At 41.5% G+C, this 115,343-nt stretch carries 99 protein-coding genes (2 of these 99 only partly in view); 11 read left to right on the top strand and 88 right to left on the bottom strand.

Going from position 1 to position 115,343, the window contains the following annotated elements; all coding sequences use genetic code 11:
• From HZC34_08060 to HZC34_07680, 77 genes are all read right to left on the bottom strand, one after another.
• A protein-coding gene (locus tag HZC34_08060) for a glycosyltransferase family 4 protein (GenBank protein MBI5701775.1) crosses the window boundary here: on the bottom strand, positions 1–76 show its 5' portion. 1,160 nt of this gene lie to the left of the window's left edge; only the first 76 of its 1,236 coding nucleotides appear in the window; it begins with the start codon at positions 74–76; its stop codon lies off the left edge, out of view.
• Positions 76–2,235, bottom strand: coding sequence for a bi-domain-containing oxidoreductase (locus HZC34_08055; GenBank protein MBI5701774.1), 2,160 nt, complete (start codon positions 2,233–2,235; stop codon positions 76–78). The genes HZC34_08060 and HZC34_08055 overlap by 1 nt, the downstream gene beginning before the upstream one ends.
• A gap of 12 nt (positions 2,236–2,247) precedes the next feature.
• Entirely contained in the window at positions 2,248–3,231 is a 984-nt protein-coding gene (locus HZC34_08050) for a DUF362 domain-containing protein (protein MBI5701773.1), read from the bottom strand.
• Positions 3,218–4,444: a glycosyltransferase family 4 protein gene (locus tag HZC34_08045; GenBank protein MBI5701772.1), complete on the bottom strand. Its 1,227-nt coding sequence runs from the start codon at positions 4,442–4,444 to the stop codon at positions 3,218–3,220. The genes HZC34_08050 and HZC34_08045 overlap by 14 nt, the downstream gene beginning before the upstream one ends.
• A gap of 54 nt (positions 4,445–4,498) precedes the next feature.
• The gene (locus HZC34_08040; GenBank protein MBI5701771.1) at positions 4,499–5,881 is read right to left on the bottom strand and encodes a B12-binding domain-containing radical SAM protein; all 1,383 of its coding nucleotides are present in this window, start codon (positions 5,879–5,881) and stop codon (positions 4,499–4,501) included.
• 68 nt (positions 5,882–5,949) lie between these two features.
• Complete coding sequence (locus HZC34_08035; GenBank protein MBI5701770.1) at positions 5,950–6,663, bottom strand: glycosyltransferase family 4 protein; 714 nt, start codon at positions 6,661–6,663, stop codon at positions 5,950–5,952.
• Between the two features lie 500 nt (positions 6,664–7,163).
• Positions 7,164–9,092 carry a glycosyltransferase family 39 protein gene (locus HZC34_08030; protein MBI5701769.1) on the bottom strand — a complete coding sequence of 643 codons (1,929 nt, stop codon included), beginning with the start codon at positions 9,090–9,092 and terminating at the stop codon, positions 7,164–7,166.
• Positions 9,056–10,495, bottom strand: a complete 1,440-nt coding sequence (locus tag HZC34_08025; protein ID MBI5701768.1) for a glycosyltransferase — start codon at positions 10,493–10,495, stop codon at positions 9,056–9,058. Before HZC34_08025 ends, HZC34_08030 begins: the two co-directional genes overlap by 37 nt.
• Complete coding sequence (locus HZC34_08020) at positions 10,488–11,939, bottom strand: radical SAM protein (GenBank protein MBI5701767.1); 1,452 nt, start codon at positions 11,937–11,939, stop codon at positions 10,488–10,490. Before HZC34_08020 ends, HZC34_08025 begins: the two co-directional genes overlap by 8 nt.
• A gap of 120 nt (positions 11,940–12,059) precedes the next feature.
• Positions 12,060–12,575, bottom strand: a complete 516-nt coding sequence (locus HZC34_08015; GenBank protein ID MBI5701766.1) for a hypothetical protein — start codon at positions 12,573–12,575, stop codon at positions 12,060–12,062.
• Positions 12,576–13,334: 759 nt separating this feature from the next.
• Positions 13,335–14,327, bottom strand: a complete 993-nt coding sequence (locus HZC34_08010) for a GDP-mannose 4,6-dehydratase (GenBank protein MBI5701765.1) — start codon at positions 14,325–14,327, stop codon at positions 13,335–13,337.
• 13 nt (positions 14,328–14,340) lie between these two features.
• The gene (locus tag HZC34_08005) at positions 14,341–15,066 is read right to left on the bottom strand and encodes an NTP transferase domain-containing protein (protein MBI5701764.1); all 726 of its coding nucleotides are present in this window, start codon (positions 15,064–15,066) and stop codon (positions 14,341–14,343) included.
• Entirely contained in the window at positions 15,063–16,250 is a 1,188-nt protein-coding gene (locus HZC34_08000; GenBank protein MBI5701763.1) for a glycosyltransferase family 4 protein, read from the bottom strand. The genes HZC34_08005 and HZC34_08000 overlap by 4 nt, the downstream gene beginning before the upstream one ends.
• A complete protein-coding gene (locus HZC34_07995; GenBank protein ID MBI5701762.1) occupies positions 16,235–17,050 on the bottom strand; it encodes a polysaccharide deacetylase family protein in 816 nt (271 codons plus the stop codon). The genes HZC34_08000 and HZC34_07995 overlap by 16 nt, the downstream gene beginning before the upstream one ends.
• 209 nt (positions 17,051–17,259) lie before the next feature.
• On the bottom strand, positions 17,260–18,366 hold the full coding sequence (locus tag HZC34_07990) for a DegT/DnrJ/EryC1/StrS family aminotransferase (GenBank protein ID MBI5701761.1): 1,107 nt from the start codon (positions 18,364–18,366) through the stop codon (positions 17,260–17,262).
• Positions 18,363–19,496, bottom strand: coding sequence for a GNAT family N-acetyltransferase (locus tag HZC34_07985; GenBank protein ID MBI5701760.1), 1,134 nt, complete (start codon positions 19,494–19,496; stop codon positions 18,363–18,365). The genes HZC34_07990 and HZC34_07985 overlap by 4 nt, the downstream gene beginning before the upstream one ends.
• Positions 19,493–20,416, bottom strand: coding sequence for a glycosyltransferase (locus HZC34_07980; protein MBI5701759.1), 924 nt, complete (start codon positions 20,414–20,416; stop codon positions 19,493–19,495). Before HZC34_07980 ends, HZC34_07985 begins: the two co-directional genes overlap by 4 nt.
• Before the next feature lies 1 nt (position 20,417).
• Positions 20,418–21,281, bottom strand: a complete 864-nt coding sequence (gene rfbD / locus HZC34_07975) for a dTDP-4-dehydrorhamnose reductase (protein ID MBI5701758.1) — start codon at positions 21,279–21,281, stop codon at positions 20,418–20,420.
• A 1-nt stretch (position 21,282) separates the two neighbouring features.
• Complete coding sequence (gene kdsB / locus HZC34_07970; protein ID MBI5701757.1) at positions 21,283–22,077, bottom strand: 3-deoxy-manno-octulosonate cytidylyltransferase; 795 nt, start codon at positions 22,075–22,077, stop codon at positions 21,283–21,285.
• A gap of 3 nt (positions 22,078–22,080) precedes the next feature.
• Positions 22,081–23,970 (bottom strand): alcohol dehydrogenase catalytic domain-containing protein, encoded by a 1,890-nt coding sequence (locus HZC34_07965; protein ID MBI5701756.1) that lies wholly within the window; start codon positions 23,968–23,970, stop codon positions 22,081–22,083.
• On the bottom strand, positions 23,967–24,617 hold the full coding sequence (locus HZC34_07960) for a cyclase family protein (protein ID MBI5701755.1): 651 nt from the start codon (positions 24,615–24,617) through the stop codon (positions 23,967–23,969). The genes HZC34_07965 and HZC34_07960 overlap by 4 nt, the downstream gene beginning before the upstream one ends.
• Positions 24,610–25,560 carry a phosphoglycerate dehydrogenase gene (locus HZC34_07955; GenBank protein MBI5701754.1) on the bottom strand — a complete coding sequence of 317 codons (951 nt, stop codon included), beginning with the start codon at positions 25,558–25,560 and terminating at the stop codon, positions 24,610–24,612. Before HZC34_07955 ends, HZC34_07960 begins: the two co-directional genes overlap by 8 nt.
• The gene (locus HZC34_07950) at positions 25,560–27,083 is read right to left on the bottom strand and encodes a B12-binding domain-containing radical SAM protein (protein MBI5701753.1); all 1,524 of its coding nucleotides are present in this window, start codon (positions 27,081–27,083) and stop codon (positions 25,560–25,562) included. Before HZC34_07950 ends, HZC34_07955 begins: the two co-directional genes overlap by 1 nt.
• Complete coding sequence (locus HZC34_07945; GenBank protein MBI5701752.1) at positions 27,080–29,074, bottom strand: hypothetical protein; 1,995 nt, start codon at positions 29,072–29,074, stop codon at positions 27,080–27,082. The genes HZC34_07950 and HZC34_07945 overlap by 4 nt, the downstream gene beginning before the upstream one ends.
• On the bottom strand, positions 29,071–29,862 hold the full coding sequence (kdsB, locus tag HZC34_07940) for a 3-deoxy-manno-octulosonate cytidylyltransferase (GenBank protein ID MBI5701751.1): 792 nt from the start codon (positions 29,860–29,862) through the stop codon (positions 29,071–29,073). Before kdsB (HZC34_07940) ends, HZC34_07945 begins: the two co-directional genes overlap by 4 nt.
• Entirely contained in the window at positions 29,859–30,797 is a 939-nt protein-coding gene (locus HZC34_07935) for a GDP-L-fucose synthase (GenBank protein ID MBI5701750.1), read from the bottom strand. Before HZC34_07935 ends, kdsB (HZC34_07940) begins: the two co-directional genes overlap by 4 nt.
• Before the next feature lie 6 nt (positions 30,798–30,803).
• Positions 30,804–31,856 (bottom strand): GDP-mannose 4,6-dehydratase, encoded by a 1,053-nt coding sequence (gmd, locus tag HZC34_07930; GenBank protein ID MBI5701749.1) that lies wholly within the window; start codon positions 31,854–31,856, stop codon positions 30,804–30,806.
• Positions 31,857–31,898: 42 nt separating this feature from the next.
• Positions 31,899–34,274 carry a YfhO family protein gene (locus HZC34_07925; protein MBI5701748.1) on the bottom strand — a complete coding sequence of 792 codons (2,376 nt, stop codon included), beginning with the start codon at positions 34,272–34,274 and terminating at the stop codon, positions 31,899–31,901.
• Positions 34,275–34,285: 11 nt separating this feature from the next.
• Positions 34,286–34,972 carry a methyltransferase domain-containing protein gene (locus HZC34_07920; protein ID MBI5701747.1) on the bottom strand — a complete coding sequence of 229 codons (687 nt, stop codon included), beginning with the start codon at positions 34,970–34,972 and terminating at the stop codon, positions 34,286–34,288.
• A 1-nt stretch (position 34,973) separates the two neighbouring features.
• Entirely contained in the window at positions 34,974–35,720 is a 747-nt protein-coding gene (locus HZC34_07915; GenBank protein ID MBI5701746.1) for a class I SAM-dependent methyltransferase, read from the bottom strand.
• Positions 35,721–35,723: 3 nt separating this feature from the next.
• Positions 35,724–37,172, bottom strand: a complete 1,449-nt coding sequence (locus tag HZC34_07910; GenBank protein ID MBI5701745.1) for a glycosyltransferase — start codon at positions 37,170–37,172, stop codon at positions 35,724–35,726.
• On the bottom strand, positions 37,169–38,980 hold the full coding sequence (locus HZC34_07905) for a hypothetical protein (GenBank protein ID MBI5701744.1): 1,812 nt from the start codon (positions 38,978–38,980) through the stop codon (positions 37,169–37,171). The genes HZC34_07910 and HZC34_07905 overlap by 4 nt, the downstream gene beginning before the upstream one ends.
• 23 nt (positions 38,981–39,003) lie before the next feature.
• Complete coding sequence (locus tag HZC34_07900) at positions 39,004–39,705, bottom strand: acylneuraminate cytidylyltransferase family protein (protein MBI5701743.1); 702 nt, start codon at positions 39,703–39,705, stop codon at positions 39,004–39,006.
• Entirely contained in the window at positions 39,702–41,015 is a 1,314-nt protein-coding gene (locus tag HZC34_07895) for a nucleotide sugar dehydrogenase (GenBank protein MBI5701742.1), read from the bottom strand. Before HZC34_07895 ends, HZC34_07900 begins: the two co-directional genes overlap by 4 nt.
• Positions 41,016–41,019: 4 nt before the next feature.
• The gene (locus HZC34_07890; protein MBI5701741.1) at positions 41,020–41,418 is read right to left on the bottom strand and encodes an acyltransferase; all 399 of its coding nucleotides are present in this window, start codon (positions 41,416–41,418) and stop codon (positions 41,020–41,022) included.
• A 3-nt stretch (positions 41,419–41,421) separates the two neighbouring features.
• Positions 41,422–42,390 (bottom strand): NAD-dependent epimerase/dehydratase family protein, encoded by a 969-nt coding sequence (locus HZC34_07885; GenBank protein MBI5701740.1) that lies wholly within the window; start codon positions 42,388–42,390, stop codon positions 41,422–41,424.
• 6 nt (positions 42,391–42,396) lie between these two features.
• Positions 42,397–43,524, bottom strand: coding sequence for a DegT/DnrJ/EryC1/StrS family aminotransferase (locus tag HZC34_07880; GenBank protein MBI5701739.1), 1,128 nt, complete (start codon positions 43,522–43,524; stop codon positions 42,397–42,399).
• A 36-nt stretch (positions 43,525–43,560) separates the two neighbouring features.
• Entirely contained in the window at positions 43,561–44,718 is a 1,158-nt protein-coding gene (gene neuC / locus HZC34_07875) for a UDP-N-acetylglucosamine 2-epimerase (hydrolyzing) (protein MBI5701738.1), read from the bottom strand.
• Positions 44,715–45,380, bottom strand: coding sequence for a PIG-L family deacetylase (locus tag HZC34_07870; protein ID MBI5701737.1), 666 nt, complete (start codon positions 45,378–45,380; stop codon positions 44,715–44,717). Before HZC34_07870 ends, neuC begins: the two co-directional genes overlap by 4 nt.
• Positions 45,377–46,921, bottom strand: coding sequence for an E3 binding domain-containing protein (locus HZC34_07865; GenBank protein ID MBI5701736.1), 1,545 nt, complete (start codon positions 46,919–46,921; stop codon positions 45,377–45,379). Before HZC34_07865 ends, HZC34_07870 begins: the two co-directional genes overlap by 4 nt.
• A 3-nt stretch (positions 46,922–46,924) precedes the next feature.
• Positions 46,925–47,902, bottom strand: coding sequence for an alpha-ketoacid dehydrogenase subunit beta (locus HZC34_07860; protein MBI5701735.1), 978 nt, complete (start codon positions 47,900–47,902; stop codon positions 46,925–46,927).
• The gene (locus HZC34_07855) at positions 47,899–48,837 is read right to left on the bottom strand and encodes a thiamine pyrophosphate-dependent dehydrogenase E1 component subunit alpha (GenBank protein ID MBI5701734.1); all 939 of its coding nucleotides are present in this window, start codon (positions 48,835–48,837) and stop codon (positions 47,899–47,901) included. The genes HZC34_07860 and HZC34_07855 overlap by 4 nt, the downstream gene beginning before the upstream one ends.
• 38 nt (positions 48,838–48,875) lie before the next feature.
• The gene (gene neuB / locus HZC34_07850; GenBank protein ID MBI5701733.1) at positions 48,876–49,928 is read right to left on the bottom strand and encodes an N-acetylneuraminate synthase; all 1,053 of its coding nucleotides are present in this window, start codon (positions 49,926–49,928) and stop codon (positions 48,876–48,878) included.
• Positions 49,921–51,711, bottom strand: coding sequence for an ABC transporter ATP-binding protein (locus HZC34_07845; protein MBI5701732.1), 1,791 nt, complete (start codon positions 51,709–51,711; stop codon positions 49,921–49,923). Before HZC34_07845 ends, neuB begins: the two co-directional genes overlap by 8 nt.
• 11 nt (positions 51,712–51,722) lie before the next feature.
• Positions 51,723–52,769: an Ldh family oxidoreductase gene (locus HZC34_07840; protein MBI5701731.1), complete on the bottom strand. Its 1,047-nt coding sequence runs from the start codon at positions 52,767–52,769 to the stop codon at positions 51,723–51,725.
• Positions 52,766–54,133 (bottom strand): glycosyltransferase, encoded by a 1,368-nt coding sequence (locus HZC34_07835; GenBank protein ID MBI5701730.1) that lies wholly within the window; start codon positions 54,131–54,133, stop codon positions 52,766–52,768. The genes HZC34_07840 and HZC34_07835 overlap by 4 nt, the downstream gene beginning before the upstream one ends.
• Positions 54,126–55,121: a methyltransferase domain-containing protein gene (locus HZC34_07830; GenBank protein ID MBI5701729.1), complete on the bottom strand. Its 996-nt coding sequence runs from the start codon at positions 55,119–55,121 to the stop codon at positions 54,126–54,128. Before HZC34_07830 ends, HZC34_07835 begins: the two co-directional genes overlap by 8 nt.
• A gap of 76 nt (positions 55,122–55,197) precedes the next feature.
• Positions 55,198–55,929 carry a hypothetical protein gene (locus tag HZC34_07825; protein ID MBI5701728.1) on the bottom strand — a complete coding sequence of 244 codons (732 nt, stop codon included), beginning with the start codon at positions 55,927–55,929 and terminating at the stop codon, positions 55,198–55,200.
• Complete coding sequence (locus tag HZC34_07820; GenBank protein ID MBI5701727.1) at positions 55,922–57,604, bottom strand: cobalamin B12-binding domain-containing protein; 1,683 nt, start codon at positions 57,602–57,604, stop codon at positions 55,922–55,924. Before HZC34_07820 ends, HZC34_07825 begins: the two co-directional genes overlap by 8 nt.
• Positions 57,586–58,761 carry a Gfo/Idh/MocA family oxidoreductase gene (locus HZC34_07815; protein MBI5701726.1) on the bottom strand — a complete coding sequence of 392 codons (1,176 nt, stop codon included), beginning with the start codon at positions 58,759–58,761 and terminating at the stop codon, positions 57,586–57,588. The genes HZC34_07820 and HZC34_07815 overlap by 19 nt, the downstream gene beginning before the upstream one ends.
• Before the next feature lie 2 nt (positions 58,762–58,763).
• Positions 58,764–60,728, bottom strand: coding sequence for a hypothetical protein (locus tag HZC34_07810; protein ID MBI5701725.1), 1,965 nt, complete (start codon positions 60,726–60,728; stop codon positions 58,764–58,766).
• Between the two features lie 152 nt (positions 60,729–60,880).
• Positions 60,881–62,590 (bottom strand): hypothetical protein, encoded by a 1,710-nt coding sequence (locus HZC34_07805; GenBank protein ID MBI5701724.1) that lies wholly within the window; start codon positions 62,588–62,590, stop codon positions 60,881–60,883.
• A gap of 76 nt (positions 62,591–62,666) precedes the next feature.
• Positions 62,667–63,680, bottom strand: a complete 1,014-nt coding sequence (gene pseI / locus HZC34_07800) for a pseudaminic acid synthase (GenBank protein MBI5701723.1) — start codon at positions 63,678–63,680, stop codon at positions 62,667–62,669.
• Positions 63,677–64,858, bottom strand: a complete 1,182-nt coding sequence (locus tag HZC34_07795) for an ATP-grasp domain-containing protein (GenBank protein MBI5701722.1) — start codon at positions 64,856–64,858, stop codon at positions 63,677–63,679. Before HZC34_07795 ends, pseI begins: the two co-directional genes overlap by 4 nt.
• A complete protein-coding gene (locus tag HZC34_07790) occupies positions 64,858–67,188 on the bottom strand; it encodes a glycosyltransferase (protein MBI5701721.1) in 2,331 nt (776 codons plus the stop codon). Before HZC34_07790 ends, HZC34_07795 begins: the two co-directional genes overlap by 1 nt.
• Positions 67,185–68,318 carry a Gfo/Idh/MocA family oxidoreductase gene (locus tag HZC34_07785; GenBank protein ID MBI5701720.1) on the bottom strand — a complete coding sequence of 378 codons (1,134 nt, stop codon included), beginning with the start codon at positions 68,316–68,318 and terminating at the stop codon, positions 67,185–67,187. The genes HZC34_07790 and HZC34_07785 overlap by 4 nt, the downstream gene beginning before the upstream one ends.
• Position 68,319: 1 nt before the next feature.
• The gene (locus HZC34_07780; protein ID MBI5701719.1) at positions 68,320–69,306 is read right to left on the bottom strand and encodes a UDP-2,4-diacetamido-2,4,6-trideoxy-beta-L-altropyranose hydrolase; all 987 of its coding nucleotides are present in this window, start codon (positions 69,304–69,306) and stop codon (positions 68,320–68,322) included.
• Complete coding sequence (gene pseF, locus HZC34_07775; protein ID MBI5701718.1) at positions 69,303–70,010, bottom strand: pseudaminic acid cytidylyltransferase; 708 nt, start codon at positions 70,008–70,010, stop codon at positions 69,303–69,305. The genes HZC34_07780 and pseF overlap by 4 nt, the downstream gene beginning before the upstream one ends.
• Positions 70,007–72,235: a hypothetical protein gene (locus HZC34_07770; GenBank protein MBI5701717.1), complete on the bottom strand. Its 2,229-nt coding sequence runs from the start codon at positions 72,233–72,235 to the stop codon at positions 70,007–70,009. The genes pseF and HZC34_07770 overlap by 4 nt, the downstream gene beginning before the upstream one ends.
• A gap of 14 nt (positions 72,236–72,249) precedes the next feature.
• Positions 72,250–73,005, bottom strand: coding sequence for a class I SAM-dependent methyltransferase (locus HZC34_07765; protein ID MBI5701716.1), 756 nt, complete (start codon positions 73,003–73,005; stop codon positions 72,250–72,252).
• A gap of 32 nt (positions 73,006–73,037) precedes the next feature.
• Positions 73,038–74,147: a DegT/DnrJ/EryC1/StrS family aminotransferase gene (locus tag HZC34_07760; GenBank protein ID MBI5701715.1), complete on the bottom strand. Its 1,110-nt coding sequence runs from the start codon at positions 74,145–74,147 to the stop codon at positions 73,038–73,040.
• A complete protein-coding gene (locus HZC34_07755) occupies positions 74,148–75,110 on the bottom strand; it encodes a Gfo/Idh/MocA family oxidoreductase (protein MBI5701714.1) in 963 nt (320 codons plus the stop codon).
• 10 nt (positions 75,111–75,120) lie between these two features.
• A complete protein-coding gene (locus HZC34_07750; GenBank protein ID MBI5701713.1) occupies positions 75,121–76,542 on the bottom strand; it encodes a B12-binding domain-containing radical SAM protein in 1,422 nt (473 codons plus the stop codon).
• A gap of 13 nt (positions 76,543–76,555) precedes the next feature.
• Complete coding sequence (locus HZC34_07745; protein ID MBI5701712.1) at positions 76,556–77,983, bottom strand: NDP-hexose 2,3-dehydratase family protein; 1,428 nt, start codon at positions 77,981–77,983, stop codon at positions 76,556–76,558.
• 3 nt (positions 77,984–77,986) lie between these two features.
• On the bottom strand, positions 77,987–78,436 hold the full coding sequence (locus HZC34_07740; GenBank protein ID MBI5701711.1) for an FdtA/QdtA family cupin domain-containing protein: 450 nt from the start codon (positions 78,434–78,436) through the stop codon (positions 77,987–77,989).
• Positions 78,405–79,376: a glycosyltransferase family 2 protein gene (locus HZC34_07735; GenBank protein MBI5701710.1), complete on the bottom strand. Its 972-nt coding sequence runs from the start codon at positions 79,374–79,376 to the stop codon at positions 78,405–78,407. Before HZC34_07735 ends, HZC34_07740 begins: the two co-directional genes overlap by 32 nt.
• A 12-nt stretch (positions 79,377–79,388) precedes the next feature.
• The gene (gene pseC / locus HZC34_07730) at positions 79,389–80,537 is read right to left on the bottom strand and encodes a UDP-4-amino-4,6-dideoxy-N-acetyl-beta-L-altrosamine transaminase (protein MBI5701709.1); all 1,149 of its coding nucleotides are present in this window, start codon (positions 80,535–80,537) and stop codon (positions 79,389–79,391) included.
• Between the two features lies 1 nt (position 80,538).
• On the bottom strand, positions 80,539–81,513 hold the full coding sequence (pseB, locus tag HZC34_07725) for a UDP-N-acetylglucosamine 4,6-dehydratase (inverting) (protein ID MBI5701708.1): 975 nt from the start codon (positions 81,511–81,513) through the stop codon (positions 80,539–80,541).
• Positions 81,506–82,477 carry a GDP-mannose 4,6-dehydratase gene (locus tag HZC34_07720; protein MBI5701707.1) on the bottom strand — a complete coding sequence of 324 codons (972 nt, stop codon included), beginning with the start codon at positions 82,475–82,477 and terminating at the stop codon, positions 81,506–81,508. Before HZC34_07720 ends, pseB begins: the two co-directional genes overlap by 8 nt.
• A gap of 31 nt (positions 82,478–82,508) precedes the next feature.
• Positions 82,509–82,730 (bottom strand): helix-turn-helix domain-containing protein, encoded by a 222-nt coding sequence (locus tag HZC34_07715; protein ID MBI5701706.1) that lies wholly within the window; start codon positions 82,728–82,730, stop codon positions 82,509–82,511.
• 71 nt (positions 82,731–82,801) lie between these two features.
• On the bottom strand, positions 82,802–83,467 hold the full coding sequence (locus tag HZC34_07710; GenBank protein MBI5701705.1) for a hypothetical protein: 666 nt from the start codon (positions 83,465–83,467) through the stop codon (positions 82,802–82,804).
• A gap of 9 nt (positions 83,468–83,476) precedes the next feature.
• Complete coding sequence (locus HZC34_07705; GenBank protein ID MBI5701704.1) at positions 83,477–85,651, bottom strand: SLBB domain-containing protein; 2,175 nt, start codon at positions 85,649–85,651, stop codon at positions 83,477–83,479.
• 103 nt (positions 85,652–85,754) lie between these two features.
• Positions 85,755–86,108, bottom strand: a complete 354-nt coding sequence (locus tag HZC34_07700; protein ID MBI5701703.1) for an aspartyl protease family protein — start codon at positions 86,106–86,108, stop codon at positions 85,755–85,757.
• A 22-nt stretch (positions 86,109–86,130) separates the two neighbouring features.
• Positions 86,131–87,303: an NAD(P)/FAD-dependent oxidoreductase gene (locus tag HZC34_07695; GenBank protein ID MBI5701702.1), complete on the bottom strand. Its 1,173-nt coding sequence runs from the start codon at positions 87,301–87,303 to the stop codon at positions 86,131–86,133.
• Positions 87,290–88,738 (bottom strand): UDP-N-acetylmuramoyl-L-alanyl-D-glutamate--2,6-diaminopimelate ligase, encoded by a 1,449-nt coding sequence (locus HZC34_07690; GenBank protein ID MBI5701701.1) that lies wholly within the window; start codon positions 88,736–88,738, stop codon positions 87,290–87,292. Before HZC34_07690 ends, HZC34_07695 begins: the two co-directional genes overlap by 14 nt.
• 4 nt (positions 88,739–88,742) lie before the next feature.
• Complete coding sequence (locus HZC34_07685) at positions 88,743–89,420, bottom strand: nucleotidyl transferase AbiEii/AbiGii toxin family protein (GenBank protein MBI5701700.1); 678 nt, start codon at positions 89,418–89,420, stop codon at positions 88,743–88,745.
• Positions 89,377–89,607 (bottom strand): hypothetical protein, encoded by a 231-nt coding sequence (locus HZC34_07680; protein MBI5701699.1) that lies wholly within the window; start codon positions 89,605–89,607, stop codon positions 89,377–89,379. Before HZC34_07680 ends, HZC34_07685 begins: the two co-directional genes overlap by 44 nt.
• A gap of 14 nt (positions 89,608–89,621) precedes the next feature.
• On the opposite strand from HZC34_07680, the gene HZC34_07675 reads away from it, so the two are divergent.
• The 3 genes from HZC34_07675 to lnt are packed head-to-tail and all read left to right on the top strand — an operon-like array spanning position 89,622 to position 93,957.
• The gene (locus HZC34_07675; protein ID MBI5701698.1) at positions 89,622–91,931 is read left to right on the top strand and encodes a hypothetical protein; all 2,310 of its coding nucleotides are present in this window, start codon (positions 89,622–89,624) and stop codon (positions 91,929–91,931) included.
• The gene (locus HZC34_07670; GenBank protein ID MBI5701697.1) at positions 91,928–92,596 is read left to right on the top strand and encodes a hypothetical protein; all 669 of its coding nucleotides are present in this window, start codon (positions 91,928–91,930) and stop codon (positions 92,594–92,596) included. Before HZC34_07675 ends, HZC34_07670 begins: the two co-directional genes overlap by 4 nt.
• Positions 92,593–93,957, top strand: a complete 1,365-nt coding sequence (gene lnt, locus HZC34_07665) for an apolipoprotein N-acyltransferase (GenBank protein ID MBI5701696.1) — start codon at positions 92,593–92,595, stop codon at positions 93,955–93,957. Before HZC34_07670 ends, lnt begins: the two co-directional genes overlap by 4 nt.
• Here lnt and HZC34_07660 read toward each other — a convergent pair.
• The 11 genes from HZC34_07660 to HZC34_07610 all read right to left on the bottom strand — a co-directional run bounded on the left by HZC34_07660 (position 93,931) and on the right by HZC34_07610 (position 103,834).
• Positions 93,931–94,320: a hypothetical protein gene (locus tag HZC34_07660; protein ID MBI5701695.1), complete on the bottom strand. Its 390-nt coding sequence runs from the start codon at positions 94,318–94,320 to the stop codon at positions 93,931–93,933. The two genes, lnt and HZC34_07660, sit on opposite strands and share 27 nt — an antisense overlap.
• Complete coding sequence (locus HZC34_07655; protein MBI5701694.1) at positions 94,317–95,297, bottom strand: DUF3084 domain-containing protein; 981 nt, start codon at positions 95,295–95,297, stop codon at positions 94,317–94,319. The genes HZC34_07660 and HZC34_07655 overlap by 4 nt, the downstream gene beginning before the upstream one ends.
• Entirely contained in the window at positions 95,294–96,385 is a 1,092-nt protein-coding gene (locus tag HZC34_07650; GenBank protein MBI5701693.1) for an LptF/LptG family permease, read from the bottom strand. Before HZC34_07650 ends, HZC34_07655 begins: the two co-directional genes overlap by 4 nt.
• A complete protein-coding gene (gene lptB, locus HZC34_07645) occupies positions 96,382–97,104 on the bottom strand; it encodes an LPS export ABC transporter ATP-binding protein (protein MBI5701692.1) in 723 nt (240 codons plus the stop codon). The genes HZC34_07650 and lptB overlap by 4 nt, the downstream gene beginning before the upstream one ends.
• Position 97,105: 1 nt before the next feature.
• The gene (gene trpD, locus HZC34_07640; protein MBI5701691.1) at positions 97,106–98,122 is read right to left on the bottom strand and encodes an anthranilate phosphoribosyltransferase; all 1,017 of its coding nucleotides are present in this window, start codon (positions 98,120–98,122) and stop codon (positions 97,106–97,108) included.
• Between the two features lie 83 nt (positions 98,123–98,205).
• Positions 98,206–100,353 (bottom strand): bifunctional (p)ppGpp synthetase/guanosine-3',5'-bis(diphosphate) 3'-pyrophosphohydrolase, encoded by a 2,148-nt coding sequence (locus tag HZC34_07635; GenBank protein ID MBI5701690.1) that lies wholly within the window; start codon positions 100,351–100,353, stop codon positions 98,206–98,208.
• A complete protein-coding gene (locus HZC34_07630) occupies positions 100,350–101,006 on the bottom strand; it encodes a class II aldolase/adducin family protein (protein MBI5701689.1) in 657 nt (218 codons plus the stop codon). The genes HZC34_07635 and HZC34_07630 overlap by 4 nt, the downstream gene beginning before the upstream one ends.
• 9 nt (positions 101,007–101,015) lie before the next feature.
• On the bottom strand, positions 101,016–101,915 hold the full coding sequence (locus tag HZC34_07625; protein ID MBI5701688.1) for a sugar kinase: 900 nt from the start codon (positions 101,913–101,915) through the stop codon (positions 101,016–101,018).
• A gap of 5 nt (positions 101,916–101,920) precedes the next feature.
• Positions 101,921–102,793, bottom strand: coding sequence for a pyrroline-5-carboxylate reductase (gene proC / locus HZC34_07620; GenBank protein MBI5701687.1), 873 nt, complete (start codon positions 102,791–102,793; stop codon positions 101,921–101,923).
• A complete protein-coding gene (locus HZC34_07615) occupies positions 102,714–103,175 on the bottom strand; it encodes a cell division protein SepF (GenBank protein MBI5701686.1) in 462 nt (153 codons plus the stop codon). The genes proC and HZC34_07615 overlap by 80 nt, the downstream gene beginning before the upstream one ends.
• Before the next feature lie 5 nt (positions 103,176–103,180).
• Entirely contained in the window at positions 103,181–103,834 is a 654-nt protein-coding gene (locus HZC34_07610; protein MBI5701685.1) for a YggS family pyridoxal phosphate-dependent enzyme, read from the bottom strand.
• Between the two features lie 114 nt (positions 103,835–103,948).
• On the opposite strand from HZC34_07610, the gene HZC34_07605 reads away from it, so the two are divergent.
• The 8 genes from HZC34_07605 to polA form a co-directional block, all read left to right on the top strand.
• The gene (locus tag HZC34_07605; protein ID MBI5701684.1) at positions 103,949–105,484 is read left to right on the top strand and encodes an ADP-ribosylglycohydrolase family protein; all 1,536 of its coding nucleotides are present in this window, start codon (positions 103,949–103,951) and stop codon (positions 105,482–105,484) included.
• Between the two features lie 178 nt (positions 105,485–105,662).
• Positions 105,663–108,938 (top strand): hypothetical protein, encoded by a 3,276-nt coding sequence (locus HZC34_07600; protein MBI5701683.1) that lies wholly within the window; start codon positions 105,663–105,665, stop codon positions 108,936–108,938.
• A gap of 2 nt (positions 108,939–108,940) precedes the next feature.
• Positions 108,941–109,543 (top strand): DUF3228 family protein, encoded by a 603-nt coding sequence (locus HZC34_07595; GenBank protein ID MBI5701682.1) that lies wholly within the window; start codon positions 108,941–108,943, stop codon positions 109,541–109,543.
• A 564-nt stretch (positions 109,544–110,107) separates the two neighbouring features.
• Positions 110,108–110,977, top strand: a complete 870-nt coding sequence (rpsB, locus tag HZC34_07590) for a 30S ribosomal protein S2 (GenBank protein ID MBI5701681.1) — start codon at positions 110,108–110,110, stop codon at positions 110,975–110,977.
• Positions 110,978–111,580, top strand: coding sequence for a translation elongation factor Ts (gene tsf, locus HZC34_07585; GenBank protein ID MBI5701680.1), 603 nt, complete (start codon positions 110,978–110,980; stop codon positions 111,578–111,580).
• 297 nt (positions 111,581–111,877) lie between these two features.
• Positions 111,878–112,207, top strand: a complete 330-nt coding sequence (locus tag HZC34_07580) for a nucleotidyltransferase domain-containing protein (protein MBI5701679.1) — start codon at positions 111,878–111,880, stop codon at positions 112,205–112,207.
• On the top strand, positions 112,191–112,592 hold the full coding sequence (locus HZC34_07575) for a HEPN domain-containing protein (protein MBI5701678.1): 402 nt from the start codon (positions 112,191–112,193) through the stop codon (positions 112,590–112,592). Before HZC34_07580 ends, HZC34_07575 begins: the two co-directional genes overlap by 17 nt.
• Positions 112,593–115,343 carry the 5' portion of a DNA polymerase I gene (gene polA / locus HZC34_07570; protein MBI5701677.1) on the top strand. It continues 30 nt past the right edge of the window, so the window shows 2,751 of its 2,781 coding nt (coding positions 1–2,751); its start codon is at positions 112,593–112,595; its stop codon lies off the right edge, out of view.

Genomic DNA, 115,343 nt, shown 5'->3' with positions numbered 1-115,343 from the left:
CGCCTAGCTCAAAAAAAAGAGTTGAACATGATTTTGTTTCTGGGGGAAAATTTTCTGTTATAAGAAGGATCCGCATTATAAATCCACTATTACATCAACAGGTTTACCATGTTTAATAGATTCCATTATTGAAAAAGTTGCCATCGTAGTATACATATACTCAATAATATCAACTGGGATATTTTGGCCTTTTTTTATAGAATCAAAGAAAATATTAAATTCATTTTGATGGCCGCGATCGATATTCCAGCTTTTCATCTTCTTCCGTTTCCCTTCCCGGATAAATTCCATGTTGGTAAAATTATCAAGTATATAACCTTGGTTATTCCCGAACACTTCGATTCGCTCCCTTGGGAAACCTTTGTGCCCGATTGAAGTATATAGGATAGTTGCAACAGACCCATCTTTCATCTTCATTGTTATCGCAATATTATCTTCATTAGTGACCTGACCGTTTAAAGAAGTAATGGTTTCGGCAAATACCCTGATAGGCAATGAAGAGGTTGCATATTGGATTGAATCTATAAAATGGCACACTTCCCCGATAACCCTGCCGCCGCCCTCATTATTCAATGTCCAATGCGACTTTGGAACAAATCCGGCGTTGATCCTACAATTAACAGTAACAGCGCCAATATTGCCCATCAGCTCTTTTGCAGCAATAGCTGTTGGAGAAAAACGACGATTAAACCCTATCATCAATCTTTTACTGTTCTTCTCATAAGCTTTATATATAGCATATAGCTCATCGCTGCTTACTGCCAACGGTTTTTCAGCGAATACGTCCTTTTTAGCTTCAAGAGATTCAATAATCATCTTAGCATGAAGGTCATGGCGGGTAGCTATAATAATAGTATTGATATCAGGATCATTTAATATTTCTTTATAATCAGTCGTGCAGTATTCAAACCCAAACTGTTTCGCAACATTTCTTCCAGAAATACCGGTTGCAGTTGCAACTCCCTTTAACACGATCCCTTCGATCTTTTTTAAACATGGCAATATTGTGACATTTGAGAATAGCCCCGCGCCAATCATGCCGACAATTGGCTGACTAGGTTTATGTTCAACAATAGGATTCACGGCTACTTTTCTTTCGATATTTTTTTCTTCATCGATATATTGAAGAAGAACACCCAGATAATATGGATGCTCGTTGCTCAACAAAAGATCATATGCTTGTAGCGCCGAAGATATCCCAAACTTATGAGTTACCAATCTTTTTAAATTAATTTTCTTGTTTGCAACCAGCCTTAAATATTCCCTCATATTTCCGGCTTGAGTCCATCTAACAAGAGAAAGAGGATAGTTCGCGCCTTTAATTTCCCAAGATAAGTCGAATTTACCGGGACCAGTCGCCCTCGAAACAATTAAGGAAAGTTCTTTGTCAAAAAAAATATTTCGAGGTACATCTAATTTCACCAGCCCGCATGCGACCACCATTCCTCGTTCTCTTGTTATCTCTGCGGATAAATTCATCGGATCGTTACTTGAAGTTGAAGCCATGATTATTGTCGCGTCAACTCCCTGGCCAGAAGTCATCATTTTAGATTTTGTAACTGCTTCATGCCAAATTGTTGTGCCATCTTTTGCGCCCATTTCGATAGCAAGTCCAACTTTTCTCTTATCAAGATCGTATCCAAAAGCCTCGCAACCCCAAGCATTTAATACTTGGACCGCAATTTGGCCTAAAAGACCAAGACCAATAACTGCAACTTTTGAGCCAAAAGAAAGATTCCCGCATCGGATCGCATGGATTGCAATTGCAGCAATATATGCGAATGCTGCATCTTCATAATCAACATCGTCAGGTAATTTCACGCAATGGTTTTTTGGAACCCAGGTTATCTCCGAATGAGTTGCAAAAAGATCGCTTCCGCAAGCGACTTTATCTCCAATTTTAAATTCATCGACACCTTCGCCGACCTCGATTATTTCTCCTGCTGAGCTGTATCCAAGAGGTTGAAGGGTCTCCATCCTGCCCTTTACGGCTTGATATGCCTCCATAAGCCCCTCGGTTTTGGCTTTATCGATCAATCGTCGGACGAGATCAGGCCTGGACATTGCTTTTTCGATAATATTTTGTTGGGCGAGGTTCACCATTAATTTTTCGGTGCCGACGCTCACGGCAGAATTGCGGGTCCTGACCAGCACGCCGCCAGCTTTAACCAGTGGCGCCGGGACATCAACCAAGCTTAATTCACCGCTCTTATAATTTTGGATGACTTGTTTCATAGTTTATCCTTTCTATTTGCTAATCGGTTTTTCTCGAAATGTATACATGATTTTATGCAATAAATCGGCCAAAGATGATTCATAAAAAAAATGATTTATCCATGGGTGAAGCCATGCAACTAATGCGACATAATTCCAGAAATCTCTTCTTAGATAGAATTTATCTGAAATGAATTTAGTATAATCTTGATTAAAACTTATGTCCTGTATTTTTGGCACAAGCCCATGCTTGAATACTTTCTTGTAATGTATGATCGATTTCAGATCAACTTCCATCATTTTGCTGACGGCCAGATCAGCCGCTTCGAAATTATTCGACACCAAAATAAAGCCCCAATTAAAAACATCCCCAACCATCGGACCGCTTCTGGTCAAGCCATATGTACCATCGATTATAGAAAACTTACTTTTTGGTATTTGGTTTATCGCGAAAATAGCTTCATTGAATATGGGATGATATCGGAGCCTCATAGTGTTTGGCACGCACCCCCATTGGTTCTTGTAGGAAAGACTAATACCGGTCATGGCATGGACTTTCGGAACTGGAAAAGTAATAAAATGGTCGCAATCCTCAAGAACGGCGGGATATTCTACTTTAAATTCCTTAAAATATTTATTTACCGTTATTGTTCTCCATGTGCTTTTATCAGAAGAAAAACAAACAACCTTGATCCCATATTTCTTCTCTAAGTCATAAAGCCCAAAATCATGATAAGCATCTTTAACTTCATAAGAATTATACCCGCCATCGGATTCGCCAACGACAACTTTTGCCCCAAGATCGCAAAAAAGCTTGATAGAAGCTTCCAACACTTGAGGGGTCGTTGTGACTCCTGCCTTAAATTTTGGATATGTAAGGTTTGGCTTCAGCAAGACGGTCATTCCAGGCTTAATTGCTTGATCCAATCCTACCCATTTAAAGCCCTCGGAAAGTCTGGATAAAGGATCATTATTAATCCAGTCAATAAATAATTTCGGTTCTTTATTTGATGCCATCTTTTATCACCTCAGCAAAAAGCTTTTCATATTTTCTGGCGCAGACATCAAGCGAATAATTCACAACAACCCAAGCCCTTCCACTCGCCCCATATTCTCGGCAAAGTTTGCGGTCATTAAATAATTTCAATACAGCCCTATAGAACGCTTCTGTATCGCCCGCACTAACAACGATCCCACTGCCCGCCTTTTCAATAAATTCCGGGGCATCTCCAAACAAAGGCAAACTTGCTAAGATCGCCCGACCGGCTGACATAATACTGAGCATTTTCGATGGGACAACCGGTGTTGCAACTGCAGAATTAAGAGTAATTAATCCCACGTCCGAAGCTGCTAATAGTTTAACATATTTTTCTCTCGGTTGGATAGGCATAATCAGCACGTTCTTGAGCCCCATAGCTTTTGTTTTTGTGATCGTGTCTTCATAGCGAGGGCCATTGCCGACCAGCAAAAAGATAAGCCCTTTCTCCTCTTCAAGCTTTTTGGCCGAATTCAAAATAATGTCCATATCCTGCGAATCGGCAATACAGCCAGCAAAGGTCAGCGCAAATTTCTCGCCCAGGCCAAATTCTCGCCTGAATTCATTGAGCCTGTCACCTGGCCGGATATAATCGGTATCGACCCAATTGTAAACAACTTGAATTTTATCGAGGTTCCCAGCCGTCTTGCCGACGATCTCCCTGTTCATTTCTGACATAACCGTGATATGGTCAACACGCTTATAGAGAAGACGTTCGATCACGCGTGAAAGAGCGATTAAAAACCTATTTTTTAACAATCCTAAATCAATTAAACTTTGGGGAAAAAGATCCTGAACATTAAGGACTATTTTGTTTCGATAAAAAAAACGCACAACAAGCGCCGCGTAAGCAGAAATTATTGGCGGTGAATAGACCAAAATCACTTCCGATTTTCCACTTATTAGGCAGGCAACAATCAATAGAAAAAAATTTAGCACATGCTCAATCTCCCGCAGTAGTGGAATCCTACGAGAAAGCTCCGGAACTTTTACTCTTACAACATGCGCTTCTGGACATTTTTCTCTAATTATCAACCGCCAACCAAATATTGGTCTCTGCTCTTTGGGAAGGCGCCTGGGAAAACGAGAAACAACTGAAACCGAATGACCGGAAGATGTTAACGCCTGCGCTAGTTCAAAAAGCTGATTAGCCCCGGCGCTAACTTCTGGAGGATAACTATTCGTCAAGATCATTATTTTCATATTATATGCTTTCCTTTTTTAGCATCTTTATTCATTCGATTCTCATCATTTCCTAAGAACATTCCTCGCATAATCATATAGCCCAAAATATTTGATCAACGATCTTATCCTGCTGAATATAGGAGATGATCTGAGCGTTAAAGAAAATACTCTTGCTAGCAATTTATATATTGGCAAATACCCATTGTAAACATAATAATCAAACCATATATAAGATTTTTGTATTTGTTTTCTTGAAAATCCTGGAAGGTCCAAAACAGCACGGTCCCTCTCCATTTCAGTATCAATTTGTTTTCCCAACAGCTTGTTTTGTCCGCATAGATTATACAAATCGGTCCCTGGATATGGATAAAATATCGAATTGGAATTCCAATCCGGCAAGCATTCGCGATTAATTTTAATTGTTTCATAATAATCCTCAATTGTTTCCCCCGGAATCCCCATCATGTTATAAAAACAAATTTTTAACCCGTACCTTCTCGCTAGTTTTACTGCATCAATAACATCTTTATTTGAATAGTTCCGCTTAAGAATGTCCCTGCGAATTCTTTCACTGCCTGATTCTAACCCAATATTTATAAATTTTACATTGCTTTTTTCCATAGCGGCAAAAAGCTTTTCTAGTTCCATATTTAGGGAAAGCCTTATATTTACCCCAAATGACAGCAAGCGGCCAGAGCCAGGATTAAATGCCGAAATCGCCGAGAATAAATCCAACGCCCATTGATTGTTAATGGTTATTGTTTCGACCTCTAAATATATTTCTTTAGTTTCGGGAAATTTCCCCAAAATATCCCTAATCTCATCAATAATATTTTCGGGAGATCTATGTCTGACATATTTCCCTGGAGCCAACTTTTTGAATGCATGATTGCAGCAGTAAGTGCATTGAAAAGGGCATCCTCGCCCCAGCAATATAGAATGCCTTGTTCCTAGAGTATCTGCTATCCATTCTTGCCACATTTCTCTGTCAGGAAAAGGCAATTCGTTCAAATTTTGCATAAATTGACGAGTAAGATTTTTTTGAACACCAAAATTACTTTTTATCCATAAATTAGGTATATTCGAAGGACGCAGCCCCTGTTCTAATTGTGCTATCAATTCAAGCGTTGGAAATTCCCCCTCCCCAACACACAAAGCATCAAAATTATCATTAATAACACTTTCAGGATTTAGAGAGGCGTGCGGCCCTCCAATTATCAAAAATATATGTTCATACTTATTCTTAATATATTTTGCTATGCCCGCCACAAAATCATATTCCGTTGTTATCGAAGTAAAACAAATAACGCTTGGCTTGAACGCTTCAAGGCAATTATCTATAATAATCTTATTTTTTTCACCAGAGATTCTGCTTAAAACAAGAAGTTTAGTTGAATGGCCGTATTTTTTTAATAGCGAAGAGATATACGAAATACCTAGCTGCATTTGTTCTTGTATCCGCAAAGGTGTTTTTGAAGACTGAAAATCATTTATTGAATAAACAAATAAAACATTCATGTGTTGCGAGGCTCTTTTTCCAGTTCTTTAAAATATCCAAGTAATAAGGCGGTTGTCTTTGCCCATGTAAATAAGGCAGCTCGTTCCTTTCCTTTAATAGCCAAAGTAGCGGCCAGGCCTGGGTCCTCAATTAATCGGGTCAGTTTCTCGGCCAAATCAACAGGGCTGTCTGGCCTGAATAATAAACCAGCGCCGTCAAGCACTTCAGGCAGACAAGTAGCGTTTGCAGCAATAACCGGCAATCCTGAGGACATTGCCTCAAACACCGGGAAAGAAAAACTTTCGATCAGCGATGGCATAACAAAAATTAAAGAGGAAGCATATAAATGTGCCAACTCTTTTCCGTCCACTTCCGTATTAAAAACGACATTTTCATCAAGGTATAGTTTTTTGCGTAAGCACAATAAAGCGTTCAGTTCCGCTTCGCTCTCAATCCCAACCGTTTTTCCAACAATAATCAGGCGAAATTCCTGCCTGATTTCCTCTTTTAGCAGAGAAAAAGCCCGAACCAACGTTTTGATATTTTTATGCGAATATATATTTGAAACCAATAAAATGATTTTTTCTTTGTTAACCAATGGCAGGGAAAAAGGTTTAACCCCCAAATAGCATTGTCTGCATTTGCTTCTGCTCACCCCTGTTTCCAAGACCAAATCAAGTGAATCTTTTGATGAGAGGATAATTCGATCAGCTTTTAGGGCTGAAATCATCGTAAAAATATCAAGCAACCTATCGCGCAGATTTTTATTTATGTACTTCTTAATAAAAGGAAAAATATTTTGGATCCAAACGATCTTCTTGCACAATACAAATAGCGGCATTATATTGGCTGGACAAAACAATAAATCTATTCTTTCCTTGACGAGATAAAAAGGCAAAAAACAATGTTCGCTGACTATTCGCAATAAAGGGCCATCCGTATTTAATTTAATTATTTTGATATTGTCGGACAGCTTAATGTCATTAAATATTTCATCAAAATGCGAACGAGAAATAAAAAGACAAAATTTATGCTCGCTTCCCTGAAGAGCCAACTCGGGTATAAGATATCTTAAGTAAGTCACGCCTCCGCCTATTTTAGCAGACAAGGCATTAATTGCTATTTTCATCGGCCACTCCCCAGACCGTATATAATGACATTCATAACTTCAGCCTTGCGTTTAATGCCTCTGGCAGATAAGCCATTAATTGTTCTTTTTTTTTATAGCCCTTATTCCCCATAGATTATTATATTCCTGCCAAAATGGCTTTTGCCGACAATTTCACGGTATTTAAATTTATATCTATATTTTTCTTCAACTAAGGGATCATCGCTGAAAATAATAACTGCCGAAGGTTTAAAGTCCATTTTTATTGAATTTGATAAGTTATCAACCTCCAAATGCTCAAGCCTAAACTTGATGCCGCTATTTTCTAATAATGCCCAGAGCGGATATTCATTATTAATGCCAATAACACCAATATTTATGTATTTTCGGTTTTTTATCGTTTTAACAATGTTTTTATAACTTTCATATTCTGCTTGTCGCCCTCCGCCAAAATAAAAGAATTGCCTCGGGACATTCAGAATTGAAAATTCTGACCTATGGGCAAGAGGCGGCGGGATTATTGGCCTAGTAATATTCATTATTAATGGCGGCAGAGCCAAAATCATCATTACAATAATCATCACAACAAGAATTCCTTTTGAAAATATTTTTTCAAGTATAATGCCCAGTAATGGGGAAGACAATACAATAAAAGACAAAGTAAAACGAAAAAAGGCGCTCTGGTATCTTAGCAATGCGAAAAGCAGCAGACAACCAACAAAAAGTGAAACGCAATAAAATAATAAACTTGTATTCTGTCGCAAACTCCTACTACAAAAGAACGCTATTCCGCTTAAAACAATCAACAATAGATGCACGGGTGAAGGGACAATATCTTCATGGGGAGCATACCGGTAAACCTCAAATGGCTCACGAACCGATCGTTTATCAAAATACTTTACACCAATTATGCCATTGAAATGCGCCACTCCATCTTCGATTGCATTATTTATTTTAAACGATGGGGTAGCAAGATTTGCAGCAAAATAACTTATACAATTAGACAAAATATTTCGAGGCAAAATGGTTTCATTCTTTGTGCTATAATTTGGCCCCTCAATCGAAGAAAACACATTGAAATTCCTATAATAATGCCCGCTGTTGATCGCAAGAATGATCAGCAACATAAATAATAAATATTTCCAGGAATTTAACTTTACTTTTTTAAGATAAATATATATCAGCCAAACCAAAAAAGGAAAAGCATAGAAAAATGCGATCGATTTCGTCAGGATCGCCAAACCCAGAGCCATCGCTGCCCCAGCAATATTAAATGCGCCCCACCCTGTATCCGATTTAATAACAAAATAAACCAATCCAAGCAGCCAGAAAGCTACAACATAATCATTTTGAGTGCTTGTCGCCTGTAGAATTCCCATTGGAATAGTACTACCAATAAAACCGGATAATATTTGTTGCTTTCTGTTGCCTCCGAGCAGTTGTGCAATCAGAGTTATCACAATAACACTTCCAAACATGCTGATCCACTGGACTAAGTTTGCGAATCGATCATTTCCCGATAATATTTGAAAATTTAGAATAATAAATTCTGCCAACGGCGGGAGAGATAATTGGGGTACAATCCCTGTCGGATAATGAGCAATGCTTTGATTCTGCTCCCAATGTACAACTCTAGACATATGATAAGTCATGGAGTCGTAATTATTTGGTGGCGCAACCAAGGCGATTATAAAAGTGATAGCCATAATCGTTATTATGCAGCTCAACAGAACTTTTTCCAATGAGCTGAATGAACGCGGAAAAACAATATTTATACGCAAGTTTGTCCTATAATATTTAATTAATATTACTATTACCAAAAAAGAAAGAAAAAGCCAACTCAAAGCTAAAGGAACGGGCTTAATCCATTTAAATAAACTTAAAACTTCAGTAATTATTACAACAAATAAACCAAAAATAATTGAAGCCCATATAAAAGATTCTCGCATGGACAGCTTTTGGTTGAATAATCCCCATAAGCCAAGAAAAGCAAGCATCGGAAAAAGGATCAAGATCATGTTTCTGTTGATCCTGCCTTCTTTCCAACACATATCAATGAAAGTCCATTCCATGGAAGGAGAGGATTAATTATCCGGAACAACCAAGTCAAGCTATTCAATATTTTAAGCTGTACGCGCGAGAAATGCTTGCGGCGCATAAGCTTGCCGTTTAAAACCCAGCTTAGTACGCCTATTTTGTTAAAATCAGTGATCATTTGTTCAACTTCAAATCCAGAGGCAATCATGCTCTGGCGCAATTGTTCTGTTGAATATCGCTTGACATGCCCAACCACCGCATCAAGAGATGAATATAATGATTGATTCTGAGGCACCAAAATTATAGCCCTGCCATCTCCATTCAAAGCCGTGCAAATGTTTTTTAATGCTGCAACATCGTCAGAAATATGCTCTAGAACATTCAAGCAAATGACTGTGTCAAACTGTTCTTTACACCAATCAAAATCTTGCTGTAACGTCAAATCCACTTTCTTGACTTCAAGATACGGTTTGTTTTTGCAATTATTTCGCATATATTTCAGATAATTCTCATTAAGATCGCTTACCACATATTTTTTTTTAGGGATAAAATATCCGGTCATATTGCCAATACCAGCTCCAATTTCCAGAACTCTTTTTCCGACAAATGGCTTAATAGTATCCGCCATCCATTGTGAAAATTTTGGCGCGTGCGTCAAACTTGTCAAAATATGCGACCCATATTCATCATCTTTATAAATATCATCGATCAATAAATATTTCAATAAAGTTATAAAGGCCATGACTCCGTCCTTCCATCCAATTTTTTTCCCTTCTTGCCTGGTTCTTCCCGAATAACTTATTGGAACCTCAAATATATGGGCCCCTCTTTTTGCAAGTTTGATGGAAATTTCTGGTTCAAGATCAAATCCGTTCGAACGCAAAGGGATCGATTTAAGCAACCCAGTCCGAACCGCCTTATAACAAGTTTCCATGTCTGTATAATTCAGATCTGTTATCAAATTTGTTAAGAATGTAAGAAAGCGATTCATTAGCGCATGGCGATAATAGAGCACTCTGGCATAATCTCTAATAATAAACCGCGATCCAAAAACCGCATCTGCATTCTCTTTTATAAAGGGTACAACTAATTTATCAAAATCTTCCGGATTATATTCCAAGTCCGCATCCTGAATGATGCATACATCGTTTTTTGCGCTTTCTAAAGCTGTTCTAACGGCCGAACCCTTACCTTTATTTTTTCCATGCTCAACAAAAACTATCTGATGAGGATATCTTTCCTTATATTTATGCAATATTTCTTTTGTCCCATCAGTAGATCCATCATCAACCACGATAAGTTCGATTTCCGAAATATGGGAGCTACGAACAGCCAAAACTCTCTCGATGCATTTTTCGATTGTATATACTTCGTTATAAACAGGCATAATCACAGACAGCGACAAAGATCTATCCACGGGCCGTCCCTCCTTTCGGCTGAAATAGGGAAAAAACAGCTTTCAATCCACTTAAAAGTATTTTGATATCACTTAACGACCTAATCCGAAAAAGCTTTCGCAGAATAAAAGCCGGCCTAAAATAGAAACTTTGATACATCAATTTATAAAGAGCCTTTATTTGATCCGATGTCAAATTTTTCAGCCTCATCACTGGCTTTGCAAGATTATAATCATCCCAATCATAAGTCAATATTAAATTATTTTCTTTTGCCCATGCAAACATTTCCGTGCCAGGGAATGGCGTGGTAATGTTAACAATTAAAATATCGGGATTCAGCTTGTTCACAAATCTAATATTTTTTTTGATTATTTCCTCATCATCCCCAGGATTGCCCACCATAAAAGCGACTCTACATTCTATTCCTGCCTGTTTCGTCCATTTGCTCGCATTGACAACTTGATTAATATTAGTTTTTTTATTAATCTTTCTTAATACATTTTCATCGATACTCTCAACCCCATACATAATCTGGTGACAACCAGCTTGTTTCATTTTCTCCAACATTCCTAAATCGACAAAATCAACGCGAGCAAAACAAGTCCATGAAATATCTGTTTTATTTTCCACAATAAGATCGCACAATTCCATGACGTTTTTTCTGAATGCGGTAAATGTGTCATCATAAAAAAGTATTTGTTTAATGCCATAATTTTGAATTAAATAATTTATTTCTCGAAAAATCTTCTCGGCCGACTTAAATACAAGTCTATTCCCCAGGGTTTTACTGCAAAAAGAACATTTGCCCGGGCATCCCCTAGATGTCATCATGCTCATGGCTGGTAAACGTTTATATGATCCTTTGGCAGGTTTATATTTAGATATCGGGAGCAAATCATAGGCAGGCATTGGAAGAGAATTCAAATCGGTAATTCTTTGCCTAGATGGATTCTTTACTATTTCCTGCTTGCCATTTATTTTTTTCTTAAATATAATCCCATTAATCATTTCCAAATCCTTGCCTGCGACCAATTCATGTAAAGTGTTTTCGCCTTCTCCACAAACAACGATATCAACTAGATCATTTCTTATTACCTCATCAGCTACAAAGGTCGCATGCACTCCACCAAAGACAAAAATGGCATCTGGATAATATTTTTTGCAAATTTGTGCGACACCATAAGCTTTTTTTATATTGCAAGTCAAGGTTGTCAATCCAATGATTTTAATTGACACATATTTATCAACAAATTCCTTTTTAAACAAAGATCCGAAAGATTCAACAGAAGAGCATTCCACGTTACAGTCCAATATGCTTACGCTGTAGTTTTTATCTCTTATATAGCCAGCCATATCGGCCAATCCCAGCGGAGGAAAATTCGAATCTATTCCTTTCCAAATATTATCATTATCTTTATGATGGATTGGCGGTGAGATCAACAAGCAATCTAATTTTTCGCTCATGATATGTCGCCCCCACAAGCAACTAAGCGCAATAACCAAAAAGACTTTGCTATAAAAAGGGCCGTAGCCATGAAAAGCAAAACCGCGCTACGCACAAAATCAACCACAAAAAACATCCCCCTATACAATTGTTTGTCCTGAAATTTTTCCATTCGATTGATCGCGCACATTTTTTGCCACATCGTAGAAAACCTTATACATCAAGAAAAAGAGCGCCAGCGTGAAGATGTTTTGTATAAAATATCTTGCACACCAAGAAAACTGAGCTTTTACAAAACCAAACCCAAAAGCCCCAAAAAAGCTATAATAAATAAATCGATTAAAAATGTTTCCAGCTCGTAATTTTTCCATCTTTGCGCAAATTACTGCAAAGCCCGTAGAAACCAGGATAATTCCCCAGAAACCTGCTGCCTCAATCGCCTCGGCAAGGTAATAATAAGAGCCTTTTGGAGATATTTTATCTCGCCCCCCATGATCTTCTTCCCATTTTCCTAAAACATTATAGCTCGCCTTAGGAATACCCGCTCCAATAAAAACCATTTGAGGCACAAAAATCATTAATGGATCAATATAATAGCTGCCAAAATAATTATAATATTTTATCTTTCCATCCAGCCACATTTCAGTCAAAGCCAAACCCGAATACCCCGAGTACAAACTTTCTAGGATCAACGGATGCCACAAATAATAGGAGATCTTTTCTATAGAATAGAATCCCACCCTCACAACGCCAATCAACGAAAAAGCAGTAATCGCAACCAACAACAAAGCCACCCCTTTTTTAAGATCGATTACGCCCACGTCGAACAAATAAACAAATAGAATGGCGGTGATTATTGCCAAAAAGATTCGGCTGCCAAGAAAAAATGTCGCAACAATAAAAAGAAAATAAAGAAAATATATCTTTAGCCGTCTAGTCTCAATCATCATATAAAAAGCAAATAACCCGACAAAAATATTTCTCAGATTGGCGTGGATTGTATGCACCACTGCAACATATGAATATCTATATTTATAACCGATATATATTAAGAAAATATCCAGCAATAATAAAATGAAAAACAAAGCTGTCTTATATTTTTCATCTTTTGCAGAAACCTCTTTCTTTATTGTATCATTTGGCTTGAAAATAACTAAAAAGATGAAGGAAAATATAAGCATAAAGATAGCATTAAACAACAAAAAATAGCTTACAACGCGAACATCGTGATTCAAAGGTGTCCCCGTCGGAAAAGGTGCGGGTATAAAATTATTCACCGAAAGAAAAGGAAACAACAAATAGTAAAACCATTGCAACCCAAAAATGCCGTAAAGCGAAACAATAGGAATCTTCTTTTTTCTCATTACATAATAAAAAAATATAATTGATAACAATAAAACGACATTCTCCATGATTTATATCGTGTATTCATCTGGGCGATATAGATCCAAATGTTCTTCTATAAATTTGATGCTTTCTCTTAACCCTTGCTCAAGAGCATGCAAAGGCTCATACCCGAAAAGCTTATTCGCCTTCGTGAAATCGCAGAGAAGCTGTTTAACTTCACTTTTATCCGGACGAATACGGGTTTCATCACTTATGATCCTCGCCGAACTTCCTGTAAGATTGAGTATTTTTTGGGCCAAATCCCCAATCGTCACTCCCCGGCCCGAGCCGATATTGATAACTTGTCCAACGGTCGCATCTGATTCAGCGATCTTGATATATCCCGCAACAGAATCTTTTACATAATTCATATCCCGTATAGGTGAAAGTGCGCCAAGTTTAATCTCCTTTTTGCCGGCCAATGCTTGGCAAATTACCGTCGGGATAATTGCGCGAGCTGATTGCCTGGGACCGTAAGTGTTAAAAGGTCGAATTGTGGCTACTGGAAGATTGAAGGAACAATAATAGCTTTCAGCCAATTTATCCGCGCCAATCTTGGTTGCCGAATAAGGCGATTGCGCCTGGATGGGATGCTTTTCATCGATTGGAGTATACTGAGCGGTGCCGTAAGTTTCGCTCGTTGAAGTATGTACAATCTTTTGTACGCCAAATTCTCGGCATGCCTGCAATACATGCAGAGTTCCAAGAACATTGGTCATTACATAAGCCTCCGGCGCCAAATAGGAATATGGGATCGCAATCAATGCCGCCAAGTGAAAAACAACATCCTGCCCTTTTATGGCATCTTTAACAGCGCCTGAATCCACGATATCACCATTAAAAGTTTTAACTTGCCCAAGAATATCTTTTGGCAAATATTCGAGATTCCCGATCTTATTTTGCGAATTATACAATACAAATGCGGTCACATCCGCACCCAATTTAACCAATTCTTCAACTAAATGGCTTCCTACAAAACCATCTCCACCAGTAACAATAACTTTTTTATCTTTTAATTCCATCTAATATTCCTCTCTAAAGCTTTGATATCCAATCACCTTTTTTTACTAAACTTGCCTCTTCGAGCTGTTTTATCTGCTCAATTGCCAACCAGTGTTCTTTGATCAAATATCCATTTACCAGCAAACCTTTCTTTCGAGCATTGCATATCAATTCAGGCATAGTGTATCGATTAAAAGGAACAAGATCGATCGCACTATGCTTGACAAGATATATTCCGGCGCTGACATTATATGAAAATTTTGGTTTTTCCGAAATGCCAATTATACGATCATGGGGATCAAGCTCAAGAACCCCCAGGCTCAATTGGTATTCATAGTTAATCATAGCTACCGTAATAGCTGCGCCATCTTTTATGTGCTTTTTTGAAAATCTGCCGAAATCAAGATCAGTTAATATGTCGCCATTGATAACCATTACTGATTCGTCATCCGCAAGCCTAATATCTTTTTTTCTCAAAAACGAAAGAGGCCCGGCAGTCCCCAAGGAAGAGTCCTCTTCAAAACAAGTTATTTTGATCCCTTTGCATTCTTTACTCGCCAAGTAATGCCTTATCAATTCCGCCTGATAATTGAGAGAAACAAATATTTCAGTAAAACCAAATTTAACCAATCTAGTAATAATATAGTCAATTATTGGCCTTTCCCTAACCGGGATAAGGGGCTTGGGAATTGCAAAAGTTAAAGGCCTTAACCTTGTCCCCAATCCTCCCGCCAAAACAAACGCTTTTTTACTTTTCATTTTTTATTACCTGCCAATTCATATGATTTCTCTTCAAGAGCAATAAATAATCGCTCCTGATCAGCTCTTGCTTTAATAATATCGACATTCCTTTCCCCAAAAACCTTTTTAGTTTCACCACTTTCAATAATTTTTATGATAGAATTAGCCGCGGCAAATGCATTATCCGGATCACTAATAAAGCCGTTCTTCCCATCTTCAATCCACTCTTTCATATTCTTGAGATCGGAAACAACCGGCACGCAACCACAAGCCATAGCTTCGAGCATAGAAACAGCTCCGGAATCGGTATAAGAAAGGGAAACATAGACATCGGCTGCGCGGTAGAACTTTGCCATATCTTTGTAATCTACCTTCTCTACCCATACAATTTTATCATAAATACCAAGGTTTTGGGCTAATCTAACAAATTTTTCCTTTTCAAGCGCGGAATAGTATTTCATTACCAAGCGTGTTTCCGGCCTCCTCTTAACCACAACTGAAAAGGCCTTAATCAGGCCTGTAATGTTATAGTAAGCATCGTACAACCCACGTGTGCTTAGAACCATAGGATGACCAGCAATCCCCAATCTATCCTTTAAATCGCCTGGATCAACATGGGGGTTAAAAGTTCTAAGATCAATACCAATATGCATAAATTTTGATTTATTCGGAGCCATGCCAAGCTGAACAGCTGCTTCATTCGCCTCCTCGGACGTGTGTGTTAGAAAATCTACCCTTTTCAGGGCAAATTTTGTCCAGATACGATGGAACAGGGATTTCTTTGGGAAAAAAAGCAATTCCGGCCCTCCGGTAAAAACCATAAACGGATGAAATCCGGTAAATGCCCCGATATATCCAGCAAAACCAATATAAAACCCCTGTAAAATGTCTGGCTTGATCTGCTTAAGCAATAGTCTAGTCTTTATAATATAAAATGGATATTTAATATAACTCAAATAATTAAACTTCACCCATCTAATTAAATTAACGAAGAAATTGCTTCCTTGAGATGAATTTGAAGCCATATCTGTTGACAATGAAATCTTGTTTTGTAAAGAATGGACTATAACCCCTTCAATTTCCTCATAAATATTAGATATCAAATGTACTTCATGCCCCCTGCCAGCAAACCATTGAACCCAGCTTTTCACATGCTGGCTATTTGCCCAACCAATAAAAGCAATTTTCAATTTCTTTTCCATATATTATTAATTTTTCTATAAATAGAAGCGAAGTCTTCATAAATACCTGCAACTTTAATTTTGAACATTTGAAAATCATCATTTTTATGTATTGAAATTCTACTTAAACAAAATTGATCATCCGCGCTACCCGAGACAAGCAAAGCACATAAATATCCGGCATCTTTTAAAACTTTAAGAGAATTAAAATTGAAATGCTTATCTCCTCCATAGGGAAATGCAAACGACTCAACTTTGATACCAAGCCGCGATTCTATAGTTTTTTTACACTCTACCAATTCATATTCATATTTTTCTTCAGGTAATGATGCCACCGACAAATGAGACATCGTGTGAGCTCCGATCTCGAATCCTTTATTGCTTAATTGTTGCAACTGCCCCCATGTCATTAATCTGGGAAAAGCTTTTTCTTTCATCTGGCTAGAGAACCGGCACTGCAACTCTTCGGCAATGCGCGCACTTATAGCGGCTGGCAGTTCTTTAAGTGTTTCTTCCATAGCAATCTTGATCTTTGCCAGACTCTTTTCACGCCGGAAACCAATATCAAATTTTTCAAAAACTTCTGTAAATTGTCCTGCAGTCGTTTCATTGAACAAGTTATCAATAATATCCCACCATGCCGGTTTATATTCTCCGGCTTCCGTCTGATCAATAAGCTTTGGATTGACATAAACTGAAGCCGTCATCCCATATTTAAGTAATAATGGAGAAGCGATCTCAAGAACATTTTCATAACCATCGTCAAATGTAATCGTTAAGTCATTCCCTATTGCATTGCCGCCCGAAATTGCATTGATCAATGGGACAATATTATAGTGGTTTTTCAAATACGCCAATTGTTTTTCGAATACAATAGATCTTATAACCTGCGACGACCTCAATTCATCTGTAGAATCGGAAATTCCATGGTACAGGATTATCCTCAAACGCTTCTTTTTCAGTTTGAGATAAAACCAGATCGCAATATCTTTGGAAAGAAAAAAAGAAAGAATTTTTTTGGATATCTGCCTCATTTAAGTGCCTCAATAAAGATTCTCGAAATTTCGCGTGGTGCATTTTTACTAAGACGCTGATGAACCGGAAGAAGAATTATGCGTCCCATAAGTTGATAAGCGGATTCTTTTTCACTACCTGACAGATCATTTGGCAAAGTAGGCCAATCGCTTGCAATAATACCATTTGAAATCAGGGCCTTTAGTACGGTCAACTGTTTCTTGCCTTCAACAAATACCGGCAAAACATACGGAGACCAACCATCCTTAGCAATTGGAAAAGGAATAACTATCCCACGCATGTTTTTCAATTTATTTGCAAGGTCGTTATAATTTTCCCGCCGCTTGTAGCGGATATTTTTTAGATCCTGCCGCGATAAAATCACTCTTGAGAGATCTGACATTCCTTCTTTCGGCTTAAAACCGGCTCGTTCTGTATTATTATCAGCCCGAGGACAAAGCATTTCAATTGAAAGCTTTTGAGCAACCTCTATATTATTGATCCGTAGTCGACCCCTCAACAAATTCAAGATTGAGCGCATTACAAGCTTAAGCATATTGCCATTCCCCAGATTTCGAGTACTTCTTATTTGATTAATTTTTGGCTGAAATATAATGTTATTAACAACCAGCGCTCCGCCGTCATGTACCGGAATGAATTTTCTGATACTGAAAAAACTAATGTCTGCAATTGTGCCTGTTTTTTCCCCGCAAAAACTATGGGCGCAATCTTCGATCAAATAGATCCCTTTATTGATGCACAAATCCTTTAATCCATCCAAATCGACCTGGATGCCGAAATAATGCACGATCATAACAGCTAGAGTGTTCGCATTTATCTTCGATTCAATTTCTTCTAAAGAGAAGCCAAATTTATCATCAATTGAATAATAATTGATCTTGAAGCCTGCGTCTCGTAATGGCCAAAGAGCTTCTTCGCATATGAAAGAAGGAACGAGTAATTCTCTAGTTTTGTCATTACTTGAAGCTAACAACTTAACGCCATTAAGCAAGGCCGCTCGCCCGCTTGAATAATAAATAATCGTATTTGACCATGGAAACGGGCTAATGCTGCGTCTTATTCCTAAAATATCCCTGGGCATCAAATATGGAATAATATTCATTTTCCACTCAATCGAAGCAGTGTATGCTTTATTTTTCTTAGAAACGGGAATTTCTGAAGCCTTGGCAAAGCTATTGATACTGTAGAATTTCTAAAATAAATGAACAACGAGAGGAGTTTTCTGGGGTAGATAGTAATACGATAAAGGGGGCGCTCATCTTTTGCCCAAGAATATTTATATTTCTCTTGGCCACGCAACATATCAAACACCTTAATCTTTCCTTCCTGATAAAAAGATTCAATCAAATATTTAATCAAAACATTTCCCGGAGAGCACTTCCAATAATCCGGGTTAAAAGTGGGAGTGTAGTAATAATATCGCCCTTCGTATATATAGCCAAAAGCCATTGCTACATATTCTCCATCTATCATAATACAAGAAAGCTCGACCCAACCTTTTGGGGCAAGCATACGGGCAGTATTTAGATAATGTTTATTTTGCAAATCACTGTCAAACTGGCTCCCTTGACCGGCCTCCTTCCAACGCCTTTTGTGGTTGCTAGCGAAATAAGCGAAGGCAGCTTCGATTTCTTTAAACTTAGAAAGCCGGTGAAACGAAAGTTTTCCCATTTCATTTAATAGCCGGGAACAACGCTTTAGGTCATTTCGGCGCTTTGGCGGCAATGTTTTTTCGAGTGATTCCCAATTTCCTCCATTTTTATACAAATCAAGAACAATTGAAAAACAATCAAGTTTAATTTCATATTGAATTGTTTTTAATTTTTTCAAATTTTTTTCCCAAAGACCAAAGAATGGTGAGTCTTGCGGGATATAAACAAATTCCGCCCAATCCCACTCATTCCCAAAACGTTTCAATGTTTCAAAAATGAGCTCAAAACATTTTTCTTTTTCGTCGGCAATTATTATGTCAAGATAATCTGACACATCATGGCCAATGAATTGGAGTTTTCTTTCCTTTGTTATCATAAATGGAGCAATTGCAATAATATTCTTATCGTTTCTAATAATAATAATAAACAATTTGTGCCCAGCCCCATAATCTTCCCACCATGCCAAAAGCCATTCAAAAGTCAGGAAAATCGTGTTATTTTGGCATTGCTGAAGCAATTCATCCCAAATACTGCCAAGTTCGATAAAATCATCATAAAACCTAATAATTTCGCTTTTCATAATAATTTGACGGGGAAAAATAATCTGGATAGGCTTTTTGGTATCAACTTTAATAATACAAATACAATTAAAGGGTTGGCTAGGAGGGCTTTATTGCCATAATGAAAGACGAGATCCCATTTATTGCAAATCCTACAATTAATAGCGGCCGCCATATAAAGTTTTGCCATCCTTAAGCGATACCTAAAATTATCAAATGATCTTTTATTCTCATAGTTATACCAATGTTTTTGCAAAACATTAGCCTCATGATCGGACATAACATTCGGGCTGTTAGTTGAACAATTATCATTATGGAGAACATATTCGCCAAGAATTTTTTCGATCATATAAAAATTGCAGCCACTCGCAGCCATTCGAAGCCATAGGTCATAATCTTCGACAAAATGTTCCCTCTCTCTATCTTCGGTGAAATAACCAATTCTCTTTATTACGTCTTTTTTAAAACAACTGGCAGAAGTTGAGAGACAGTTCCTATCAAAAAGCAATTGGCGGAAAAAATCCCTGCCGATCGGCCCATAAGAGGATATGCCAACAACCATATCGTTCTTTTTAATTGCTTCATTGTGGCCAACGTAATCAATCGAAGGATTGTCATTAAAAATCTTGTTAACCTCATAGAGTTTGTCTGAATACCAAATATCATCCTGATCAATTAATGCCAAAACATCCCCTTTGGCCATTCGTATAGCGCTGTTTCTTGCTCCACCAAGGCCTTTATTTTCTTGCCGAATATACTTAATTTCCAGCTGTAAATGATCTTCCATATAAGATTTAACTATTTCACCGGAATGATCCATTGACCCGTCATCGCAGATAATGATCTCATAATCTTGATAAGTTTGGCCCTTCACGCAATCAAGCGTCTTTTCAATATGCTTTTCACCATTATATAAAGGGATAATTACAGAAAAAAACATCTTATAATCGAAAGTTCCTCGACTCCCGCCATTCGGAAACGTAGTTAGCGAGGGCTTGCTTCCAATCCCGCATTGGATTGATGCCCATTAAATCTAGTTTAAAATTGCTCATAGCTTCTGATGCTGAACGAGGCGCAGGCAAAGGAAAACGATCAGAACTTACCGGCTTAACCATTACATCCACGCCTAAGATCTTTACGATTTCAACTGCAATTTCATATCTGCTGCAAACGCCCGTATTGACAAGGTGATATAACCCATAATTCCCTGTTTGAATTATTTTTTTTATACCGGAGACAAAATCATTGGCAAAAGTTGGGTTGCCAAATTTATCATCAACAGCTTCAATCTCTTTGCAGGTCTTGCATAATTCTATTATCTTTCCAACAAATTTCTTATCCTTCGCCTCTCCGCCGCCGATCATCCATCCCGCACGAAAAATATAATATTCCCTCAACAAGTCTTTAACAACAAGCTCACCCGCGTATTTTGCTTTGCTGTATATATTTAGCGGGGCTGGTTGATCGTATTCAGTATGAACTTGTCTAGCAAGTCCATCGAACACGCCACCCGTGCTTATATAAACCAAAACAGCCTTATACTTTTGGCAAGCAAGTGCGACATTCTGTGTGCCAATCGCATTTACACGAAAAGCATGGTCGATTTCCTTTTCACATTTATCAACATCAGTTTCCGCGGCCAAATGCAAAACAATATCCGGCTTATATTCTCCGATTAGACCAAATACCTTGACACGATTTGTTACATCCATTTCGGGGAGATCGGTCAAAATAAAATCCTCTCCTTTGAAAACTTGCGGCACATAAGACCCGACCATCCCATTTGCGCCAGTAACTAGCATCATTCTATTTGCTCCCTATTTTATATTTTTTAAACAAACCATCTTTTGCAATAATCTTTTCAGCTTTAAGCAGGTCTTCCTTGGTATCCACGCTATAAGTTTGATGCTCCGACAAAACCATTTTAACCTTATGCCCATGCTCGAGAACTCTAAGCATATCAACTGACTCCGCAATCTCAAGAGGCATAGGTTGTAGGCGATTGAATAAAAGCAAGAAATCCCGCCGAAAAGGGATCACGCAAACTTGTTTTAACATAGGGATATCTTTTGCTCCTTTTTTCCGGGAAGGAATCGGTTCCCTGGAAAAATAAAGCGCAAAATTATTTTGATCAACAACAACTTTAACTTCGTTTGGATCTTCATGTTCTTCTTTATCTTTTAGATGCGACATTAGATTGACCACATCCAGTGATTCGTTCTTGATCATTGGTTGAACTGATTCCTCTAACATCTCCGGGTTGATCAACGGTTCATCGCCTTGGATCATTACAACAATGTCAACTGTTTTCCCTTCTTCTTCTTCGATCTCCAATAAAGCCTCTGCAGTTCGATCAGAAGCTCGCTCATGTGATTTCGAGGTCATGACCGCTCTCCCGCCAAGCATTTTTATATAATCTGCAATCTCATTGTCACAAGTCGCGACATAAACTTCATTTAAGATTTTGCTCATTTTACATCGCATATACACATGACCAATCATTGGCATTCCATTAATCAAAGCAAGAGGCTTTCCCGGAAAACGGGAAGAAGCCATCCGTGCAGGGATTATGCCGATTATTTCCCATTTCTTTTTTTTCATTATTTATTCATCTCCAATCTTAAGAATAGCTTTAGCAATTTCCCCATTCATTTGTTTCTTCCATGCAATTTCATAATTCTCAAGCGAGAAAATATTTTGTGTCAATCCTTTCATGTTCAACATATTAAACATATTTAGGGCTTGAATAAAATCTTCTTTGCCGCTTCCCACAGACCCAATCACCGTCTTATCAAAACATACAATTGACCCAAAATTAAATTCCATTGGCGAATATGGCAATCCTAAAATCAGGATTTTAGCGCTAGTACGGCTTTCAGATAATATTTGCTTAAGCACCTTTGTATTTCCTGTCGCCTCAATTATATAATCAAACCTCGCCAAACCAGATATCTCAGTTATTCCTAAAAGATTAATATCAGCAATATTTTCAATTCTTGACTTATTGCTATCAAAGACAGTTACAGCATGGCCTAATAAACTCATTAATTGGGCGCAAAGATTCCCAATCGTTCCAAATCCCACCACTGCAACCTGCCGATTCCCCTTTTCATCCCCTTTGGTTAATTTATTAATACCCCTTAGGGAAACCGCTAAAGGTTCTACCAAGCAGGCGCTTAGTAAATCCGTGCCTTTTGGCAGCTTATGCGCAAACCTGGCCGGCATTTTCAAATACTTGGAATATGCCCCATTAAAATTCAAAACGCCAACTTCTTTTCGATCACTACAATTAATAGGCTGCCATTTTTTACATTGATCACAAATCCCACAGCCCAAAATACATTCCCCCACAACCTTATCCCCAACATTAAGGCTATTAGCATTTCTTCCCAATCTAATCACTTCACCGGAAAATTCATGGCCGGGCACAATAGGATATTTGGCCCATCCTGACCTGTAATAAGACAATTCACCGCTCAAAACATCTAAATCCGTTGAACATACTCCTACATATTTCACACCGATTAAAATCTCATCATCTTTAAGATCGGGAATCATTTTTTCTTCAATCCTATGCTGCTTAGGACCCACAAAAACAATACTTCGATTTTTTAAAAGGAAGTAGAGTTCATCAGTTAATTTCGCAGTAAGTCGTCCGGCATACTGAAAACCATCATACAACCCTTTATATTCCACCAATCGATAAGCAAAAACAGAAAATATTTTATTCAGAGATTTCTTATTGATTATCCCAAAAAAAACGTCTTTCAATACCATTGAAAGATATGAAAGAAAAGACCGTTTAGCATTAAAATGATAATCGGGAAAAATGTTTTTATAGGCAAGCGCTTCTCTCTTAAAACGATTATATATCTGGCGGAAAGATTCTTCGTGAATATGAAAAATTACCGCATCAGAACGATAATAAACATAATAGCCTTGTTTCTGCACCTTGTGGGCCCAATCAATATCTTCCAATCCAGTTAATTTCTCATCAAACGGAACCTTTATCCAAAGTGATTTTCTAATTGCCGCATTTGCATTGTTTCCAATAGGCTCCTCAACTAGGATCCTTGATTTATCGCCAAAACTTGCCTTAAAATCCCTTTCTTCGGCAAGTTTGGTCAAATGATTGCCAATTTGCCGCCCATAAACCATTGCAATTTTGGGGTCGGTGAAGGGCAACAAAAGATTGTCTAACCATTTTCGATCGAAAGGATAAGTGTGCGCACTGACAAAAATCAGATATTCTCCCTCTGCATTCTTGCAGCCAACATTCAACGAACGACCAAATGAAAAGATTTCAGGCTGAATATTCAATATTCTTACTGGATATCTCTTTGCGATCTCAAGAGTATTATCGGTGGAGCCTGAATCAACAATGATAATCTCATAATTCTTGTTGTCTTGCTCTAAAATCCCATCAAGCAGCCGCGCTAAATGCTTCGCTTCATTGAATGTCCTTATTATTATCGTGGCGAAAGCATTTTTCATCCTTCAACCTCCACAAGTGCCGTACAAGGCATGCTATCCACATTTTTCGCAAATAAAGGAATGGCAAATATCTTTTTTATATTGGGGGGTGCCATACTCAAGTTCAAATCCTCTATAATCATGACCTTTTTTAAAAGAATTTTGTGAGCTTCCACCCCTTCTTTAAGATGTCTGGGCGATGCAATGGAAATAGCGTCTATTCCAATTGCTTTTAATTTTGGATAACATTTGATGATAAATTTCGCTCCTTCAGGATGCAGCCAAGGACCATTATGCACATAAGCAGCTTCTTTCCTTTTTCCGCCAAACCCCGTTCGAATTAAAAGCAAATCACATTTTTCATCTTTTTCCCCGTATAAATCATTTGCGTTAATGAGTTCGCCTTCTTTTTTTATTACATTCAGCATTCTAGGCTTATTGAAAATAAAACTTTCAATCGGATAATCTCCTATTTTTTTACCGCGAGGATCAAAATGATAGGGTGCATCAATATGCGTGCCGTTATGAGTAAAGATCGTAACCAAAGCCGAACTCCAATTGTCGCCTTTTCTAAAAGAATTTATCTCCTCATATTTATTTTGAGGGTTATTCTCAAATATCGGCATATCAGGCGCTAAATCATAAGATATTTTGATATATTTATGCATGTCTTCTTCCGCTTATTAATCCCATCAAAAGATTATTTAAAGTATTCTGATGAACATGCGCCCAAGCTGCAGGACTGCTATTGGCATTATGCGGCGCCAAAAGACAATTATTCATTTTCCTTAAAGGGCTGTTTTTAGGAAGAGGTTCCTTTTCAAATACATCCAGCCCTGCCCCGGCTATTTGTTTCTTTTTTAATGCTTTGATCAAAGCTTTTTCATTGATAATCGGACCGCGCGCAGTATTGATAATATAAGCAGTAGGTTTCATCAACTGAAATTCATCATCGCCCATTAGATGATGGCTGGTCGGATTAAGATCGCAATTCAGAGTGACGAAATCCGACAGTTTCAACAAGTCCTTTTTTGTTTTCATCTCTGTCCCTGTCTCTTTGAGGAATTCCTCTGATATCCGGGAGATGTCATTGCCTATCGTTTTCATTCCGAAGGCCTTCGCTCTTCGGATGACTGCTTTTCCAATATTTCCCACTCCAACAACGCCCAAAACACACTCCCCCAAAGTAATACCCTGTTTTTTCCGCCATAAACCGTTTTTTATGTCATTGGTGCTCCATGGTATCCGCCGAGCGAAACTTAACATGTAACCCAACACCGTGTCAGCCACTGGTTCGGTAAAAGCGTTCGGGGTGTTGCAGACCGCAATTCCCAATTTTAGGGCTTCCTCTCGGTCGATCGAATCCGTGCCCGTTCCCCACTTGGCAATAACCTTAAGTTTTTTTGCACGATTTAAAACTTTTGCGGTAAAGCGGTCGTCGCCGCATATAACGCCATCGATCTCTCCGATCAAATCTAGCAATTCCCCTTCTTCCAATCTTTCCTGGACTTTAGGAATTATAACTTCCAAGTTGTTTTCATTAAAGAATGATCGAAACGCATCTATTGCCAGTTGCATATAGGGCGCGGAGATCATTATTTTCCGAAGCATTATGCCCTCCTCTTGGTTTCAGGATTTTTTTCCCAACGTCGTTTCTTATACAATTCTGAATATCGGACCAATATTTCTTCGCCTCCAGGTTCTGACAATTCCGCCTTTTCAATTTCAGGCCAGTCAAATTCATCAAACTCAACATATAGCGGGAAAGTCCGCATTAGACCGTCAATTTGCCTTGCGGTAAAATGCGGCATATTAAGCAATGAAGTCGCAGTAGTATGTATGGTCTGGGCTTCGGGATCTAGCCATCCAGCCTCAATAGCTTTTTGTCGCAAAATCGTCCCTCGATATGGGGTAAAAATACTAACCGTCAGTGAATCATATCCCTTGATTTTTTTTGCCAAACGAATAGTGTCAAATACCATCTCACGAGTTTCGAAAGGAAAACCGATCATGCAGTTAATGCTGTAAGCGACCCCGCTCTGGTCAATAATGTCAAAACAATGCAATAACTTCTCGTTGGTGATATTCCTGTTGAGATTTTTCCTGCGAAAATCTTCATTGCCGGATTCGATGCCAAATGACATACGAAAAAGCCCAACATCTTTCATCCTCGTCAATGTTTCCAGAGTGCAGTGCTCGGGACGCGTATTGCACCAGAAAGGAATTTTAAATTCTTTATACATTTCCATAAACCCGTCAATTTCATGTTTCGGACGCGCCAAGAAGCTATCATCGATAACGTACAAGAGATTTATGGCATAGTCATCCAATAGATGCTTAATCTCTTTTCTAATCCCATCAATTGATCTTCTACGGAGAAAAGTCGTATGGCGCTCTCTCGCAATCCTATTGTGCAAAGAAGAATTGCAAAATGTGCAGTCGTGAGGGCATCCTCTGTATGTCTCAATCGGTAAGGCGCGATGGATAATCCCCCCCATTGGGCGGATCAATCTTTCTTCGTCAAACAGGGAAAAATCTGTTGAATAATCATCTAGATCCACATATGGGCCGATTGCATTTCGAATGATCGACCCATCTTTTTTCTTTATCCAGAGACCAGCAACATCAAAAATATCCTTGCCTTTTGCGAGCCTTAAAGCCACTTCCTTTATCAGCTCTTCCCCTTCTTCTACCCCAAGCATCGCAACTTCAGGATGAGATATGAGCCAATCTGGAGCAGAAGTCGCAAGTATCCCGCCGACAATGGTTGGGATATTATAAGGATTAGAAACGCGCAACAAATGAATTGCGCGGCGAAATCCATCTTCCGGAAAAGAATAAAGAATCAAATCGGGACTAAATGATTCAAGTTTGCGTTGGAAATCATCAACCATATCGGTGGATTTCAACTGCTTTAAATTGCCTTCAGAAAACAAGTTGCGCGCCTGAAGATATTTTACTCTATTTTGAGGACTGCTCAAGTCTCCTTCGCCATAAGAAGTTGTATCAAACAAATCAACTTCAAATCCCTCTCGCCTCAAGATCCAAATAAAAGCAGCAATTGATAGAGGGGTTACAAGCATCATCGGAAGATTTGGATAAACCAATAATATTTTAAATTTTGATCTTGTCATTTGCTCACATTCCCCGCGACCCTTTCCTCAAGAAGCTCCAAGAAATCATCGGTCGGATCATGCAAAACATCCGAAAACATGTCAGAAAGTGGTTTTTCCCAATATGTTTTTATCCCATCCAATACCCTTGGATCATTAATTATTTCAAATGCATTCCCAATTGATTCGCTATTGTTTACAATTAATACAGCCTGCGGATATTCGATCATTGGGTTATGGCTGAATTGCGGTTCGCAATCATATACAAGAGGAACAACGCCTAAGACCATAGATTCAAAAGCCACCGAACCACCGGTCAGCAACACATAATCTGCTAAAGTGATAAAGTCATAAAGCTGCATATCTTCTCTGAATATCTCATGAGATACCCTTCCATTCGCTTTCTCGAGAGGCTTAATAATACCTGCTAAATACTGCTTATTTTTATCCTTATTCGGATTGCTTTTGATAATAACATGATAAGGCTCATTTCTGGAAGTTATTGTCTCAATCAAATCTTCAAGCATACAAATAGTTTCGTTTAATAATTGAGAAGCTGCAACAAAAATAATTTTCCTATCGGATGGTAGGTGATACTTCTCCCTCAATTCATGTTGGGCAGGTTTTTTTCGTGAATAATCAAATAATTTGTGAAACCGAACCCCTCCTGCAACAGCAAGGCGGTCTTTCGGATATCCCGCAAATAAAAGATTTTCAACACCCCGCCGCCCACAGGTAAAAATATAATCAGGAAGCGGCATACTATTTATATCAGACTTATTTACCAGGCTGACCACTAGCTCGTTATTGGTAAAAACATAATTAAGGAAGTTTTTACCTATCGCGGAGTGCTGAAACCCAAACGATTTTACATTATCTTGAGCGTTGTACAACAAAGCCTTTTCAAGCGGTTGAAATTCAAGCCTAAAAAGCAATGCCTTTAGATTCGCGAGATCAATTCTTCCAATAGACCTATCCAGCAGGATCCATTGAAAAAACATTGGATTGATCAATGACCTAGTTAGTTCATCACAAAAAAAACCGGACACATTTACCCCCTTCAATTCACAATCCAATTTGTCGGAAAATTTTATTAGACGAATGAATTTCATCAAAATATTATAATCAAACAAAATAAATAGGTCGGAAATAGTTATAAACTTCTCCAAAACAAGCGCGGTCCTATCCATAAAAAAGCTTTTCAGCCGCTTCCCGTTCATTAACAACATAAACCAACTATCGGTCAACCATAAGATATAAATTACTTTTTCTTTTTTTGACAGCCCATCTGGGACCGATCCAAAGAAACACTCTGAAGACTTCCCTGCAACTGACCTATTCCACCAGATCGGATATATGCTGAATATCCCAAAAGATCCTGCCGGAATATCCTTTACTGTTTTAAGGCCAAGGAACCGCAATGCCAATAATTTTAAAAACATCCTTAGCCATATTCTTATGGCGCGAAAAAAATACATTATCAAGAAAGCTATTGTATTCTTTTCCAAGTTCAAGAATATTTTTTTCGCCTTAAAGCTTGAATATTGAATCTTTTTACTTTTCGAATAATTCACCACGGATTCCCTCAAGAGATCGTCCCTAACAAAGAAAAATATTTCATCATAATTTTTCTCATCGCAGGTATGGCAAAAACGAAGAAAGGCATAAAGCCTATGAATGATCTTACCCGTCCAAATGCTTTTCTCGCTTGCATTTAAATACCACCACAAGTTCCTCCCATTAAAAGCAAGGATATCTGACACTTTTCTCGGAAAATCCCTAATAAGATCGAGATAAAAATCTCTTGCTTCTTTTTCTGCACAGGCTGAAATAGTTTTTGAATCAATTGCATTTACTCTTTTTTCGAGGTCATGCGATGGCGATTTGCAATTCGAAAAAGCTTGCTTTGGGGAAAACCCAAAGGTTAGCAAATAATATTGGTTGCCGTTTGCGGATATTTTACTACCCCAATCATCGTCAAAATTATCCAATACAATAAGAATTTTCTTCACTTCTCAGATGCCCTATTGCCATTTGAGATAATTTTTTCAAACCATAAATCGTTTAACAGCAGTTTTTTAACCCCGCAAACATCTTCGGGCACGTCTACAGGATGGGTAGCATATGGAGAAATTCCGGATGGGACTTTAATATCATGTTCGATCACCCTCATTAGATCATTGCCTTCGATCAACTCTATCGGAGTTCTGGGAAGTGAACAATAATACTGCAAAAAAGTTCCTCGATAAGCAGTTATGCAAGTAAGTCTTAAAAAAATCGCCTTTTTCCCAACATCAAAAACAGTAGATGGGATTTCCTGGCGGCTCAGGAAAATGAGGTTATTATTGACAGACAATACCGCTTTAACCCTATTAGTATTTGTCAGATCCGCAGGATCCGTTATTCGTTCAACTAAATTTGCGCACCCGGCATCCTGGTTCCTGATCAATAAATCCCTAGTCATCTTTACTACGGGCGGCGGGACCACAGGTTCATCGCCTTGGACATTAATAATAATGTCATCATATTTCACATAACCCTTAATCTTTGCGGCCTCTGCCACACGCTCAGCAGCCGTCTTGTGTTGCGACGAGGTCATAACCACTTCGGCTCCAATTTTTTGGGCTACGGCAGCAACTTCCTCATCACAAGTCGCAACCACAATATCATCCACATTTGATACCAATTGCGAACGCAGATAAACATGCTCGATCATGGGCAAGCCCTCTATTAGAATTAATGGTTTATCCGGAAAACGCCATGATCCGAGTCGTACTGGAATCACGATCAAAGTTCTCATCCTATTTGCCCCTTGTACCATTCAATGGTTTTTTTAAGCCCTTCCTCAAAATTGGTTTTTGACTTAAATCCAAATTCTTTTTGGGCGCGACTAACATCCAACATTCTGCGCGGTTGCCCATCAGGTTTTGTTTTATCCCAAACAAGCTCGCCATTGAACCCAGTTAATTTACATATCAACTCAACAAGATCCTTCATGGAGATCTCAAACCCTGCCCCAAGGTTTATTGGATCGGCTCCATCATATTTTTCTGAAGCCAAAACAATCCCTTCTGCAGCATCCTCAACAAACAAAAATTCGCGTGTTGGTTTTCCGGATCCCCAAACCACGATCTTTGCATCATTATTCTTTATAGCTTCCAAGCATTTCCTTATAACGGCCGGGATTACATGCGAAGTTTCAAGGTCGAAATTATCGCGGGGACCATATAAATTCACCTGCAGCAAATATATTGCATTAAAATTATATTGGGCGCGATATGCCTGCGATTGCACAAGAAGGGCCTTTTTAGCTATCCCATAGGGAGCATTTGTTTCTTCGGGATACCCCTCCCACAACATTTCCTCCTTAAACGGCACAGGCGTAAATTTTGGATATGAACAAATTGTCCCGATTGTAACGAATTTTTTAACACCAAACTTTCGGGCTTGTTCTATCAGTTGAACGCCCATCATCAAATTATCATAAAAAAATCCCGCAGGATTTGAACGATTTGCGCCAATCCCCCCGACCTTTGCAGCCAAATGGATCACTATTTCCGGTTTAGCTTCTTGATACATTTTTTTGACACATTCACCCTCGATCAAATCAAAATCTTTTGATGAAGGGACAAATACATTGTTGCAGCCTTTTTCTTTTAGCCTATCAACAACAAAAGATCCCAAAAAACCCGATCCACCCGTAACGACCACTTTTTTATTTTCCCAAAAATTCATGCCTATTTACCCCACCGTTAATTGGTTTTTTGTCCAATGAATCCCTTTTCCCATTAAAATTTTTTCACCTTGGCCAATAGGCTGCAATCCGACAGCTTTCAAATCGGCATCGACCATAATCTTAACAAGTTCCAGAAACCTCACTTTCGGTTCCCAATCCAAAACCTTTTTCACAAGCGAAATATCAGCCAATAAATGATCGACTTCGGTCGGTCTAAAATACTTTTCATCTTTTTCAACATATTTTCTCCAATCAAGATTTACATATGAAAAGGCTTCTTCAACAAACTCCTGGACTGTATGGCTCTCGCCTGTCCCAACGACAAAATCCTGTGGTTTATCTTGCTGAAGCATGCGCCATTGGCACTCAACATATTCAGGAGCATAGCCCCAATCCCTTTTTGCCTGTAGATTGCCAAGATAAAGTTTATCTTGCTTTTTTGCCAATATATTTGCAACTGCACGTGAAATTTTTCTTGAAACAAAAGTTTCGCCTCTTCTTGGGCTCTCATGATTAAAAAGTATTCCATTGCAGGCAAATAGGCTATATCCTTCCCTAAAATTAACGGTCATCCAATAACTATAAACTTTAGCCGCGGCATATGGGCTTCGCGGATAAAATTGGCTTTTCTCACTTTGTGGCGGTGGAGAGATGCCAAACATTTCGCTGCTGCTTGCCTGATAAAATCTGGTTTTTATCCCACTTCTCCTTACAGCTTCCAACAATCGAGTGGTCCCAAGCCCTGTTATATCTCCTGTATATTCGGGAGTATCAAAGCTGACCCTAACATGGCTTTGAGCGCCCAAATTATAGATCTCATCTGGTTGAATATTATAAATAAGATTTATTAATTGCCCCGAATCCGAAAGGTCTCCAAAATGCAAAAAGAATTTAGCGCCCACGATATGTGGATCAACATAAATATGGTCTATTCGATGGGTATTGAAAGTACTGGCGCGTCTTATTAACCCATGAACCTCATACCCTTTAGAAAGCAACAATTCCGCTAAATAACTACCGTCTTGCCCAGTTACGCCGGTTAATAAAGCTTTCTTCATCCTTCTTCCTCCAATATATTAATGATGATCATTTAACGCTCCCTAATATTTTTCCTTTTTTAACGCCCAAAATAGTCCAATAAAAAGCATAAACGCGCCTCCAATTGCTGAAAACCAAAGAGAAAACAAAAGATAACTCGGCCGATATTCAAAGATTATTTTATTGGATCCTTTATTGATCAATACCGATCGAAAAACTCCATATGCAGGCATGATCTCAACCGGCTGACCGTTAACAGAGGCTGTCCAATCTTGAGAATAATTTTCAACCAGAACAAGCTGACAGGATCGGTCGGAAACGGCTTCAATTTCGATCCTATTATCAGAATATTTAGTGATCCGCGGCAGAGTTTTAGAGATAAAACCATATTTTGTTTTTAACGCTTTAAGTTCCGCAAGAGACAAATCGTGCCTGTCATAGACGACTTCTTTTCTTAAACGACCTATCGGCACCGCTTTTAGATAATCTTTAAGCCCAATTTCGCCGTTGACCAATCTATAGCCCCCCGCCAAATAAACTCGAGGCTGGTAGTTTTTAACCTCAAAAACATAATAAGGAATTGTAGTAAAGATTTTGGATACAAGGCGCTTGACAGTCTGTTTTTTTCGCGCTAAGCCGGCTAGGGAAGGATCGGAATGATATTGTGTGCCTCGATTAACAATGGACAAGCCCCACTTTTCGGGACGTTCAATATCGTTGAAGGAAAAAATATAGCGAACATTATTTAATGCCAGCAAATCTGTTTTGAAAGTCGGTTTTTCTATTATTTTGGGAGGGACATCTTCATTCTCGACATTTTTGTCGATCAAATAAGCTTTATAAACATATGATAAAAATTCATCTTTTTCATCCTGTAAAATCGACGCCCAAAAGATAGCATAACTTCTCATATATTGCGATGCATAACCACCAGCAACCTGATAGCCATTATAAATTCCGACGGTAGGATGCCAGTTGATAAATGCAATGCGATAATCATATTTATGGGCTGGCCTAAACTTATCGAAAAGTTCGGATTTAAAAATATGCACAAAAGATGGGGGATGAACATCGGCCACCCTAATCAAATTAAATGTTGTTAATCTTTCCAAAAGGATCAATCCTATAATGAAATAGGCCAGCCACAATGGCTTTGTTTTGTTCTTACTGAGCGCCAAAACCCCTGCCAAGAAGATAAACGAAAACAACAAGCAAGAAAAAACCTCAATATAATTTGATGGGAAGGGATGTTTTGTGAAATGATATAAGACCAAGGCGAATAGAACCATTAATACAAAAAGAAACACCTTCTTAAAATCTTTTGCGACAAAAACCAGAAAATCCTTGAACCCTGCAATCAATAAAATAAGAAAGATGAAGGGTCCAGGCAAAATAAACCGGGAAAGCCTGAAATCCCTTAAAGGAAGATGCTGCCGGACGGTCTGGAACCAGACTGCCTGATCAACAAATAACACAAAAAATAGGATTACAAGATAAAAGATAAGCAACTTTTTTACCAGCGGGGCCCATTGCTTTAAGCGTGTCAAACTGAAAAAAAAGATCAGTGAACCGATAAAACCAAAATTCATGGACGGCGTACCGATTATAAAATTAACCAGATTCCGCCAGTAAAAAGCAAGGGACGGCGTGCTTTCCGGAACCCATTTGACCAAACTCCGACTGCCTATCGCCGCGCTAGTAAGAAGAGAGATAATAACCGGTAAATTAATGATCGTTACAAATAACCAAACCAAAGCAAAGAATAGCAACGTTTTTTTCGTTTTTCGCCATTCCCGGTTGGAGAAAAAGATAAAAAACAATTGGAAAAAGGCAAGGAACAATGCCCCTCTGGCAAACTGGATATTCAGAGTAGATATAAGCAATCCGACCAACAATAATAATTTTGTTTTTCTTTCAGGCGCCGAAACGATCTTATCCGTACAATAAAATAACATTGGGATCACGGCCAAATCGAATATTCTCCAATAAGTCAGATTAAATGTTCCTAGCGCCCAAAGCAAACCGCCTAAAATACCGGCGGTGTCGTCTAAGTCCAGAAAATGCTTCAAAAATAGATACGCTCCAAACCCGGCTAATACAAACTGCATCATTGTAATGACAACCGTAGCCCATGGATCGCGAAACAAACCTCCAATAAGCATGGGGAAGAAAAGCCAGTTAATATCCATATAAAAAAATGGCAGCCCTCCGACATAATCTGGGAACCAACCAGGCATTTGGAAAGACAAAATTCGTTTTGCGAGCGCAACCTGATAAGGCCAAAAGGAATCAAATTGATCGTGCGTTTTATAAAGCGCGTAGGATCCGAGAAGAAACTTATCAAGATGTGCTATAAATGAAGCAACAACAAAAAAAATAAATCTCCTAAAATTCACAGTATGCCACAAATATTCAGCTATTTTCCTTACCCTTGCCATTTCATTCCCTCCTAATACTTTTCCAATTCGAGCGCAACTACCGAATATTGCGAAATAGATCGCGGAAGCATTGCTTCTTCGATCGTGCCAATACGATAATGGTACAAACCTTCACGCTCTCTCGGCACATAATATTCACGGGATATCTCCTTAAAACTTGCAGTCAACTTCTTGATTGCCCCATCGTCGTAGACACGATGGAGGGGGGTAATCCGGGTGAGCCCGAACGGGACAGTAATGATAAGCCTGCCCCCTGGTTTCAGCACTCTTAAGACTTCCTTAAGAAACAATTTATCCACTCCCTGGTCTGAAGAAGTATAACGATCGGTATTCATATGCTCTATGCAACTAACGGAAACACAAACGCTAACCGAGCCATCCGGTAAATCCATTTTACAAGCATTACCGATTCGGTGTTCATAGCCAGGGTATTGCAGATCCCATGAGTGGAGATCGTAACCAATGACTTTATAACCCAGCGCCGCCATAATAGGAGAAAGAACAGATCCAGCCCCGCCAACATCTACCAATATACCTCCAGTCTTGTCTTTGAGACGATTCACAACAAAAGCATATTCAAAATGGCGGTCAATTGTAATATCCAATCCTCCGATGCTTGCTTTGCCCAAAAGATATTTTATCTGCCAGGGAAGATATTTATTGTATCGGCGCATTAATTTTTCAATAATAACAAACATTTTAGCTCTCCTTTTCCAGCACAGCCAAGCAGCGTGTTGCCGCCATATTCGCCCATATTGGCCGTATTTTTTCTTCAACCCGGTACAACCCGCGAACAAAGGAAACTGGAAACTGCCAGCGCTGAAAACCTCCGGTCAATAAGTAACTAAGACCGGCAAACGGACTTATTTTGCGCAACCGCAACCCGCTGGACGGGAACCTTCCTTTGATCGGAGCATTGTTCTTGACCAAGCAAAGCCAAGGAATTTCCGCATTGCCGTTCATCGGCTCTTTTCCTTCCGGAAAAGCGTTGTTCCAGGAATCTTTTATTCCTAAACAGTTCTCATGATGGAAATATCTATAAAATATCCTGGCCAGGGGTGAAGTAAAGGGCTCTATCATGACCAGGCGCCCACCCGGACGAAGAACTCTTGAAATTTCACGGAAGCAAACCAAAGGCGCCCTTAGATGATGCAATACATCAACAAAGAAAACAGAGGAAAAACTTGCATCATCAAAAGGGAGCTTATGAGCATCACATGCCACTTTTATCCCAGGGTATAAATTAAGATCTGAAGTGGTGATATCTTCTACAATATGGGAGAGGAATCCTGGCCCACTGCCCAATTCCAGCGTAGGTCCTGGCAACAATTCATTCCGCAGAAGGGGAACAAAGACCTCTTCATAATAATACCGCAGAGAAGTTTTTGCGGCAAAACGTTCCCGATGTTCCTTGATCCAATCGGGCATAACTATTTTCTCATCCATAATTCAAATAAACCTCAATTTTTTCGCCGCATAGGCGCTCATTTTTAAAAGAAGCAAACCGTCTCGAAAACGAGAAATATTCGTCGTGCCATAAGTTCTTTCTCCATAGCGAATAGGTAGATCCGCGATCTTCAAATTAAGTCTCGCCGCGCCAAAAAGCAAGTCGAAATCCCCAAAAGGATCAAAATCCCCAAAATAATTTCGATTTGAGGCGATTTTCTCATAATCATTTCTCCAAAGCGCCTTGGTGCCGCAAAGGGTGTCCCTGATCTTTTGTCCAAGCAAATAAGTAAACAATTTGGCAAAGAACCGATTACCCAAAAGATTAAGAAAACGCATGGCTTTTTCATCCATGGGATAGATTAGTCGGCATCCGTTAATAAACTCAGCCTTATTGCGCGCCATTAGATCAATAAATTTGGGGATGTCCTCGGGATTAACTGTTACATCTGCATCCAGAATGATCAGAATATCTCCTCGAGCTTGCGCAAAAGCGCAACGCACCGCATCCCCCTTTCCTTTTCCGGGCTGCTTTAAAAACTTCCAGTTTTTCTCCGGGTTGACAGAAATGATTTCCTTTATTTTCTCGGCAGTATTATCGGTGGAGTTGCCCTCAACCCATAGAACTTCGGAAGCCGCCCCCAAATCCGGCAATCGATTTGCCAGTTTTTCAATATGCCCTGCTTCGTTCCTACAAGGGATAACAATTGAACAGGAAGGGATTGATTCCGACACATATTCGGATTTTGTTGGACGGGCAATTATTCCAAACATTAAAGTCAATTCATTAATTATCGGGAGATTCCCAATATATCTATTTACAAACCGAGAGATCGGGCCCAGATTAAATGGCATTATTTGAAAATTCAGACTCCGAACCACCTCAAAATCAGACATGGAAATCATTTCCCGCACGATATCCGAACTCAACCAGTTGTTGACAGGATTTTTAGTTTTTAGCCCGAATTTTTCAGCCAATCGCAGCGGCATCTGCCAGATCCGGCTGTAGCTTAGAACGATTATTCTCGTTTTAGCATGGCATACAACATGCAAAGCCTCAAAAACTGCCTGAACATCGTGCATTTCCGTGATACTGTTGCATAAGATAACCACATCAAACCTGGTTTTGAGAGACCGCAAAAGAGCAGTGTCCTGCGCGTTGCCCGCCATAAAACGAAGAGCCGAAGAAGAATGGCGGTTTTGGGCTGTTTCAATCATTTTCTCCGACAGATCAATGCCCACTCCCTCCAAAACTGTGAGGGACGCTAGAAGATCGCCGTTCCCGCAGCCCAGATCCAGCACTTTCTGTCCCGGAAGAACGACTGAACGCAAAAACTTTTTCAGACCATCGTAATAAGCGGCATTCCTGGCTTTACCGGCATTCACTCTTTTGCAGTTTTCATTATAAAATTCTTTAACTTTCTGCGCTGTCTTGTTATTTAAAGTACTCATATTAATTCCAAAATGTTTTCACCTCCCCATTTTTCAGCGTATTTTGTACTTGCTCGCCTCAAAACAGACTCACGCCCTAACCCCTCGTCAAAACCTTCAAGCAGCCAGCGCAAATAAACTCCCATTCTTTCTCCCGCACGGCCATCCCTGAAAGGATCTAATTTGTCCAGAAAAGGAGCCCAATCTCCTAATAAAGGATTTGAGGATTTATCAGTTTTATATTGCTTGAGAGCATTAATGATTCCTATTGTATCATCAAAAATAATCCTTTTATTACCCCACTTGTAAAATTCATGAGAAAACAGGCATGTCAAATCACAGTGAATTCCTTTCCCTCCTGCGATCACAGGTTCAATTACAGCAGAGGATATTCCTATACCCACCGACATATCGCCTGCAAGTGCGGCATCAACAGGTAAACGCCCAAAAGCATTTTCAAGCATAACGCATCTGCCTGTCGCCAACGCTTTTTCCAACAATGGAAGGACTTTAGGAAGAGTTTCTAAAACCAGTGGTTTTTTGGTTTTTATTACGAGCCCTACAGACTTGTCCTCAAGAACCCAGCCAAAAAATGCCAGATAGAATTTTTCCATCATTTCCGTAGAAATGTGCAGGCTGGAATTATGAATATTATCAAACAAGGCTACAATAAAATCGGCGCCTTGCGCTCTAATTTCATCATTTAATTTTTTGGCTTCATCTATTTTTTGTTTATTAAGAAAAACTGAATCATTCGGATAACCAACTGTAACATTAGCCTTAATCCTGTTAAGATTGGGAAGCAAATAATCCCTGGAGCGCGCGCTCCAGGTAAAAAAAACGTCCCTCGGATAGTGCCCGAGCAAAGCCCGCGATGATAAATACAATTCGGAACGTTGTTTCCCGGCCAGAAAACCGCTATCCTGGCCGTTCATGTCAAAAGCAATGCTTTGCGCAATATATTTAAGATCCCCTTCTCCATTGATAAAATGAATTTTAATGTTAAATTCTTCATAAAAAGAAGCCCAATAGCCTACTTTTTCAAGAAGCTCTTTTCCGGTTTTATAAATCCACTTCCCGACGTCATTAATAGGTCGAGCTATCTTTTGTTTGCTTCTCATAGCAGGCCGCCAGATAGGGATATTTTTTCTGGCAAGGGAACCAGGCTTTAAACACACCCAGTTCATCCCTAATGCTTCAATGCCCCGCAGGTCATCATCAGCGATCGGTTTGCCGGTAAAGGCGTCTGGTCCATTAAAATAGATCAATACTTGTTTTGGATCAATGCCGCTTTCCGGGAACCATACTAAATCAGACCTGCGACAAAGGTCCAGTTTTTCCGTGTATTCAAGCGCTATGACCGGCTTCTTTGATCGCGCGCCGCGAAAATGTCCGGCATATTTCCACTTGTTCCAGACATTTAATACGCCCTTGCCGCGGCTACGGAAAGATTGCAACAAAGAGGGAATGAATAAATTATTGTTATTGGTTATATATCTTGAAAATTGAACTGGAAACTCACTATCGATCCAAACTTGAGATAATAATAAATATATTTCGTGTTTCGGGATAAGGATAAACTTATCTTTGATATCAATTTGTCTATTATTTCGCTTATACCAACGAAGCACGCAAAGATCACGCGCCACCGGATAAATTTCCATTTTAATCCTTTTCTGGAAATACAATTCGGTCTTAGAGCTTTGAAGCCGATCCGCGATACTTTTATAAACCGGATAAGTTTTAACGATTTGATAAAGCTTTATCGCCAGCTCCGAAGCCGTTTCTTCGACTTCGTATCTTAAAGCCGCTCCCCCTTTGCTTTTCATTTCACCGAGATTATAAGGTAAAGTCATTTCTTCCCGCCCAGCAAACAATCCACAATTTTTAGATCCAATTCGGAATCAATATCCAAAGATCTCTCGGGTGGCATAACAAAAGCTATAGTTTCGTCAGTTATAAACATCTTTTTCTTAAACAACCAGTCAACCCGAGCGCAATAAACGGCGCCATTGAGCGTATAAGCTTTAGGCAATTCTTGGCGGCGGGGGATCAGCTTTCCGGTATTCAGTACCGGTTTTAAACGATTTTTCTGGTCAAGGGAAAAAGACCAATAAAGGCTTTTCCCTGCTTCAACCACAGACACACAGGAATCAGCGTTTTTCCTCATACACAGCTCAATACAACCATCAATATCTTCTGCCTGGCGCAAAGGAGAGGTAGGCTGCAATAAGACGACATAATCATATTTTTCGGACAGTTTCCTTAGCGCGTGAAGCACAACATCTATTGTATGCGTCCCGTCGCCGGCCAGTTTTCGGGGTCGGACAAAGGGTGCCTCGCAACCAAGTTTTCTGGCAGCGGCAATGATCTCCGCGTCTTCCGAAGAGAGAATAAACCGGTCAAAGTATTTTGCCGCTTTGGCCTGCTCTATCGTCCAGGCAAGGAGCGGCCGGCCGGCGACCATTTTGAGGTTTTTCCGACGCACGCCCTTGGAACCACCGCGGGCGGGGATGATACCGATTACTTTTTTATTATGTTTATACTTCGTCATAATTTAATTATCTTACATTTGCTATTTGTCTGCTTTTTGATTGCATTTCTTGTATCAATTACAAGACTTAAATTTCGACAAAGGGAATCGTAATCAAATCTCGAATGATCCGTTAACAAAAGTGCGCAATCAATCTTCGTCAGAAATCCATCCGATAATTTGCAACTCTTCAGCGTGTCGCCATTTAAATTGACAAACGGAACACAAGGGTCATGATAAAAGACGACCCCGCCCTGTTCTTTAAGTAAATTTATTATTTTGAGCGCGGGTGATTCTCTTACATCATTGATATCTTTTTTATATGCCACCCCTAAAACCAAAAACTTTGAACCATTAATGCACTTCCCCTCAATATTCATGCTTTCCTGAGTGATATTTACCACTTGTTTTGGCATTTCATCATTAATTTCCCCAGCCAGTTCTATAAAGCGTGTGTAGGTATCATATTCTTTTGCTTTCCAGGAAAGATAGAAAGGGTCAACCGGAATACAATGCCCGCCAACGCCTGGGCCAGGATAAAAAGGCATAAACCCGTAGGGTTTGCTGTTAGCCGCTTCAATAACTTCCCAGATATTGATGCCCATTTTTCGGCAAAGAAGCGCCATCTCATTGACCAACGCGATATTCACGTTGCGGAAAATATTTTCCAGTAATTTTTCCATTTCCGCCACTTGGGGAGAGGAAACCGGTAAAACCTTCGAATAGACCATGGAATAAAACGCACACGCCAGCCGCGTGCAATTTTTCGTGATGCCGCCGACAATTTTTGGCACATTGTTAAAATTGAATTTGTTATTGCCGGGATCTATCCTTTCGGGGGAAAAGGCCAGGTAAAAATCCCTGCCCGCCCGCATTTTACCGCTCTGCAGGCAGGGCAGCACCAGCCCTTCCGTTGTCCCCGGGTAGGTGGTGCTTTCCAGGACAACCAATTGCCCCTCCTTAAGATATTGCGCTATCTGCCGTGTGGCAGAAACAACACAGGACATATCGGGCTTTTTATTTATATCCAGGGGTGTTGGTACGCAAATGCAGAGAACATCGGCCTGGCTGAGTAGCGAGAAGTCTTTTGAGGCGAGCAAACGTCTGTTTTTCCCTGAAATATGTTTTTTTATGTTATCATCAGAAACATCTATTATGTAGCTCTTCCCCTTGTTAACTTCATCAACCCTCTCACCATTTAAGTCTAATCCTATCACCTTAAAACCGGCATCCGCGAAAGCTACTGCCAGAGGTAGGCCCACATAACCCAATCCGATAATGGAAACAACCGCTTGCTTTTTCGCTATTTTTCTGCTGATATCGTGCGGCATAATATTATTTCAGCCTCCTTACGATCCTTGCCGGCACACCGAAGGCAACCACATTATCCGGTATGTCTTTATTGACAAAACTGTAAGCTCCCACGATAGAATTTTTGCCTACCGTAATGCCCGGCATAATTGTGCTGTGAGTGCCGATACAACATTTTTTTTTAAGGATTATTTTCCCCTTGGTATTATCAATGGTCGAATTCGAATATATGGAACAATGGGAACCGATTTGTACATTATCCTCAATAACCACACCGGCATGAGCAGCAATAAACGTAAAAGCTCCTATATCTGTTTCTTTCCCCAAAATCAAATTTTCCTTATGCTGAACCAACCATTGATATTTGGTCGGTTTCATTTCCTCTATCTTGGGATATTTCCAATTTTTAAACCGTTTACCCATGTTTCACCCCTCAAACCAGGTTTTTATTATATGGTCTGCTGCCATAACCTTTGAAATACCTTCATCCAATAATACCGTGGGTTCGTATTTGAGTATTTTACGTGCCTTATCAATAGAAGGGACCCTCCTTATTATTTCCCTAGAAGAATTACGGTCGGAATCGCTCATCGGAATATATTTTGGTTCGATTTTCTTGCCGGAAACAGCTAAGACTTTTATCGCCAAGTCTCTCATCGCAATGGGCTCCTTGTTATTCCCGATATTAAAAGCCTGCTGATCCGCCTCTGAACTTAACAGGGCCTTGGTAGCACCTTCCGCAGCATCCTCTACATAACAAAAAGCTCTGATCTGAGAACCATCCCCATAAATGGTAGGCGCTGAACCCTCTAAAACGTTTTTAATAAAACGCGGCATAACGAACTCAGCCACCTGACCCGGACCATAGACATTAAAAAACCTGACCACCGAATAATTCAATCCATATCTATTGGCATATGCTTTAAGATATTCCTCTCCTGCAAGTTTTGTTATCGCATATACCGAGATCGGATTTTTAGGCGAATCTTCCAAAATCGGCAATCCATTTGTCTCGCCGTACACCTCGGAAGAAGAGGTGAAAAGTACCTTTTTTATCTTTTCCTTTAGACAGGCCTCAAGCACATTTATGGTTCCCAATATGTTAATATTAAGACATTCCATTCTTTTGGTCTCCGTTCTCCTCACGCCCAGCATCGCGGCCAGATGTATCACATAATCACACCCTCTTACGGCGTTGCCCAAAGCATTAGTATCAAGTATGCTTCCCCTGACCATCTCCGTTTTGGAAATAATTTCTTGGTTGGCTTGAAACGATTCCAGATTGGAGAAGTCTAGATCGAATAGTCTTATATCCAAATCTTTTTTCAATAGATTTCTGGCAAGCGCGCTTCCAATAAATCCAGCTCCGCCTGTTATTAATACCTTTTTCTTCATCGATATTTACCTTCTTTTGTTCCTTTTTATAATATTTATCAGGGTTTTAGTTACATAATCAATTTCCCCTTCGGTCAAATCCGGGAAAATGGGTAGAGACAAGGCTGTTTTAGTGTATTCCAGGGTACGGGGATAATCAGAATCGCGATAATTACCAAGCCGTGCAAAAACCTTTTGAGTGTGCAAGGAGGGATAATATAGTCTGGTGCTTATTCCCTGCTCGGCCAGCTGGGCAATAACTTCATCTCGGGAGATATTCAGGGTATCGATTTTCAGGCGAACGGTATAAAGCTGAAAGTTATGATCGGCATAATTTCTTATTGAGGGAGTGGTTATCGCTTCCTCATCTTTAAAACCCGCGGTATACCGCTGGGCTATCTTTCTTCGCAACTCAATTGCTTTTGTAAGTTTTCGCAATTGTATTCTTCCGATCGCACCCATTACCTCGGGCATGCGAAAATTAAATCCAAGTAAATCCCATTGAAACCTGGCGGTGTCGCCATAATTTCGTATTAATCGGGATTTATCTGCCAGGGTTTTATCATTGGTAACGACCATACCGCCTTCACCAGTGGTCATCGGCTTACTGGGAGTAAAGCTGAAAATCCCCATCTCCCCAATGGTCCCGCATTTCTTCCCTTTATATTCCGACAAATGAGCTTCAGCCGCATCTTCTAAAACCCTCAAATTATGTTTTTTCGCAACAGTCAAAATCGGGTCCATGTCCGCCGTTTGGCCAGCGTAATGAACAGGCATTATCAATTTTGTTTTAGGTGTGATCCGCTTTTCAATATCTTCAGGATTCATACAATAAGTATTAAGCTCTAAATCTGTAAAGATTGGCCTGGCGCCCAGAAACATAGCTGCTGTGGCCGTTGAAATAAATGTCATATCAGGCACGATCACTTCATCTCCCGCCTCTATTCCCATAGCGGCCAAAGAGACCAGTAGGGCAGAAGATCCTGAATTGACAGCAATGGCATACTGTGCTCCAACCAATTCAGCAAATTCATTTTCAAATGTTTCCGCCTGTTTGCCAAAAATCAGCCATTTCGATTTTACGATCGCAGCGGCCGCCTCTGATTCTTTTTCATCAAACCAGGGCAGGGCTAAAGGTATTTTTATCCCTGTCATCAGATTTTCCTTCGGGTCATTCATAAATAATCCTCCTTAATAAGTTATTTGTTTTTGCAAGAGCTCGTTGTCAATGTTAATATTGCTCAAAGTTTTAACGATGCGCTCACTGGCAAGCCCATCACCGTATGGGCTTACACATCTTCGAACCTGTTCCTTGAATTTTTTATCATAAAGCGCCTTTCTAATAGCCCTCACGATCTTGGCCTTATCATGCGGCACATCAATAACGTTGGTGCTTCGTTCCCGGCCGGCCTGCCTGATCCCCAGATTGATTGCCGGCAACTTAAATGATGGGGCTTCAATAATGCCGCTACTCGAGTTTCCAATAAGCGCCCTGGCATAGTTGAACAGGCTTAGATAATCGAGACGTTCCAGGTTGATGAAAACTTTGAGCTTGACCTCCTTTTTAAACTCCTCGATCGCCCGGTTGATCCCCAGATAACCAGCGTCGGCGTTAGGCATAACAACAACCTTGGCAAGCTCCGGAAAGGAGCGCAGGGCAAGAAGCGTTTCTTTCATTTCCGCATAGCTCGCCTGTGGTTCCGTTGTCACCGGGTTCTGCAAAACGAGAACAAAATCACGATCGTCTAGGCCAAGGTCAGCACCGAGCTGTTTGCGCGTTTTGAGCTTCAGTCCCTTTATGACATCAATAGTCGTCGAACCGACCGGAAAGATTAATTCTTTTCTTTCCCCCATTTTTCTGATCCGTTTGGCGCTAAGTCGGGTCGCCGGAAAATGAAGGTGCGACATTTTCGTGATCGCGTGTCGCGCCCGCTCATCGATGTCTCCTTTCGAGCGATCGCCGCCATGCATATGCGCAACGACAATGTTCATATAACTTCCGGCAATTGCCCCCGCCAAAGTTTCGATCCGGTCACCGAAAACCAACAGGATGTCAGGCGAAAGCTTATCAAGAGCCAACGCAATGCCTTTAATACCGTCACCAATCGCTTCCGGCATGTACGTCCAACTCTCCAGCATCGGCAGCATCGGAACCTTGGCATTGATATTAAAACCATCACGCTCTATTAGCCGGCAAGTATTGCCGTGTCGAGGTGAAAGATGCATGCCGGTAATTATCAGTCGCAGTTGCAGCTCATCACTTTTATATATTCTTCTTATCACCGGCAGTAAATATCCATAATCAGCCCGCGAACCGGTAACGACTGCAATCTTTCTTCTTTTTTTCAAACGACTCTCCCCCTAATCAAAATAAATGCTTCAGCTGCCTCCGTGCCAATGACACTTCCCCATCGCTTCGCTTCAATTTCGATCAGTTCCAGCGAGCGGGGATGCGGAGCCAGCTTCATTTCACTCCTGTAGCATTTTAACGCTTCCATTTTAACCGCCAGCGTTCCAGAAATATCCTCAAAATAATTGGGAATGAAAGCGCTTTCCGGAAAGGGCGGCGCCCAGTTTGCGGAACAGATAACTTCGTAAGATAAAACATTCCTGACGGTTGATTCTTTCGTGAATTTTGCCGCCAATATCCCCGCTTCGAATGCTACCCGGTGGTCGCTGTTGATATCCCCGTGGTGCGGCAGGTAGACGACTTCAGGATGGCACTTACTAATTACCGCCATAATCTTCTGCTGGATATCAAACAGCGGCAGGGTATCGAGTTTTAGAGTCGGCAATTCTAGATAATAATTTTTCTCGACTCCAAGAACTCTCCTTGCCTCCTCAGCCTCTTCTCTTTTACGCACAATCAACTCTTCCGAATATTGAGGCGGGAAAGCTTTCGTCAAAACACAACAATACACCTTATTCCCTTTTTTGACGTTCTTGACAATCACTCCTCCAACACCAAGAGTCTCGTCATCGGGATGAGGCGCTATTATTAAAATATTCATTTCAAACCCTCCATGTATCTCCATAGTATTGGAGTAAACCGGATGCCTCTTTTCCTTAAATGCTCGCGCACTTCATCGGATAATTCATCCCGTCTACCCGTCGCTGAACGAGCCGTCAGATCAAAAACCGACAACTCGGTCCCATCCAATCCTTTTAAATCAAGGTAAAAACCTATAATAATCAGTCGATTTGTCCCTTCCATCACCTGCCGCACAATTTCCGCATCGAGCGCGCTGGAGTATACGATCTTCGCTTCCACACCCGATCGGCGGACAGTCAGCGCCAGACGATCAGAGAATATTTTTTCTTCCACCCCATATCCCTTGTCCTTAAGCTTAAGAACAAGTTCAACTATAATTCCTTTTAAGAGCGCGTCTTTCTGTTCGGGAGTCAGCCGTTTAGGATAATGGTCAGACGACTTTATAACCTTCGCAGGGACACCGCCAGCCAGGGAACGCGGCGGGACATCAAGGGCAACAAACGAATTGCCGGTGACCGTCGCCCCTGCGCCTATCGTTACGCCGGGCATAACAAATGAAGCGGGTCCCAACCAGGCTCCTTTCTTAATCCGGACCGGTGCGAAATCGGCATTGTAACCGTCAAGCGCCGACTGCCAGTGGCTGTGGGTAAAAACCTTTGCCCACGGGCTCAAGCAAACCTCGTCCTCAAGGATAATCTCCTCACACGGATTAAGAACCACCCCCTTCCCAAGGAAACAATTATTGCCAATCCACAAACGAGCATTGGGTTCCTGTTCCCCGCCACCGCCAATCAAAAAATCTCCGACCGCGTACAGGACATCGCCAATCAGGAGCTCCTTGCAACTGATCTCTGAATTTCGGCCGATAAAATTCATTTCCCCTAATTTAATCTTGCGACAACTGATCACGCAATTGTCTCCGATCTTTGTCCCGTCGCCTATCTCCAGATATTCGGCAATGATATAACTTCCTTTACCAATGACAACTCCCGCGCCGATCTCTGCCCCATTGTTCTTATATTGTTTAATTTTATCTTCTGATCCCAATGCGGCAAACCGCTGAATATCCCCCTTTAAACTGTTAATAAAAGCATCGGATAATTTCCCCGCCCAGGAAACCTTAATTGATGTCAGTGCATTTTCCACATCTTCGACCGTCACTTCCCCTTTTGGGCCGGTCGGTGATATCGTTTCGAGCGATAAACTATTTTCCTTGGCAAGCCGCCTGGCTGCGGGACTTGCTTTGGTTTTTGTTTCGGTTTTTATTTCTCCACCATCTCCCGTTTTAGTTTCAATTTTTTTGTTCTCCAGCAATTTTTCGCCCGGCGTTCCTATATAACCGATCACTTTCATTACCGGAACTGTTTCCCCTTCTCTAACAACTTGCTTCAAGAGATTTCCCGCATCCTCAGCTTCTATTTCAAAAATCGCCTTGTCCGTTTCAATCATAACAACCGGCTCACCTTTGTTCACGAGCTCCCCTTCCTGCTTCAGCCAGCGGGACAGGATCGCCTCGGTCATATTGACCCCCATTTTAGGAATAATAATTTCCGTTGCCATTAATTAACCTCCCATTATTTCCATAGCCGCGTCGTAAATATCATTCTCGTCCGGCAAGACCAATTTTTCCAGAACATCACTCGAAGGGATATGAACGTCTTTGGCCGCTACCCGACGGATCGGCGCTTCCAAATATTCTAGGACATTCTCGCCGATCGCCGCGCTAATCTCTGCCCCGACACCACCGGTTTTCCATCCTTCTTCAGCAATCAGTACCCTGCCGGTCTTTTTCACGGAAGCAAAAACTGCCGGTAAATCAAGCGGTGCCAGGGTGCGTAAATCAATAACTTCGGCATCGATATTTTCTTCCGACAATTTCTCGGCGGTGCGTAGTGCGCGAGGAACCATCTCCGAGTAGGTCACAATCGTGACATCGTTTCCTGAGCGGCGGATAGCCGCCTGACCGAACGGGATGAGATATTCTTTTTTCGGCACCGGGCCTTTGACCGCATAGAGCATTTTATGTTCGACAAAAAGTACCGGGTTATCATCGCGGATTGCTGTTTTAAGCAATCCTTTGGCGTCGGCGGGGTCAGAAGGAGCCACAACCTTGAGGCCAGGAACACGCATAAACCATGATTCCAAGCTTTGTGAATGGGTTGGACCGTAGGCCCGCCGGCCGCCAGCCGGAGTCCTTATCACCAGCGGAACATTAACCATGCCAGCATACATATAAGCGTATTTGGCTGCATGGTTTAATATTTGATCTGAACACAGAGTCATAAAATCCATAAACATGATTTCAACAATTGGACGTAATCCTTTGAGCGCAGCTCCGGTCGCCAGACCAACGATTCCCGGCTCGGAAATCGGCGTATTGACAATCCTATGCTTGCCGAATTTTTCAAGCAGGCCGCGTGTCACGCCGAAAGCGCCTCCATACTCGGCAATGTCCTCACCTAACAGGAAAACTCGCCGGTCGCGCTCCATTTCTTCGGCCATCGCTTCCTGGATAGCTTGCCAGTAATACATTTCTTTCATTGGGCCGCCTCATTAGAATAAACAAAAATATCCTCGAAGGCAACTTCCAGTCCAGGCAACGGGCTATTCTCCGCATATTCGACCGCTGCCTCAATCTCTGCTTGGACATCGGCTTCAATTTTTTTCAGCTCATCATCGCCAATGGCCTTCTGTTTTTTTAAAAAATCAACGAACCGGCGGATCGGTTCATTTTTCCACGCCGCCTTTTCTTCCTCTTTTGTCCTGTACTGGCGGGGATCGCTCTTGGAATGGCCGAGGAGACGGTATGTTTTGGCTTCAACCAGGCTTGGTCCTTTACCTTCTCTGGCCAGTTCTACAGCCCGGACAACTGTTTCCTTGATCGCTAGTGGATCATTCCCATCAACAATCAAGCCGGGCATGCCGTAGCCGGCCGCCCGTTCAGCGATATGTTCAACCGAAAGCCCTTCCTGAACCGGGGTCGACATCGCGTACCGGTTGTTTTCGCAAACATAAACAACGGGGAGTTTCCAGAGGGCAGCCATGTTCAGCGCTTCGTGAAAAATTCCCTGGTTGGTCGCCCCATCTCCAAGAAAACAAATAACCACTTTCGACTCGCGGTTATACTTAATCGCAAACGCAATTCCGGTCGCAATCGGGATCTGGCCGCCGGTTATCCCGTTTGAGCCAAGATGCCCGACTTCCGTACAACACATGTGCTGGGTTCCACCCTTACCTTTGCAGTAGCCGGTTGCCTTGCCGAAAATTTCAGCCATTATCTTTTTGGGGTCTCCGCCCTTAGCAATGAAGTGTCCATGTCCCCGGTGGTTACTGGTAATGTAATCTTCAGTACGAAGAGCAGCGCAGGCCCCAACAGCAATCGCTTCCTGCCCGACACAAAGATGAGAAGTCCCCATGATCTTTCCCCTGGCAAACAACCAATCAACTTTTTCTTCAAAGTGACGAATGACAATCATCTGCCGCAAATATCCAATTAATTCTTGATTACCAACGTTCATCGGATCATTCCCCACGAAATAACGGTATCCCGCTTCAGCGCCCGCCGGGTGATTTTGCCAAGAACAACGCTAATATATTCTGGCGAGATCCCTGTCCCTGGCCGTTTGACGGTCAACATTTCTGCGATCAGCTTAGTACCGCCGGGAATATTGCTGGCGGCAACCAAGCTTTTCCTGGCGACCTTTGCAATCTTCCGTTCTGAAAACCGCGGTTCTTTTTTTCCGCTGCCCAGCGCCTGTTCAGTGTTCCTGACTGTCGCAACCATTGCTTTGAATTCTTCCGGCTCCAGCGACACTTGATGATCAGGCCCTGGCAGATTCCGGTCAAGCGTAAAATGCTTTTCAATCACACAGGCTCCGAGGGCGACGGCCGCGACCGCTATCTCAATCCCCAGTGTGTGATCCGAATATCCAATGGGAACACTAAATGCCCTTCTCATGGTTTCCATTGCCAGCAGGTTGACATTTTCCGGTCTGGTAGGATAATTTGAGGTGCAGTGCAGCAAAATCAACTTCCGGTTCCCCTCGGCATAAATCTCGTCCACGGCCTCTCTGATCTCGCTTAAATTTGACATCCCGGTTGATAATATGATGGGCTTGCCAAAAGCCGCTATTTTTGAAAGGAGCGGCAGATTGGTCAACTCGCCGGAACTTATCTTGAACGCCGGCACCTGAAGCCGATCGAGAAGCTCCGCGCTTCGCAATTCAAATGGAGTCGATAAAAAGATTATACCTTGCTTGCTGCAAAAATGCTGCAGTTCCACAAAATCCATTTCCGACAATTCCAGGGATTTGAGCATCTCATATTGCGATCCTACGCCGCTTTGCCTTTTTTGATATTCTGCTTTCGGCGCATCTTTCGTGACCAGTTCCTCGGCAATAAAGGTTTGAAATTTTATCGCGTCCGCCCCAATCTTTTTAGCGGCAATCACCATTTTCTTCGCCCGCTTTAAACTGCCGTTATGATTGACGCCCGCTTCGGCAATTATAAATACCGGCTGATTTTTCCCGATCAAATGGTCCCCTATTTTAATTAACTTTTTATTCATTATATATCCGCACCTTTTGGATCATTTCCCTGATCGGTTCGCGCACAATAATATCGATAATCCTTCCATCTCTCATTTCAACCACCCTGTTAGCATCCTTGATCGCGCTTTTCCGATGCGTAACAAAGATCACCGTTTTCCCCTCTTCCCTGACCAGTTTAAGGATTGTTTCCATGACATTTTCTTCGGCTAAGTGATCGAGTGCGCTGGTCGCTTCATCAAGCAGGATAATTTCCGGGTTGCGGAGCAAGGCTCGTGCAATGGAAAGACGCTGGCGCTGTCCGCCCGAAATCTTCATACCATCATCTGCCAGAATAAAATCAAGGCCGCCCTGAAGACCTAAAATAAAATCGAGGATATCGGCTTTTTTCAGCGCTTCCTTGACATTTTTCTCATCAAACCCTGCCCGACCGAAAAGGATATTATTTCTTATAGTATCATTAAAAAAGAATGTTTCCTGTCCGACATAGCCGATATGCTCGCAGAGCGAAGCTGGCAGATAATCAACAATCGGAATTCCATCAATCAATATCCGGCCGGACGTCGGGTTTAACAATCCGGACAAAAGATCAAGCAATGTTGTTTTTCCTGATCCGGAAGAACCAATGATGCCAATAAATTCTCCTCGTTTCACAGTAAAAGACACATCAATAACTGCTGGTTTTTTTGCGTTCTGGTAATTGAAGGTCACTTCCCTGATCTCGATTTCCGAAGTGAATTTCTTCAATTGCCTGTTCCCTCCAAGATGGTCTCGGTGCTCCTCCGCTTCCCTGATCGCCAAGTAAGCAGCTTCAGCATTAGGGAGGATCGCCATCAGCCCCATACCATAACTGCTTAACAATCTTAACGAAGGCATGATCTTAAGCAGTGAATAAACAAATACGCCGATCATCGGCAAACTGCCGAGCACGCCTCCCTTAACATTGCTGAAATAAACGACCATGACACAAAGGAAAGAGATATAAACTAGTTCCAGCAGGCTTGCCGGCAGGCTGCTGATAACCAGATCTTTTAAGGCATAATGATAGAAATTCATGCATTCCCGGCTGAACATTTCGATCCAATGGCTGACGACGCCAAAAAGGCGAATGCTTTTTATCCCTTTAAGCGCATTCATGGCATGGATTGTCTGATTTGAAGCGCTAACAGCCCGTCCACTTCCCGTTCCATATGAAACCCGCTGGGCAATTGACTTGGTCACAAAATAATAAATGGAGGAAGCAGCCAATAGAATAACCGTTACCACAGGTGAAACCACGAAAAGCACAATGAGCATCATTGCGGTTTTTAGGAGTTCAACAAGCATTAATGTGAGCATCCCAATTACTTTGCTCACATATCCCGGCGCAGTTGTGAGCCGGAAAACAAGATCCCCCTTTTTGGTATTGATCAAAAACTGGTAATCGGAATTCAACAGTACAGACATCATCTTGATCTGCGTTTCTTGGAAAATCCTGCCTGCGTATAAGCCTGAGAATACCGTATTGAAATAACTCAATGATAATTTAAGGAGTGTAAGGCTGAACAATATCAGCACAACTGTAACTAAAGGGGAAAAAAATGAATTATGTGTTATCAAATTCATAATAGCGATGAATTGTCCGGCTCCCGCCTCAACAGCAGTTTCAGGCACTAACACAGACAGCACAGGGTAAACTACCACCGCGGAAAGACTTTCAAAAAATGCGACCAAAAAGCTCAGGATAAGGATCACGACCATTGCTCGCCATTTTTTTGAAATAAAATACTTTATTGTTTCGATAGACTTACCAGACATTTTCATGTTTTTCTCCATTATAAATTAAAAGGCACCTTATAGTTACCCGCCAGTTGCTTGAATTGGTTTAATACCATTTCTGGCACCGGTATACCCTCTTTTGAGCGTTTCTTCCATGTTTTTTTCTCCGGATCACCCGGCGCAATAATGGGTTTTTCCGGATCCTTGGATGGCTCGCTTCTCAATTCGTCCACCATTTTCTTCAATCGGCTTTTAAACATAATCGGATCTTCAAATGCATCGATCCTTATCGCCAAAAAGAAATGACCAAGTAATCGCTTCGCGTCCATCGGCGTTCCGAACATCGCACTGACGTTGGGGCCAAAGGGAGATCCTGTCAAAAGACCACAAAGTATTTCAACCATCATGCTTAGGCCGAATCCCTTATATCCGCCAATTGGAAGAAGGCTTCTTAGATCGTTCGGGTCATTTGTTTCGTTCCCTTTTTCATCTACTCCCCAGCCAGGAGGCATTTCATTTCCTAGTTCTTTATATTGCTGGACTTTATTAAATGTCGCAACAGTTGTTGCCATATCAAGACAAAATGGATACTCACCTTCACATGGCGCAACTAAGCAGATCGGATTATTACCTAAAAATGGCCTCAAGCCGCCGAAAGGGACTACATGGGCTGTCGCATGGGTAAAACTCAAGCCAATCATATCTTCACCCGCAGCCATATGAGCAAAATAGGCCGCTGCTCCAAAATGGCTGGAATTGTGAACGGCAACCGCACCGATCCCGTTTGTGCTAGCTATCCCGATCGCTTTCATCATCCCTTCAGCTCCTGCCGCGTGGCCAGGGGCATGATCACCATCGAGTTTTCCAGTTGAAGGCGAAGTAAGTTTAAAATCATATTTCGGATCTCTATTCAACCGGCCGTGGATAAATCCTTGCAGATAATGATGGAACAATCTGATTCCGTGCGAATCAACCCCACGAAGTGAAGCCTGAACGATCCCCTCGACTAAAAATTTGGCAACATCGGGACGGACATTTTCTTTTTCCAAAATACTTAAGAATAATTCTTTGATATTACTATCAGAGGCTAAAATTTCTTTCATTTAATATTCCTGTCCGACCAATTATCTACTAATAGTCCGGCAAACCGCAACCCTTCTTCATTTCTTACTTCGATAGAGGCATATGGATCATTGATTTCAACAATGCCGACTTTTTCTCCTAGAAGCCGCCCTTCCCGTAAAAATTGTGGATGGGTCGCGCAGGCGAGACCTTTGATGCTTACATAGACCGGCTCCTTGAATTTCCTGGGAACAAAACCGGAATCAACTTGCTTCAATCCTTCAGGCTCTTTTACCCAACAGGAACCGAATTCCGTCCTAGCCGCAACCACGCTATCCAAACCTTCCTTGACAAGTCTTATGATCAACTGGTCAATAAACCCTTTTGGCCGAAAAGGAAAAGTCACCTCTAAAGTAACAATTATGTCGGCCATTATCCCTTTGTTTTCCAATTCTAAAACGGCTTGCTGAAAAACATTTTCTAGCCCTATATGCTCTGCCGAAAGTGAGCTGTCCCTCATAAACGGCACATTAGCACCTAATTTCCTGGCGAGGTCGGCGTGTTCATCTGAATCAGTGTAAACAACTATTTGTTTGACAAATTGTGATTCCTTTACGCTGTTGATAGCGTATTCCAACAATGACCGCCCACCAAGCATACAACTTTCACCTTTTACAGGGATCAAGGCTAAAATATTTAGGTCCTTGAGTTGAAGGTGATTATAGTTTCGACCGTCCAAACCATTAAGATTCTCTATTATCTTTACAACATTAGTGCAACGTTCTAGATTTTGGTTCTGGTGGATCCCATGCCAATGATAAACACTAGCGTCGGGCTCATAAATAATTTTATACCCTGCCTTGAGTACATCTCTTGCCCAAATTCGATCTTCAATATTCGAGATGTTTTCATCAAACGGTATTTTCCCCCAGACATCCCTGCGGAACATACTATTGGCGTTGTGGAAAAAACTGTCCTTGAATTGCACTTTTCTGTCAAGGCCAAAAACTGTTATCAGGTCGCGTTTATCGGTATCGGAAGTGAATGCCATCGGTTCCTGCCGGCCATAAACACCGGCAACCTTGTCATCATCAAAATCCTTGAGCAGATTCGAAAGCCAACAGTTATCGACCGGGATACAATGGGCCGAAAGACAGACAACATACTTACCGGTTGAATTTTCTATGCCAATATTGATCGCTTTGCCAGGCAAGAAATTATCGATTGAAACTATTTTAACCGGAAATGCCTGTGCTTTTTTGACAGTCTTATCACTGCTCTTGTTGTCAATAAGTATTACCTCAAAGTCCCTATAATCTTGCTTGAAGACGGCCTGCAGGCAAGCCGCGATCCATTTCTCTTCGTTATGAGACCTAATAATTATAGAAACATTCTTTTTATCCATTTCCCGCCCTCAAGATATTTCTTATGGATCGTCCAAATCTCTTCCATAGTGGATTGCTTTTTTGATAATCCTTTTCAACTCCTAAAATATAGTTATAGACCCCATATCCGTATTCTTTATTTTCAGTCGAAAATTGATCTCGACAATTTGCTCTCCTATAAAGAGCGCGAACAAACTCATCTCCCTTTTCTGCTATCAAACCGTTGCGAAAAGCAAAAAAGTTTAATGTCCGCGCTTCAAAACAAAAGTTGTGCTCCATCTGAAGATAAGAAAGAAAATTATTCCCGCTAACAAGCCATTCATCTGAAATTGCTTCTGAACGGGCCCGATTCCAACGCTTAAATCCCGGCACTTCAATATAAATTCTCCCATCAGAAGAAAGTAATTCTTTCGCTTCGCTCAAGGCACGATCAATATCTGACAAATGTTCTAATACGTGAGAAAAAATAAGCAAATCCGCCGTTTGGGAAAGTTTCCGCAGTTGTTCGATCCCTCCCTTTAGCATGGTCATTCCTTTGGATCGGCCGGGCGCCATCCTTACCTCATCAAAGTCACATCCTATAACATTAAACCCATTTAGATGGTATGGATATAGGTTGCATCCATCGTTGCATCCTACCTCCATAATGGTCCTTATATTATTAAATTTGCCACCCAAAGCATTTTTTATCCAGCGGTATCTTTTCCATGCGTATGAATCCGTACCTGTCCTTGCCGCAAACATTTGATCTGGACTGCGCCCTATATTTTTAAGCAGGTTGCAGTAATTTGAGTAATACAAATCCTCTCCGCTGGCACTAAAGAAAGATCCGGAAAACACCAGGCCGCAAATATCGCAAATGAGCGTTTCCAGAGGAAGCCCCAGCCGATCTTTTTTTGCAATCAGCACAAATTTTTGCCCACAACAAAGTGGACATTTTTCGCGGCGAACTCGTTTAATCGTCCCATTTTTGATCCGGTCAGATATTTCATTTCTTATTCGAATCATTGGAAAACCCAACAATTCCTCAGCTCTTCCGTCGTCCTTAAAGCGTTTGGATAAAATAGCGGAACTAATGTTTAATTTATTCAAAGCGCGCCTCTACATTGATTGTTTCATGTCGTACTTGATAATCCCGACGCACATTTTTACCCGCCAAAATATACTCGATCAGACGCAAATCATCTTCCGTTTTAACAATAAGCGAAGTTTCTTTGCTTACAGGGAAATAACCAGTCTTGCCGCATAACAGTGCATATCCTTGGTTTTTGTATATCTCCAGGAAAGTCTGGTTTCTCCATATCATGACAGAATAAACAAATCGTTGAACAGGGGACAGGTCCTGCGTTTTTGCGAATAGCTCATTTTCTTTGAAGTTAAGCGGCTTGCCGTCATAGAGAGCATGAACCTGCTCTTCCTTTACAGTAATGAGGCTATCAAACCTTCCATCGCTGAAATAACCAACCGCACGCTTAATTTCATCTCCAGTTTGAAGAGGCGAAGTAGTATTAACCCATACCGTTACTTCCGCTGAATTATGCTTCATAAAATCATAAATAACTTCATCAGACCTGGCATCTGATCCGCCCAGCGGCGCAGGACGCAGATAAAAATCCACGCCGTAATTATTCGCTATGTTGCCAAAAACGGGATCCTCTGAATTTACGACAATTCTCGAGAAAACACCTGCTTGTTTTGCCGCTTCGATCGCGTAATAAATAAGCGGTTTCCCATTCAACAGCGCTAGGTTCTTTCTGGCAAGTCTTGTGCTGCCCATACGAGCAGGGATCATTGCAACTATGCTTTTATTATTCATTGGCAGGGCTTATCCTTTGATTTATCTTTTTTAGAGCTAAATCGCGATTTATTGTTGAATTGCTAAATCCCTCGCAGAATTTTTCAAAACTCAATTCTTTTCTTTTCCTAAATTTGCTGATCCTTTTCACTGCAGCAGCATCAACTTGCATCTTAGGCGCAAGACTTATTGAAAACAATCCGAAGATTTTCTTTTTAAATATCGCGAATAGACTGTTCTTGTCAATATGATATTTAATTTTACCAAGAAGAATAAATAACCATACTAGAAAACGTATCTTATATTTACTTATAAAATAATGCCCGTCAACCTCGGCAACTATCTTCTTGCTCCACCCCGCGACAACCTCATCTGGCTCATCGGTCAAATTCACATGAAAAACTCCTGCCCCCGAAACAGATCCAGTTAAAGAAGTAAGGTATTCATCTTCATCTTCTATTGCGCCTGACAATCTAGCAAAATCATAAAGCGGCGAACCAGGTATGGGTAGGGCGTAGGTATATTGGTATTGTTTGAAATTAAAGTTTAGAGATTTTAAAAAATCGATCGACTCCCGTACCGTACGATCAGATTCTCCCGGCATTGCCAGCACAATAGTGGGTGAAGTGTAAATACCTGCTTCATATGTCCACCGTCCCACTCGGCGATTTTGCTCTACGTTTACCCTTTTATCCATGATGTTAAGCATTTTTTGGCTGCCAGATTCAAAGCCATACTCGATCATCCAACACCCGATCTCTTTATAGGCCTCTATTATTTCTTTGTCCACGGTATCAACGCGCATTCCGAGTATCCTGAACGGCACATCCAATTTTCTCCTTTTGAATTCTTCAATAAACTGCCAGTTCCTCTGCTTGTTAGGGGCAAAACATTCATCGCCAAACGAGAAAAATCCGACACCATATTTCTTGATGCAATACTCCACAAGATCAAAAATATACTTTAATGAAAACAGCCTCAAACCGGCATACGCCCTGAAACAAAAACTACATTGCCCAAAACATCCCCTGCTGGTGGCGATCGTGATCATTCTTCTTTTTCTTTTGGGATCAAGCAAACTATTGTTCTTTATTTTTTTTGTGAATTTTCTCATGAATTCTAGACCATCGGGTAAATAATGATCTAGGTCTATCAGATCAAACGCAGGGTAAGGAAGAGAATCAAGATTCGTTATTAATCTTCTGTCGCCCGTGAAATTATAAGAAAGATCGTTCCTGTAATAAATGCCAGGAATATTTTCCAAACTCCTCCCATTATTCAGCCCCTCAATCAACTCTACGATCGTAATATCCCCTTCTCCTTTAACGATTATATCGATCGGCGTATTATTAAATAATACGGCAGCGGCCGACGCCAGCCCACCGCCCAGTATCTGTTTTTTTTCCGGAAAAGCGTTTTTTAATTCCCGGCTCAATTCCTTCAAGTACTTATAAGATGGCGCTACAATACCGCTAAAGCCTATATATTTAGGATCTAGAATCCGAATTCTTTCAATTATTTCTGCATTCGTGATCCGTTCCAGATCAATGTTCAATAGTTTTGGATTAAAACCTTTATTTCTTAAAGCGCTGGCAATATACATAGAACCATAGGGCGGATAGATAGTTTTAACCGTATCCGCAGGCGGTATGATTATCAGAAAATCCACGGTGTTTTTCACCTTAAATTGATCCATTTGCCGTTGCTCCTCAAACTCTGATTCGCGCTTTCCAGCACCTTTGTCGGAATTAGCGATTGCTTAAAGGTCGGTCTCGTATCTTCTAAACCATTTACAGTCAAAAAGCCTCTTTTTATTTTACAAATATCATCAAAATACTGCAAAATGCTGTCAATCCCATATCCTTGATAATTCACTTCACCGATAGAGCCGTAATGTCCGCAGAAATCAGGATTGGGTTCTTCGACGCCCCCCTCATCGGTCACAATGCAGATGCCCCTGTTTTTCTGGTCAGCCTCATATCTTCCTTTTGTCCCGATCACTTTTATCTTCTGGTCCGACATCGCGGACGTGCATTCCGGATCGATCCAGTTCACCATGATCGTACTGGTGAATTTATTACCTACGGGAAGCTTCCATTCGACAATGCATTGGATCGAATCGTAAGTATTGACACCTTTAGAAACAAGAAAATTCTTTTGTCCTAAAGCCATCACCTTTTGAGGAATTGCACGTGTTGCAAAATAAATAATATCTATGTAATGGATCCCCAAATATTGGAAGATATTCGTTCGCCGAACCCAAGACTTAAACTTTTCCGTTGGAACGCTTTTTCTCTGGCTATATTCTACCACAAAATATAGAGGATCTCCAAGCGCTCCTCCAGCGAGGATATCCTTCAATTTCAGATTTGATCGATCAAAGCGCTTATGAAACTCGACCGCACAATATAACTCGTTTTCATTTTGAATTTGGATAAGCTTTTTCACCTCTTTCAGAGTCGGTGCGAGCGGCTTAACGACCAAACAAGATATTTTTTTCTTCATCAAAAAGGATGCGACTTCATAATGAAGATGGTCCGGGATCGAAATGATCGCGCAATCCGGAAGTATCCCTTTTGAAACAGCTTTATTATAGGACTTAGTACCGGCAGTCTTGTCATCAGAAAAGCATTTAATATTAAGCTTAAAACCAAACATTCGCGCAAGCAGGTGGTTCTTTTCTTCGAGTTCTTTTAGCCCTGCCGCACCCGCAGAAGCGACCTTGACCTCTCCGAGCAATCCTGATTTTTTAGCCTGATACAGCGCGGGCAAGATAGTACCATAACCGTCTGTCCCTCTACCGCATACATACATCCCTGCGCCAACCACAAGCACATTCAACGAACGATCCATAATTATTTTCCCTCCATTTTGCAATGGCTGAGCTTCAAGAACCAATCACTAAAATCAACCGCTTCCGTATTGCCAAAACAATGTTTCTTAAATTCTATTTCGGATATCTTGAGGGAAGAATGTTTTTGATCCAACATGGTCAGATATTTTTTCAGACTTTCTTTATTTTTCGCAAAAGTAACTGCTTGCTCGATCTTTTCATTACTGTCTGAAAAAGGATTAGTCGGAATATGAGCATAACGGCCTCCGCCGCCGTAAAGCAGGACAGGAATATTATTATTAAGAGCTTCTTCGATAGTAGTAGAAGAAAAACTAACGAGGAGATTGGCAATTTTCAAGACATCAAGGAAGGGCGCTTGGGTTTCAATGACAATATTTGAAGAAGAAGGCAAGAACATCTTTATAGCATCAAATGGAAGCTCAAAAATATCCGGCCTTATCTTGATTATCAATTTCAAATGCGGCAAACCTGAAACGACCTCGCACAGATCTATCAAACTTTGAAGAAATTCGTCTGAAGTTTCATAAATATACCGGCGATTGTGCCGAAGTTTAAAAGTGCCGGCATGAACAATAGTCAATTGAGATGGATTGGTTCTATGGGGAGGAATTTTTGTCCTTCCCCAAAGAAGAGGCTTGATACAAACGATCTTCTCCGGTGCATTCGTCATTTTCAGCGCTAAGTCCCTTGCATAGGGAGACTGGACCGCAAGATATTTATAATCTCCAACAAGGATATTTTTGGCGAGGATCTGATGCTCCCTTGCGGAATATTTATCTTCATGTAAAACATGGGAGCCGTGGCTGATCAAGACTGACGGGAGACCTAATTCACGGCATGCCTCACCTAACGCTCCGTTGATCCCAAAATTCATTTGTGATACCACATAGTTTGGTTTAAGGGCTTGAATTCCCATTTTCAAACCGAAGGCTTGGAAATGAATTCTTAGCATATAAGGAATTAGGTCCGTCTCAACCTTTTGATGCAATAACCCCGCAATGTCTACCCCTTTGTATATTCCAACATGACCCAATGTCTTGATATTCTTTAAAGTTGTTTCAAGATAACGCTTAGCAATACCATTATCATATAATTTCTCAAAATATTTAGCATATGTTTGGACAGATAATGCAAAATCCGAATGATAAGAAGAGGAGCCTTTCTTGTTCTTTTTCTTAAAGCTCGCATTATAAAGCTGCTTAATCGCCCTCAAAATCTCCAATGCCCCGGATGAGCCAAGATAATATTGACATATTTTAATGTCTTTTGATTTGGCCGACAACCCCGCACAGACTAAATTCATATTATATGAAAAGTTTGAGACCAAAAGGGTTTTCTTCTTCGACATAATATAAGTTGCGATCGAAAAAATACAATAACTTATTTGATCGCATAATTTATGATAAGGCGAGTTGGTTCCGTGTAATTTGAATTCATTTTCAATTTGCATATCTTGTGAGGCAAAACCAACAAACTCTATCCCATTGTTTCGGCATATTTGTTCGGCAATATCCCCAATATAAAGTTGAGCCCTATCGATCCAAGGAGAACAAGAAATTACTTTTTTATATTTAAACGAATATATCCTTTGAGGTTTCTTAACATCCAATGATTTTCCGATCAATTCGATATTAAATAAGAAATACCTCCAGATCTGCCTTAAATAATGGAAATATGCGCTTAAAAAATATTCTTCTGGCATCTCATATGCGCTATTTTTGGCATATTCCCTAATATAATCTTCTAATTCACAACTCTTATCCATTATTTCATTAAATGATCGCTCATCGATAATTTCAGACGTATTCACGCTTCCTACGCCATTTTTCTTAAGATAATATCTGATATTAGGCGTTAAAGAAATAATAATACTATTTAATAAGCGATTATCTTTAACGCAAAGAACATTAATAAACCTTTTAGCTTCATCAAGAGATTCAAGTATTATTAAATTGCTATTATTCATTGTATTCTACGCTCTTTATAAAGACGCATTTGCTCCTAATTAAATTATATCACCTATTCACATCATGTCAACAAAAGCATATCTTAGTCAATAATAGCCAATATTAGCCACCCAGGCACTACCTTTGTTTTGGGCCCTATCTCAACCAAACATTATCCTTGTATCCGCAAAGCATCTTTCATCTTCGCACAAAAGGCTTCTTTATTTACCGGCCAAGCAGCTGCTTCTTGATATTTTTTGATCGCAGGTCTGCTCGAACTCAGAAAGACGATAGGATCATCCAATGCAACCTTGCACCGCATTGCGCCTGTTTCAACATCATAAAAAATGATTCCCTTATCCGCAAGTTCCTTGTCTATTTCCTTGCCAAGCGACGAAGCCGATTCATATTCATACCTTGCTTGAAAAACTAATGCCGGGACACCGGAACTGGCCGATTCGCCAAAACCCGTACTAATAGAATCCCAAAGAACAAGATCCGCCTTCTGGAAAAGCTCAACCGGACGGTCCGAACTCAATAGAATTCTTCCAACCTTTAATTCTTCTGCACAGACTTCCTTGATTGGATCGTTGGCATAAGTTCCAGGAAAAGGCTTATAAATGATCTTCGACCCAGGATAATCCTGCAAAATTCTTTTAAGCAATATTAATACAGACATCCGATGGTTCATATTCCTTTCAGGGGTAATTTCTTCGAGGTCAGCCATAAAATCTCTCAGAGGACCAGAAGAATAAAGTATTGTAAAATTGCCTTTACAGCTCCTCTTCTTTTCCCAAGCAGGCATGCCATAAAGGTAATGGCTTCCCGCATCTATTATTTTCAGATTGTCAAGCTTACTCATGCCTTTTAACCATGATCCATTTGTGACCCCCCAGGAAAAATAATAATCCAGAAAAGGCAACTCATTTGCGGTATGCTTAAAAGACGGATTAATATTGCCAGAACCATGGGCATGACTTACAAGAATGGCTCCTGCACGTTTTGCCAAGAACGCGAAGAGCTTAAAATTTTCATTATAATAATATCCAACGCAAGAATGCACCTCCAGGATTCTCCAATTTTTTAGCATCAGCTCATAATATTTATAACGATCATTTAATTCTTCGATCAGAGAAAATGGTAAAATTCGATCAATAAATCCGGCAAAAAGATCTGCCATCTCATTTCTTTTCTCTGTCGGCACATCAAAATAAAGATCCCCCACAGCAAGACTAAAGCATTCTCGGCAAGCGATCTTGATCTTTTCGCGGCTATACTGATCAATGCTCCGCTTAGCCGGTTTATAGTCGAAATCCAAAAGGTTTTCATGTGACATAAAACCAAGCGCCCAATTAGACAGCTCGCCAATTATTTCTGGTTTTTTCATCTTCACCCATCGATTTCTTGATTCTTTGCGTAATTTTCGAAATAATGCTTTTATCCCCATGGGTTCATTCTTAAAAATTTCTTTTTGCGGAGACAATCTCTTCGCCGAATAATTAATATGTTTCGATTCGCCATCATTTAGAAGAGAATATAGGCCATTGAGAAGCCCAAAATTTATCGAATGATCAAAATAACAATTTAATACTGCATTATCAGTATCATCAAAATACTCTTTTCCCGGCATTGGGCCTTGTAAGGAAAAAGGCCTATTTGTTCTGATATAAAAAGAAGCGCGCAACATACGTTCGATAAAAATATTCGTAGCAACATGGATAGGGAACCGGTATAGAAGCGCAAGTTCGGATTCGCACATCCCAACATGTATTGAAAGCTGGAGATCAAATATTTTATTGATAATGCTGTCGATTAATTTGTTTGTTTGCCGTACAATCATCCTGCGGTCATAAAGTTCCGTCCAATCAAGAATATTTTCCATAATCAGCGCCCTATTATCTTTAACAAGTTATGAAAGTTCCATATTTTTAGAGAATCCAACAAACCAATATCCATTCTTAATTTACCATCGCCCAATCCAGCGGCGTTCCCTTGTTAATGTTTTTTTTAACTATTTTACCAAGTAAGCGATCATAATACTTTGGCGGCAAACCCAATCCAGGCCGTATGGCTTTTATGTTTTCCTTAGTGAACATTTCTCCAGCCTTAATATCGCAAGTTACATAAAGCGAGCGACGATATTTTAATGATATCTTTTCTCCGACAGTCGGACCATATTTCACGGCTCCTATAGCTTGCCAAGCATTTTTTGACTCTTCGACAAGCTGCCTCATTTCATGCGGCTCCATAGAAAAAGCGGCATCTACCCCTCCCTCGGCTCTTGATAATGTGAAATGCTTTTCTATTACTGTTGAGCCAAATGCAATACTTGCAATAGCTGCCCCAAGCCCAAGCGTGTGATCAGAAATTCCAATATCACACCTAAATTTTTTCCTCATATCAGGAATAGTTAATAAATTCGAATCAAGCGGGGAAGCTGGGTAACCGCTAGTACATTTCAAAAGAGTAATTTCCTTGGAACCAGCTGATTTGGCCGCCATGATTGCTTCGCGGATCTCTTGAACAGTCGCCATACCCGTAGACATGATTATCGGCTTACCCGTGCTTGCAACTTTACGGATCAAAGGTATATCGACAATTTCAAACGAAGATATCTTGTACATCGGCACATTCAATCCTTCAAGAAAATCAACTGCCGTTTCGTCAAAAGGCGTACTGAAACCTATTATCCCAAGTCTTTTACAAAGAGTAAATATAGGTTTATGCCATTCCCAAGGAGTATAGGCCTCTTGGTAAAGTTTATATAAGCTTTTCCCTTTCCAAAGATTTTTGGGCTCCTTGATAAAGAATTCGCCTTTATCTAAATCGAGAGTCATGGTATCCGCAGTGTAGGTTTGAATTTTTAAAGCGTGGACACCGGCTTTGGCCGCCACTCTTACGATATCGAGCGCCCGCTCAAGTGATTGGTTGTGATTTCCTGACATCTCAGCAATGATAAACGGTTTCTTCATCTCTTAACCTCCGCTTTCACCAGGGCGTGGATCCTGCTGGTCACTTCATCGCGCTCACGACGCGAAGCGAATTTCAGGAAAACAATGCCCACACGCTGTGTCATAAAATCGGTAATTTCATCATTAACCTTAAGAATGACCAATTGATCGATAATATTCTTTTTGATCGCGGTATCGAATGCCACCCCGGTAAACCGCCCGTTCCTATCGGCCATGATCACATGACGAGTAATGAAGTGCTTTGCTGGCCTATGCGTCAGGTCGTCAATGCAAAGCCCGGCGAACGCTTTGACAAGATAAAGAGGATAATCGATCTCTGCTGCGTGTTTGACGAAATTGACATACAAATCGCCGGGTATCCGTCGGCATATATCAATAATATACGGCCTGTCGCCTTTCAGAATGAATTGTAGGTGGAATATCCCGTTCTTTAATTTAAGCAAAGTGGAGATCTTTTCAATATTCGTGATAAGAGTTTTGACGGCTGACTCGGGGACATCGCCGGGAGAGCAGGCGCCAGCCACGGTGTATTTGTTCAAATAATAATATTCGTTGTCGGCAAAATGAAAAGCGACCCGCCCGTTCCTGATGATCGTTGAAAAGCCGTGATTGGTCCCTTCGATGTATTCTTCGACGACCACAATCTTTGACCTCGACCGCGCAAAAGCGCGTGCGACGGCTTCTCTGGCCTCAGATTTGTCCGCAACTTTGAGTATTCCCTTGCCGCCGCTCAAATCGGCCGCTTTGATCATTAATGGGAAAGTGAAGCTTTCGATCGCAGTATTGGCCTGATCGATATCGTTAAAACTTTCGGCCCGTGGAGCTGAAATACCGTTCTCTTTCGCAAACTTCAGGAACCGGTCCTTATGGTGCAAAAGGCCAGCGATATCATAGGGATCAAGGTGCTGCATGCCCATCTGTTCCGCCGCATACGAGCAGGAAAGCGCCGAGAGGCCGGCGGCGCCGGGACAGATCGCGTTGACTTTCAGCTCCCTGGCGGCCGAAAGGATAGCTTCTTTATCGGAATTGTCCGCCCGAAAATACTGATCAGAGTAAGCGTTGGCTAGACCGTTCCTGTCCAGCCCGCCGGTGATCACGTAATATCCAAGCGACTTCGCCGCCTGAACAGTCGGGATATCGGCATAGCCACCGCCGGCTACAAATATTCTTTTTTTCATCAGATGACCAGCCCTTTTATCAGCCGTGACTCAGAAATGCCTAGCCTGGAAAAATTATCCAGGATATTAGGCACATTTTGCACGGCAGCAATTAAAACCGGATGAGCGGAGTTGAGCAAGGTCTCAGGGGGCAAGACCGCGTGGCCGTGGAACTTTTTACCGAGCTTTTCAGCCGCATTATCAACCAGGTACTCGATCTTAACTTTCTTAAAAAAGGCCGATTTTTCGATCAGGAAACCGGCCTGAATTCCCGCCCCCCAAATGACGACGCTTCGATATTCATCGCTGTCTGCAAAAGCCCTTAACAAATCTAATTCTTTTGCTCTCGCCAAAAATTTGTCGTTGTGGGCGTTTAGTTTAGATGAAATCCTCTGCCAGAACAGATCGTCAAAAAATATGAACTTCACGCCAATATCCAGCAAATTCGTGTAGAGGGCTATCGCGGCGATCAGAGAGTCAAGGTCAACATGCTCTTCTTTAAAGTTCACACTTATTTGGAAATTGCACCTTTCCAGGGAATACTGCCGAATGCGGCTGGCAAAAGCCTCCAGCTCGCCAAAAGCGCGGTTATCTTCTGTTATGATGTATTTAATGATCATATTTTCCGGCCTGGACGTCGAATACCTTTTCAAATTTTCAAAGACCTGGTCAAAACCTTTATGTTTTCTGATTTTATAGAAAGTTTCCGCTCGGCCGGCGTCAATGCTAGTTATGGTCAAGATATTATTTCCCTCAAGCAACCGTGCGATCGTTTCGGAAAACACTGTCGCGTTGGTAAAGATCCTTGGCTTGATCTTCGGGAGCTGTGAAGCCATATAGGCGATCAGAGCGGGAAAATTCCCATCAAGCGTCGGTTCCCCGCCGCCCCACATCACCGTGCGGCACGTCTTAAAACTACCACGCTCAAATAGTTGCTGTAATAATGATTCGACCTTGTAGGCCGGCTGTTTCCCGCCATAAAAACGGTCACTGCAATAATTGCAGCGCATGTTGCATACTGTGTTGTATTCAATAGAAAGATACTCGATTCGGAGATCATTTATCGATCCCCATTTTTTAAACGTCAAGTAAGGGCAGCCGACACACTCGTCCGTCAAGCCAGTGTTAGTTCTGACATGCAAACCCCTTTTCTCCAGCAGGATATTTTCAGGGCTTGCATCTTCACAGCGTTGGCGGTCAAGCAGTACAACGTCGCCTTTCATTGCGTTGTTGACGAAAAATCTCTTACAGCAAGTCCTAATTTCATCCGGAGTCAAGAAGAGCGAGTTATAGAGATCATAACAGCCCCAGCTTTTATCATTTATTCCCTTTAGGTAGGCGCCGATCTCTTTTTGGACGCTGACTGGCTTTTCCCCCATCAATTCCAGAAAGAATTTCGCGATCATCATGTATTTAGGCTCAAAAGAACCTACCAGCTCGGCCAGCGCCGTGCCGCAATGCCTGGTCAGGCCGATAAACTCATCATAGAGCATAAAATAAAGCTTATCTTGTCGATCTGCCGGCCCGCCGCCCTGCCAGATATATCTCGCCTCAGTTGAGACAGCTCGCAAGGCGCCACGATAAAAATACCGACAGATCTCATCAGTAAATAGAGTATGTGCCAGCAGAAAATCATGGATTTCTTTAAGCGCGCGAAAAAAGCTTTTAATGTGCATCTCTGAGATCGAGTTGACGATCGAACCTTCTCGATTGTTTTTCAGGTATATTGGCTGGTTCAGCACCCCGCACTTAGACGAATGGCAATATGCCTTGAGCATAAAATCAATATCTTCATGCAAACCATCTCTAAACCTCAAGCCGGAGGTGGTCAACAGATCTTTTTTCATGGCGGCGTAAATGACAGAATTTTCCATGCTCAAAGAAATAAAGTTCTTGATCAACTCGCCTTTATCCCGAGACAGGACGTCCAGGTCCCAGCGTCCACCATATTTTTCATTGTTGATGGTAGATGCCGAATCATACGCCCAATCAAAACCGACAATATCAACAGCATCATTTGAGCGGATATATTCCGATATTTTTTTTAACCCTGCCGGGCTTAACGAGTCATCGGCATCAAGAAAGATCAGCCAGTCGCCTGTTGCGTTTTCGATCCCAACGTTTCTCGTCATCCCGAGGCCAAGATTTTTACCGTTCTTGACTAGTTTGACCCACTCTTTGTTCTTGTCCTGGAATTCCTTGAGTAGCCGGTGAGTGGCGTCAGTTGAGTAATCATCGATCAGGACGGCTTCCCTTTCATAATCGCCGATTTGCTGAGCCTCCAGGCTGGCCAAACAGCCCTCAATATATTTTCCCGTATTGTAAGCCGGTATAATAATTGAAAACTTCATTCGCTATCTCTCTCCACATTTACCCATGTTTTATTTTTGGCCGCCTTGTCGACTGATTGAAACATGCATAAACCTTCCAGCGCTTCATCGATACCGTAAACATATTCGGCATCATAAGATGATTTTCCCATATAGGCTGTGATACTATCCGCGATATCGCAGTAAAGATTGGCGAAGGCCTCGATAAAGCCGGCGGGATGACCCGCCTTAAACCTGCCGTAACGCGGCAACCCGCAGACGTTAACACCGAGACTGCCCCGATCGAGGACTTGCTCCTGTCCCCGGTTATCGCGCAGGAAAAGCCGCTCGGGGTCCATCTGATACCACTCGGCCGAACCCAGTTCACCGTAAACCCTTACCTTGAGCCCGTTCCGGCAGCCAAGCGCCGTTTTGCCATACCAGATATTACATATTAGGCCATTAGAATATTTTGCAATGCATATGACGTTATCAATTATCTGCCTAAAAGAGCCAAAACTGTCCTGCACCGCCGTCACCTCGAGCGGTCTCTCACCCGTCAGAAAATAGATGATAGAATGAAGATGAACACCTAAGTCTAATGAAATGGTCGGAATATCGCCGTCGCTTAGTCTCCATTCCTGCGGCACCACCGGCCGGCCGTCCTGTCCCAGGCGCGCAAACCCTTCCTGGGGCATCTCGATCTGGATCTGCTGGATCTTTCCCAAGCGATTCTGCTTAATAACCGACTTTAATTCCCTGAGCATTGGATAACCAGTATAGTTAAAAGTCACAGCCAGGTAACCCTGCAAATCATCAAGGGCCGTTTTTATTCTCCTGGCGTCGGCAACGGAAGAGGTCAATGCTTTTTCAGAAATAACTGGATAACCAGATTTAACCGCCGCCACGATAATATCGGCATGAAGCAACGTCGGGGTCAAAGCGACTAGCACATCAGATTTGTTCTTTTCCTCCGCCAATAGTTCTACCCAGGTCGCATACAATCTTTCCGGATGCCACTCTTTGGCTGTTTGCTCGTTTATACACTTATCAGGGCTGAAACATCCGGCTGTCAATTCAAATCTGCCGTCCATCTGCGAGGCTATCTTGTGAGTCATCCCGACTGCAGAATTCAGGCCGCCGCCGATAAAAGCCAGCTTTAATTTTCTCATATCAGCTCCTCTGTTTCAGTGTGAACCCAACCTTGGCCAGTCGCTTCGCACCTTGGCCGTCAATCAACAACTTCTGTTGCTTCACAAGCCCGCGCCTTTCTTTATAAGAAAGAAATTTTTCAAAAGACCGTCCTAACCTATGCCAGAAGCGGTTTTCATTTATCCAACCCGCGTAAGCGATCGCTCCTAGCCGATGGAAAAACCGCAATCCGGTCAACTGGTTTTCTGCCAGACAAATCGCTATGACCGGAACACCCACCCGTACCAGCTCATATAGCGTCTGACCGCCGGCGGAAATAGAGAAATCGCACTTTAGCATCAGCCCACGCATCTGCCACGCTGAAAGGCCCGTATAGAAATTAATATCCAGATCAAGATCGCCTTGATCATGAAAATCAGGCGCAACAACGTGGTATGTAAAAGACGGGAAATTGACTGACAGGTATTTTATTATCCGCCGTAAAAAGTCACCCTGAAAGCCCCCGCCTAAGATAATTAAAATATTCCTGGCATTTCTCTTAATCTTTTTAGCTGGCACGGACCAGAATGGTTTTCTCAAGATAACATAGTCCTTGCTTAATAAATAAGTTATCTTTTTGTTTTTTGGATATTTTAGCTGATGACCGTATATTGAAGGGTTGACCACAATCCCCGCCGGATATGCCAGCCTATTCAGATCATCAATCATAATGACCCGTCCGGCAACAGCGCCGGATATTTTGTTAAAAAGCGATCGGCTCGCTAAATAAGAGTCAATAATGACACAATCAGCGTCGGCCAACATCATGGCTAGCCGCTGTTTGGCTTTTAGCCAATTAAATAGTTGATATTTCATGCCATTCAACAAAAAAGAGACAGAATCATCGCCATTAATGACCAATTCAACATTGGCGCCTTTTTCTTCGCACGCCTGATAGAGGGCGGAGCATCTGGCTAGATGGCCGGCACCGATTGATTTACCGCCTTCGGTCAAGATCAAAACTTTCATCTTTGTCCCTTCTCCTGCATACGCATGTATTTGATCTCCGCCATCTCCCAATCTTCTTCGGTATCGATATCCTGGACTTCGGCAGCCAGGAGTTCAATCGCCTGCGCATTCGAGAACATTGGCCTCCCCTTGTTCAAAAAGGCCTTTGTCTTGAACCAACAGAACTGGCCGGCGTCGTGATAGGCGGGCGACAAATCCTGTGATCTTTTGAGGCCATTTTCCGGTGCGATCAGGCTCACCTGACCGTCAACAATTTTTAAGGCTCGCTGAATCGGATATAAATATCGGGTCACGGCCAGAACTGAATCGGCGTCCCCATTTTTAAGCAAGTCGAGGCCATCGATCAATTTTTGAGCCGAAATTAAAGGGGCGGTAGGATAGATACAGCAAAAGTATTCGAATGCTTGCCCCAGCGCCATGTACCGCTGGATCACTTCCTTAAGAACGTCGCTGGTCGCGGCATAATCGTCCGATGTGGCCGCTGATCTTATAAAAGGAATTCTGGCGCCATATTTTTTTGATATCTCGGCAATTTCCAGATCATCGGTAGAAACCATGACCTCGTCAAAACAACCTGCAACAAGCGCAGTCTCAATCGAATATTTTATAATCGGCGCCCCTAAAAAGGCCTTAATATTCTTGCGCGGAATCCTTTTACTCCCGCCTCTTGCTGTAATTATTGCTAAAGAATTATTCTTATTCATATTTTGACCGGCGCTCCGATTGATTTGTCGCAATCAATCTTTTTTATTCCGCCCTTTTCCGAGTCTAATATAATTAAACGAGAAAAGCCCAGCCGTTTCGCTTTTAGACAGAGTACTGCTTGCCATCTCTCGGCTTCGGTCTGCTGGCTATGCCTCTGGGTATAATATATATAGGAGTAATTGTCATAAGGGACGCGGTTCTCTTTTACAAAGGGAGGCAGACCGTCGAGCATCGCCATCTCTGTGAGTGCGGGGACAATAAAAGGTACGCTCTCTTTCTTTTTTAAGATGCCCCAAAATAACTTGTCCACCGACGGGACAAAGACCAAAGACTTCTTCTTTTCATTGAGAGGCAGGCCGCATAGTTCGTATAAAGAAACTTTCAAAGTATAATATTTATTTTTTTTAAATCCCGCAGCGATCGAATCTTTCGAATACAGTGGGTAAAGTAGTGCGAACAATTTCCGAGGGCTTCTGTTATTAATGCTCTGTCTAGCGATGCCGGAAAAAGTTAGGTTATTATTGCCCACGATCGCTAGCCTATTGTTAATATTGATCTCTAGCGCTGATCTTACCGTCGCGGCGTAATTAAAACAAAGACTGATGAAAAACGGCAAAGCTATCACAGCCCCTAAAATATAGATAAGTTTGACGTCCGGCAGAGAGAACTTTCTCCCCACCCCCTCCCCTATCGCCCCGCCAAACAAGCGAGGCAAATAAGCCAGCAAAAACAAGGCCGCCATAAGCCCCTGCAGGTCGGTCAGATACAGGCCGCTGCCGTCGGGTATATAAAACATCGCAGCGGGAATGAAACCAATGACGCTTAACGCCAGAACAATTTCGATGTCGATCATTTGCTTGGCTTTCACAGCACAAAAAAACTGCCCCAGCGTGCCAATCTTCATCTGGTGCAGCCTGAAAATGATTAATATCAATGGGAACAAGTAAAAAAAGACAGGATAGAACGGGAGCAGAACTAAGGGCATGGAGTAAATGCTATAGAACGGTTTCAAAGCGATCGCCCGGCCGGCGGAAACCATGCCAGTATGCATGCCGGAAGAGATATTATAAGCCAGGTATGTCGCTAGAAGCCCCAGACAACAGCTCGCATTATACAACGCTTTTTTGTACAAGCCAAGCCGGATAAAAAGATAAAGGCCTAGGGCAGTAACCAGAAACCCGGTGAAGAGCTTGGTTATGGCAATCAATCCCAAAAACAGCGGCACAACGACGATTAAGAACAAAACCTCGGAAAATTTATTCTTTTCTCTCTCCTGCCAAAAATGACCGCAGAGCATAAATAAGAGCAGGAAAAGTGTAAGCGAAAGCGAATAAGAATCACTGCCGTAGCGCCTGTACCAGACGATCGCGCTCATTTCTGAATAAAGGCGCATCGGGAAAATGCCGATTTGAAGAGCGATAAAAAAGATCCAAAACCAATAGTCTTTCGCGATCTCAAAGACATTTTTAGGCGACACGATATTCCTAAAATAGAGTGCCGTCAACATGAAAACATTGGTCATGAGCGGGAGAAAGATTACAGGAAAACCCAATTGATAAAAAGTTATCGCTCGCATCCTTAACAGGCCGGCAAACTGGGCGTACAGCCAGTGGCTGCCGAAATGAAAACCGACAAAGGGCAGACCGTCCAAACCGGTTGAAACCAGGCCGTATGTTTTGATCATGCCGACTATCGAAGCATGGAATAGTACATCGACATAACCCACGCCGGTAAATATCCTTTCAAGAAAAAGAGGGTCAAAGACGCCGGAACCCCAGATCAAACCGGCGATCCACAGGGCATAAAAGACCGCGAACAATGTCGTGATGACAAGATAAAAAAGCCTGGCTTGTTTCAGGAAATCGAAAAAACTAAAGATGAAAAATATAATTCCGGCCGGCACAAAGATCGGGGCAAGGCTTAACCCGCCGAACGAAACCCACAGGCCGGCGACGGCGACAATAAACAAGCCGACCAGTAAAACAAAGGCGTCGTTGCCGGCCCAGCCGCCGATCTCTTTAATCTTAAGGACCGACCTGGCGCGCCGCAAATTGGCCGGCAATAATAAAACGAACCAGCCGAGCGCCAGGATATTAAATACGGAGAGCAACGAGGTATCGCCGGAATTATCGAACCCGAGCCTGAGGACGCAATAAACAGTTGCCATTATTAACGCAATAATGGCGGATAAGAATGAAACAGTATTTTTTGCCTCAGAGTACATAATTTATTCTATTTTTATTTGTCTTTTTGCTGCCTTTCAGCTACACAAAAAAGAGAAAGACCAATCGGCAGATTAATTTTCCTTGCCAAAAATGCTTCTAAATATAAAACGCGAGTTAGGATGAAATTTAATATAGGAATGGGCATTACTAAATCAGATTCAATAATATTACCATTAATCATCCGTTTTTTTAGAATCCTGACTAAAGCTATTAGTGGAAATAGAAAACAATTAAGATAAGTGATTTTTTTGATAATAAGGCCGGATTTATTTATCTTTTCCTCCAATTCATTTTTTGAATATCTTCTTTTTACGCCTACAGCCATGTCATGAGTACTAAATAAAGATTGCCAAGCAACCACATTAATTAAGATCAAACCTCCAGGTTTACAAACTCGATAAAGCTCATCAAGTGCCTTCTTGTCATCCACATTAGATAATACATCAAAACATGTGATAACATCAAAATATTCATCAGGGAATTGCAATTTTTCTATTGAGCATTGAAAAACACTATTAAATCCACGTTTTTTACAAAAAACAATAGCATACTCTGAATAATCTATGCCCAGCGTTTCTCCATATTTTGATAAGCTTTCCATCACTTTCCCTGTTCCACAACCTGCATCTAAGATTTTTAGATTTTGGCCTCTCTCCCCCCTATTAAAAAGATATTTTTTAAGTATATCAAAAAATATTCTATGCATACCAACGTACCACCAATGATTGTCCTCAACGTTATACATTGTTTCATATTCTTTTTCTAACATAATTCAACCTCCCAGCCAATAATCAATTCGGATCAAATAATGTCTCGCAATATTTCTATCAAGGCCGACACGACCGAGCCAAGTTCATTGTCGGTCAGCGCAGGATACATAGGCAAGGAAAATACCTCTTTACAAACCGCTTCGGTTTGCGGGAGATCCCCGCTCTTGTAACCCAGGAATTCATAGCCGGTCATCGTATGGATCGGCCAGGGATAACTGATGTTGACAACAATATCCCTCTGCTTCAGTCCCGCAATTATCTGATCCCGCTTGGCGTGACGACAGACATAAAGGTAATAAGCGTGGAAATTATCGTCCGCGGTGGTCGGCAGGACAAGACCCGAATTCTTCAATAGCTCATCGTATTTTTTTGCCAGTTCCCTGCGGCGAGCGATATAGCCATCCAAATGCTTTAATTTAGACAGAAGAATGGCAGCATGCAATTCGTCAAGCCTGGAGTTATAGCCATGTTCCTTGGAATAATAAGCCGTTTCCATCCCATAGAATCTCAATCTTTTTAATCTTTCATAATACTCCTGATTGTCAGTAATGACCATCCCCCCGTCGCCAAAACCACCTAGAATCTTGGTGGGATAAAACGAGAAGGCCGCCAAATCAGAGAGGGAACCAGCTTTTTTACTCTTAAACATCGCACCGTGCGATTGCGCGCAATCTTCGATCACTTTTAAGCCGTGTGCCTGTGCAACTTTTTGTACCGCGGCCATATTAACGCACTGCCCGAACAAATGGACCGGCATAATACATTTCGTCCTGGGCGTGACGGCGTCCTCAAGCTGTGCCGTGTCCATCAGATAAGTCGCAGGATCGATATCAACAAAAACCGGACGAGCACCGGACGAAACGATGGCCGAAACGGTCGGCACGGCGGTATTGGCGACCGTGATCACCTCATCCCCCTGCGCAACGCCAATCGCCTTTAAAGCAAGAAACAGGGCGTCCGTGCCACTGTTGACACCAACACCAAATCTTACATCGCAATATTTTGAAAACTCCGACTCAAAATCCTGGACATTCTGGCCCAGGATCAGCCGGCCGGATGAAAAAACCTTTTCCACAGCCGCCATGATTTCCGTCTTCTCGCTGTCGTATTCTGCCAAGTAATCCCAAACTTTTATGGTCATTTAAGCTGCCCCATTTGCCGCTAGGCGCAATTGCTGCAAGACATAGGCGTCGGACAACAAATTGTCGATGTGATACTGATAATCGCCGCTACGAATGCCCGCCAGCACATTATCTAAATAAAGGGCGAAACAATCGCCCGCCGTCGCTTTTACCTCTTTTGGCTGGTTAGCCTGTTTGATCTTGAGGATATTTTCTTGATCATGAGGAATCGTAAAAACACGCTCAAATTCCAGGGAGACGCCCTCGCTCAAAATATTGACGTAATTCCTGTATTCGGCATCAAAACCAAAATGGCCGACCATCGCCCGCCCGCCAGGATAAGTCGCGAGCAGGCTGAAAGCTGTCTCAACATTGTTTTTGCCGCCGAAAGAGAGCAGTCGACAAAATACCTCGTCCGGCTTTACCTCAAAGAATACCCGCCCAATGCTGACGGCGTACGGGCCAAGATCAAGCAGCGCGCCGCCGCCCAAATCCTTGTCATAGCGGAAATCATTCGCGTCGATTGGCGGAAAAGTAAAGATTACCGTCAAACGTTTCGGCTGCCGGTCGGCGTCGAGAAAAATATTTTTTGCCTGTATTATTTGCGGATGAAAGGCATAAGCGGTTGCCTCGGCCAGGCAGAGCCGTTTTTCGCGTGCAAGGATTGCCAGCATTTTCGCATCACGATAATCAGTCATGGCTGGTTTATCGACGATCACGTGGAAACCTCGTTTGAGAGCTTTTTCGATAAGTCGGGAGTGGTCGCCGTTGAAAGTTGAGACATAAACCACGTTAGCTTTACTTGCAGATAGAGCAGCATCATAATCATTATAAACCGCGCCAGCGATCTTTTCTGGCAAGACCACACGATTGGCCGACGAGACGGAGGCCACCTCGACCTGCTTCACATTGTCGATTTGCGCTAACGCCGGAATGACCCTCTTCCGCGCGATCCTCGAATAGCCTAAGATCAAAATTATCATTTTATTGAATTCAAACCTTCCCCGTTAAATACCATTTAATATACGAAAATCCTGCATTAGCCCAATATTGAACATCTTTTATGGTTCTTATGCCTAATAACTGGCGAATGATATATTTTGGATTTAGATAAAATGATTTTGTTAACTCCTTCTGGAGGCCAACCAACTCTGTTGCAGTAAAATTTTCTGTCCGCCATTTTGGCACCTTGCCAAACATAACAAAATCTTCCCACTCCTCAACTTTTAACAGGCCTTTCGCCTGCATTGAATCATAAAGAGGCGTGCCAGGATAAGGTACGATCACGGTGACTGAAACAAAAGTCCAGGACAAAGAATTGATCAATTTTTTGGTCTGGGCGACGTCTTCCAGCGTTTCTGAAGGGTCGCTGCCGATAATAAAATTACCTTCGATATGTTTGATGCCAACCTTTTTAGCCAGTGATACAGCATTTTTGACCTGTTCAACCGTAATCTTTTTCCCGATGAGATCAATGATCCTCTGGCTGCCCGACTCTACGCCAAAGGCAACTTTTTGGCAACCGCTGTCTTTCATGGCAGTAAGCAATTCTTCGCTAACTGTGTTGACCCTCGTATCACAATTCCAGGACTTGATCCCAGAGCGTTTTAAAATATCGCAAATTTTCAACGCGTGCTCCTTGATCAGCGTAAACGTATCATCGGCAATGACGATATGATTACACCCGTACTTCTCGACACATTCTTTGATCTCACGTTCGATATAAACAGGGCTTCGAAACCTGACCATGCGGCCAAAAGTCGCCTGGATAGCGCAAAAAGTGCACCCGACAGGACATCCACGCGATGTGAATATTTCGGCTGATCTTATTTTGTTTGTGAAACCTCTTGATGAATGTCCAACTTGTTGTCCAAAATCGATCAAATCACGTGCCGGAAAAGGCAGAATATCCAAATCCTTGATTAATGCACGGGGAGAATTTTTGACGATCACGCCTCTGTCATCGCGATAGACGATGCCAGTTACTTCTGCAACGCTCTTTTTGTCCTGAAAACACAAGCATAATTCATGAAATGTGATCTCCCCCTCCCCATAAACAAGATAATCGAAAGAATCAAATTCATCAAGTGTCCTTACAGGAAGGCCATTTGCATGCACTCCGCCTACAACGGTTTTTATATTAATATCATGTTGTTTCGCTAGCTCACAGATTGCAGCCCCATTCTTTATTGTAGGGGTCATACATGAAACGCCGATCACTCCAGGCTTGAACTCACTCAAAATGTTCAAGAAGGCCTCGCTAGAAAAAGCCTGTATTTCATAATCGATAATCTTGACATTAAAGCCTTTCTGCAACAGATAAGCCGCAATATAAGCAAGGTTGATTGGTTTTGTATGGCTTAACAAGGTCGCATTTTGTAACGAATCCGGCGGCCGAACAAGCAATATATTCATCTCTGCTCCCTTATCACAAGCATTTCAATTTTACGCATGACAACAAACTTCGTGTCTCGATTGCGACGTAATTGCTGTATTGCTCAAACTCAAGCAATTGACCCAGGGTCATCCAAATATAATTTTCTGGGAGATCAAAGTCTGCCCCTTCAGCCGCCTCAACAATCATATACCTGTTCTGCGCATGGTAAAAACGACCGCCTTCTTCGGACAAAATAGCCGAAAATCGAACCCGCTCCAGCGGCGGATCCATAAATATTTCTGCAAAAAGCTGAGTGCCATCCATATTTGCTTTGAGGTTTGAGATCGAAAGGGTCGGGACCATTTCAATAATGTCAATATATCCGGCTTCGACTTTGGCCTGAACCAGAAAATGCAAGACACCGTTTATTTTTTTACAGACAAATCCCACAATGCCAATGCCGTTTTGTTTTATGAGCGGCTGCGTCCATTTATTCACTTCCCGGTTTCCTGCGCTGACCGAAACCGCCATAACGGAAAAGAGCCCCCCCGACTCATGGAATATTTCCGATTCGGAGCGCCGCCATTTTCTGATGCTTAATAATGGTTTGCTTTCGACCTGGCAAAAATATTGCGTTTTTAAGCCGGTAAACCAACTCAAGATTTCGGTGTGGCTGTGCAATGGGCCGTCTTCCACTAGAGAGCGAAGAATGTCAAGAGAAAACTCAGACACCTGTAAAGCATTGAAGTGGATATCCCTGACAGGCAACCCGTCGAACAACCGGATTGTGGACAAAACCGATCTGGCATCCATGTTGACCAGATTATCAATCGCTAATAATTGCTTGATCTGCCCCAGTGTCAACCAGCAAAAATCATCGGGGATATCCAGTTCCTGCTCAACCTCGACAACCATGTTCCTGTTCCTTTTACGCAAAAATCTCGCCCCCTGCTCTGATTGCAGTTGATCGATCAGGACTTTTGATTTAGTCCGGTCCAAAAAGTAATTGAGGAACAGAGGCTTTTTTCCCTCGTGGACTTGCATATAATTGCTTTTTGTGGCCTGGACAGTCGGTGATAATTGGATAGTATTGATATTGCCGGGCTCCATTTTGGCCTGCATAAGAAAGTAGCGGATGCTATTGATCTTCTTTGTTATGATCCCCAGTATTCCGATCTCCGGCTGGTTGATGATCGGCTGTTCCCATTCCGCGGTGCGACCGAAATTAGTTTTGACGCTCAAGCCTTCGATCTTAAAGAATTTCCCACTTTTGTGGATAAGGCTGCCGAGGGATTCCTCAAAATACCAATTATCGAGTTCATTGAATGGTATCTGCCTAACTTCAAAATCGCTCGCCTTATACCGCGCTTCAAGCCACCGTTCAAAGTCGCCGAGGCCGAGCAGTTCGCTGCCCGTCAACAGTGCTGACTGCAAAAAACTCCCATCGATATTATTAATATCAAGATATGGCTTTGGCATATATTATTGTTTTTTTTCACAGCCAAGATATTTTAGATAATCATCCCAGCTCCGGATCGATCTTTTGATGTCATAATGCGAACTTGCTAAAACGAGACAAACTGCGTTGGGCGAAATATCACTGATATTAATAAAGATCTGACGCGGAATATAGAGTCCAATTTTAGCATCGTCCAGAACGAATGTTCTTTTATCAACACCATCAGAAAGAGACAATTTGAACGACCCGGCCACTGCGATCACGATCTGGTCCGTATCCATATGCGCATGACCGCCTCTTTCGGAAACGATGTGATGCATATAAAAGACTCGGTTGATCATGAACGGAGCGTCAATTTCACTTTCAATCGACGTCAGCACACCTCGTACATCGGTTGCCGAAGGCAATTTGAGCCAGTTGATTTTATCTAATAAAGCCACGTCAGCCTCCAAAATCAGAAGTTGGAATATCATGGAATCCTTTCATCTCCCTGACGATAAACTGGGGCGTACGATTTAGCGACATGAACAATCGGCCGATATATTCACCAATCACACCCACGGTCAAGAGCTGGATTCCGGAAAACATCAAAATAGCAATAATCAATGTAGCAAACCCGATAGATGAATCGGGATGGACTATTTTCTCAACGGCGTAATACAAGGCTGAGACAAAACCGATGATAGAGAATAACAAGCCGACTAATGTTGCAATCCTTAAGGGAAGGATGGAAAAATTTGTGAACATATTCAACCACAGGGCGACCAATTTACCTATGGTATAGTTTGAATGGCCATAAGCCCGTTCTTTGTGGTCAACTAAAACGGTTCCGATATTATGCGTGCTCCTAAAGATAAGCCCATCGATGTAAGGAAATGGCCCTGCATATTTCACGACTTCATTAACAAGCGCACGACTGATGATCTTAAAACTGCAAAGATATAAGCCTTTCGGTTTTCTTAACAGGATTGTGGCTATCTTGTCATTAAAAGCACTACCCAGATTTCTTAATAAGCTCTGTCTCATAGTCTCGTAATAGGCAAAAACAACATCATAGCCCTCGTGCATTTTATTGATCAATCTGCCAATTTCTTCAGGCGGGTTTTGCCCATCATCATCCATAACAATAACATATTCTCCTCGGGAATAATTTAGCCCTGCGATGACTGCATTGTGCTCGCCAAAGTTCCGCATCAAGTTTATTATTTTTATTTTCCGGCTATTAAACACGAGCTTTTGCATGGCCTGCCACGAGCCATCCCGGCTGCCATCATTGACAAGGATGATTTCGAATCTTTTTTGCACCCCCTCGAAAAGGTCAATGATCCTGCGACAAACATTTTCTATGGTCTTTTCACTATTATAGACAGGAATGACTACAGAATATAACAGATCACGCGACGCCAATTCCATGCTTCTCATGCTTCACCTCATATTTACCGAGCTCAAAACCGCACAAAATATCTTGATGACATAGTCCTGGTCACTATCAGTTAGTTTTGGATACATCGGCAGAGAGATGCACTGCCAATAATATTCTTCAGCCAGACGGCAAAGCCCTTGCCGATAACCAAGCTTTTGATAATACGGCTGCAGGTAAACCGGGATGTAATGAACATTGCCCCCTATCCCTTCGCTCCGCAAATCTTCAAAAACTTTCCGACGATTGTTCTTAATTTGTATCGGATAAAGATGCCAAGACGATTTGACCTGCTCCTTTTCCACCGGCAACCCAATTCCATCTATATCTCTAAAGGCCTGATTATATTTGCCCGCGATCTCTCTTCGGCGGGCAACAAATCCTTCCAGTTTATCCATCTGTCTTATTCCCAATGCGCACTGAAAATCTGTGAGCCGATAGTTATATCCAAGATATTGCATCTCATAATACCAATCGCCTTCATTATTATTTTTCATTATTTTAGGATCTCTTGTAATTCCATGCGTCCTGAACATTAACAGCTTTCTATAATATTCTTCATTATTTGTTAATATCATCCCGCCTTCGCCAGTAGTAATAATCTTTGTGGCATGAAAACAGAAGATGGCCATATCAGAATATTTACAAGAACCGATTCTTGCGCCCTTATATTCTGCGCCCAAAGCATGCGCCGCATCCTCTATCACAATCAATTTTTTCTTTTTGGCGACATCGGCAATCTCTTCAAGGTCACAAGGATGGCCGGCAAAGTGAACCGGGATGACCGCTTTCGTTTTAGAGCCGACCTTTTTCTCGATCTCTTTCGGATCAATATTAATGGTGTCGGCCTGGATATCCGCAAACACCGGCTTCCCGCCACAATACAAAATGCAATTGGCTGAAGCAACGAATGTGATCGGCGAAGTTATTACTTCATCGCCAGGTTTTATGCCGGCGGCAAAACAGGCGGCATGTAACGCCGCAGTGCCCGAATTGACAACAACTGCGTATTTTGCGCCACAATAATCCGCTACTTTTTTCTCGAACTCGGCAATTCTGGGCCCCTGGGTTAAATATCCCGAGCGCAGAACTTCAATGACCTCTTTTACATCTTCTTCATCTATCCATTGCGTCGCATAAGGAATTTGAACCAATTTATTGCTCCTTCAACATTTCCTGTAACTGCGGAACAGTTAGCCATTGTTTATTTGTATCACTACTATAACAGAAATCTTCAGCGACCGGTTTCCCATCTGCGTGGTTTTCATTGCTCCACCAGTGAAATGCCGGTTTAATAACGTAACAATCATCTAGCTCCTTGGTGTTTTTTGCATCATCTGATGAGATCATAATCTCATGCAATTTTTCTCCCGGCCTTATTCCCACAATCGTGGTTTTGGCTGACGGGGCAATCGCTTTTGCCAAATCTATCACCTTCATGCTTGAGATTTTTGGTACAAATATTTCTCCGCCGCGCATACGTTCAAAACTTCTCATCACAAATCGTGTTCCTTGCTCAAGCGTGATCCAAAACCGGGTCATGCGCTGATCGGTAATCGGCAACACTCCCTCTCTGGCTTTAGCCTTAAAGAAAGGAACCACGCTTCCACGGCTTCCAAAAACATTGCCGTAACGGACAACCGAAAACCTTGTCCCAGCATCGCCAGAATAAGAATTCGCTGCCACAAAAAGCTTATCCGAACACAATTTCGTAGCGCCATAGAGATTTATCGGATTACATGCCTTGTCAGTGCTCAGAACAACGACCGATCTCACCTTGTTGCTAATTGCCGCATCGATAATATTCATCGCGCCGATAACGTTTGTTTTTATTGCTTCGGATGGGTTATATTCCATAGCCGGAACCTGCTTCAGCGCCGCCGCATGAACAACATAATCAACTCCTTGAAATGCTCTGTTCAGCCTTTCTTTGTCTCTGACATCGCCGATAAAAAACCGCAGAACGCCTTCATGCTCCACAAATTGATGCGCCATTTCATATTGTTTAAGCTCATCCCGGCTAAAGACGATGATTTTTCTTGGTTTAAATTCCTTAAGAACAATCTCCACGAATTTTTTCCCAAAAGAGCCTGTTCCTCCCGTAATAAGAATCATTTTGTCATTAAACATGATTACGCTCCCTTATTCCATAATAATCTTTATACCAGTTAATAAAGTTCGTTATACCCGCCGCAATATCAGTTCTGGGGCAATATCCTAATTTTTTACGCGCAGTATCAATGTCTGCCCATGTTTCCAACACATCTCCCGGCTGAATAGGAAGTAAGTTCTTTTTGGCTTTTTTATTCAGGTTTTTCTCTATACAATCGATAAAATCCATCAATTCTTCGGTACGGTCATTCCCCAAATTAAATATCTCATATTTCGCTTCATATCCCAAGCTGGCTTTTACCCCCGCTACCACATCGTCAACATATGTGAAATTCCTCTTCATTCTTCCATTATTAAAAACATTTATCGGCTTATTATTTAAAATCGCACCAGTGAAGAGAAAATAAGACATATCCGGCCTGCCCCATGGCCCATAAACTGTAAAGAAACGCAGCCCAATGGTATTAATGCCGTATAGATGGCTATATGCGTACGCAACAAGTTCATTGGAACGTTTTGTGGCAGCATAGAGAGAGAGAGGCCGGTCCACTCGATCAACGACAGAAAATGGTATTTTTTTATTTGCGCCATAAACTGATGACGAGGAAGCGTAAATAAATTGGTTGACTTTATATTGCCTTGCACATTCGATGATATTTAGAAAACCTTCATTATTGGTTTTTTGGTAAATAAAGGGATTTTCTATGGAATATCTAACCCCGGGCTGAGCCGCCAAATGGCAAACTTTATCAAAACTATTAGCCTTAAAAATATTTTTGAGCCCTTCATAACCACAAATATCTAACTCATAAAAATTATAGTTTTGATATTTTTTCAAAAGATTATTCCTGGATGTTTTTAAGCTGACATCATAATAGCTATTGAGATTGTCCACGCCAAAAACAATATGGCCATCCTTCAGGAGTTCCATGGCTACATGAAACCCAATAAATCCAGCAGACCCTGTAATTAGAATTTTCATAACATATTATCTCGTTTAAAAAAATAAATGATCATATCTTAGAAATTATGTTTTTATATGTTTTTTTAACTTCTTCAGGCAATTCAGGATTCAATAATTGCAAAATATGCTTTCCAAGGACTCGGTATTGTCCTCCAATTTTACCTGCACGAAGTATCCCTTTTCGGACCAGCCTGCGAAAAGTGGAATCTGAAACTTTTAGAATTGATATGACTTCCTGTGGAGTATAGATTTCTTTTTCATCAACAAGCATATATTAATTATATGCCATATTCAAATCTTGTCAAGAGTACAACTATTCTTGTCAGAATTAGTAAGCGGCGGCTACTTTTTAATGTTTAACCAATATTCCAATGAAAATGTTAAGAAAAGACCAATAAACAATCCAAATATCCCGCCAATAAATGCACTAAGATTTGATTTTTTATTAAAAGGCGCCTTTGGTGGTTGTGCTTCATCTAAGATCTGTAGGTTTACCCCAATGGATTTTTGATTCAAAAATCTTATTAGCTCTATTGCATAAGTATTGGCAATATTGGCTGCAGTTTCAGCATTATTCCACACAACTTCAATATGTGTTTGGCTTCCTTCCGAAATTCCACCACTAACCGCAGAAGCGGCTTCATCAAGGGTAGGCTCTCTATCAAGCCACCTATTATTTTGTGCATCCCACAATTCTTTAAATACAATTTTTTTCAAACCTTCATGTTGTGCAACCATGCGAGATAAGGTGCGGCTTTTTAATATAGTGTCGATATTCGCCCCTTCACCCTGTCCCCCGCCGCCTAAACCAAGTGATGAAAAAGCTTGTGACAGATTCCCAATATTCGAACCTAAAGAAAGGAATGTCACTTCAGCCTTATAAAGTTTTGGAGCAGATAATGTTTGAAAAAACATGGTTGCCGCGCCAGCTACTATAAAAATGAGGATCACCCATTTCCTCTTATTTACAACCCTTAAATAATCAACAATATTAATCTCGTCTTCCATAAATCCCTTCTACTGCAATATTTTCTTAAGTACAATTGCCGACACAACGGCCTCGTAAGCCCAATGGGTAAAGTCCTGGAACACAGACCAAATGCTTCTTGTATCAATCTTTTCTGGAATAATAATTGTATCGCCGGGGAAAAGCTTTGATGAATAAATATTAACCCCCTGCCGATTGCTAATAACAGACCCGTTAGCCCTTATTACATATGCATCCCCTTCGTTCGCGGTATTAGTCGCCCCCCCTGCCATGTCGACATAACCCCTGCCGTTCTTTTTATGGTCGAAAGCTACGGCGGTTTGGTGATAAACCTGGCCAAGGACGATTACGCTTTTTGGAGTTTTTGGAATATACAGCACATCCCCATCCTCGATCTCAATATCATTCGGGCTGTTTTTTAATTTTTCTATTGAATCCAAGTTGATGATAACTCTTCCTTTCATAGAGGCTGATTTCATGAAATCAACAATTTGCCTGGTCTGCGCAAAGGACATTTGGCGGGTCGCGATATCCTCTTTTACCACAAAACTTGAAGAAAGCTCCCTTTGCTTGCGCAAAAGGTCCAATTCCAAATTACCGACCATTTTGGAATAGTTTTCCGATTCGATATCAATGGCATTTTTTCTTGTTAAAATTGCCCCGTATAAAAATGCGGAATCATTATAGCCGCCTGCGCGCTCAAGAACAGAGCTTATCCTCTCCCCATCCCTTACAACATATTCACCAGGTCGCTTAATCTCGCCCTGTACTGTGATTTTCTCCGCATTCTTTTTTGAAGCGAAAATGCTTATTACATCCCCTGGCTGCAAATAAATATTTGAGGAATCATCTTTTTCTTTGAATAATTTATCATAATCAACATCGTAAATATCTATTTTAAAAGAATGGCTGCTTATTATGCGGGTTACCTCAATTTTGGGAAAATAATAATATGAAACAAGAGCGTCTTCATTTAGAATATCCAGCAGCCTAATCCCTTCTTTGTACGCGTAACTCCCGGGATATTTCACGGCGCCTTTGACGTATATTTTATTGTTCACTTGCGCATAGATCGGGAATATTTTCACCAGGTCCATATTTTGGACTGGGATCCCCAAATTCCCTGCTGCATCAGCAATTGATATCTCTTTGTCGATAACTATCTTTTTTTGATGGGCAACAATCCGTTCGATCTGAATGCGGTTCAAATAACTCGAAGGGTTGACTTCCCCTGCCAAAGACAAAATATCAGAAAGATCCACCGTTCCTTTTACCTCATATATTGCAGGACGCTTTACATTACCGGCAACTGCCACAACGCCGCCTATCAACGGGACAAAAACAGTATCGCCCGCTCTTAATGCAACGTCTTGGCTATTGTCGCCTTTTAAGAGAAACTTATAAAGATCTAAACGCGCAACAACCTTTCCATTGCGCAATATCCTCACATCGCGCAAAGAACCTTGTTTTGTCGGCCCTCCTGCGTAAAATAATGCATTAAATGCGGAGGAAAGAGAACTTATAGGATAGCTTCCCGGTTGTTTCACTTCGCCAACGACATAAACCTGTATAGTTTTAATTGTATCGAAGGTTATCCCAAGATTTATCCCCTGATAAAACCTATTAAGCTGGGATTCAAGAAAAGGCTTTAGCTGCGAATAACTTAAACCTGCGACAGAAACCAAGCCAACTTTAGGTAGAGTTATTTCTCCATTTGGATTGACAGTAACTTTGAAAGTTCCCTCGCTAACCCCCCACATTGTCACATCAAAACTGTCTCCAGGCCCTATAGAATAATTATCGCCGACCGGAGTATTTTTTTGGGGAGAGATAAAATTCGAAGCGGATTTGTTAAAAATATCATACCCAAACTGTTTTATTTCAGAAAAACCCTCAAGAGAAACAGATTCAGAGAACATTGCTTCCAAGCCAGAAATCTTTCCCTTTATCTCAAGTGTTGGATTATAATTCTCATCATAATATTTTTTTGGGGCATTACCTTTTTGGGCATTAACAGCTCTATTTTCAGAAGTATATTTTTCTGTTGCGACATTAACATTATCTTGTGCTGGATTCTGGGTGTTTATATAATCTTGAGCGGCTTGCCTTGCCGCGGGATTCGATAACACATCTGATATTTGGACTTCAGCAAAACAAGGGCAGGAAAAGATCAATAAAAGAAATACCGAACAATACTTCAACATAGCCTTATTCTTAAACAATATTATTCCCTCGCTTTCTTAATTTAGTAATTATACCATGGGCAAAGCTAGCCTACAAATGGTTGATCAAGCAGACATTGGTTTATTATGCTAACAGCATGTGCATTGGCTGCAGTGTCCGCTTAAACGGGTCAAGCACCAGGCCTAAGACCTCAAGCGTCACGGCTCCTAATAGAGCCTCGTCGCCATTCTCGCCCAAAATTACCGGCGCATGTCCTTCCCCTTGAGGCAATTCAAAATAACATTCCGAAACCTTTCGCATTATCTTACTGCCGTCAGCCAGCGAAAAAGTTACCTCGCGTTTCGGCGTTAAATTGATCTCCTGCCAATCCACTTTGGGAAGCAATGAATAGGTAGCGCCGCTGTCAACCAAAAAACGCACATTTTTTTCGATTCCGTCGGGACCTTTAACTTTTCCTTCGATAAACGTAATTCCCATTGCAAGCACCTCGCTCAATCTATTATAACAAATTCAAGATGAATTTTCCAATAGCCAAACAACTCGTTAGCCCGGGAGATTCAATTCCTATCAGATTAATAAATCCAGGAAATCCGTTTTCCGATTCTTCTTTTATAATAAAATCCCTGAACCCCTGCCTGCCGTCAGGCATGGCGTCATCTGGGCCTTGGAGTTTTGGCCTCATTCCGGAAGTATCTGGAGCCAGCATTTCTTCATTTAGCCAAGGAAGATATGTTTTAGCCGCCTTATAAAAATCCAATCTCTTTTTTGGATCGATATCGTAATATATTCTATCAACATATTCGGTGTCAGGCCCAAGCCTAATATATCCATCCAGATCAAGCGTTGCATGAACCCCCAATCCATGCCCTTTTTCATGCGGAACAGGATACACAAGATGATTTAGTTTTCCTGATGAACCTTTGATCGAGAAATAATCTCCTTTGCAAAAATGCAAGTTGTAGTGCAAAGCATCAATATCAAACCCTGCCATTCGGGCGATCTTATCAGACAAAAGCCCCGCAGAATTAATTACAAATTCCGATAAAATTTCTTCGCCATCACTTGTCCTTAATATGTATCCAGAATCTGTGCTACTCCCTGCCTGTCCGGCAGGCAGGCCCCCTCCTCCCGCCCCTCTCCTCACAATCCCTGTGACTTCATTTCCAAACGAGAACATCGCGCCATTTGATTCAGAAGATTTACACAAGTAGTTCATAAGCCCGTGAGAATCAATGATCCCCGTTGTTTCAGAAAATATTCCATTTAATGCGAAAATATTAGGCTCAAGATCGGCAATTTCGTTTTTTGTAAGAAGACTTAGCCCTGGAACGCCAACTGAAACCGCGTTTTCGTGAATTGACAGGATCCTTTTTGCTTCGCTATCGTTAGTTGATATAATTAATTTGTCGCAATTTTTATATTTGATGCCTTCTTTTTTACATATGTCATATAGCATTTTATTGCCGCGCAGGCATAATGCGCTTTTCAAAGAATTTTTTGGGTAATAGATCCCTGCATGGATCACTTCGCTGTTGCGGCTGCTTGTTTCTTGCCCGAACTTATCATGCTTTTCAAAGACAACAATATCTCCGTCGATCTTTCTTGAAAGAGTTTCGGCAATTGCAAGCCCAACGACCCCCGCGCCAATTATCGCAACCTTAACTTTTTCCAACTTTATCGCTCCTAAAAAATCCCCTCACAACTTCCCTATCATCGATCAGAACCTTCTTCCCACTAAAATCCTGAAATTTCTCGTGCCCGCGGCCCGCGATGACCAAAATGTCTCCTTTCTTGGCGATACTCAAAGCTTTTTCGATCGCATCTCTTCGATCTTGAATTGCTTCATAATTTGACATTTGAAATTTGTCATTTGTCATTCCGCTTAATATCTCAGATATTATTTGACCAGGAGGTTCGGTGTGCGGATCGTCTGTTGTTACAATCACGTGATCCGCCAAATCAGAAGCAATTTTCCCCATGATCGGGCGCTTATCGCGATCGCGATCGCCAGGACAACCAAAAACTAATATCAGATTGCCTTTAGCATATGGTTTAAGGGTTTCAAGAAGTTTTTGCAGAGCATCAGGTGAATGTGCGAAATCTACAATTATCTTGATGCCTTTATTGTTTTCGATCCTTTCCATCCGCCCAGACACTACTGTTTTCTCAATACCATTTTTAATAATATCGCGGCTTAGATTGAAAGAAAGGCCGCACTGATATGCCGCCAAAACATTATATACATTATATGTACCGATCAATTGAGTCATTATTTCCAAAGAATCGATCTTTATGCGCATTTGGTCCAGATCGAAAGAATAATCTTTAAACTGAAGGTCCAATTCACTATATTTTGCGCTTTTAAGTTCATGCTTAGCCTCTTTTATGCCATAGAATATTACTTCATTTTCGACCTCGGATATTATTTCGTTCGCGTATGGGTCATCAATATTCACAATAGCCAAGCCTTCAGGCTTAAGCATCCTAAAAAGTTTTTTCTTTTCTTCTAAATATTGTCCCATTGTCTTGTGGAAATCCAAATGGTCATGGGTTAAATTGGTATAGATCGCTACATCGAACCCACATCCGTAAACCCGATATTGTGCTAAAGAATGGGAAGAAACTTCCATAACAACATGCGTAACGCCCTCTTTTTCCATTTGCGAGAGCAAGGCTTGGAGTTCTAGGGATTCCGGAGTTGTTAGATTTGATTCGATCGGCCTGCCGGCTATTCTTGTTTCGATCGTCCCAATTAATCCAACCTTGAAACCCGCAGTTGTTAATATCGATTCGATCAAATATGAGATCGTTGTTTTGCCGTTAGTCCCGGTTACACCGATCAATTTGAGCTTCTTTGACGGATAATCATAGAATCTATTTGAAAGTTCCGCCAATGCTTGCCGTGCATTCTGAACAATTAATTTTTGAACATGTGACGGCGCGGGAAAATCTTTTTCGGCCACAACCGCTCGTGCTCCATTTTCGATCGCCTGTAGAATAAAATCATAGCCGTCAACATTTGAACCGGGGATCGCGACAAACACATCGCCTGGTTTTACTTTACGGGAATCATAGGAGAGGCCTTTGATTTGAAAGTCGTCAAACACAAAATTATTCGTTTCTAAGTGTGTCGATATACTTTTTATGGGCGGACAAAATTGTTTTCTTGATATTTCCCCAAACAACATGACGGATCATGCTTGGCATTGGCATTTCTTCCGCATCGTTAAAATAAACAAGCCCCTTTAACGCACAAAAAATATTTTCTTTGTTTTCTCCGTATTTCTGCCTAAAATAATCGAACATTTGCTCCAATGAAAACTCTTTTAATAGAAAATAAATATCAATAAAATCCTTCCTGCTGCCTCTCATAGAAATCGCGCTCAATTTCATTGCAGCAGCATCTTCTTTAGAAATGATCCGTAATTTCCAGAAATTTTTGACGGGTCTTATCAAGCGAAAAGGCAAATTAAAAAAAGATGCGCGGACATCATTCAATCGGCCGTCAAGTATTTGTTCCGACTCTGATAATATTTGGTAATCGCCGATTTTTGCGAGTTTTTCTTTTACAAGCCTAGTATCGAATTCTTGTTCCGAAAAAAAGTCGAAATCAATTGATCTTCTATGCGCGATCTGCAGAGCTAACGACGTGCCTCCTGCCAAATAAAATTGCGATATCCAGTCGGACCGGGAAAAAACATCAAATAAGATCCGTTGTCTTTTTGGCAATATCTCTAAGTGGAATTTATCTCCCATAGACTGTTTCCCAATAGTTCTTTGTTTTGTCATCAATTTCCCTGCTAGTCCTCGCTACACCAAGAATTGTTCTTTTTGGCATCTTCATCAGCCATTTAAGGGCAAAAAGATCTCCATATTGCATTATTCTGCTTAAGACAAATTTAGGGTATTTTTTATAGGACAGCTTGTTAAAATCGACATCCCAAAAGTATTTTTTGAATTCCTTAGGCAGGCGCATAATGATATTTTATCATGCTTTCTGATATAATCAAAGTGGTGAAAAGGTTTCTATTATTATTAATATTTATTTCTATCGCAACAACAGCATTTGCCGAAGAGGAGATACCAGTCAATATCAAAGCCGAAAAGCTAAAGTACATTGAGGGCACAAGTATAATTCGAGCTGAAGGATCGGTCGAGGTCAAGCTTGATCGCGTTACGATCCGCGCCGATTCGCTCATCATGGATACAAAAACAAACATTGTCACGGCTGAAGGCAACGTATTGATGTCGGGCCTTGATTACGACGCCCAATGCGCTTCGATGCTTTATTTGGTAAGCCAAGAAACCGCTTCTTATAAAGGTTTTCAAAGCATAGTATCCCCATCCAATGTCCGAGGAAGCCTCTACTTAAAAGCCGACGAAATAAACGATTTGAGGAATAAAATGACCGGACAAGAAGGGAAAGTCACTACTTGCGACAAGTCCGACCCGCATTATTTTTCTGCATCCAAGCGCGTCGAGTATTACCCGGAAGATAAGATCATAGGCTACAGCAACACATTATATATCATGGATATACCCGTATTTTGGCTGCCTTTTCTTGTCTACGACTTGCATGGCAAACGCGACCGGAATTGGTCGTTTGGGCATAACGATGTGGAAGGTGATTTTATCAAAACAACATGGGGATACCCCCACGGCCAGATATTTCTCGATGAAATGCAGAAAAAAAGCTCGGGACAGGGATTTACATATGATTACAACAACCAAAACAATAACGGGTCATTATATTTATATCATGTTGAAGAAGCAGACGCTGGATTGACCGATTGGGTCGCAAAAATAAACCATAACATCGGGATAAATGATAAAACAAAGCTCGGGCTTGCTTTTGCGCTTAACAACATGTATCAGATCCCCGCTGGAAGGCTAAGCCAAACATCATATTCGATAAACCTTAACCATACGGGGACAGGGACTACTGACGCAAATTTTAGTTCTACAATGAATGTTTTCGACAACCGCGCCGGAAACCAGGAACATCTGGACTTTTCGGTCAACCGTTCGCTTTCGTCTGCCAATACAAGTTATGGCTTCAATTTGGACCAAAGCAAAGGGGACGGAAGATATATAAGGAACACCCAAAGGTTGTCCCATAGCCAGCAGCTTCCGCTTGGGAACACAAGGCTTAATTTTAATGCTGCATATTACCGCGCCATACAAAACGCAGGGATATACGGCGACGAACTGTTCGAACCGAATATCGAAATAATTAATTCAGGCTCATTTTATAATCTTCGGCTTTACGAGAACGCCCATATCGATCTTGATAGGAACCTGTATACGGGGGATTCAAACGACCAATATCTTGAGACACAGCCAGAAATAACCCTGAACTTAAATCCTGTCGACCTAAAACTTGTAAGCCTTAGCTCTTCGCTCAATTACGGATGGTTCCACGAAATACATTACGCGTCGGGCATTAACGCGAACCGCGATTATTCGACAGGGAGGTATAAGGCGGCCATAAATGCCAACAAATCGATCCCATTAGGTTTGGGAACAACCTTCAGGCTTGGCGCTGGGCTTGACCAATTTTTGTACGACCCGGGCGACGCGATGAACGCATTCAGGGAAGATGCGGGTTTATCAACGCAGGGATATGATTTCATGAGAAATGACTTGAGTTATTCCAGGGGTATATCCGACGGGAACTCGCCATTCTTTTTTGATAAATTTTCCACAAAATACCACAATATAAGAGATACGTTGGTTTTTTATTATGGGAACTATTGGAATTGGACAAATTCATGCGGATACAATTATGAGACGAATAAATATTTTAATTACGACTCTTCCATGATGATCCGCCCGTTAAACGCCGTAAACATGAATTTTGTATCGGGTTTTGATATCGAAAACCAAAAATACCTCGACCTAAGCTCTAATATCAGGCTGCTCCCTTGGGACAAGTTCTCGACAAATTTAAGTTTTGTGAACGACCTGAACTTTGGCGGCATAAAATACGGGAATATGCTTTTAGAGCTGGAAACCGCCGACGAGAAAGATTGGGGCAACCATTGGAAATTCAAATACGGCTATGTATATGAACCGGCTTCAAAAGAGCTGAAGCTTCGTGATATCATGATAGCCAAGGATCTGCACTGCTGGGAAATAAGCTATACGTATTCCGATTACAGGAAGGAAATAGCAATGATGTTCACGCTTAAGGCTTTCCCGGGAGATCCGATCGGTTATAAGACAGGCCGAGGGTTCTATTTTGACACGTTTGACAAAGCGCTAAAAGAACAAACTCAAATGGAGTCGCCAAAGAGATGAAAACAAACATTAGAATTTTGGATTTGTTTAGAATTTCGATATTAGTATTTAGTATTTTTATCTTAGCTGGTTGCTCAAGGACCGTTACTACAATGCCAACGTTCGGGAATGAATTGAATATTGAAATCACCCTCGGGGCCTCGGCCGATGTAATAAACAACAGGTATTTTGTTATATTTTCTACGATGGAATCATACCAAATCCCTCTTCCCCCGCCAGATAGCCAAGATGAATTTTTGGAACCTGGCTCTGCCCCGCAGCCAGGCGCAAAATCAATATCAGATTACTTCAGCCAATATTATTCCACTTGGTCAAGCTATGTAGTTATCGATAGCCAAGGATATTCCCTGGTAAATGGCCCTTTTATTGCGACCAATGCTGTCACGAGGGAACTCATTTCAGGACTTGGAACTGTTACCAATAAACTTGCATTTACTGTCCGCCTCGACAGGCTTTTTGGCGCAACATTGCCGAAACAATTATATATAGATGTTATCGCGGCATCATACCCGCAAAATTCCCTCAAAGTCCTAAAAGACAGGATATCGCCCCCGACAAACAATTTTGAGCCGATCAAGGGGACGGTCATCTCAAAATCCGACGAAACAAGCTCCGACCTAAATTCCGCGCTCGATATTTTAAGCTGGAAGATAAGTTTGCCGTGATTTACTCTATCATTGCCTGGTTTGCGATCATCCCGCTATTGATCTTGATCGAAAAAAGCAAAAGTCCAAAACGATCCGCATTATTTGGCTTTATATTTGGAATATTATTATTTGGCTGCAGTTTCTTTTGGATAAATACTTTGACGAGTTTTGTCGGTTTTTTTGCGGTCCTTGGATGGATAACCCTTGCCCTTTTCCAATCCGTATTTTTAGCCGTTTTTGCATATCTCTCAAAGAAACTAAATATCAACCTAACTTTCCTACAGGCGCTGCTGTGGGTTGCGATAGAATATGCGCGCGGGATGGGCGCTTTCGGCGTTTCGGAAGGAGTCCTCGGCTACTCGCAGTTTGAAATTCTTCCCTTGATACAGATCGCTTCGATCTTTACGGTTTTTGGAGTGTCTTTTTTGATAATTTTATTTAATATCGCATGCGCGAAGCTTATCGCAAAAAAGAACCCGATATTACTAATATCATCTGTAATATTAATTATCGCGGCGTTGATCTATGGAAGTTTGGAGCTGAAGAACAATTCTTTGGCCTCGAATGGGAAACCTGCGACTAAATCCCGATGTGGGAATCGGGACAAGCGTCGCGGTTTCCAAAATAAAATTATTAAGATCGCTATTATCCAAGGCAATATCTCCCAGGAAAAGAAAATGTCATCAAGTTTTAATGGCGAGAATTTTAGCATCCATGCGGGCCTTACGCTCCAAGCTGCAAAGGAATCCCCCGATATCATCATATGGCCAGAAACGACGGTATTCAGTTATTTATTGCACGATCAGATTTATATGAATAAAATAAAACGGCTAGCCAAAGATACAAAAGCATATCTTATGATCGGGACACCGAATTTTGACGAAAAAAAAGAAGCCTACAACTCGATCGCAGCCATTTCACCCTCTGGTGAAGTCGTCGGACGATATGATAAACAGCATTTAGTGACATTCGGCGAATACCTGCCTTTCAGGCCCATCCTTTACCCGTTTTTAAAGATGACAAATTATTTTGACAATGATTTCTATCCCGGGCCAGAAAAGAGACCGATCAAAGTTTTAGGCATAAACTTCGGGGCGTTAATATGTTTTGAATCAACATTCCCGGAAATGGCGCGGCAAAAAGTAAAAGAAGGCGCGGATATTTTATTGGTCGTTACCAATGACGCGTGGTTTTACGATTCCAGCGCTCCTTATGAACACTTCAACCAGGCTATATTTCGCGCGATCGAGAACAGGAGATCTGTTATCCAATGCGCAAACACAGGCATATCAGGATTTATCGATCCATATGGAAGAGTATTAAAGAAACTAAAGCTAAATGAACGGGGCTATTTAACCTTTCAGATACCGCTCCCCTAGAATTATGGCGGCATAATCATCTATCGGCCGCGGTGGAGTCTGAAGAGAGATCGGAATAAGCCGCATAAAAAAACTTGGCGGATTTTCTCTGAAATATAGTTTTTTTGCTTCAAGTGTTGAATTGGCCTCCCGAATAGTTGCGATATCGGCGGGAAGGTTTAATTTTGAAATGCTTTTTTGTATTTCTTTTGATCCAGTGCCCGATCCCACAACGACGGTATTTACGGCGTATTTTGCGACAAAAGACGTTATTTCAAAATCGAGCGTCTTGATCTCAATTATTTTCTTATCGAGAACATGGGCTGACGCGTCGAGCACCGCTAATCCGCATTTTAGGAGGCCGGGATCGAGGGCGAGGATCATATATCTACCGTAAATCTTATCTGGAGGGGACCGATCGAAAAAATATCTCGCGCAGCTATGGCTTTAATATTTGCCACTCGGCCATAGCCTTTTATACGTTTTGCCGAATCTAAAATATCAGTGTATGGAACATCCGATATTGCGCCAGTTAAACTTGGGGATATCCCTCGATTTGCCGCAATAAGGTCGGCTGCTTGGATTATTTCTTTTAATTTGGTTTCGATCTCGGAGAGCGGAAGCAAGCCTGAAATTTTAACTTTCAATATCTCGTCCCCTTCATGGAAGATCAGATTATTTTGCGACACATCAAATACGACAGGCAAATTCCCGCCCATGACAACATTTTTTACTGAAATGATCTTTAAAAGTACGCTTGAAGACATATTGGCTATATATGAAACCGTTGAATTGAAATCGGCTTTGTTCACCTCGACATCCTGGATTTTATATTTCTTGACTTCTTTGTCAAGTTTTGAGAGTATCTCTTTTAATTCTTTTTCAGCAACACTCTTGCCTTGCCCGCCTTTAATTGATGTCGTATAAACTGTCTTATTCGCGAAGAAAACGACCGATTGCAAAGTTTGCTTGCCCAATTCTTTCCGTTGGCTGTCCCTAAGTTTCTCCAGATTTAATTTTTCTATCTGGATCAATGCCAGATCATTGCTGATTTTCGATAATTCTTTCTTGTTTTTTTCCAATTCGGCATGCGTTTGCGATATCTGCCCTCTCAATTCTTCCATGCCAAAAAGCGCTGTCCTTACATCGGCCGATATCACGATCAGGGTCGTAAAAGTCAGAGCCATGATGACAATGCCGGAAACTATCGTAAAAACCATCGCCGTGTATTTAGGACGCAGGCCGAATATCGATAGCCTTCTTTTCCCGAAAGCCCGGCCTATGACATTTCCAACGTAGGCTATTATGCCCGAGAGAAAGAACAAGACCAATAATAATTTTATCGCGAATGCGTATGTCATGATGTTGCCGTGCGCCGAAGTATCAAAAAGCCCAGTCCCAGAGTTATAATGTTCGGAAGCCATGCGGACAAGCCCGGTGATACGATCTCAAGCTCCCCAAGGGCGATCGACGCGAACATTAAAACATAATATACAAAAATAACGATAATAGAAAGACCAAGCCCCATAGAAGAGGATGTACGGCGAGGCGAAAGCCCGAGCGGGGCGCCAAGGAGCGCGAAAACAAGGCTCGCAAAAGGGATAGCCATCTTCATGTTAAGCTGGATCTTAAAATCCATAACTTTAATACCCATTTTTTCTTTAAGTGTTATGTAATCACGAAGTTCGGCTACGTTCATATCGTCAGGCGACTTGTCGCCGACCGATAGATCGGCCGGAGTGTATTTTATCGAAACATATTGTTCATCGAATTTTATCAGATGCTTATACTCTCCAGCTTCCGATAAAAGATAAACTATCCCATTACGAAACAGCCATTGGTTCTTTTCTTTGTTCCATAGTGCGGATTTCGCGTTCACGATCTGGATTAGCTTTCCGCTGTCGAATTCGGAAACAATGACGCCGGAAAGATTGCTGCCCTGCATTTTTTGTGCGTAAAATATCCTCTTTAAAGCGCCTGCCTGCATCTCGGGAACAAAGATATTTTGTTCGATCTTGGGGGACCTATTAGCGGCAGTTTCGAGGAGAAGGTTTTTCACGGTCTTATTCGATTCGGGCACAACTACTTCGTAGAAAGCAAGTGTAATAAATGAAACCAAAAGGCCGAATACGATGACAGATACCATAAGCCTGTAGAGCGAGACCCCGGAAGCGCGGAAGGCGATTATTTCTGAATCTTTCGAAAGCCTAGAAAATCCCAGAAGCGCGGCCAAAAGCGTCGCCATAGGGAAAATATACACGACAACCGACGGCATCCTGAAAATAAAAACCTTAAAGGCTGTCAAAAGAGGCATTCCTTGTAATACGACAGCGCGGACGAGTTCGAAAAGGACCATTGATGCGGAAAGTATCAATGAAAAAGAGAGCAAACCGAAAAAAAATGGATCGATAAGCTCTTTGAAGATATATTTATCGATTGTCTTTATCACAAAGTGAATTGCTCTCCAAGATAAGACTTTTTGGCGACATCGGATTCAGATATTGTTTTTGCATTGCCTGAAACAAGTATTTTTCCTTTTGAAATGATGTATGCCCGGTCTGTTATTGCAAGAGTCTCCCTGACATTATGGTCGGTGATCAATATCCCGATCCCTTTTTGCTTCAAATATCTTATGATCTGCTGGATATCATTCACGGTTTTAGGGTCGATCCCCGTGAACGGCTCGTCCAAAAGCAAAAAAGAAGGGCCCGTTGCCAAGGCGCGCGCAATTTCTACCCGCCTCGATTCACCGCCCGATAACGTATATGCTTTTTGCTCCCTTAAATGCGTGACGCCAAGTTCATTAAGAAGTGCGACCAATCTTTCTTCATATTCTTTTTTTGGGATTTGCGGCATCAGTTCCCAAAGAATCAAAATATTCTCCTCGACTGTAAGCTTGCGGAAGATAGAGGCTTCCTGCGGGAGGTACCCTATCCCGTGCTGGGACCTTTTATGCATCGGAAGGTTCGTGATATTTTGCTCGCCAAGATAAACATTGCCCGAATCCGGTTTAACAAGGCCTACGGTCATATAGAAAGTGGTTGTTTTGCCGGCGCCGTTCGGGCCCAATAGGCCGACTATCTCGCCTTGCGACACCTCGATCGATATTTCATCGACTACGCGTTTCTTATTATAAGATTTCACCAATTTTTCGGTTTTTATAAACACGCTATGCTCCTTGGGTGAATTTTATAACTTCATTCAATTTATTAAATGCGGCGCCTGAATCTATCGATTCATTCGCATATTTGAAACCTTCTTTAATATCTTTTGCGCATCCGGCTAAATAGATGGCCGCCGCGGCATTTAGTACTACAATATCCCTTAACGGGCCCGTTTCACGCCGCTCTAATATCGACAACGCGACAATTTTAGATCCTTCGACATTCTGTACTTTGAAGATATTCTTCTCGGCTTTTTTCAGATAAAAATCTTTAGGCGAAACAAAATATTTTTTAATTTTCCCATTAATCAGTTCAGCGACTTTAGTTTTATCGGACAAGGATATCTCGTCTAGTCCATCCATCCCGTGGACAACCATGGCGTGCTCTATGCCAAGATTTTTTAGGACTTCAGCTATTACATCAACAAGCTTTTCTGAATAAACTCCGATAATTTGTTTTTTTGTTTGGGCAGGATTTGTTAGCGGCCCTAATACATTAAATATTGTCCTGAAACCAATTTCTTTTCTAGTAGGACCCGCGTATTTCATCGCTGGATGGAAAATAGGCGCAAACATGAACCCGAATCCGATCTTTTCTATACATTCTTTAACTTTTTCCGGTTGAAGGTCTACTTTGGCGCCTAGAGCCTCGAGAAGATCGGCGCTTCCGCATTTGCTCGAGATCGATCTATTCCCGTGTTTTGCCACAGGAACACCTGCGCCGGCTACTACTAATGCAGAGATCGTTGAAATATTAAATGTTTGGGAAGAATCACCGCCTGTACCGCAAGTGTCCACTAAATTAGAGACATTAGGTTCGATTTTTTGGGCATATGCCTGCATTTCTCTTGCAAATCCCGTGATCTCGGAAACTGTTTCGCCTTTAATATGCAAAGCTGTTAAAAGGGATCCTATTTGGCTGGGAGTCGCTTCCCCGCTCATGATGGTTCTTGCGGTAAGCGAGGCTTCTTCTTCCGTTAAATTTTTACCGTCGATTACTTTCTTTATTGCTTCTTTTATCATAAATAAATCTGCTAACTCACCCCCTTCGACTTCGTCGGTTTCCCCCTCTCTTATTAAGAGAGGGGGATTAAGGGGGTGAGTTGTCACTTGATTATATCATACCGCTTGACGTCATAAACGTCGGAAACATTGCGGAGGGACTGCATTACAAGCTGCAATTGATCGACATTTTTTACGTCAACAACAATTCGCAAAAACGCAGTGCTTCCGCGCTTTGTTTTAATGTATGCCGAGGCTACGTTCGTCTTTGTTTCGGATATTTGGGTCATGATATCTTTCAATGCTCCCACCCTGTCGAATGCTTCAATTTCGATCTCAACAGGATAATAAATATCCGCTGACAATTCCCAGTCGACTTTGACGAGCTTCTTTGGATCGGGCTTATTGCGAAGCAGTGTGGCGCAATCCTTCCTGTGGACAGCAACGCCTTTGCCGTGGGTCACAAATCCGATAATATCGTCCCCAGGCAGCGGCCTGCAGCATTTTGACATTTTGACCATGACGCCTGTTAAGCCGGACACGTTTACACCATGAACAATATTTCTCTTTCGAGGACGAACTGTTTTTGGCTTTTCGGTCATTTCTTCTTTGTCTTCCGGTTTTAGGATAGAATGCATTTTTCTAGCTATATCGTATGCCGAAATATCGCCGTATCCGATCGCCGCGAAAAAATCGTCTTCTGTTTTTAATTTTTGCGAAGCTATGAAATTTTTTATATTTTCATAGATAAGAACGGTTTTTGGATGAAGCCTGAATTTTTTAAGCTCTTCTTCAAGCTGTACTCTCCCCCTCTCAATACTTTCGTCCCTCTTTACTTTGCGGAACCAACCCTTAATTTTTGTGCGGGCGCCGGAAGTTTTAACGAAATTAAGCCAATCAAGCGACGGATTCCCGATCTTTGAAGTAATGATCTCAACTATATCCCCATTTTTTAGAATTGAATCCAACGGAAGTATCCTGCCATTGACTTTGACCCCCGCTGTCCTATGGCCTACTTCTGTATGGACATGGTACGCAAAATCGATAGGAGTAGCCCCGATCGGCATTTGAATGACTTGCCCTTTTGGGGTAAAAACAAATACTTCATCGACAAAAAGATCAATCTTTAGCGAATCAAGAAAATCTTTGGCGTCTTTGAGTTCGGTCTGGGTTTCAAGCATTTGTCTGAACCAAGCCATTTTCTTATCGAATGCCTTATCTGTCGCTTCTTCCTTATATACCCAGTGGGCGGCAACTCCATACTCGGCGATCCTATGCATCTCCCGAGTCCTTATCTGCACTTCAACAGGCTTTCCTTCTTCCCCAATAACCGTTGTATGCAGCGATTGGTACCCATTACTCTTTGGGACAGCAATATAATCGCGGAATCTTCCTGGTATGGGCTTCCAAGTAGCGTGAACGATGCCCAATACCGCGTAACAATCTTTTATTGATTCGACAATTACCCTAACAGCTGTCAGGTCGTAAATTTCGGAGAAATCCAAATTTTGATCGACCATTTTATGATAAATTGAAAATAAATGCTTTGGCCTGCCGTAAACATCGGATATAAGGCTTACTTTTTTTAAAACTTCAGTTAGTTTTTCGACGAAATTCTTTATATATGCTTCACGAGCCTCGCGGCTTTCAGAAACTTTTGCTTGGATATCGGCATATTTATCGGGCTCAAGAAAACCAAAAGACAGGTCTTCTAATTCCCATTTAAGCTTCCACATGCCCAAGCGATGCGCTAAAGGGGAAAAGATCTCCCTGGTTTCAAGGGATGTTTCTTTGATTTTTTTTTGCGATAAATATTTCAATGTCTGCATATTATGCAAACGATCCGCCAATTTGATCACAATTACCCGAAGGTCCTCGCCCATTGCCATGAACATTTTCCTAAAGTTCTCCGCTTGCCTTTCTTCCTTTGATTCATAGATCAATTGGCTCAATTTTGTGACGCCTTCAACAAGCTTTGCGATCTCTGGCGAGAATTTTTCGGAAATTTCCACAAATGTAACGCCGCTGTCTTCTATCGTGTCATGCAAGAGCGCCGCGCAAATAGTCGGAAGGTCTTGTTCGAGATCGGTCAAAACAGAGGCAACGGCAAGTGGATGCGAAATATATGGCTCGCCTGAAAGCCTTTTGTGATTGCGATGTTTTTCTTCCGCGAATTTGTAAACTCTATCGAGAAGGGAAAGATCGGGATCTTTTATATATTTTAGTTTTGCTTTAAGGTCATCGATCGTCATCTCTTACCGCGGTCCCTGTTATAAGACCGGTCCATGACCCCGATCGATGGCGGGATCGCCGACCTGTAAGGCGCTCGCTTATCCTCTCTTTTTGGAGCGGGAGGCGGAGTTGACGGCGCTTTTGATAAAAGGCTTACCTTGCATGAATTTTCAAGGATCGATGTCAACCTATATGCGTTTTCTAAGGTTGAATTTCCCGCATAGCTTCCAAAACCTCGGACAAGCAGCGCGTTATAGCCGCTCTTGAACGTCGGCGTTAAGAACCTGATAACTTCTTCCGTTGTTATGGGTTCGCGTACGCGGATGACGGGAATTGATTTTAAAAATTGTTTGCCTTCGTGGTCTTGGGGGATTATCTTTTCTTCATGGATCGAGATCGAAATGCCATACGGGGATTTCGCATGGACTATTGCCTGGGTTTTAGTATTTGCATAGATCGACCTATGGACCGGAAGGTCGAATGGGGCATTTGCAGGGATTTCGCCTTCAAGCGGGACTTCTATAATATCTTCTTTTTTTATTTCGGATAGCATCGCATTCTTGACCGTAATAGCTATCTTGTCCCCTTCTCTAACGCTTAAACTTCCGTTGTGCGACCCGACTAATCCTTCTTCAAACAGCTTTCGTCCTACAAATTGAAATTGCTCGAGCATTTTTTCCTCCTAAAATTCCGTAAACTTTTTAAACTCGTCGAATCTTTCCAATATTTCGTGCATCTTAAGCGAGCGCATGCGGTCCGCGCTGAATTCTTCAATATTAAACGAAGCCATGACCGATCCCAATATCACAGCTTTTCGTATATTTGCTTGCGAGATATCATTTGTTTTCGAAAGATGCCCCATAAACCCGCCGGCGAACGAATCCCCCGCTCCGGTCGGATCGCGGAACATTTCCTGCGGATACGAAGGCGCGGAGAAATGCATTCCATCGGAAAAAACCAGCGCTCCATGTTCACCCTGTTTTACGATAACACCCTTTGCCCCAAGCTCCAAAAGCCTTCTTGCGGCAAGCGGAATGTTCGGCGTTTCCATGAACATTCTTATTTCTGATTCATTTATCAGAACAAAATCAACTTTCTTTATGACTTCGTGGAGCGATTTGCGTTTGCTTTTGATCCAAAAATCCATAGTATCGACCGCGACCATCTTTGGCCCTTCCAATTGGCCGATAATTTTTAATTGGATATCAGGATCAAGATTGGCTAAAAAAACGAAATCGGAACCTTTTTGTTTTTTTGAAAGCTTGGGATCAAATCCTGCCAATACATTTAATTGCGTATCTCGCGTATGGGCCTGGTTCATATCGTATTCGTAAAAGCCCGCCCATCTGAATGTCTTGCCTGGATCAACAATAAGCCCCGAGACATCGATATTTTTTGATCTTAAAAAATCAAGATGTTCGGATGGAAAATCCTCTCCGATAACACCGGATAGAACGATATCGGTAAAAAAACTTGCGCTAATCGATGCATGGACGGCTGACCCGCCCAAGATATTATCTTTCTTGCCAAACGGTGTTTCTACTGAATCTAATGCGACTGTTCCTGCAATTAATAGCGACATATTATTTAAGTGGAGAGATTTAGTTCTTTGGATCTCTTGGCTGCTGCTATTATAGCATCAATCACAGCCTGGTTAAACCCTTTTTCGGAAAGCACGCCTAAACCTGCCTTGGTCGTGCCATTGGGAGATGTGACCATTTCCCTTAATTCTTTTGGATCTTTTCCTGTTTTCAACAGTGTTTCGGCCGATCCAAGCAATGTGTGGATCGCCAGTTTTTTGGCAACTGTTTTTGTGATCCCGAGAGTTTCTCCGGCCTCGACCATCGCTTCACAGAACAAATATACGAAAGCCGGTCCTGAACCCGACATGCCTGTAACAGCATCCATATCAGGCTCTTCAACATGGATAACTTCGCCTACAGTTTTAAAGATAGATTCAGCGATCTTGGAGTCGCTTTCTTTTGCGCAAGATCCAAGTGCGATAGCCGTTATTCCCGAGCCTACAAAAGCGGGATTATTCGGCATGACCCTGATAATAGGCTTGTTTTGTATTTTCGCTTCAAGATATCCTATAGTGATCCCCGCGGCAATAGATATAACGATTTTTGCGCCAGAAAAATCCAGCCCCGATAAAACTTCTGAAAAACTTTGAGGTTTAACGGCCAATATTACAATTGTTGCTTCATCCAAGGCTTTTTGATTTCTTTTTGTTGTCTCAACATCGAATACATCGTGAAGATAGATCAACCTCTCTTCATTAATGTCAGAAACAATAATTTGTGAAGATAAAACGCTCTTTGATCCAACAAGGCCGGAAATGATGGCTTCCGCCATCTTGCCTCCTCCGATGAACGCGAGCCTATCTGCGCGAGAAAAAACTTTCTTTTTGGGACTCAATGGACGAGATCTCCTCTCCAAGCGATGAGCGTTCTTCGGCATCGGTTATTCTTATGGATCCCGGGGTAAATAAAAAGATCGATTCACCGATCTTCATCATATGGCCGTCTATCGCGTAAGCCGCGCCGCAAATGAAATCGATCAGCCTTGTTCCTTCGGCGGGCTCTAAATGCTTGAGATTAATAATGACCGGTTTGCCATGCCTCAAATTGCCCGATATATTGAGCGAGTCCTCATATATCTTTGGTTCATACACAATAATTTCGGATGCGTCGTCGAAATTCCCGTTGTGATTTTCTTTTTCGCGTCTTGCTTTGAATACTTGAGTGATTTCCATTTGGCGCGTGTTGTCGCTAGGTGTAAAATCTTCATCTCCCTCTTCAAGTCCGATAAAAGCTTTCGCACGTTTCAATAAGTTTTCCATTCAAATTACCTCCTATTTCCAAAGATCCCTGTTCCTATCCGTATTATATCAGAACCTTCTTCAATTGCTATAGGAAAGTCGTGCGACATTCCCATGGAAAGATGGACGATATTAGTATACCCCTTTTTGCTTGATTCGTCTCTAATTTCTCGAAGTTTTCTAAAACATGCCCGGACTTTTTCTTCATCGGAACTGTTTGCGCCAATTGTCATTAGGCCTGTAAGCCTTAAATTCTTAAAAGTTGAAATTTTATCGATAAGGTCGATCGCATCTTTAAGATCGACGCCATTTTTGCTTTGTTCACCCGAAGTATTAACTTCAACAAAAATTTCGACTGGCTTTTCCGCCCTCTTATTTATTGCTTCTGCCAATTCAAAACTATCGACAGACTCTATAACATCAAACATTTGAAGAGCTTGATTTATCTTATTGGATTGCAGATGGCCGATGAAATGGATTTTGATATTTGGATATTTTTGCCTGATCGCCTGGATTCGCTCCGATGCTTCTTGGATGCGATTTTCGCCGATAGTATCTATCCCGGCATCCAGCGCTTCAAAGATCTTTTCAGTTGAGACGTTTTTCACAACAGCGAGCAGAGTGATAGTTGAAGATATTTGTTGTTTTATATCGGCTATTTTTTGCGCGATCGTTGGCATGATTTGATTTTAGGCGGGGAAGGTTAAAGAGTCAACACTTATATTTTCCAAAATAGTTGGTTGGAAAATGAAATTTTCGATGAGGGGGGCCGATATATATGTGAGGCCAAACACATGCAAATATATGCATCTTGCGCAAAAAGCGCAATGCTAAGAACTTATTATAGAGCTAATCCTATTATTGAGGCGAAGCTTTCTTCTATTCGAGCGGCACAAGATCTTGCGGCAATATTACCTTTGAGCTCTGATCCAAGCTCAAGAGTCCGAAGGGAAACATCAAAAAAAATGATGGCTTGGGTTGAGCAGGAACAAGCGGCCGCAACATTGAAAACAATGCTTCAAGATCCCGATGGCCAAGTCCGCTGGTTTTCCGCCCTTTCCTTGGGAGCGTCTGATCCCCATAAATATATTGCTGAACTCGGGAGATTGCTGCGAACGCAAAAATCCGAAAACTGGATGCTTGCTTCAATAATGCAAATGCAAAGAATTGTTTCCGGAATCGTACCCTTAATAAAAACAGGACTTCAAGGCCCTGAAGCAATAAAGAATCTTGCGGTACACATGTTGGGCAGATTCGGTGATTTGAATTTAATAAAGGAGTTTGAAGAGGATGCCGCTTTGTCGATAAGAGAAACGTCCTTTTCTTTTCTTTATCCAAAAGCGCAGGTGAATGTCGAATTGTCGAGTCCAACTTCTTTCGATATTCATCGAGCTGTTTTATTTGGCGAAGCAATAGGCGATGCGATGGGAGCGCCAGTAGAATTTTCATCGCTTGAAGAAATCAGACGGATAGGATATGTAGACGGTTTTTTGAAAGATCCTGTGCGCCCATTATTTCCCGGCGATTATACGGATGATACCCAAATGGCCCTTATGGTTGCCAAGTCGATCATTCGCACTGGAAAGATCGATCCAAACGACATGGCCGGAATTTTTGCGGCTTTTGGTTTAAAGCTTGACATGGGCTTGACCAGGAATGTCGGTTATTCTAATAGTACTCTTACATCTTATAGAAGGTTATATGCGGGGCTAAATTGGCGGTTAGCGGCAAACCAAAGCGACGGCTGTGGGCCGGCAACCGCAGTTGTGCCCTTGGGCTTAATTATTGATGACCTTGCATTGCTAAGAAAAAGCGTAGGAGCTGTAACATTGATCACAAAAACAGGCAAGGAAGCGCTCGGCGGCGCTTTGGCGATCGCATATCTTATTAATCAAGGTCGTTTAAGCCGGCTTCCGGATTCAGTAGAGGGAATTGTTGAAAGAACGGCGCAATATATAGAAAATGAAAGTCCAAAAATGGCATTTGAAATAAGAAGATTGCCGTCATTGATGCAAGTATCTACAGAAGATGGTTTAAACCAAATCCCAAGCAACATTGATGGGAAAAAAGTCAAAACTGGAATGAAAGCGCTTGGAGTGGTTCCATCGGCAATTTATTGCTTTTTGAAAAGCTTACCGGATTTTAGAAGAACAATTATTGCCGGGGTCAATACGCAAGGAGATTCCGATAGCATTGCAGGATTAGCTGGAGCAATAAGCGCAGCACATAATGGATTAACAGTAATACCAAATGAATGGATCGAAGGGCTTATTGAACACAGAGAAATCAGCGCTTATGCAGATCAATTATCTCGTATCCATTTGAAATAGTTGGGAAAATAGTTGGGAAATAGTTTGTTCCATAGTGAAATCTTCGGTGGGGGCTGTCGATATATATGCGGGCCAAAGAGAAAAAGATAATCCATGGGAAAATGGGTTGATTTTTCAGAGGTCTCATAGTAAGCGAGATGATCATGATAGCTAGGAAAACAATGGAGGAAAATACCAGGTGAATATTCAAGTAGTTGGCCCAACCGCACAAAAATTGACCCCTTTAGCCCTAATGCAAAAATCACATTTGGCTCCCTTAATGCATAGCGCAAGTGCTTTGCTGGCATTAAAAAAACATGCTTTTAGCGAAGCTGCATTAGCAACTGTTGCACTTGAAACAGATCTTCGCGCTAGCATATTACAAGGAAATTTATCGCCTCAAGAATTAGAATTGCGAAACCTTAGCCTTGTAACAATGAGAATCGGCAGATCGAAAACTGCAGTCGTTTTGGTCGATCGCAGGGATTTTGGGCGAAATAATATTGATGTATTTTTCTGTGGAGCAGTATATTCATTGGATCTTTCAGGCGTTTCGAACCCTGCTGCATGCGCAATGGCTGTTAGCCAACCTTCTCAATCTCTTGCCGGACAGCGCACGATCATTGACTCAAAACCAGAAGCTTTATTTGTAGACACAAGCGATATTGATAAATTAGTCCCAATAATTGCGGATAATCTTGAACAAGGGATATTAATGTCTATGGTTACCTTACGATATAATATTGATTTTGATAAAAATATTGGTGAACCGGTTGCTGCTATATTAAAGAATCGCGGGATGAACGGAGAAACAATTCAGAAGCGATTGGCAGAATTAAAGGATTTCCTTTTCCTGCCGCATAAAGATACTACGCAAACAAAAGAAATAATGGAAGCAACCGAAAAACTTGAAACACTTCAAAGGGAATCCTTAAACGGCCGAAAAATTAAAGTTTATTCCGATTGTTATGCGTTTATTGAACAGTGGCTGTTATGTAATCCTGGATTGGCGCTTTATTTAAGCGAAGGGCAGAAAAAAATATTACTAGAAGCTTCGGACCTATCTGATCTTCAGAAAGGATCCGTCCGTTCCGATGGCGGAAAACTTATGCTATTGCTTGAAGAAATGTATTCTTTGGAAAGGGGTAAATTCCTCGAGATCAAAGATTATCATACAAGTTGCGCAGCCGCATTCCCCGTGTTAAGAGATAATGTATTTTCAGATCTTTGCCGCATACTTGATAGCCTAGAACATGAAGCGACCCTCCCTAATGGTTATTTGGCGATTTACAGAGGAGCGCGGGAAGTATTGGAAAGAGAAGTCGAATATTTAGCTCAAGCGATAAATGATTCAAACAACACAAGCGTTGAAATTCGAGGAAATACCATTATTGTGAAACATCCTTGGAGAGGGGATGTTGAATGGAAAAAAGTTGTCAGTCGCAGGGGGATATATGCGTTCATGGAAGGGTATAACCGAAAAAGGGCCGCGAAGGACCAGATACATCTTGCCATCTCATATGACGCTGAATGCAATATGGGATATGAATATATGGTCGGGATCGACCCGAATTCTTCGCTTGAAGTCGAGATAGACCTTACAAATTTATGGGAAAAGTTAGGCCAAGAGGAAAAGAAAAAGAGAGCAACACTGGGCTTTTCGGAGCTGCGAAAGGGTTGGGGCGGATTTTCAAAGGCGGGAGGATCTCCTATGTTCCCAAAAGAGCTTCCGGCAGAACAAAGAAAAACATCGCTTTCAATTGACGATATTGTATCTGCTATCGGCAGAATGCCTGTTATCGAAAACGTGCGCCAAGGGGTCGCAATGTATCGCAGGCATTCATTGAATTTGCCTGAATATCTTATCCCCAGAATCCCAAAAGCCGCATTGGACCTATTGGATGAAGGTAAATTTGTTTCAATTGAATTGCATCATGGCCCGCTTTCTACAAGCATGCAATATATCACCGATAAACGTTCACAATTGGAGCGGCTTGCGGTAGAAAGAACAGAAGACGGCGTTAAGCAGCATTGGTATAGGGTAAAAGGGACTAATCAATTTATTGTTGTTAATATTCTTGGCGAAACAAAATTGATGCATATGAGGCTGTATCTAACTTATGCGGGATTATCCGTTGAAAAAATATACCATCATGTCTATTCTGAAGATTATATGGTGGACGCCAAAAATTTGATTGCCGCAACCAAAAGCAAAAACAATGGCAAATTCCCAAAAATGGTAGTTGTTGGTCCAGGGGGAACGATAAGCTATATTTTAGCAGAGAGGATAAATGCCGCAAGAGTATTAGCTGCTTTCCTTAAACCAGGGTTGAAAGGCGAAGAATTGCTTAATGAAGTTGAGGCAGATCTAAGCCGAGCAGTTAATATGAAATTGGAGGAATTGGCGGCAAACCTTGATTATGGCTCGTTTACAAAAAACAATCCAAAAATACCGGCGCAAGAGATGAAAAATGTATTTATTAAGAGAATAAAACAATGCTTAAAACTTCTTGCGGAATTTGGTATTATTTTAATTGAAAGCTATGAAACTGCTCAAAATGAAGAGATAGAACAAGCTATCCCAAATATTCAAGCTGAGATCAGAGTGCTTACGCCAAAAATCATTGGACAAATTTTTGATGATAAAACGAATTTGACGGCGGCTTTTTCACTAGATCCTGAAGAAATAATGCTTAATCCTAACCTTGCTGCAAGGCTATTGGCGCTTAGAGACAAGCTTGAAGGCGTTTATGCGAAGCTTGGGATGAATAGAAACCCTCCTTTTATATTGCCAGAGAAGTTGAAACCGGAAAGCATGAAAGCCCGCGTGCCTAATGATGTTTACCAGGCAAGTTTAATAAGATTGCCGGGGAAAGCGCCATTCCTTATGGTAACAATTCCTTTTGGGAGCTTATCAGGTTATTTAGGGCAAGCAGTTGCCGAAGAGAATGTCGAAAATGTGACGTTTTTTGGAAATGGCGGTTTTATCGCCGGAGCGGGCCAAAATCAAACAGAAATAAATGTCGGGGATCTATTTGTCCCAAGTACGATGCTTGAAGAAAAAGGAGAGGCTAATGGCTTTGTCAATGATGTTGTTTCCTATGCTTTAGCTCAAAGGCAAGAAGTTGTTGATTTGGCTGGAGGCACAGATAGTAAAGCAGGAGATAGTGCCATAAGATTTGTCCTGACAACACATGCGGGCTATGTAGATTCTCCTTTACAAGAACATGATGCTTTTCTTGCGGACCTTATGGGAAGAAAGGCAACTTCTGTTGAACTTGAAATGGGGCCGCTTGTTAGAGGTCTTGGCGCTAAGCCATCTTTGTCAGTTTCAATGATGGGTTATTTTTCGGATATCCCAGGGAAAGAAGGGGAAACGTTGGCTGATGCAGAACTAGGGACGAACCCTAGGATCCTTAGGGCAAAAGAACAAATGGGAACATACTTGTTGTCGCAATTATCAAGGAGGAGATAAAAATGGATGTTGCCGCTGGAAATATGATAAAAATTGGAATGACCCAGTTTGCTGCAGGAAGGCATTTTAACCCGGAATTTCCTGGAACAAAAATTGGTAATATAGATTCTAATGCTTTTACGAATAAAGCGAACCAATTGGCTCAAGGAAAATCGCTAACGCCAGGTTATGTCTCTTTTTGCGCGCATTTATTTCTTGAGAACTTTACGGATGCAAGAGCCGGGGTCGTTGAAATAACGGCTGCCAATGAAAAATTTATTAAAACGGGTTATGTTGCGCGCAAGACGGAAGAGCTTCCAGTACTTACAAGATGGTTCGATTCAGCTGATGTTGTCCCTCCCAAGGCGCCGTATTTAGATATCATTCTTTATACAAGTGAAGAACTTAAAACTGAAGGCGAGGCAATTGATCCAGCTGATTCCAATTGGGGAATCATTTCAATTAATGGCATTACAGGCTGCAAAGAAGAACCGATGCTGCCGATTACGATTTTAAGAAATGGTTTGGGAATAGACTTTGGAGGAGTTGCGAATCCTGTGCCAATTGATCTTAAAGCATATGCGCGAGCCGTTGCATTTTGGTCCAGAATGGCTTTAGTTAAATAATCCTACCTTTTTAATGCCCCAAGTGAAGTGGTCGGGTTTGTCAAGACCAATTCCTTGCTACAATTAAGATAGAAAACCTCACTCATTAAAGGCTGGACTTCATAGCCTTCAACGATCCCTCCGCAGTAAACCTGCCAAGGAGTTTTGTTATCAAGCGACTGATGGAACCTTTCCTTATTGTCTGGTAGCCTGGACAGGATATTGGAAGAAAGGAAAGATGAGTATTTTGACGAAGAAGGGAAAAAACAAAAAAATGAGGAAAAAAAAGATTGTCGGCAAAATGATCAATCCTTTTTTGCCCGGCAGGATATCCTGCCGAGCGCAGGTTTGAGGAATATGAAATCGTGATGAAAGGAGAACGCTATAAGATCGAGCCAAGGCAGGCAGATTTAAAAAACAACCATATTAATTGCTATATTTTTTATCTTGCAAATTTTTCGGAGCTCTCTATGTTATTATCGTCCAATCCCGTCCAAATTTCATTGGCAAAAAAGCCAATTCTGTGATAAAATTATTGTTTGTCTGCTTGAAAAACTATAGACCTAATAATTTAAGGAGGAAGCAATGCCAGTAGTAACCATGAAAGAGTTGCTCGAAGCGGGGGTTCATTTCGGGCACCAAAGTAAACGTTGGAATCCAAAAATGGGAAAGTATATTTATTCGTCGAGAAATAACATCCATGTTATCGACCTTCACAAGACCATTCCGTTGATCGAAAAAGCATGTGATTTCATCAAGAACGCGGTAAAAGACAACGGTACTGTTTTATTTGTAGGAACAAAGAAACAAGCCCAGGACGCTATCGAAGAAGAAGCAAAACGCTGCGGCATGTTCTATGTCAGGGACAGATGGCTTGGCGGAACACTCACCAATTTCAAAACATTAAAGAAGAACATCGTCCGTATGAAAGAAATTGAAAAAATGAAGACTGACGGCACTTATGAAAAGTTACCGAAAAAAGAAGTTGCAGGTATTGAACGAGAATACGGGAAGCTAGTCCGAGGCCTTGGCGGTATCCGTGAAATGGTCAATCCTCCAAGCGTCATATTTATCGTAGACTCGCAAAAAGAAGCAACGGCGATCGCCGAAGCAAAAAGGCTAGACATCCCAGTTGTCGCTGTAGTCGATACAAACTGCGATCCTGATGTTGTCGACTTCCCTATTCCGGCAAATGACGACGCTATCCGCTCGATCAAGTTATTGACAGCAATCGTCGCTGAAGCAGTTATTGCAGGCCGTGAAATGGGCAAACCGATCGAAGAAAGAACTATAGAAATTGCCGTTCCCGCGGAAGAAGGAGAAGCAAAGCCTGCCGAAACAGAAGAAACCACCATGGAAGAAGCTATGATGTTAAGCGAAGAAGAAAGGCTGGCGGAACTTGCTCCTAAAGTATTGGTCAAAGAAAAAGAAACCGAAGAAAGGGTTGGATTTTAAATGGGCGACATCACAACTGAAATAATCGTACAGCTAAGGGAAAAGACAGGCTGCGGGATGATGGATTGCAAGAAAGCTTTGGTCGAGACCAAAGGCAACATTGATCAAGCTGTCGATCTTTTGAGGCAAAAAGGTTTGGCATCTGTTGCCAAACGCGCGAAACGTGTTGCCGCACAAGGGATTATCAACTCTTACATACATATGGGTGGAAAACTTGGAGTATTGCTCGAACTCAATTGCGAAACGGATTTCGTCGCCAAGAATTCCGATTTCCATAATTTCGCAAAAGACGTCTCGATGCAAATAGCCGCGCAGAATCCGCAATATATCACAAGAAGCGAAGTTCCCGAAGCCTCGATAGAACATGAGAAAGAAGTATTGCTCAAACAGGCAGAAACGGAAAAGAAGCCTGCGGCCGCCATGGAAAAGATCATGATCGGACGCCTCGAGAAGTTTTACGAAGAAGTATGCTTAATGGACCAGGCTTTTATCAAGGATCCAAAAGTCAAGATAAAGGACCTTTTAGGCGAACTATCCGCAAAGATCGGCGAAAACATCGTTGTAAGGCGATTTACAAGATACCAACTAGGCGAGAAGTCGTAATCTATTTTGTGATAAAATAGGTTCAATGCCTAAAGCAATTCTTATCGACGGCAACTCGCTTGCCTATCTCGCTTTTTACGCGCTTCCAGACACACAGCAGTCTCTTTAAAGTTGGCCGATTTCCTCGGATCAGGTTTGTGAAAACTGGAACCTAAAATTTCTGACATAATTTTTCACCTCCTATTTATATTCCGACGCTCTGATCTTCTGATATTCTGTTTTTTTATTCTACCCCCCCCCAGAAAATGTCAATGCTATTTTATGTTTCATGCTATAATATTCACAAGGCAAACAACTATGACAAAGCAACGACTTTTTAAGCGGCAGCTAACAAAAGTAATTAAAACTGCGGCGGAGAGTATAAAACCGGAAAAGGTTATTCTTTTTGGATCATATGCTTATGGAAATCCCAACAAAGATAGCGATGTTGATTTATTGTTCATAAAAGATACAAGGTTGAAAGGTATGAAGCGTTATTCATGGGCAACTCGACACATCGAGCATCTTTTTCCAATGGACATCTTAATCAAAACTCCTAGTGAAGTAAAAAAACGACTTAAAATGGGAGATCCTTTTTATCATGAAATAATAAATAAGGGCAAAGTCTTATATGATTCATCCAAGTAAATCCTTGGTTATTGAGTGGGAGGATAAGGCTGAGGGAGACTTAGAAGCCGCGTTAACATTAAATAAAAACAAAAGCAAAAAGAAAACATTCTATATCATTGCTTTCCATTGCCAGCAAGCAATCGAAAAATACCTAAAAACATTACTTCTCAGCCATGAGATATTATTCCCTAAAACACATGACCTAATTGAATTATTAAAACTGCTCCAGCCAAAAGACCCATTTTTGTATGGAATATATTCTGAATTCAAGATATTAAATCCCTATGCCGTTGGTTTTAGGTATCCAGGAGAAGACATTACCTCGGAAGAATTAAAAAAAGTTATTAAGACAACAAAGAAATTAGCCCTGTTATTAAAAAAACGAATTAAAGAGTTTTTATAATTGGTCAAATCTTTATACAACCCTAAAGCAATCCTGATCGACGGCAACTCGCTTGCCTACCGCGCTTTTTATGCGCTTCCAGACACCATGAAGAACTCCGAAGGCATAGTAACTAATGCCATATATGGCTTCACTTCGATGATCCTAAAGCTTGTCGAGGAAAAACCGGATTATATTGCAGTCGCTTTCGACAGGAAAGAACCGACCTTCCGCCATATAAAATACAAAGAATACAAGGGAACAAGAGATAAAGCGCCTCCCACCCTCCATCCTCAATTTCCGTATATAAAAGAACTGGTCGAAGACCTAAATATCCCGATCTATGAATTAGTAGGCTTTGAAGCCGACGATCTCATAGGAACTTTGGCCAAGAAGGCAGAAAAAGAAGGCTTTGAAGTAGAAATAGTAACAGGCGACAGCGACGCATTACAGCTTGTAACAGAGAAAATAAAAGTAATGACTACCAGGAAAGGGATCTCCGACATAGTTATCTATGACGAAAAAGCAGTTGAGGAAAGATATGGCCTCAAACCAAACCAATTAATTGATTTTAAAGCTTTAAAAGGCGATACATCTGACAATGTCCCGGGAATGCCCGGGATCGGAGATAAAACAGCCGCTGAACTATTAAAAAAATATCATACACTTGATAATTTATTAGCTCATGCCAAAGATATCGAAAAGCCAAAGCTTCGCGAAACATTATTGAACGAACAAGAAAAAGCGCATTTGAGCAAAATGCTGGTAACGATTATAACTGACGTACCACTCGAAACCGATTTCACATCAACTCAAACCCCGGACTGGGAAAAAGTCATTAAATTCTTCGAACGAATGGAATTCAAGACTCTGATAAACAAATACAAGGAGCATCAAACCCCCAATCTATTCGACAAGGTTGAGACAAAAAGGAAAGAAATTTCGAAATTCAACTTCAAGCTAATTGATAATGATAATCATTATCAAAACCTAATCCATAAATTAAAAGAATGCGAGTCTTTTGCCTTTGATACCGAGACAGACAGCCTCAATACTTTCAAAGCAAATCTTATAGGTATATCTTTTTCAATTGACGAAAGCGAAGCTTTTTATTTGCCTTTTGGGCACAAGGTGGAACCTGCGAGTGAACCCTGCCTGCCGGTAGGCACGGCTCGCGGTTCCAAAAGCATTAACCGCGGCGTTCAGCCGCAAGTTAATATTAAAATGGCATTAACTGCGCTAAAACCGATTTTTGAAGATAAAACCAAGCTCAAGATCGGACATAATTTAAAGTACGACGTCGAGGTGATGAAAAAATACGATATTGAAGTATCGTCACCCTATTTCGACACCATGGTAGCCGCATATTTGATCGACCCGACTATCGGCAGGTATAGTTTAAAGAAAGTCGGCGCGCAGTATCTTGGCCGAACAGAAATGATAAACTTCGATGAACTTGGGTCTGAAGGCAACTTCGCAACAGTTCCGATAGATGTCGCGAAAGATTACGCATGTTCGGATGCCGATGTGACTCGCGGGTTAAAAGAAGTCTTTGAGAAAACTCTCAAGTCGGAAAATATGGAGGATGTCTTTAACAAAATTGAGATGCCATTGCTTGATGTGTTGATCAAAATGGAAGAGACAGGTGTTTTCATCGATGCCAAATACTTAAAGAAACTTAGCCAAGAGATCGAACTTGCAATGAAAGATCTTGAGCGGCACATCTTTGCCATATGCGGAGAAGTTTTCAATTTGAACTCTCCAAAGCAATTGGCTGTAGTTTTATTTGAGAAACTAAAGCTGCCCATAATTAAGAAAACAAAAACAGGCGCTTCAACAGATGCGGAAGTATTGGAAGAATTGTCCGGCCAATTTGAGATCGCTGAAAAACTTCTGGAATATCGAGGATTGAACAAACTCAAATCAACCTACGTTGATACTTTGCCGGAACTAATAAATAAAGAAACCGGACGCGTTCATGCAAATTTCAACCAAACGATCACTGCGACAGGCAGGTTATCGAGCTCAAATCCAAATATGCAGAATATTCCCGTAAAATCCGAACTTGGAAAAAGAGTAAGAGAAGCATTTGTCCCGCAAAATAAAGGATATAAGATAATTGCGGCCGATTATTCTCAAATTGAATTAAGGGTTCTCGCGCATCTTTCACAAGATGAAAAATTTATTGAGGCTTTCAAATTGGATGAAGATATCCATACTGCAACGGCTGCCGATATCTTCAATGTACCTCTTGATAAAGTTACAAAAGAAATGAGATCAAGCGCTAAAACAGTTAATTTTGGGATCATTTACGGGATATCCGGTTTTGGCTTGGCTAAAAGTTTAAAGATCAAAAGAACGGAAGCCGAGCAATTTATTGAAAAATATTTCAAAAGATATCCCGGCATAAAGGCTTTTATAGAAAAAACTATTAAAGATGCTAAAGATACAGGATTTGTAACAACGATGCTTGGGCGAAAACGCCCCCTACCCGATATTAATTCTCCCAATCAAGGAATGAGAGGTTTTGCCGAGAGAACGGCTATAAATACTCCAGTCCAAGGAACCGCAGCCGATATGATAAAGTTAGCGATGGTAAATATCCATCGCAAATGTCAAATGTCAAGTGTCAAATGTCAAATGATCCTGCAGGTCCACGACGAATTGGTCTTCGAAGTCCCGAATTCTGAAGTCGATAAAGTTAAAAAGATCATCCAAGATGAAATGCAGAATGCCTTAAAGCTTTCTGTCCCTCTAAAAATTGATATTGGA

The sequence above is a fragment of the Candidatus Saganbacteria bacterium genome (assembly GCA_016223245.1).
Classification (GTDB): domain Bacteria; phylum Margulisbacteria; class WOR-1; order XYC2-FULL-46-14; family XYC2-FULL-37-10; genus JACRPL01.
This window is presented reverse-complemented; position numbering and strand designations above follow the sequence as displayed.

Coding starts and splice junctions, on each gene's coding strand:
- HZC34_07910 (MBI5701745.1), bottom strand. CDS start 37,172: ATGAGTACTTTAAATAACAAGACAGCGCAGAAAGTTAAAGAATTTTAT.
- proC (MBI5701687.1), bottom strand. CDS start 102,793: ATGCCGAAGAACGCTCATCGCTTGGAGAGGAGATCTCGTCCATTGAGT.
- HZC34_08005 (MBI5701764.1), bottom strand. CDS start 15,066: ATGAAAAGTAAAAAAGCGTTTGTTTTGGCGGGAGGATTGGGGACAAGG.
- HZC34_07785 (MBI5701720.1), bottom strand. CDS start 68,318: ATGAGAAAATTAAAGCTGGCTTTTATCGGCGGCGGCCTGAATTCTGCA.
- HZC34_07615 (MBI5701686.1), bottom strand. CDS start 103,175: ATGGAAAACTTATTGAAACGTGCGAAAGCTTTTATCGGACTTGAAGAG.
- HZC34_07580 (MBI5701679.1), top strand. CDS start 111,878: ATGACAAAGCAACGACTTTTTAAGCGGCAGCTAACAAAAGTAATTAAA.
- kdsB (MBI5701751.1), bottom strand. CDS start 29,862: ATGAGAACTTTGATCGTGATTCCAGTACGACTCGGATCATGGCGTTTT.
- HZC34_07575 (MBI5701678.1), top strand. CDS start 112,191: ATGATTCATCCAAGTAAATCCTTGGTTATTGAGTGGGAGGATAAGGCT.
- kdsB (MBI5701757.1), bottom strand. CDS start 22,077: ATGAAAAAAAAGAAATGGGAAATAATCGGCATAATCCCTGCACGGATG.
- HZC34_07885 (MBI5701740.1), bottom strand. CDS start 42,390: ATGAAGAAAAAGGTATTAATAACAGGCGGAGCTGGATTTATTGGAAGC.
- HZC34_07920 (MBI5701747.1), bottom strand. CDS start 34,972: ATGTTTGTTATTATTGAAAAATTAATGCGCCGATACAATAAATATCTT.
- HZC34_07770 (MBI5701717.1), bottom strand. CDS start 72,235: ATGTACTCTGAGGCAAAAAATACTGTTTCATTCTTATCCGCCATTATT.
- trpD (MBI5701691.1), bottom strand. CDS start 98,122: ATGATAAAAGAAGCAATAAAGAAAGTAATCGACGGTAAAAATTTAACG.
- HZC34_07905 (MBI5701744.1), bottom strand. CDS start 38,980: ATGAAAAGCAAAGGGGGAGCGGCTTTAAGATACGAAGTCGAAGAAACG.
- HZC34_07655 (MBI5701694.1), bottom strand. CDS start 95,297: ATGACATACGCATTCGCGATAAAATTATTATTGGTCTTGTTCTTTCTC.
- HZC34_07660 (MBI5701695.1), bottom strand. CDS start 94,320: ATGATCCTCGCCCTCGATCCCGGCCTCCTAAAATGCGGATTAGCGGTG.
- HZC34_08050 (MBI5701773.1), bottom strand. CDS start 3,231: ATGGCATCAAATAAAGAACCGAAATTATTTATTGACTGGATTAATAAT.
- HZC34_07595 (MBI5701682.1), top strand. CDS start 108,941: ATGGATGTTGCCGCTGGAAATATGATAAAAATTGGAATGACCCAGTTT.
- HZC34_07680 (MBI5701699.1), bottom strand. CDS start 89,607: ATGCGCCTGCCTAAGGAATTCAAAAAATACTTTTGGGATGTCGATTTT.
- HZC34_07965 (MBI5701756.1), bottom strand. CDS start 23,970: ATGAAAAATGCTTTCGCCACGATAATAATAAGGACATTCAATGAAGCG.
- pseB (MBI5701708.1), bottom strand. CDS start 81,513: ATGTTTAATGACAAAATGATTCTTATTACGGGAGGAACAGGCTCTTTT.
- HZC34_07635 (MBI5701690.1), bottom strand. CDS start 100,353: ATGACGATCGATGACCTTAAAGCAAAACTAAAATATATAAAAGATCCC.
- HZC34_07675 (MBI5701698.1), top strand. CDS start 89,622: ATGCTTTCTGATATAATCAAAGTGGTGAAAAGGTTTCTATTATTATTA.
- HZC34_07880 (MBI5701739.1), bottom strand. CDS start 43,524: ATGACAGGGATAAAAATACCTTTAGCCCTGCCCTGGTTTGATGAAAAA.
- HZC34_07625 (MBI5701688.1), bottom strand. CDS start 101,915: ATGTCGCTATTAATTGCAGGAACAGTCGCATTAGATTCAGTAGAAACA.
- HZC34_08030 (MBI5701769.1), bottom strand. CDS start 9,092: ATGTGTTGGAAAGAAGGCAGGATCAACAGAAACATGATCTTGATCCTT.
- HZC34_07815 (MBI5701726.1), bottom strand. CDS start 58,761: ATGGATCGTTCGTTGAATGTGCTTGTGGTTGGCGCAGGGATGTATGTA.
- rfbD (MBI5701758.1), bottom strand. CDS start 21,281: ATGATGCTAGTTACTGGCGCAAATGGGATGGTCGGGTCTTATGTGCCG.
- HZC34_07740 (MBI5701711.1), bottom strand. CDS start 78,436: ATGATATTCCAACTTCTGATTTTGGAGGCTGACGTGGCTTTATTAGAT.
- HZC34_07745 (MBI5701712.1), bottom strand. CDS start 77,983: ATGCCAAAGCCATATCTTGATATTAATAATATCGATGGGAGTTTTTTG.
- HZC34_08000 (MBI5701763.1), bottom strand. CDS start 16,250: ATGGAAAAGAAATTGAAAATTGCTTTTATTGGTTGGGCAAATAGCCAG.
- HZC34_08020 (MBI5701767.1), bottom strand. CDS start 11,939: ATGAGCGAAAAATTAGATTGCTTGTTGATCTCACCGCCAATCCATCAT.
- HZC34_07820 (MBI5701727.1), bottom strand. CDS start 57,604: ATGGATCAATTTAAGGTGAAAAACACCGTGGATTTTCTGATAATCATA.
- HZC34_07960 (MBI5701755.1), bottom strand. CDS start 24,617: ATGCATAAATATATCAAAATATCTTATGATTTAGCGCCTGATATGCCG.
- HZC34_07870 (MBI5701737.1), bottom strand. CDS start 45,380: ATGAATATTTTAATAATAGCGCCTCATCCCGATGACGAGACTCTTGGT.
- HZC34_07765 (MBI5701716.1), bottom strand. CDS start 73,005: ATGTTAGAAAAAGAATATGAAACAATGTATAACGTTGAGGACAATCAT.
- HZC34_07915 (MBI5701746.1), bottom strand. CDS start 35,720: ATGGATGAGAAAATAGTTATGCCCGATTGGATCAAGGAACATCGGGAA.
- HZC34_07755 (MBI5701714.1), bottom strand. CDS start 75,110: ATGATAATTTTGATCTTAGGCTATTCGAGGATCGCGCGGAAGAGGGTC.
- HZC34_07610 (MBI5701685.1), bottom strand. CDS start 103,834: ATGCCAACGATCGCGCAAAAAATAGCCGATATAAAACAACAAATATCT.
- neuB (MBI5701733.1), bottom strand. CDS start 49,928: ATGAATAAAAAGTTAATTAAAATAGGGGACCATTTGATCGGGAAAAAT.
- HZC34_07630 (MBI5701689.1), bottom strand. CDS start 101,006: ATGCTCGAGCAATTTCAATTTGTAGGACGAAAGCTGTTTGAAGAAGGA.
- HZC34_07705 (MBI5701704.1), bottom strand. CDS start 85,651: ATGTTGAAGTATTGTTCGGTATTTCTTTTATTGATCTTTTCCTGCCCT.
- HZC34_07790 (MBI5701721.1), bottom strand. CDS start 67,188: ATGAAGTTTTCAATTATTATACCGGCTTACAATACGGGAAAATATATT.
- HZC34_07780 (MBI5701719.1), bottom strand. CDS start 69,306: ATGAAAGTTTTGATCTTGACCGAAGGCGGTAAATCAATCGGTGCCGGC.
- HZC34_07760 (MBI5701715.1), bottom strand. CDS start 74,147: ATGACCATAAAAGTTTGGGATTACTTGGCAGAATACGACAGCGAGAAG.
- HZC34_07980 (MBI5701759.1), bottom strand. CDS start 20,416: ATGTTTTTTTCTGTAATTATCCCTTTATATAATGGTGAAAAGCATATT.
- HZC34_08035 (MBI5701770.1), bottom strand. CDS start 6,663: ATGATTTCAGCCCTAAAAGCTGATCGAATTATCCTCTCATCAAAAGAT.
- HZC34_07810 (MBI5701725.1), bottom strand. CDS start 60,728: ATGAATAATAGCAATTTAATAATACTTGAATCTCTTGATGAAGCTAAA.
- gmd (MBI5701749.1), bottom strand. CDS start 31,856: ATGAAGAAAGCTTTATTAACCGGCGTAACTGGGCAAGACGGTAGTTAT.
- HZC34_08055 (MBI5701774.1), bottom strand. CDS start 2,235: ATGAAACAAGTCATCCAAAATTATAAGAGCGGTGAATTAAGCTTGGTT.
- tsf (MBI5701680.1), top strand. CDS start 110,978: ATGGGCGACATCACAACTGAAATAATCGTACAGCTAAGGGAAAAGACA.
- HZC34_07950 (MBI5701753.1), bottom strand. CDS start 27,083: ATGACAAGATCAAAATTTAAAATATTATTGGTTTATCCAAATCTTCCG.
- HZC34_07710 (MBI5701705.1), bottom strand. CDS start 83,467: ATGGAAGACGAGATTAATATTGTTGATTATTTAAGGGTTGTAAATAAG.
- HZC34_07860 (MBI5701735.1), bottom strand. CDS start 47,902: ATGAAAGAAATGTATTACTGGCAAGCTATCCAGGAAGCGATGGCCGAA.
- HZC34_07895 (MBI5701742.1), bottom strand. CDS start 41,015: ATGCCGCACGATATCAGCAGAAAAATAGCGAAAAAGCAAGCGGTTGTT.
- HZC34_07845 (MBI5701732.1), bottom strand. CDS start 51,711: ATGAAAATGTCTGGTAAGTCTATCGAAACAATAAAGTATTTTATTTCA.
- HZC34_07715 (MBI5701706.1), bottom strand. CDS start 82,730: ATGCTTGTTGATGAAAAAGAAATCTATACTCCACAGGAAGTCATATCA.
- HZC34_07825 (MBI5701728.1), bottom strand. CDS start 55,929: ATGAATAATAAAAGCATAGTTGCAATGATCCCTGCTCGTATGGGCAGC.
- HZC34_07990 (MBI5701761.1), bottom strand. CDS start 18,366: ATGAATATTATTCCATATTTGATGCCCAGGGATATTTTAGGAATAAGA.
- HZC34_08010 (MBI5701765.1), bottom strand. CDS start 14,327: ATGGAATTAAAAGATAAAAAAGTTATTGTTACTGGTGGAGATGGTTTT.
- HZC34_07670 (MBI5701697.1), top strand. CDS start 91,928: ATGAAAACAAACATTAGAATTTTGGATTTGTTTAGAATTTCGATATTA.
- HZC34_07925 (MBI5701748.1), bottom strand. CDS start 34,274: ATGGCAAGGGTAAGGAAAATAGCTGAATATTTGTGGCATACTGTGAAT.
- HZC34_07750 (MBI5701713.1), bottom strand. CDS start 76,542: ATGAATATATTGCTTGTTCGGCCGCCGGATTCGTTACAAAATGCGACC.
- HZC34_07900 (MBI5701743.1), bottom strand. CDS start 39,705: ATGACGAAGTATAAACATAATAAAAAAGTAATCGGTATCATCCCCGCC.
- HZC34_07890 (MBI5701741.1), bottom strand. CDS start 41,418: ATGGGTAAACGGTTTAAAAATTGGAAATATCCCAAGATAGAGGAAATG.
- pseF (MBI5701718.1), bottom strand. CDS start 70,010: ATGAATAAGAATAATTCTTTAGCAATAATTACAGCAAGAGGCGGGAGT.
- HZC34_07865 (MBI5701736.1), bottom strand. CDS start 46,921: ATGGCAACGGAAATTATTATTCCTAAAATGGGGGTCAATATGACCGAG.
- HZC34_08040 (MBI5701771.1), bottom strand. CDS start 5,881: ATGCAGCTAGGTATTTCGTATATCTCTTCGCTATTAAAAAAATACGGC.
- HZC34_07805 (MBI5701724.1), bottom strand. CDS start 62,590: ATGGAAAATATTCTTGATTGGACGGAACTTTATGACCGCAGGATGATT.
- HZC34_07835 (MBI5701730.1), bottom strand. CDS start 54,133: ATGGATAAAAAGAATGTTTCTATAATTATTAGGTCTCATAACGAAGAG.
- pseI (MBI5701723.1), bottom strand. CDS start 63,680: ATGAAGAAACCGTTTATCATTGCTGAGATGTCAGGAAATCACAACCAA.
- HZC34_07935 (MBI5701750.1), bottom strand. CDS start 30,797: ATGAATTTTTGGGAAAATAAAAAAGTGGTCGTTACGGGTGGATCGGGT.
- HZC34_07735 (MBI5701710.1), bottom strand. CDS start 79,376: ATGGAATTGGCGTCGCGTGATCTGTTATATTCTGTAGTCATTCCTGTC.
- HZC34_07855 (MBI5701734.1), bottom strand. CDS start 48,837: ATGATTGTCATTCGTCACTTTGAAGAAAAAGTTGATTGGTTGTTTGCC.
- HZC34_07830 (MBI5701729.1), bottom strand. CDS start 55,121: ATGATTCGAATAAGAAATGAAATATCTGACCGGATCAAAAATGGGACG.
- HZC34_07605 (MBI5701684.1), top strand. CDS start 103,949: ATGCAAATATATGCATCTTGCGCAAAAAGCGCAATGCTAAGAACTTAT.
- HZC34_07795 (MBI5701722.1), bottom strand. CDS start 64,858: ATGAAAAAAAGAATATTTGTAGCCGGCGGTGGCTATGCCGATATCCCG.
- HZC34_07685 (MBI5701700.1), bottom strand. CDS start 89,420: ATGACAAAACAAAGAACTATTGGGAAACAGTCTATGGGAGATAAATTC.
- HZC34_08045 (MBI5701772.1), bottom strand. CDS start 4,444: ATGATCTTGACGAATAGTTATCCTCCAGAAGTTAGCGCCGGGGCTAAT.
- HZC34_07720 (MBI5701707.1), bottom strand. CDS start 82,477: ATGAAAATTCTAATTACAGGGTCTGCTGGATTTATTGGGTTTCATGTA.
- HZC34_07985 (MBI5701760.1), bottom strand. CDS start 19,496: ATGAAAAGCGAAATTATTAGGTTTTATGATGATTTTATCGAACTTGGC.
- HZC34_07700 (MBI5701703.1), bottom strand. CDS start 86,108: ATGGGAATTACGTTTATCGAAGGAAAAGTTAAAGGTCCCGACGGAATC.
- HZC34_07840 (MBI5701731.1), bottom strand. CDS start 52,769: ATGAAAGAAATTTTAGCCTCTGATAGTAATATCAAAGAATTATTCTTA.
- HZC34_07955 (MBI5701754.1), bottom strand. CDS start 25,560: ATGCTTCGGAAAATAATGATCTCCGCGCCCTATATGCAACTGGCAATA.
- rpsB (MBI5701681.1), top strand. CDS start 110,108: ATGCCAGTAGTAACCATGAAAGAGTTGCTCGAAGCGGGGGTTCATTTC.